Source organism: Pseudoalteromonas sp. SWYJZ19, from assembly GCF_015864375.1.
Lineage (GTDB): Bacteria > Pseudomonadota > Gammaproteobacteria > Enterobacterales > Alteromonadaceae > Pseudoalteromonas > Pseudoalteromonas arctica.
In genome coordinates this window covers 57,672-173,014 of sequence record NZ_JADYXI010000006.1, presented here as the reverse complement: position 1 = coordinate 173,014, position 115,343 = coordinate 57,672, and the positions used below count along the sequence as shown (strand labels likewise).

Annotated in this window: 102 protein-coding genes, 5 tRNA genes, 1 other RNA gene and 1 pseudogene (2 of these 109 cut by a window edge); 47 read left to right on the top strand and 62 right to left on the bottom strand. The window is 39.8% G+C overall.

The window, feature by feature from the left end; all coding sequences use genetic code 11:
- Window positions 1-310, bottom strand: partial view of a DNA polymerase II gene (locus I6F45_RS08285; RefSeq protein ID WP_197160229.1) — the start only. 2,033 nt of this gene lie to the left of the window's left edge; the window shows 310 of its 2,343 coding nt (coding positions 1-310); the start codon lies at window positions 308-310; its stop codon lies beyond the left edge, outside the window.
- Window positions 311-504: 194 nt separating this feature from the next.
- Between I6F45_RS08285 and dinG the strand changes: the two genes are divergently transcribed.
- Genes dinG through I6F45_RS08255 form a run of 6 tightly spaced genes read left to right on the top strand, consistent with a single transcriptional unit; the run spans window position 505 to window position 5,342 of the window.
- Window positions 505-2,580: an ATP-dependent DNA helicase DinG gene (dinG, locus tag I6F45_RS08280; RefSeq protein ID WP_165725432.1), complete on the top strand. Its 2,076-nt coding sequence runs from the start codon at window positions 505-507 to the stop codon at window positions 2,578-2,580.
- The gene (locus I6F45_RS08275; protein WP_010553699.1) at window positions 2,580-3,356 is read left to right on the top strand and encodes a sulfite exporter TauE/SafE family protein; all 777 of its coding nucleotides are present in this window, start codon (window positions 2,580-2,582) and stop codon (window positions 3,354-3,356) included. The genes dinG and I6F45_RS08275 overlap by 1 nt, the downstream gene beginning before the upstream one ends.
- A gap of 1 nt (window position 3,357) precedes the next feature.
- Window positions 3,358-3,966 carry a primosomal replication protein gene (locus tag I6F45_RS08270; protein ID WP_007378182.1) on the top strand — a complete coding sequence of 203 codons (609 nt, stop codon included), beginning with the start codon at window positions 3,358-3,360 and terminating at the stop codon, window positions 3,964-3,966.
- 13 nt (window positions 3,967-3,979) lie between these two features.
- Complete coding sequence (locus I6F45_RS08265; RefSeq protein WP_197160228.1) at window positions 3,980-4,873, top strand: histone deacetylase family protein; 894 nt, start codon at window positions 3,980-3,982, stop codon at window positions 4,871-4,873.
- 51 nt (window positions 4,874-4,924) lie between these two features.
- Window positions 4,925-5,206, top strand: coding sequence for a late competence development ComFB family protein (locus I6F45_RS08260; protein ID WP_024590772.1), 282 nt, complete (start codon window positions 4,925-4,927; stop codon window positions 5,204-5,206).
- Window positions 5,190-5,342 (top strand): DUF2496 domain-containing protein, encoded by a 153-nt coding sequence (locus tag I6F45_RS08255; protein WP_007584045.1) that lies wholly within the window; start codon window positions 5,190-5,192, stop codon window positions 5,340-5,342. The genes I6F45_RS08260 and I6F45_RS08255 overlap by 17 nt, the downstream gene beginning before the upstream one ends.
- A 2-nt stretch (window positions 5,343-5,344) precedes the next feature.
- On the opposite strand, the gene I6F45_RS08250 is transcribed toward I6F45_RS08255, so the two are convergent.
- Window positions 5,345-5,866, bottom strand: a complete 522-nt coding sequence (locus tag I6F45_RS08250; protein ID WP_165728573.1) for a sel1 repeat family protein — start codon at window positions 5,864-5,866, stop codon at window positions 5,345-5,347.
- Window positions 5,867-5,971: 105 nt separating this feature from the next.
- On the opposite strand from I6F45_RS08250, the pseudogene I6F45_RS08245 reads away from it, so the two are divergent.
- Window positions 5,972-6,861 (top strand): annotated as a pseudogene (locus I6F45_RS08245) (DMT family transporter).
- Window positions 6,862-6,890: 29 nt separating this feature from the next.
- On the opposite strand, the gene I6F45_RS08240 reads toward I6F45_RS08245, so the two are convergent.
- Complete coding sequence (locus I6F45_RS08240; RefSeq protein ID WP_165740533.1) at window positions 6,891-7,889, bottom strand: cupin domain-containing protein; 999 nt, start codon at window positions 7,887-7,889, stop codon at window positions 6,891-6,893.
- A gap of 18 nt (window positions 7,890-7,907) precedes the next feature.
- On the bottom strand, window positions 7,908-8,648 hold the full coding sequence (locus tag I6F45_RS08235) for an SDR family NAD(P)-dependent oxidoreductase (protein WP_165740532.1): 741 nt from the start codon (window positions 8,646-8,648) through the stop codon (window positions 7,908-7,910).
- Between the two features lie 129 nt (window positions 8,649-8,777).
- On the opposite strand from I6F45_RS08235, the gene hisD reads away from it, so the two are divergent.
- Genes hisD through I6F45_RS08210 form a run of 5 tightly spaced genes read left to right on the top strand, consistent with a single transcriptional unit; the run spans window position 8,778 to window position 13,566 of the window.
- The gene (hisD, locus tag I6F45_RS08230; protein ID WP_197160227.1) at window positions 8,778-10,052 is read left to right on the top strand and encodes a histidinol dehydrogenase; all 1,275 of its coding nucleotides are present in this window, start codon (window positions 8,778-8,780) and stop codon (window positions 10,050-10,052) included.
- A 4-nt stretch (window positions 10,053-10,056) separates the two neighbouring features.
- Complete coding sequence (locus I6F45_RS08225; RefSeq protein ID WP_149591888.1) at window positions 10,057-11,064, top strand: LacI family DNA-binding transcriptional regulator; 1,008 nt, start codon at window positions 10,057-10,059, stop codon at window positions 11,062-11,064.
- Between the two features lie 14 nt (window positions 11,065-11,078).
- Window positions 11,079-11,780 (top strand): alpha/beta fold hydrolase, encoded by a 702-nt coding sequence (locus I6F45_RS08220; protein WP_197160226.1) that lies wholly within the window; start codon window positions 11,079-11,081, stop codon window positions 11,778-11,780.
- Window positions 11,777-12,547, top strand: a complete 771-nt coding sequence (locus I6F45_RS08215; RefSeq protein ID WP_197119512.1) for an HpcH/HpaI aldolase family protein — start codon at window positions 11,777-11,779, stop codon at window positions 12,545-12,547. The genes I6F45_RS08220 and I6F45_RS08215 overlap by 4 nt, the downstream gene beginning before the upstream one ends.
- The gene (locus tag I6F45_RS08210) at window positions 12,544-13,566 is read left to right on the top strand and encodes an ester cyclase (RefSeq protein ID WP_197160225.1); all 1,023 of its coding nucleotides are present in this window, start codon (window positions 12,544-12,546) and stop codon (window positions 13,564-13,566) included. The genes I6F45_RS08215 and I6F45_RS08210 overlap by 4 nt, the downstream gene beginning before the upstream one ends.
- Before the next feature lie 62 nt (window positions 13,567-13,628).
- Here the strand turns inward: I6F45_RS08210 and I6F45_RS08205 are convergent, their stop codons facing one another.
- The gene (locus I6F45_RS08205; protein ID WP_197160224.1) at window positions 13,629-14,642 is read right to left on the bottom strand and encodes a nuclear transport factor 2 family protein; all 1,014 of its coding nucleotides are present in this window, start codon (window positions 14,640-14,642) and stop codon (window positions 13,629-13,631) included.
- Between the two features lie 238 nt (window positions 14,643-14,880).
- Here I6F45_RS08205 and I6F45_RS08200 point away from each other — a divergent pair, with 238 nt between their 5' ends.
- The 5 genes from I6F45_RS08200 to I6F45_RS08180 all read left to right on the top strand — a co-directional run bounded on the left by I6F45_RS08200 (window position 14,881) and on the right by I6F45_RS08180 (window position 19,854).
- Window positions 14,881-16,491 carry a sodium:solute symporter family transporter gene (locus I6F45_RS08200; protein WP_165741061.1) on the top strand — a complete coding sequence of 537 codons (1,611 nt, stop codon included), beginning with the start codon at window positions 14,881-14,883 and terminating at the stop codon, window positions 16,489-16,491.
- Between the two features lie 10 nt (window positions 16,492-16,501).
- Window positions 16,502-17,467, top strand: coding sequence for a nuclear transport factor 2 family protein (locus I6F45_RS08195; protein WP_197160222.1), 966 nt, complete (start codon window positions 16,502-16,504; stop codon window positions 17,465-17,467).
- A 9-nt stretch (window positions 17,468-17,476) separates the two neighbouring features.
- Window positions 17,477-18,580, top strand: coding sequence for a nuclear transport factor 2 family protein (locus tag I6F45_RS08190; RefSeq protein ID WP_197160221.1), 1,104 nt, complete (start codon window positions 17,477-17,479; stop codon window positions 18,578-18,580).
- Window positions 18,577-19,431, top strand: coding sequence for a hypothetical protein (locus I6F45_RS08185; RefSeq protein ID WP_197160219.1), 855 nt, complete (start codon window positions 18,577-18,579; stop codon window positions 19,429-19,431). The genes I6F45_RS08190 and I6F45_RS08185 overlap by 4 nt, the downstream gene beginning before the upstream one ends.
- Before the next feature lie 105 nt (window positions 19,432-19,536).
- Entirely contained in the window at window positions 19,537-19,854 is a 318-nt protein-coding gene (locus I6F45_RS08180) for a hypothetical protein (protein ID WP_165741065.1), read from the top strand.
- Window positions 19,855-19,933: 79 nt separating this feature from the next.
- Here I6F45_RS08180 and I6F45_RS08175 read toward each other — a convergent pair whose 3' ends face one another.
- From I6F45_RS08175 to I6F45_RS08155, 5 genes are all read right to left on the bottom strand, one after another.
- Window positions 19,934-22,339, bottom strand: a complete 2,406-nt coding sequence (locus I6F45_RS08175; protein WP_197160218.1) for a TonB-dependent receptor — start codon at window positions 22,337-22,339, stop codon at window positions 19,934-19,936.
- A gap of 590 nt (window positions 22,340-22,929) precedes the next feature.
- The gene (locus tag I6F45_RS08170) at window positions 22,930-25,284 is read right to left on the bottom strand and encodes a TonB-dependent receptor (protein WP_197160217.1); all 2,355 of its coding nucleotides are present in this window, start codon (window positions 25,282-25,284) and stop codon (window positions 22,930-22,932) included.
- Between the two features lie 469 nt (window positions 25,285-25,753).
- Window positions 25,754-27,952 carry an exonuclease domain-containing protein gene (locus I6F45_RS08165; protein ID WP_197160216.1) on the bottom strand — a complete coding sequence of 733 codons (2,199 nt, stop codon included), beginning with the start codon at window positions 27,950-27,952 and terminating at the stop codon, window positions 25,754-25,756.
- Between the two features lie 232 nt (window positions 27,953-28,184).
- Window positions 28,185-28,670 (bottom strand): hypothetical protein, encoded by a 486-nt coding sequence (locus I6F45_RS08160; RefSeq protein ID WP_197160213.1) that lies wholly within the window; start codon window positions 28,668-28,670, stop codon window positions 28,185-28,187.
- An 81-nt stretch (window positions 28,671-28,751) separates the two neighbouring features.
- Entirely contained in the window at window positions 28,752-29,558 is an 807-nt protein-coding gene (locus I6F45_RS08155) for a hypothetical protein (RefSeq protein WP_197160212.1), read from the bottom strand.
- Between the two features lie 369 nt (window positions 29,559-29,927).
- Here I6F45_RS08155 and I6F45_RS08150 point away from each other — a divergent pair, with 369 nt between their 5' ends.
- The 4 genes from I6F45_RS08150 to I6F45_RS08135 all read left to right on the top strand — a co-directional run bounded on the left by I6F45_RS08150 (window position 29,928) and on the right by I6F45_RS08135 (window position 33,182).
- Window positions 29,928-31,187, top strand: coding sequence for an OmpP1/FadL family transporter (locus I6F45_RS08150; protein WP_197160211.1), 1,260 nt, complete (start codon window positions 29,928-29,930; stop codon window positions 31,185-31,187).
- Window positions 31,188-31,190: 3 nt separating this feature from the next.
- Window positions 31,191-31,604 carry a YeeE/YedE family protein gene (locus I6F45_RS08145; protein ID WP_165740903.1) on the top strand — a complete coding sequence of 138 codons (414 nt, stop codon included), beginning with the start codon at window positions 31,191-31,193 and terminating at the stop codon, window positions 31,602-31,604.
- 3 nt (window positions 31,605-31,607) lie between these two features.
- Window positions 31,608-32,009, top strand: coding sequence for a DUF6691 family protein (locus I6F45_RS08140; protein WP_165740904.1), 402 nt, complete (start codon window positions 31,608-31,610; stop codon window positions 32,007-32,009).
- Between the two features lie 96 nt (window positions 32,010-32,105).
- A complete protein-coding gene (locus I6F45_RS08135; protein WP_197160209.1) occupies window positions 32,106-33,182 on the top strand; it encodes a mechanosensitive ion channel family protein in 1,077 nt (358 codons plus the stop codon).
- A gap of 33 nt (window positions 33,183-33,215) precedes the next feature.
- Here I6F45_RS08135 and I6F45_RS08130 read toward each other — a convergent pair whose 3' ends face one another.
- The 5 genes from I6F45_RS08130 to I6F45_RS08110 form a co-directional block, all read right to left on the bottom strand.
- Window positions 33,216-35,351 (bottom strand): TonB-dependent siderophore receptor, encoded by a 2,136-nt coding sequence (locus tag I6F45_RS08130; protein WP_165728564.1) that lies wholly within the window; start codon window positions 35,349-35,351, stop codon window positions 33,216-33,218.
- Window positions 35,352-35,570: 219 nt separating this feature from the next.
- A complete protein-coding gene (locus I6F45_RS08125) occupies window positions 35,571-35,882 on the bottom strand; it encodes an EthD family reductase (protein ID WP_007584064.1) in 312 nt (103 codons plus the stop codon).
- A gap of 628 nt (window positions 35,883-36,510) precedes the next feature.
- Window positions 36,511-38,037: an acetyl-CoA hydrolase/transferase family protein gene (locus tag I6F45_RS08120; protein WP_165728563.1), complete on the bottom strand. Its 1,527-nt coding sequence runs from the start codon at window positions 38,035-38,037 to the stop codon at window positions 36,511-36,513.
- A gap of 297 nt (window positions 38,038-38,334) precedes the next feature.
- An RNA gene (gene ffs / locus I6F45_RS08115) (signal recognition particle sRNA small type) lies at window positions 38,335-38,431 on the bottom strand.
- Between the two features lie 139 nt (window positions 38,432-38,570).
- On the bottom strand, window positions 38,571-39,446 hold the full coding sequence (locus I6F45_RS08110) for a DUF3014 domain-containing protein (protein WP_197160208.1): 876 nt from the start codon (window positions 39,444-39,446) through the stop codon (window positions 38,571-38,573).
- Between the two features lie 239 nt (window positions 39,447-39,685).
- On the opposite strand from I6F45_RS08110, the gene I6F45_RS08105 reads away from it, so the two are divergent.
- A complete protein-coding gene (locus tag I6F45_RS08105) occupies window positions 39,686-40,831 on the top strand; it encodes a patatin-like phospholipase family protein (protein ID WP_197119493.1) in 1,146 nt (381 codons plus the stop codon).
- 15 nt (window positions 40,832-40,846) lie between these two features.
- Here I6F45_RS08105 and I6F45_RS08100 read toward each other — a convergent pair whose 3' ends face one another.
- Window positions 40,847-42,820 carry a monovalent cation:proton antiporter-2 (CPA2) family protein gene (locus I6F45_RS08100; RefSeq protein WP_197160207.1) on the bottom strand — a complete coding sequence of 658 codons (1,974 nt, stop codon included), beginning with the start codon at window positions 42,818-42,820 and terminating at the stop codon, window positions 40,847-40,849.
- A 133-nt stretch (window positions 42,821-42,953) separates the two neighbouring features.
- On the opposite strand from I6F45_RS08100, the gene I6F45_RS08095 reads away from it, so the two are divergent.
- Window positions 42,954-43,850 carry a GGDEF domain-containing protein gene (locus I6F45_RS08095; RefSeq protein WP_197160199.1) on the top strand — a complete coding sequence of 299 codons (897 nt, stop codon included), beginning with the start codon at window positions 42,954-42,956 and terminating at the stop codon, window positions 43,848-43,850.
- Between the two features lie 56 nt (window positions 43,851-43,906).
- Here the strand turns inward: I6F45_RS08095 and I6F45_RS08090 are convergent, their stop codons facing one another.
- The 6 genes from I6F45_RS08090 to lpxB all read right to left on the bottom strand — a co-directional run bounded on the left by I6F45_RS08090 (window position 43,907) and on the right by lpxB (window position 51,856).
- Complete coding sequence (locus I6F45_RS08090; RefSeq protein WP_197160197.1) at window positions 43,907-44,251, bottom strand: hypothetical protein; 345 nt, start codon at window positions 44,249-44,251, stop codon at window positions 43,907-43,909.
- Window positions 44,252-45,556 carry a tRNA lysidine(34) synthetase TilS gene (gene tilS / locus I6F45_RS08085; protein WP_197160194.1) on the bottom strand — a complete coding sequence of 435 codons (1,305 nt, stop codon included), beginning with the start codon at window positions 45,554-45,556 and terminating at the stop codon, window positions 44,252-44,254. It lies immediately after the preceding gene.
- Between the two features lie 83 nt (window positions 45,557-45,639).
- On the bottom strand, window positions 45,640-46,596 hold the full coding sequence (accA, locus tag I6F45_RS08080) for an acetyl-CoA carboxylase carboxyl transferase subunit alpha (RefSeq protein ID WP_197160185.1): 957 nt from the start codon (window positions 46,594-46,596) through the stop codon (window positions 45,640-45,642).
- 16 nt (window positions 46,597-46,612) lie between these two features.
- A complete protein-coding gene (gene dnaE, locus I6F45_RS08075) occupies window positions 46,613-50,104 on the bottom strand; it encodes a DNA polymerase III subunit alpha (protein WP_197160183.1) in 3,492 nt (1,163 codons plus the stop codon).
- Between the two features lie 2 nt (window positions 50,105-50,106).
- Entirely contained in the window at window positions 50,107-50,709 is a 603-nt protein-coding gene (rnhB, locus tag I6F45_RS08070; protein ID WP_010553737.1) for a ribonuclease HII, read from the bottom strand.
- Window positions 50,699-51,856 (bottom strand): lipid-A-disaccharide synthase, encoded by a 1,158-nt coding sequence (lpxB, locus tag I6F45_RS08065; protein WP_024608696.1) that lies wholly within the window; start codon window positions 51,854-51,856, stop codon window positions 50,699-50,701. The genes rnhB and lpxB overlap by 11 nt, the downstream gene beginning before the upstream one ends.
- Window positions 51,857-52,157: 301 nt before the next feature.
- Between lpxB and I6F45_RS08060 the strand changes: the two genes are divergently transcribed.
- From I6F45_RS08060 to cydC, 5 genes are read left to right on the top strand one after another with little or no spacing between them, the layout of a single operon-like run.
- Entirely contained in the window at window positions 52,158-53,741 is a 1,584-nt protein-coding gene (locus I6F45_RS08060) for a cytochrome ubiquinol oxidase subunit I (protein WP_197160181.1), read from the top strand.
- On the top strand, window positions 53,738-54,877 hold the full coding sequence (cydB, locus tag I6F45_RS08055) for a cytochrome d ubiquinol oxidase subunit II (RefSeq protein ID WP_165739355.1): 1,140 nt from the start codon (window positions 53,738-53,740) through the stop codon (window positions 54,875-54,877). The genes I6F45_RS08060 and cydB overlap by 4 nt, the downstream gene beginning before the upstream one ends.
- Window positions 54,878-54,889: 12 nt before the next feature.
- Window positions 54,890-55,054 carry a cytochrome bd-I oxidase subunit CydX gene (gene cydX, locus I6F45_RS08050; RefSeq protein ID WP_008133888.1) on the top strand — a complete coding sequence of 55 codons (165 nt, stop codon included), beginning with the start codon at window positions 54,890-54,892 and terminating at the stop codon, window positions 55,052-55,054.
- A complete protein-coding gene (gene cydD, locus I6F45_RS08045; RefSeq protein WP_197160179.1) occupies window positions 55,044-56,837 on the top strand; it encodes a thiol reductant ABC exporter subunit CydD in 1,794 nt (597 codons plus the stop codon). Before cydX ends, cydD begins: the two co-directional genes overlap by 11 nt.
- Window positions 56,830-58,575 (top strand): thiol reductant ABC exporter subunit CydC, encoded by a 1,746-nt coding sequence (cydC, locus tag I6F45_RS08040; RefSeq protein ID WP_197160176.1) that lies wholly within the window; start codon window positions 56,830-56,832, stop codon window positions 58,573-58,575. Before cydD ends, cydC begins: the two co-directional genes overlap by 8 nt.
- Here cydC and I6F45_RS08035 read toward each other — a convergent pair.
- The 14 genes from I6F45_RS08035 to rpsB form a co-directional block, all read right to left on the bottom strand.
- Window positions 58,558-58,950 (bottom strand): septal ring lytic transglycosylase RlpA family protein, encoded by a 393-nt coding sequence (locus I6F45_RS08035; protein WP_197160168.1) that lies wholly within the window; start codon window positions 58,948-58,950, stop codon window positions 58,558-58,560. The genes cydC and I6F45_RS08035 overlap by 18 nt on opposite strands.
- Window positions 58,951-59,097: 147 nt before the next feature.
- The gene (gene lpxA, locus I6F45_RS08030) at window positions 59,098-59,868 is read right to left on the bottom strand and encodes an acyl-ACP--UDP-N-acetylglucosamine O-acyltransferase (RefSeq protein WP_197160167.1); all 771 of its coding nucleotides are present in this window, start codon (window positions 59,866-59,868) and stop codon (window positions 59,098-59,100) included.
- A gap of 2 nt (window positions 59,869-59,870) precedes the next feature.
- The gene (gene fabZ / locus I6F45_RS08025) at window positions 59,871-60,323 is read right to left on the bottom strand and encodes a 3-hydroxyacyl-ACP dehydratase FabZ (protein ID WP_007580997.1); all 453 of its coding nucleotides are present in this window, start codon (window positions 60,321-60,323) and stop codon (window positions 59,871-59,873) included.
- Window positions 60,324-60,349: 26 nt separating this feature from the next.
- Entirely contained in the window at window positions 60,350-61,372 is a 1,023-nt protein-coding gene (gene lpxD, locus I6F45_RS08020; protein ID WP_007580995.1) for a UDP-3-O-(3-hydroxymyristoyl)glucosamine N-acyltransferase, read from the bottom strand.
- A gap of 7 nt (window positions 61,373-61,379) precedes the next feature.
- Window positions 61,380-61,898: an OmpH family outer membrane protein gene (locus I6F45_RS08015; protein WP_007580993.1), complete on the bottom strand. Its 519-nt coding sequence runs from the start codon at window positions 61,896-61,898 to the stop codon at window positions 61,380-61,382.
- An 11-nt stretch (window positions 61,899-61,909) separates the two neighbouring features.
- Complete coding sequence (gene bamA, locus I6F45_RS08010) at window positions 61,910-64,381, bottom strand: outer membrane protein assembly factor BamA (protein WP_007580991.1); 2,472 nt, start codon at window positions 64,379-64,381, stop codon at window positions 61,910-61,912.
- Window positions 64,382-64,477: 96 nt separating this feature from the next.
- The gene (gene rseP, locus I6F45_RS08005) at window positions 64,478-65,830 is read right to left on the bottom strand and encodes a sigma E protease regulator RseP (RefSeq protein ID WP_197160166.1); all 1,353 of its coding nucleotides are present in this window, start codon (window positions 65,828-65,830) and stop codon (window positions 64,478-64,480) included.
- A 1-nt stretch (window position 65,831) separates the two neighbouring features.
- Entirely contained in the window at window positions 65,832-67,037 is a 1,206-nt protein-coding gene (gene ispC / locus I6F45_RS08000; protein ID WP_165739361.1) for a 1-deoxy-D-xylulose-5-phosphate reductoisomerase, read from the bottom strand.
- Window positions 67,034-67,900: a phosphatidate cytidylyltransferase gene (locus tag I6F45_RS07995; RefSeq protein WP_007580986.1), complete on the bottom strand. Its 867-nt coding sequence runs from the start codon at window positions 67,898-67,900 to the stop codon at window positions 67,034-67,036. The genes ispC and I6F45_RS07995 overlap by 4 nt, the downstream gene beginning before the upstream one ends.
- Before the next feature lie 19 nt (window positions 67,901-67,919).
- Entirely contained in the window at window positions 67,920-68,699 is a 780-nt protein-coding gene (locus I6F45_RS07990; protein ID WP_007580985.1) for an isoprenyl transferase, read from the bottom strand.
- A 58-nt stretch (window positions 68,700-68,757) separates the two neighbouring features.
- A complete protein-coding gene (frr, locus tag I6F45_RS07985; protein ID WP_231609641.1) occupies window positions 68,758-69,279 on the bottom strand; it encodes a ribosome recycling factor in 522 nt (173 codons plus the stop codon).
- Window positions 69,280-69,328: 49 nt separating this feature from the next.
- Complete coding sequence (gene pyrH / locus I6F45_RS07980) at window positions 69,329-70,078, bottom strand: UMP kinase (protein ID WP_166421109.1); 750 nt, start codon at window positions 70,076-70,078, stop codon at window positions 69,329-69,331.
- Between the two features lie 157 nt (window positions 70,079-70,235).
- Window positions 70,236-71,087 (bottom strand): translation elongation factor Ts, encoded by an 852-nt coding sequence (gene tsf, locus I6F45_RS07975; protein WP_007580981.1) that lies wholly within the window; start codon window positions 71,085-71,087, stop codon window positions 70,236-70,238.
- 103 nt (window positions 71,088-71,190) lie between these two features.
- Window positions 71,191-71,919 carry a 30S ribosomal protein S2 gene (rpsB, locus tag I6F45_RS07970; protein ID WP_166421110.1) on the bottom strand — a complete coding sequence of 243 codons (729 nt, stop codon included), beginning with the start codon at window positions 71,917-71,919 and terminating at the stop codon, window positions 71,191-71,193.
- 271 nt (window positions 71,920-72,190) lie between these two features.
- Between rpsB and map the strand changes: the two genes are divergently transcribed.
- The 3 genes from map to dapD all read left to right on the top strand — a co-directional run bounded on the left by map (window position 72,191) and on the right by dapD (window position 76,496).
- A complete protein-coding gene (map, locus tag I6F45_RS07965) occupies window positions 72,191-72,976 on the top strand; it encodes a type I methionyl aminopeptidase (protein WP_197160164.1) in 786 nt (261 codons plus the stop codon).
- 64 nt (window positions 72,977-73,040) lie between these two features.
- Window positions 73,041-75,659 (top strand): [protein-PII] uridylyltransferase, encoded by a 2,619-nt coding sequence (glnD, locus tag I6F45_RS07960; protein WP_197160161.1) that lies wholly within the window; start codon window positions 73,041-73,043, stop codon window positions 75,657-75,659.
- A 9-nt stretch (window positions 75,660-75,668) separates the two neighbouring features.
- Window positions 75,669-76,496 carry a 2,3,4,5-tetrahydropyridine-2,6-dicarboxylate N-succinyltransferase gene (gene dapD, locus I6F45_RS07955; RefSeq protein WP_002958324.1) on the top strand — a complete coding sequence of 276 codons (828 nt, stop codon included), beginning with the start codon at window positions 75,669-75,671 and terminating at the stop codon, window positions 76,494-76,496.
- Window positions 76,497-76,609: 113 nt separating this feature from the next.
- Here the strand turns inward: dapD and I6F45_RS07950 are convergent, their stop codons facing one another.
- Together I6F45_RS07950 and I6F45_RS07945 are read right to left on the bottom strand one after the other, a co-directional pair.
- Window positions 76,610-77,605 (bottom strand): DUF2971 domain-containing protein, encoded by a 996-nt coding sequence (locus tag I6F45_RS07950; RefSeq protein ID WP_197160160.1) that lies wholly within the window; start codon window positions 77,603-77,605, stop codon window positions 76,610-76,612.
- 102 nt (window positions 77,606-77,707) lie between these two features.
- A complete protein-coding gene (locus I6F45_RS07945; RefSeq protein WP_197160158.1) occupies window positions 77,708-77,866 on the bottom strand; it encodes a hypothetical protein in 159 nt (52 codons plus the stop codon).
- Window positions 77,867-78,099: 233 nt separating this feature from the next.
- On the opposite strand from I6F45_RS07945, the gene I6F45_RS07940 reads away from it, so the two are divergent.
- The 4 genes from I6F45_RS07940 to I6F45_RS07925 are packed head-to-tail and all read left to right on the top strand — an operon-like array spanning window position 78,100 to window position 82,838.
- Window positions 78,100-79,338: an efflux RND transporter periplasmic adaptor subunit gene (locus I6F45_RS07940; RefSeq protein WP_197160156.1), complete on the top strand. Its 1,239-nt coding sequence runs from the start codon at window positions 78,100-78,102 to the stop codon at window positions 79,336-79,338.
- A gap of 13 nt (window positions 79,339-79,351) precedes the next feature.
- On the top strand, window positions 79,352-80,032 hold the full coding sequence (locus I6F45_RS07935) for an ABC transporter ATP-binding protein (RefSeq protein WP_197160155.1): 681 nt from the start codon (window positions 79,352-79,354) through the stop codon (window positions 80,030-80,032).
- Entirely contained in the window at window positions 80,032-82,392 is a 2,361-nt protein-coding gene (locus I6F45_RS07930) for an ABC transporter permease (RefSeq protein WP_197160153.1), read from the top strand. Before I6F45_RS07935 ends, I6F45_RS07930 begins: the two co-directional genes overlap by 1 nt.
- Window positions 82,393-82,400: 8 nt before the next feature.
- The gene (locus tag I6F45_RS07925) at window positions 82,401-82,838 is read left to right on the top strand and encodes a hypothetical protein (RefSeq protein WP_197160151.1); all 438 of its coding nucleotides are present in this window, start codon (window positions 82,401-82,403) and stop codon (window positions 82,836-82,838) included.
- A gap of 61 nt (window positions 82,839-82,899) precedes the next feature.
- On the opposite strand, the gene I6F45_RS07920 is transcribed toward I6F45_RS07925, so the two are convergent.
- The 8 genes from I6F45_RS07920 to pspA form a co-directional block, all read right to left on the bottom strand.
- Window positions 82,900-83,244 carry a 4a-hydroxytetrahydrobiopterin dehydratase gene (locus I6F45_RS07920; protein ID WP_002958326.1) on the bottom strand — a complete coding sequence of 115 codons (345 nt, stop codon included), beginning with the start codon at window positions 83,242-83,244 and terminating at the stop codon, window positions 82,900-82,902.
- Between the two features lie 37 nt (window positions 83,245-83,281).
- Entirely contained in the window at window positions 83,282-84,079 is a 798-nt protein-coding gene (gene phhA, locus I6F45_RS07915) for a phenylalanine 4-monooxygenase (protein WP_002958327.1), read from the bottom strand.
- Between the two features lie 237 nt (window positions 84,080-84,316).
- The gene (gene megL, locus I6F45_RS07910) at window positions 84,317-85,498 is read right to left on the bottom strand and encodes a methionine gamma-lyase (protein ID WP_197160149.1); all 1,182 of its coding nucleotides are present in this window, start codon (window positions 85,496-85,498) and stop codon (window positions 84,317-84,319) included.
- Between the two features lie 149 nt (window positions 85,499-85,647).
- Window positions 85,648-86,673 carry a TIGR01620 family protein gene (locus I6F45_RS07905; RefSeq protein ID WP_197160148.1) on the bottom strand — a complete coding sequence of 342 codons (1,026 nt, stop codon included), beginning with the start codon at window positions 86,671-86,673 and terminating at the stop codon, window positions 85,648-85,650.
- Window positions 86,670-88,088 carry a YcjX family protein gene (locus I6F45_RS07900; RefSeq protein ID WP_197160146.1) on the bottom strand — a complete coding sequence of 473 codons (1,419 nt, stop codon included), beginning with the start codon at window positions 88,086-88,088 and terminating at the stop codon, window positions 86,670-86,672. The genes I6F45_RS07905 and I6F45_RS07900 overlap by 4 nt, the downstream gene beginning before the upstream one ends.
- Window positions 88,089-88,151: 63 nt before the next feature.
- The gene (gene pspC / locus I6F45_RS07895) at window positions 88,152-88,553 is read right to left on the bottom strand and encodes an envelope stress response membrane protein PspC (protein WP_197160138.1); all 402 of its coding nucleotides are present in this window, start codon (window positions 88,551-88,553) and stop codon (window positions 88,152-88,154) included.
- Entirely contained in the window at window positions 88,550-88,783 is a 234-nt protein-coding gene (pspB, locus tag I6F45_RS07890; RefSeq protein ID WP_024612319.1) for an envelope stress response membrane protein PspB, read from the bottom strand. Before pspB ends, pspC begins: the two co-directional genes overlap by 4 nt.
- 67 nt (window positions 88,784-88,850) lie before the next feature.
- Window positions 88,851-89,510 (bottom strand): phage shock protein PspA, encoded by a 660-nt coding sequence (gene pspA, locus I6F45_RS07885; protein ID WP_197160136.1) that lies wholly within the window; start codon window positions 89,508-89,510, stop codon window positions 88,851-88,853.
- 186 nt (window positions 89,511-89,696) lie between these two features.
- On the opposite strand from pspA, the gene pspF reads away from it, so the two are divergent.
- The 7 genes from pspF (at window position 89,697) to I6F45_RS07850 (ending at window position 96,629) form a co-directional block, all read left to right on the top strand.
- Window positions 89,697-90,761, top strand: coding sequence for a phage shock protein operon transcriptional activator (pspF, locus tag I6F45_RS07880; RefSeq protein ID WP_165740565.1), 1,065 nt, complete (start codon window positions 89,697-89,699; stop codon window positions 90,759-90,761).
- 15 nt (window positions 90,762-90,776) lie between these two features.
- Complete coding sequence (locus tag I6F45_RS07875) at window positions 90,777-92,384, top strand: ABC transporter substrate-binding protein (protein ID WP_165740564.1); 1,608 nt, start codon at window positions 90,777-90,779, stop codon at window positions 92,382-92,384.
- The gene (locus I6F45_RS07870; RefSeq protein WP_197160134.1) at window positions 92,384-93,418 is read left to right on the top strand and encodes an ABC transporter permease; all 1,035 of its coding nucleotides are present in this window, start codon (window positions 92,384-92,386) and stop codon (window positions 93,416-93,418) included. Before I6F45_RS07875 ends, I6F45_RS07870 begins: the two co-directional genes overlap by 1 nt.
- Window positions 93,405-94,298: an ABC transporter permease subunit gene (locus tag I6F45_RS07865; protein WP_197160132.1), complete on the top strand. Its 894-nt coding sequence runs from the start codon at window positions 93,405-93,407 to the stop codon at window positions 94,296-94,298. The genes I6F45_RS07870 and I6F45_RS07865 overlap by 14 nt, the downstream gene beginning before the upstream one ends.
- Window positions 94,299-95,291 carry a peptide ABC transporter ATP-binding protein gene (locus I6F45_RS07860; protein ID WP_166421609.1) on the top strand — a complete coding sequence of 331 codons (993 nt, stop codon included), beginning with the start codon at window positions 94,299-94,301 and terminating at the stop codon, window positions 95,289-95,291.
- Window positions 95,291-96,052: an ATP-binding cassette domain-containing protein gene (locus I6F45_RS07855; RefSeq protein WP_197160130.1), complete on the top strand. Its 762-nt coding sequence runs from the start codon at window positions 95,291-95,293 to the stop codon at window positions 96,050-96,052. The genes I6F45_RS07860 and I6F45_RS07855 overlap by 1 nt, the downstream gene beginning before the upstream one ends.
- An 85-nt stretch (window positions 96,053-96,137) precedes the next feature.
- Window positions 96,138-96,629: a VOC family protein gene (locus I6F45_RS07850; protein ID WP_197160128.1), complete on the top strand. Its 492-nt coding sequence runs from the start codon at window positions 96,138-96,140 to the stop codon at window positions 96,627-96,629.
- 67 nt (window positions 96,630-96,696) lie between these two features.
- Here the strand turns inward: I6F45_RS07850 and I6F45_RS07845 are convergent, their stop codons facing one another.
- The 11 genes from I6F45_RS07845 to I6F45_RS07795 form a co-directional block, all read right to left on the bottom strand.
- A complete protein-coding gene (locus I6F45_RS07845; RefSeq protein WP_197160127.1) occupies window positions 96,697-98,598 on the bottom strand; it encodes a SurA N-terminal domain-containing protein in 1,902 nt (633 codons plus the stop codon).
- A gap of 171 nt (window positions 98,599-98,769) precedes the next feature.
- Window positions 98,770-99,060 carry an HU family DNA-binding protein gene (locus I6F45_RS07840; protein WP_157823336.1) on the bottom strand — a complete coding sequence of 97 codons (291 nt, stop codon included), beginning with the start codon at window positions 99,058-99,060 and terminating at the stop codon, window positions 98,770-98,772.
- A gap of 183 nt (window positions 99,061-99,243) precedes the next feature.
- A complete protein-coding gene (lon, locus tag I6F45_RS07835; protein ID WP_197160126.1) occupies window positions 99,244-101,613 on the bottom strand; it encodes an endopeptidase La in 2,370 nt (789 codons plus the stop codon).
- Between the two features lie 151 nt (window positions 101,614-101,764).
- On the bottom strand, window positions 101,765-103,048 hold the full coding sequence (clpX, locus tag I6F45_RS07830) for an ATP-dependent protease ATP-binding subunit ClpX (RefSeq protein ID WP_002958344.1): 1,284 nt from the start codon (window positions 103,046-103,048) through the stop codon (window positions 101,765-101,767).
- Window positions 103,049-103,183: 135 nt separating this feature from the next.
- Window positions 103,184-103,801 (bottom strand): ATP-dependent Clp endopeptidase proteolytic subunit ClpP, encoded by a 618-nt coding sequence (gene clpP, locus I6F45_RS07825; protein WP_007580937.1) that lies wholly within the window; start codon window positions 103,799-103,801, stop codon window positions 103,184-103,186.
- 164 nt (window positions 103,802-103,965) lie between these two features.
- Window positions 103,966-105,270 (bottom strand): trigger factor, encoded by a 1,305-nt coding sequence (tig, locus tag I6F45_RS07820; RefSeq protein ID WP_007580935.1) that lies wholly within the window; start codon window positions 105,268-105,270, stop codon window positions 103,966-103,968.
- A gap of 378 nt (window positions 105,271-105,648) precedes the next feature.
- Window positions 105,649-105,725 (bottom strand) — tRNA-Pro (locus tag I6F45_RS07815).
- 70 nt (window positions 105,726-105,795) lie between these two features.
- Window positions 105,796-105,872 (bottom strand) — tRNA-Pro (locus tag I6F45_RS07810).
- A gap of 14 nt (window positions 105,873-105,886) precedes the next feature.
- A tRNA-His gene (locus I6F45_RS07805) sits at window positions 105,887-105,962 on the bottom strand.
- A 23-nt stretch (window positions 105,963-105,985) separates the two neighbouring features.
- Window positions 105,986-106,062: transfer RNA gene (locus tag I6F45_RS07800), tRNA-Arg, on the bottom strand.
- 55 nt (window positions 106,063-106,117) lie between these two features.
- A tRNA-Pro gene (locus I6F45_RS07795) sits at window positions 106,118-106,194 on the bottom strand.
- 352 nt (window positions 106,195-106,546) lie between these two features.
- Here I6F45_RS07795 and folD point away from each other — a divergent pair.
- Window positions 106,547-107,401, top strand: a complete 855-nt coding sequence (gene folD, locus I6F45_RS07790) for a bifunctional methylenetetrahydrofolate dehydrogenase/methenyltetrahydrofolate cyclohydrolase FolD (protein WP_002958348.1) — start codon at window positions 106,547-106,549, stop codon at window positions 107,399-107,401.
- Between the two features lie 72 nt (window positions 107,402-107,473).
- On the opposite strand, the gene cysS is transcribed toward folD, so the two are convergent.
- Window positions 107,474-108,853 carry a cysteine--tRNA ligase gene (gene cysS, locus I6F45_RS07785; protein WP_165741004.1) on the bottom strand — a complete coding sequence of 460 codons (1,380 nt, stop codon included), beginning with the start codon at window positions 108,851-108,853 and terminating at the stop codon, window positions 107,474-107,476.
- A gap of 155 nt (window positions 108,854-109,008) precedes the next feature.
- Between cysS and I6F45_RS07780 the strand changes: the two genes are divergently transcribed.
- The 3 genes from I6F45_RS07780 to I6F45_RS07770 all read left to right on the top strand — a co-directional run bounded on the left by I6F45_RS07780 (window position 109,009) and on the right by I6F45_RS07770 (window position 111,174).
- A complete protein-coding gene (locus I6F45_RS07780; protein WP_165728738.1) occupies window positions 109,009-109,500 on the top strand; it encodes a peptidylprolyl isomerase in 492 nt (163 codons plus the stop codon).
- 87 nt (window positions 109,501-109,587) lie between these two features.
- A complete protein-coding gene (locus I6F45_RS07775; RefSeq protein ID WP_007580929.1) occupies window positions 109,588-110,325 on the top strand; it encodes a UDP-2,3-diacylglucosamine diphosphatase in 738 nt (245 codons plus the stop codon).
- A 54-nt stretch (window positions 110,326-110,379) separates the two neighbouring features.
- Window positions 110,380-111,174 (top strand): substrate-binding periplasmic protein, encoded by a 795-nt coding sequence (locus I6F45_RS07770; RefSeq protein WP_197160125.1) that lies wholly within the window; start codon window positions 110,380-110,382, stop codon window positions 111,172-111,174.
- On the opposite strand, the gene miaE is transcribed toward I6F45_RS07770, so the two are convergent.
- Window positions 111,171-111,932: a tRNA isopentenyl-2-thiomethyl-A-37 hydroxylase MiaE gene (gene miaE, locus I6F45_RS07765; RefSeq protein ID WP_010553847.1), complete on the bottom strand. Its 762-nt coding sequence runs from the start codon at window positions 111,930-111,932 to the stop codon at window positions 111,171-111,173. The two genes, I6F45_RS07770 and miaE, sit on opposite strands and share 4 nt — an antisense overlap.
- A 206-nt stretch (window positions 111,933-112,138) precedes the next feature.
- On the opposite strand from miaE, the gene I6F45_RS07760 reads away from it, so the two are divergent.
- A complete protein-coding gene (locus tag I6F45_RS07760) occupies window positions 112,139-112,738 on the top strand; it encodes a Yip1 family protein (protein ID WP_197160124.1) in 600 nt (199 codons plus the stop codon).
- Window positions 112,739-112,854: 116 nt separating this feature from the next.
- On the opposite strand, the gene purF is transcribed toward I6F45_RS07760, so the two are convergent.
- The 3 genes from purF to I6F45_RS07745 all read right to left on the bottom strand — a co-directional run.
- Window positions 112,855-114,381 carry an amidophosphoribosyltransferase gene (purF, locus tag I6F45_RS07755; RefSeq protein ID WP_007580920.1) on the bottom strand — a complete coding sequence of 509 codons (1,527 nt, stop codon included), beginning with the start codon at window positions 114,379-114,381 and terminating at the stop codon, window positions 112,855-112,857.
- A gap of 18 nt (window positions 114,382-114,399) precedes the next feature.
- Window positions 114,400-114,894: a CvpA family protein gene (locus tag I6F45_RS07750; protein WP_007376853.1), complete on the bottom strand. Its 495-nt coding sequence runs from the start codon at window positions 114,892-114,894 to the stop codon at window positions 114,400-114,402.
- 195 nt (window positions 114,895-115,089) lie between these two features.
- Window positions 115,090-115,343, bottom strand: the 3' portion of a protein-coding gene (locus tag I6F45_RS07745; RefSeq protein WP_165725402.1) for an SPOR domain-containing protein. 388 nt of this gene lie beyond the right edge of the window; the window shows 254 of its 642 coding nt (coding positions 389-642); its start codon lies beyond the right edge, outside the window — the gene reads right to left on this strand; its stop codon occupies window positions 115,090-115,092.

The window sequence follows — 115,343 nt, the reverse complement described above, 5'->3', positions numbered from 1 at the left end:
CAACACCACGTTGCTTTAAAGCTTTAGTAGCAGAATAAAAATGCTTTAGTGATTTGAAGTAACAGGCCGACATATCTTCTTGCTGAAAGTTTTTTAGCTCAAGACTTTTAATATTAAAGTTAAGTGATTCAGCTACTAATATTTCATTCGCTATTTCAGCATCTTTGCTTTTGATAAAAAACAGTGCATTTTCGTTAGCCGACACCGTTTTTATAGGCCCTTTATCACTACAAAACCACGCTTCGTAACATATGCCGTTTGCAGTATCATAGGCATGAGAAGAAACAATAAAACCGGCTGTTAAGTACACTATTACTAAACCTTATACATATATATGTAAGTTTTTACTTAATTAAAAATGCTTTAAAGCCATACACTCAACCTAAATAAACACTCAGAGACTTTATTTTGCTAAATTAATTTCATCACTTCTTGTAGTTACACTCTTATAACTCTAAAATCCATAGCACTGTAATTATATACATACTTTAGGTAAATCATCCCATGCTTTCTGACTCACTAAAAAAAACAATTAGGCAAGTACACCAGCATGTGGCTAGTAACCTAAACGATTATCGCCCTCGCAGCAGCCAAAACTACCTTGTAGCTGAAATAGCAAAAACCCTTGCAGGCGAATATCATAAAAAACAACGCATATGCGTTATTGAAGCTGGCACCGGTACCGGTAAGTCTCTTGCTTACTGTTTAGGCGCACTGCCTCTTGCCCTAGCGCAAAAAAAGAAGTTAGTTATTTCTACTGCAACGGTTGCACTGCAAGAGCAATTAATAGCAAAAGAACTGCCATTTTTTAAAAAGCATTCAGGCCTCGACTTTAAATTTGATTTAGTAAAAGGTCGCCATCGTTACATTTGTGCTCATAAATTACATAACGCGGTTAATGGCGATAGCCAAACACAAATGGATTTTATGCCAACGCTTACTTCACCACTGAGCGCAATGGAAACCAAGTGTTTGAATGAGCTATATAACGCCTATGTGAATAAAAAATGGCAAGGCGATAGAGACAGTTGGGCCGATACTGTACCCGATAGAGTGTGGAACTTAATAGCGTGCGATAAACATTCATGCCAACGCCAAATGAAGGCCCATCAAACGTGTCCGTTTCAGCTTGCTCGTAATCAATTAATGCAAATGGATGTACTGGTAATTAATCACTCTTTATTACTTGCCGATTTAGACCTAGGCGGTGGTAAAATTTTACCAGAGCCCGACAACACCATTTACGTTATTGATGAAGCGCATCATTTAGCACATATAACACGCGATTTTTCATCGGCCGCAGCAACAATCAAAGGCACGATAGAATGGCTTGATAAGCTCACCAAGTTTAGCGGGAAAATGGCGAAGGTTTTAGTGGGGCAAAGAGCTATTGGGCAAAACTTTAAACTTTGCGACAGCATTAATGACGCGAATAAAGATTTAAAAGTAGTTCGCGATATTCTTGATAATGCCGACTTTGAATACTCAAAAGACGATACTTATCGCTTTGAACACGGTGAAATTCCAGAGTCACTGCACAGTAAAGCAAAAGACATAAGCGAAGCCACGCAAGATGCGCTGCGCTGTTTAAACAAAATGCACGACACCCTTACCCAAGATGTAAGTGATGGCGACATAAAACCTTACGTTGCCGACCCAATACTAGGCGAAAGCGGTCAATACATAAACCGGTTAGAGCAACTAAACAAACTATGGTTTAGTTACGCAAAAAAAGGCGAAGGTGCTCCTCATGCACGGTGGATAAAACGCCTTGAATACAAAAGCCATCACGACCACTTATTAAGCGACTGCCCTATCGAGGTCGGTTATTACTTAAAAGATAAATTGTGGCGAGAATGCGCGGGCGCTGTTTTGTGCTCTGCTACATTAAGTGCACTGGGCTCGTTCGATCACTTTGCTTACGAAACAGGGCTTGCTAAAGAAGAAGGCGTTAAATTTATTAAAGTACCTTCTCCTTTTGATTACCCAAAACAAGCCACTTTACGTATTCCGGTATCTAAAGTAGAACCAACCGATAAAGACTTTAGTGATCACCTAGCTAAAACATTACCAGAGTACCTAAATGATAAAAAAGCGAACCTTGTACTATTCGCTTCTTATTGGCAAATGGACCACGTAACAAAGTTTCTTAGAACAAAAGGTTTTAACTTATTAGTACAAGGTGAAATGTCGCGAGAAGCGTTGCTTAAATTACACACCAAAAATGTAGACGAAGGCAAAGGCAGTATTTTATTTGGAACACAAAGCCTTTCGGAAGGCCTTGATTTACCTGGTAAATATTTAGAGAACTTAATAATTACTAAAATTCCGTTTGCTGTACCTACTTCGCCGATAGAAGAAGCGCAAGCAGAATTTGTACAAAGCAAAGGCGGTAACCCGTTTTTAACGATTACCGTACCAGACGCCGCAAAGAAATTGGTACAAAGCTGTGGTAGACTGCTGCGAAAAGAGAGTGATGAAGGCTGTATTACTATTCTCGATAGACGCTTAGTTACTAAGCGATACGGTAAAGCCATGCTCGACACCCTACCACCTTTTAAAAGACAAATAGATTATTAATGTTTGAACTCGCACTCGATCCAACAACCTGGGCTGTTTTATGTGCTGTTGCACTTGCCGCAGGTTTTATAGACGCTATCGCCGGTGGCGGTGGTATGTTAACTGTGCCCGCTTTATTAACTGCAGGCTTACCTCCACATTTAACATTAGGCACCAATAAACTAGCAGCAAGTTTTGGCTCCTTAACAGCAAGCTATACCTATTATAAAAAGAACTTATTTAGTCCTAAGTTTTGGGCTGCCTCCGTAATTGCTACTGCAATAGGTGCATTGATAGGCACTGTTATTGTTGATCATTTAAGTATCGACTTTTTAAACAAACTACTCCCAATTATTATTATTTTAGTTGCCGCCTATAGCTTATTTGGTAATTTAAGCACCACAGAAGGCGATGAACTGCCTAAACTCAACAAAGCGATGAAAATAAAACAATGGCTACAGGGTTTAGCATTAGGCTTTTTTGATGGTTTAGCAGGCCCAGGTACAGGTACTTTTTGGACCGCTTCTAATGGCATGCTTTATAAAATGAACTTGCTACTCAATTGTGGTTTAGCGCGTTCAATGAACTTTGTTTCTAACTTTATATCGCTCATCACCTTTGTAGCACTCGGCCATGTAAACTTTTTACTTGGCATAACAATGGGCTTTTTTATTATGCTAGGCGCATGGTTTGGAGCACATTCAGCAATACGTTTTGGTAGTAAATTTATTCGCCCTGTATTTAATACTATGGTTATACTTTTAGCTTTAAAACTAATTTACGAGGCTTACTTTTAATATGCATTCAATGGCTTTAGATAAACTACGCCAACAAGTTGCAACGCTAAAACAACAAGCTGAGCAATTTGATAAAGCTAAACTGTTTTCTAAAAACCGTTATATGCAGGCGCAACCGAGCTTGTTTGACCGCGCCGTTTTTAGTACAAAAAGCATGAACCTAGTCGATTACGTAATAGAAATTGAAGACGAAGTGTCAAGATTACCGCCAAGTGAGCATCGCCATGCTTATACCTACGCGCTTGAACGTATAGCAGCTCAAGTACAAGCTGTATTCAACGTTATTAAATCAACGCCTATTTGGGTTAAAGAAAACAAAAGCCATTATAAACCACGCCCTAAGCAAACCGTTTATAAGCAAGCGGTACAAAAAATAATGCAATCATCGCACGAGCTTTACGACGAATTAAAACAAAACCATGAGTTTGAACGCCGTTTAGTGCTCATGATTGAAGAGCGTAAAATGCAAATGGATAAAGCCTCGCCAGCTAAAGCACAAAAGCTTAACCTTGAAATATTAAGCACACATGCTCGATTGGGTCGCTGCAGAAAAGCAATTTCTGCCACTGAGGACAAAATACAACAAGTAGAAAAACAACAACTGCGTTAAGGCGCACTTTACTATGCAGCTTTATTATCATCCATTGTATTCAGACCTTATCCTTGCAGAACGTCATCGATTCCCTATTCAAAAGTATAAGTTACTTAAAACCGAAATAGAAAATCTAGGTGTTTCGGCGATTCACTTTCAAGAGCCTAAAAAAGTAACCGTATCTCAACTTGCGCTATGTCATAGCCAACGTTATATAGATGACTTTTTAAATGGAACACTAAGCGATAAAGCAATTAAAAAGATGGGATTTCCCTATTCGCAACAACTTGTAGAGCGTATTCTTTTATCTATTGGCGCGAGTATTCAAGCTGCTGAAGCGGCATTTAGGCACGATCTAACCTTCAACTTGAGCGGTGGTTATCATCATGCCTATAGCGATTTTGGCAGTGGCTTTTGTATTTTTAATGATTTAGCTATTGCAGCAGCACATTTAATAAATACAGAGCAAGCCGACACTGTTTTAATTTTTGATTGCGACGTACACCAAGGCGATGGCACAGCACAAATCACTCAAAACCATAACCAAATTATTACCTGCTCAATTCATTGTGAACAAAATTTTCCTCTTAATAAACAAGAGTCCACTTACGATTTTGCATTGCCCGCTAAAACAGCCGACGATGAGTACCTTGCTACATTAGAGCAAGCACTCGATTTTTGCGTGCGCATACATAACCCTGATATTATTTTGTATAATGCAGGCGCTGATATTTACACTAAAGACGAGTTAGGCTTGTTTAATATATCGCTCAATGGCGTATATGAGCGCGACTTGTTTGTTCTCAACTTCTGTAAGCAACATCAAATCCCACTAATGTGCGCTTTAGGTGGCGGTTATCAGCGTAATTTGAGTTCACTAATTAATGTTCATAAACAACTATTTAAAGCCGCTATCGATTTATAGTAAGCCTTAGTATAGACTCAGTTAAACGGATTATTTTAAAGCGGTGGGAATATGCGATTACACGAAGACATACACAACTATTACGAAAAGATTGTAGTTGAAGAAATCATCAAACTTAAACTTGATGAAAAATATGATGAAGATGTAATGGCTGACTTTTGTTGTACGGTACTAAATCAGCTCCCGCCACGATATATTCGCTACGATGTAGATATGGCGTTTTATTTACCGCAATCAGAACGCATACATATGGAACAACGTGTGCAAACAGCAATAAATGTCGCCATTAGCCAAATATCAAAAAAGAAAGAATTAAATGACAAGCCCACTTGATCAAGCCCCTACACATATTAAACTTGCAGTAGATTTAATTATGATACTAGAGCAGCACGATGTTGCTCCAGAAGAGGTCTTAAAAGCACTCGATATTGTAAAAAGCGACTTTGAAAAAAAGCTAGAAAAGCCATAACTCTATTCTATTATTTGTATGTCGTGCTCGGTAACGCTACCTTCGTGCTTAGTGCAATCAATTTTAACTTCACCAAATGTACGTCTAGGTGAAGTTGAACGACGACAGGTCATATTTTGTGCTTTAACGCCAAATTGCGTTATATACAACGCAACTGTTTCGTCTATTTGTTGTTTTTGCTGCGTAGTCGCTGCACTGTAAAATACATCGTATTGCGCAGACCAATTTTCAACCCCCGCTTCTCTTGCAACACCTAGCCAGCCCATCCCTAGTTTAGTAGATTGCTCCAAGTATTGGCCTTTCAAAAACATAAACGCCAACGTGTATTGTGCGCTTTTATAGCCTAGCCCAGCAGGCTCTTTTAAATAATTGAAAGCGGCCTCAAACTGTCCTTTTCGATACGCTTTAATACCATTGTATTCATTCTTTTTCATGGTGGTATCACTGTAAAGGTTGATTGAGCTTGAATTACATCCACCCAAAAAAGTGATAAATACCATAGAAACTACTGAGAACGTTTTCATTCTTATCCTTAATTTATTATTTTTATATGCCGGTTCCGAATATGGCTTACAGTGTTTATAAACCCTGCTATTCTAAAATCCAATATGCATAATTAAAATACTATCATGACCTTAGCAAGCTTACTGCGATTATTTTTTCTGGCCGCTATATGGGGCGCTTCTTTTTTATTTATGCGAATGGCAGCTAACAGCTTGGGGCCAGCGGTATTAATTGAGTTTAGAGTAGGCTTTGCTGCAGTTACTTTATTTATTGTTGCCTTGTATTTAAAGCGCCGTTTAGCGTTTACTGAACACAAAAAACACTTTTTTATTATAGACGCGTTTAATTCGGCTCTGCCGTTTTTATTTTTTGCCTATGCAGCACAAACTATAAGCGCTTCTACTTTATCAATTTTAAATTCAACAACCCCTATTTGGGGCGTAGTAGTTGGTATTTTATGGACAAAAACAAAGCCTACCAAAAGTATAGTGCTTGGTTTATTGCTTGGCTTGATAGGTGTTGCAATACTCGTTGGCCAAAATCACTTTGTATTAAATAGCCAATCAATCATAGCTATAGTAGCGGCATTAAGCGCTTCACTTCACTTTGCTATGCCATTGCATCGCATTACACTAAAAACGCGCCTAAACTGGCCCCATTCGATAATGCCCATGGCTCAATGTGGGCGTCGAGCTTTATGGTATTACCGCTTATCTTATTTATGCCAATACGAGAAATACCAAGCACCAACATTATGCTAGGTGTATTAGTACTGGGCGTAGTATGTACCGCCCTTGCTTATATTTTATTTTTTAAATTAATCGACGATATTGGCCCAACCTCAGCACTCACGGTTACATTTTTAATTCCATTATTTGGCATATTTTGGGGGCATTTATTTTTAGATGAGCAAATAGGGCCAAATACATTACTAGGCGCACTATTTGTAATTGTAGGCACTATGCTGGTTACTGGTTTTTTACCACGAAAAAGGCACTTAGCTAAAACAAGCTAAGTGCCTTAAATTACATATGGCATTAAAGTTTAAATAAATTGCGGATCTTTTGGCGAATCATTCCTGCGAGTAATATACACAATACAATCATTTTTCGCTTCATTACTAAACGCTCGGCTATGCTCAATAGGAACTGAAAATGTATCTCCTTGAGTAAGCGTTAATACTTCATCGCCTAAATCAATGGTTAAGCTACCTTGATGAACAAAAATAACCTCTTCTTCAAAACGAATGTGTTTTGCTATTTTTGCATTTGGTTGGAGTTTTAACGCTGATATATTAAATCCATGTGGCCAATTTAGTTGTGTTTGAATAGGCGTATCGGCATTTAAATTGCCAACTAGTGGTGCTTCGTAAACACCTTCGAATTGGCTTAGGTAAGAGTGCTTGTTCCAATTAAAATCACTTGCTCTGACCACTGTTTGCGCAAGCTCTTCGTCTGTTATTATTCGGTGCTGCGCTATTTGTTCACTGCTAGTAACAGCCATTGGACTAACCCCATCAGGAGCTTTTTCATTGAGCGTTGTATCTACTAAACTGCCATTTTCAAGTAAAATAAGGCCAAACTCTTTTGCCATATCAAATACTTGTGGAGCCCAAAGTACTCTACCCGGATCGTCACTGCCAAGCACTGCATATAAGTAGCCAATACCATTACCTACGTTTTCAAATCCTCTAAAAATATCTAAAGGAATCGAAATAATATCGCCTTCGTTTAAAATTACCTTAGCGTCTTTACCGTCTACACCGGTATAAAATGCCCATGTGCCACTGTGTACAACAAATATCTCTTCGGTTAAGTGGCTATGCTGCGAGTTTAAGCACCCAGCAGGTTGGCGAGCACCACCAATATTAAAGCCATGTGGTATAGAAATATGCACATGCTGATTAGGGTTTTCTGCAACACCTGGACCTATAATAGTAAAATTTTCTTTTTGATCACTACCAGGCGAACGCGTATCAATAAAGGCATTCTTACACGGAATTAAATCATCGTATCGTACTAAGCGTTCTGCAAATAAACTCATTATTCTCTCCTAAATTAATTACTGAGCGGTCCAGCCGCCATCAATTTTTATACTTGTTCCTGTGATCATTGCAGACAACTCACTAAGCAAAAATACACAAGCATTTGCAACATCATCCGTTTGGGCAATTTTTTTCATTGGGATCATGTCATAAACAAATTTTTTGAAGTCGGGATTTTCAAGCATTGGCTTTGTCATTGGCGTTTCAACAAACGTAGGAGCAACGGTATTAACACGTACATTTTGTGTTGCTAGTTCAACAGCAAGTGCCTTGGTGAGCCCCTCTACCGCATGCTTACTCATGCAATACAAAGTACGATTAGGTGAGCCTACAAACCCCATTTGAGATGACATGTTAACCACAGCACCGGCACCAGAGTTAATTAAAGCTGGTAATGCTGCTTGGCTTATTCGATAAACACTACGGATATTCATCGAAATTACATCATCAATATTGTCATCTGTTTGCTCAAGCATTGGCGCAACACGGTTAATACCTGCGTTGTTAAGTAAACCGTCTAACTTAGTAAGTCCACGTAAACGCTCATAAAAAGCATCACTGTTTATATCAAGCGGCCAGATTTCTATTTGCGAAGGAGCATATTCCTTGAGCTGTTCCAAATCGTGTTTTGTACGCGCCACAGCAATTATATTTGCACCCGCATCTACACACTTTTGTACGCACGATTTACCAATGCCTTTACCCGCACCCGTTATCAAAATGGTTTTACCAAGTAAAAGAGTTTTATCAAATCCCATTTGTTCACCTAAATTCTATATTGCATTCGAAGTCATTATTAATTAGAGTACCCACAGATGCAAGACATTATTTAACCAGTACGTCTCATCAACAGTGTATAAAACAACTAGTCACTAAGGATATAAACAATGATAAAGCATTTAAAAAAAGGTCAACCAGTTGACTCAAAACAAAAACAAAATCAATCAGTAAGAGATATTGTAGAAAATATTTTAGCGCGTGTTGAATCTGAAGGTGATGCAGCAATTCGTGAATATTCTGAAAAATTCGACAAATGGACTCCGAAGTCTTTCAGGCTATCTAGTGATGAAATTAAAGCGTGTTATGCACAACTTGATGATCAATTAATCGAAGATATTAAATGGGCGCAAAGCCAAGTCCGTAATTTTGCTCAAATTCAACGTGACTCAATGAAAGACGTTGAAGTAGAAACACTACCTGGCGTTACGCTTGGCCATAAACACATAGCAATGGAGAGCGTAGGTTGTTACGTACCAGGTGGGAAATATCCACTACTAGCCTCTGCACACATGAGTGTATTAACGGCTAAAGTAGCCGGTGTTAAACGTGTTATCGCCATGGCTCCACCTTTTAATGGCAAGCCATCACCAGAAATTGTGGTTGCAATGGATATGGCCGGCGCAGATGAAATTTACTGCCTCGGTGGTGTACAAGCCGTTGCTGCAATGGCTATTGGAACGCAAACTATTGCTCCTGTAGATATGATTGTAGGCCCGGGTAACGCCTTTGTAGCCGAGGCTAAACGACAGTTATTTGGCCGAGTTGGTATCGACTTATTTGCAGGCCCTACCGAAACACTCGTTATTGCTGATGACAGTGTAGATGGCGAATTATGTGCGACCGATTTACTAGGCCAAGCAGAGCACGGTCCTACGTCTCCCGCTATTTTACTGACTAACTCTGAGCAATTAGCTATTGATACAATGGCTGAAGTAGAGAGACAACTTACCATATTACCTACTGCTGATATTGCAGGTGTGGCATGGAAGGATCATGGTGAAGTTATTGTATGTGATACCTATGAGGAGATGATCGAAGTTGCTAACGATCTTGCATTTGAACACGTACAAATTATGACTCGCAATACCGACTACTTCAAAGAAAACATGCAAAACTTTGGAGCCTTGTTTTTAGGTCCGCAAACTAACGTTTCTTATGGCGATAAATGTATTGGTACAAACCATACACTACCCACAGGTAAAGCAGCGCGTTATACTGGTGGGCTATGGGTAGGAAAATTCATAAAAACATGTACTTTCCAACGAGTAACAGAAGAAGCCTCGGTTATTGTTGGTGAGTATTGTTCACGTTTATGTGCTGCAGAAGGGTTCGCTGGCCACAAAGAACAAGCAGACATACGAGTAAGACGATATAGGAAATAAATCATTGTCAAAGCAAAAACGAGTCACCTCATATGATGTAGCCCGCGAAGCGGGTGTATCACAATCGGCGGTATCGCGTGTATTTAGACCCGGATTTAGCGTGTCTAAAAAAACCCGCGAAAAGGTAGTCGCAACAGCCAATGAAATGGGCTATCGCCCTAATGCCATTGCCCGTATGTTGATCACTAAACAGTCTGGTATGGTCGCGGTTATTTTATCATCGCGAGCAAACTTGAACTACCCTGAGGTACTCTCTGAGCTTAACAAAGAGCTAGCACTTAACAATAAACGAGTGCTGCTCTTTACTCTTGATGACGCAGACGAATTAGATGAATTACTCGAAAACATTTGGACCTTTCAGGTTGATGGCGTAATTGCTCTAGCGGCTCACTTTGATAGTAAAAGCCTGGATTTATTTGCTAAACACAGCACACCTATTGTGCTTTATAACCGTAATGTGCCTGAATCGAATGCAAACACAGTTTGCTGCAATCACGATAAAGGCATTAAACAGCTAATTGATTTATTACACCAATCTAACCATAAGTCGTATTTAATTATTGCCGGCCCAGATGACTCCGATGTAGCCAACGAGCGCCGTGAAATAGCTCAAAATTATTTACACACTTTAGGTATCCAAAATACGCCTGTTATTTATGGTGATTATGGCTATAAATCAGCACGAAGTGCATTAGAAGATTGGTTAAAAACAAACACCCTACCCGATGCTATTATTTGCAGTAACGATGTAATGGCCATTGGCGTAATTGATGAAATCAAACAAAACTTAAACTTAAGCGTACCCGACGATGTGTCGGTGGTAGGGTTTGATGGTATTAGTGCTGCGTCTTGGTACAACTATCAAATAACCACAATACAACAACCTATGAAACAGTTAACAAAAGCTGCTGTAGACATACTCATGGAACGTATTGAAAACCCTCAAGCCGCTGCTGAAGCACGAGTTTTTACCGGTTCATTAATTACAGGGAACTCTATTAAAACACGCTAAATTAAGGAATTTTTGTGGCCAAAAATCCTGTTTATATTTTACCTGGTACTATGTGTAACCACCGTATGTTTGAAGCGCAAATAGTTGCCCTTCAAAATGCGGGTTATACCCCTCACGTTATTCCATTTACTGAACAAACAAGCATTGAAAAAATGGCTGAGCTTACTAAAACCATAGCCCTAAAGCCTGCTCCTTTTATTGGTTTTTCAATGGGTGGGATTGTTGCTCTTGCACTTTTAAAATCAAACCCTGAGCTTATACAGTCGCTGTGTTTAATATCAAGTAATAGCCTAGCCGACAAACTCGAACGCCCGGCTATTAGGCAAAAACAAATTGAGCAAGCACACGCTACAGGCGTAGAAAGCGTACTTAAGCTCGACTTTTTACCGCATTATTTCCACCAGCCAAATATAAAGCACAGTGAACTTGCATTAAAAATGGCAAATGAGCTTGGCTTTAACGCTTTTAGTGCACAATTAAATGCCCTTGCAACACGCGAAGACACCCTAAACGTTATTAAGAAAACCAATAAAAAATTACTATTTGTTGGTGGTGAACGTGACGTTTTATGTCCAAGCACTATTCAAAAAACAATGCATAATGCCTGCCCTAATAGCGATCTTATTTTATTAGGCAATTGTGGACATTTCGTCCCGCTTGAAAGAAGTAACACCCTAAACGCACTACTCTTAGATTGGTTGGAGTCTATTAAATGAATTTAAAACAAAAGTTAAATGCTCAACAATTGCTATTAGGCACATTTATAAAAAGTACTCATTATCATAATACCGAAGTACTTTCTCACACTAATCTCGATGTTTTGTGTTTAGATGCAGAGCATGCTCCGTTTGATCGCGGCGATTTAGATAGTTGCATTATGGCAGCCCGTACTAAAAACATGCCGACCCTTATTCGCGTAAGTAATACCGATCACGCCACTATACTTAGCAGTTTAGATATCGGTGCTGACGGCTTAGTACTACCTCACATTAAAACGCCAGAGCAAGCAAAAGCGATTATTAAAAACTGCTTTTATGGCAACAACGGTAGGGGTTACGCAGGTTCAAGCCGCTTTGCAGGCTATACCACACATGCATTAACCGATAACTTAGCAGCCAACAAATCATCTACCTGCATTATTGCTCAAATAGAAGATGCCGATGCGCTTGAGAACATCGATGAATTATGCCAAATAGACGAAATTGACTGTATTTTTATAGGCCGAATGGACTTAACTATTTCCCTCGGTGAAACTAATCCAAGCGCTCCTATTGTTATTGATGCCGTTACTAAGATAGCTAACGCAGCGGCAAAATATAATAAATGCTGTGGCATGTTTGTTGGTAATTTAAGTGAGCTCAGTCATTGGCAATCGTTAGGCGTAAGTTTTTATCTATTAGGCTCTGATCATAGCTTTTTACTAAGTGGTGCTAAGCAATTACGTGCAGACTTTGAATCAGCTACAAGTGAATCAAAAATATGAGTATCCATAACAAAAATAAAGAGTTAATTAAAAACTTCAGAAGCGCACTTTATAACTTTGATATAAATTTGCTCAAAAAAGAAGTCACAAACTTATTTACTGATGACGCATTAATACAACTTTGCTACCCGTTTGAAACACTCGCAAATCCTAATGCACTTATTGAGCAAGCCTATTTACCCCTTAGCAAAGCATTTGTTGGCCTTGAACGCCGCGATACCATTGTAATGGCAGGTAGCTCTATAAACGACTCTGATTGGGTTGGCTGCTGTGGATACTATACCGGCTCATTCGAAAAACCATGGCTAGGCATTCCACCCACAGGGCATCAAGTGAGTATGCGTTTTCATGAGTTTTACCGGATTAAAAATAGCAAAGTGGTTGAAGTACAAGCTATTTGGGATATTCCCGAAGTAATGATGCAAGCAAACGTATGGCCACTGTCTCCGAGCTTAGGCAAAGAGTGGCATGTGCCAGGGCCTGCCACACAAGATGGGTTAATCACCCGTCCTTATAATAGCGAACAAGCTGCGCAAAGTTTAAAGCTTGTGGGCAATATGTGTGAGCATCTTGGATTTTATGCTGAAGGTGGCATTAAAGCCATGAAACTAGAGCACTTTTGGCATCCGCATTTTAGCTGGTATGGGCCAAGTACAATAGGCACTGCACGCGGTGTAAAAGGCTTTAGAAATTGGCATCAAATTCCCTTTTTAAATGCCCTACCCAACCGGGTTGGCGATGCAAGTAAAGGCTATTTATTTGCCGATGAAAACTACGTAGGGTTTACTGCATGGCCTGGTATGAGCATGACAATTAGTAACGATGGTTGGTTAGGTATTGCGCCCGCAAATCAGCAAATAACCATGCGTAGTCTCGACTTTTGGCGAGTCGAGAATAACTTAATTCGCGAAAACTGGGTGCTGATAGATATGCTTGATGTGTACAATCAAATTGGAGTTGATGTATTAGCTCGTATGAAAGAACTAACTAAAGCGCACTATTTAAACTTTGCGCCCTAACAATTAAAGCCGTATAAATAAAAAAGCTCTGTAAAACAGAGCTTTTTTATAGCTTAAACAGGCTACGCCCCCGGATTAGCAATACTTTGTGTGCGTTTTAAAATATCTAAGCCTTGTTGTTTTAACCAATACGGTAAGTCAATAATTACCCAGTTTTCAACTAGCTTATCACCTTCACGATGATATACATCAACCACGCGCATATCAGCAGGAGTATTAGCTCCAGGTAAACCTAAAAAGCCACCAATGGCGGTATTTGTTAAGTTTGGCCAACCAAAAAAGCATGCATATTCATCCTCAGCAAACCGGCAAATATGGCCATTAAATACTTTACCCGTTAACCCTTCTCTAAACGGATACATATGTTGTTGCTGATAACGCTCAATTGTATATGTAGCACCAATACCCGCAGGGCCATACCAAACCATGTTTTCATCCCATGTTTTTGCAAGCACTTCGGGTGGGCAGGTATTTATACCGCTTTGATTAAGCGCGGTTAGGTTATCAATCATCTGATTAACCAAGTTCATTGTGCGCGTACTTTGCTCATCGCTCCCTTCACCTAAACGAACTCCATCGTGGGTACGTGGCCCAGGATAAGTAAAGTATTGCCCGGTAGAGAGCGGTAATGGGTTTAAACCTACTTGTAGCATCACCCCAATAATATCGACAAAAAAACCAGTTTGAATAATTTTACCGTCTTTAACACAGTTAAACTCAGCGTAGCGAATTGTCGCCAATTTATGAGAAGGTGCAATACCTAACCAGTCACGATCAAAGAGGCCCATAAAGTGGCCCATACTCATTACCCACTCGCCACCATCGGCTTCACTTTGCCCTGCAATAAAAATATCTTCACGGCGCTGAAGAGCTTTAAAAGAATGAAATAAAGGCTGCCAAACATGTTCAATTACATCATTAGCATTATTTAATTCATTAAACGGATGCACACCTTTAAAGCTGTAATTATCTGCCAAGTATTCTTTAAATACAGCATTTAAATCATTACCTTGTGTTTTTTCTAATGCAGCATGAAACTGACGAACCAACTGCTTATTATTAATTATTTCTGCCATGATGTTCCCTTGTTGTTTGCGCAATCAAATTAACACTCTTAAACCGCAAATAAATATGCATTGCTAAAATGTATTCTATTTAAAGAGTAATTAAAAGCCTGTAAATACTAAGTTATAAATCGATTTAAAATAATACTAATGACAATTGACTTCGAAGTCAAAGTGATTCATGATGATTCAAAATAAAAAGTATAAATAGGCTAATTAGCCCGTAATACCTAATCTAACAGGATTAATTATGAATGATTTTGGATTATTGAATTGGAGTATTCTCATCGGGTACATTATTGCTAACCTCATACTTGGGTTTGTAATAAGTAAAAAGGTGAGCAGTGCTAATGATTTTTATATTGGCCGAAAAAATACACCTTGGTGGGCTATTGGTATATCGGTAGTGGCAACCTATGTTAGTGCGCTTACATTTTTAGGTGCGCCAGCGTGGTCATACAAAGAGGGTTTATCGGTTATTGCCATACACTTAAACTACCCACTCGTTATTGTGGCTGTTGTGTGTTTGTTTTTTCCGTTTTTTTACAATGCAGGTGTCGCCTCGATATACGAATACCAAGAGCGTCGTTTTGGTAAAAAAGCGCGGATTTTAATCTCCACAATTTGGCTTATTTCACAAACAATGGGGTCAGCCGCCGTACTTTATGCAACCTCTTTAGTACTTGCCTTTATTGTAGATATTAACGTTATTACTGCCATATTTTTAGTCACTATTATCGCACTAATATATACCATGCTAGGAGGTATAACTGCCGTAATATGGACCGATGTTATTCAATCAGCAATATTATTTATTGGTGCCGGCATTATTATGTATGCACTTATTACCTCGATGGATGGCTCGTTTAGCTCAACACTTACTGAGTTAAAAGCACAAGGTAAGTTAGACCCTCTTAATTTCTCGTTCGACTTCACGCAAGTAACCACCGTTTGGTCTGGCGTGCTAGCTATGTCGCTTTATCACATCACTGTTTACGGCACTAACCAAATGATGGTGCAGCGTACGCTTGCAGCTAAAAACATTGGTGATGCTAAAAAGTCGTACTTACTAATGGGCTTTATTGCATTCTTTATTTACCTGTTTTTTATATTTATGGGCGTATTGTTTTACAGCTACTACGGCGGCCGTACATTTGAAAACGACAACTTAATTATTTTACAGTTTGCATCCGACTATGGTCTACCAGGATTAATGGGAATAATAGCGGCAGCCGTTATGGCCGCTTCTATGTCGAGCCTCGACTCAGCGCTTAACTCACTCTCTACAATTAGTACTATCGACTTTTATAAAAAGTATTTTGCACCAGATAAAAACGACGCACATTACTTAGGTGCAACACGCTTATTTACCCTTGGCTGGGCAATAATCATCATTGTACCCGCCATTATGTATCACCTTTACAGCGAAGGCTCAATTTTAGAAATACTCACCAAGGTCGGCTCATACTTTGTAGGTGCTCAATTAGGTATGTTTGCACTAGGATTTTTCTCTAAGCACACCACCGAAAAAGGCCTCTTAATTGGCACATTAGTATCGTTTGTAACTGTTGCAATATGTGCCCTTTACACCGATATAGCATGGCCTTGGTACTGTGCAATTGGTGCCCTAACGTGTGTAGTGTTTAGTATTACGTTGAGTATCGCTTTTGATGGTTTTCAAGAGGAATACAACGAGTACACCATTAAAGGTCAGCTAAAAGTGTTTAAAGAACAAAACCGCCCTGAAAAAGAAAATGGTTGGTATTTAGTTCCAGGTAAGTTTGACTCAATAAACTACTGGTTACTCGGCTTTTTTGTAGTGAGCTTCGCGTCTCTCATGTTATTTGAACATTTTGTATAAGGTGAAATAAATGAATATTTTAGAACAACTTTTTGAAAACTTCAGCGCTGCAGAATTACCAAACCAAGCATTGCTTGCTGATACCGTTCAATGGCAGGTAAGCCACCCTTTTGAACCAATTACATCTAAACAAAATGTAATTAATAATTACTTTAAAGTGCTAAAAAACTCATTACCCGATATAGAGCGTAAACCCTTTATTTCTATTGAGGGCGACTACAAAGACGAGCAATGGATATGCGCAACAGGCTACTTCACTGGCACATTCACAAAACCGTTATTGGGTATTCCGGCCAGCGGTAAAAGTATTTTTATTCGCTATAGCGAAATGGCTCAAATAGAAAACAATAAAGTAATTAACGTTTATACCTTTTTAGATTTAATCGATGTAATGAACCAAGTGGGTGTAAATCCACTGCGTCCAAGCTTAGGTTACCCGGGTTTAATAATGCCCCCCACTACACTTGATGGTGTGCCTGCTACAGCTAAAAACGACGAACTAAGTAAAGCCAACGAACAGCTCGTAATTGATATGCTTACTGAGCTTGGCCGCTACGATGGTAAATACCTGTACAGCATTAATTTAGAAAAATACTGGCACCCAGATTTTATTTGGTATGGCCCAGCCGGTATAGGAACAACCCGAGGCATTAGTGGCTTTAGAGAACACCACCAAGCTCCATTTTTAAAAGGATTCCCTGATCGTGGGATCAATAAAACACTCTGCCTAGTAAGCCACGACAATTTTGTAGCCACCGGTGGCTGGCCGCATATGTACGGTACTCATACTGGGGATGACTGGCTAGGTTTACCTGCATCGGGTAATAAACTGTTTCCGCGTGTTATGGATTTTTGGCGCTGCGAAAACGGAATTTTAAAAGAAAACTGGGTCGCTATCGATATTCCTCATTTATTAGAGGGAATGGGTATTAATATATTCGAGCAAATGCAAAATAAAATCACTGCAGCAAACTAAGAGGTATTTATGAGCACACAAAACACAATTACCCAACCTTACTGGCTGCCTTTATCGAGCGTATTAAACCCGCAAAGTAAAAAGCAACAAGCGCTTATAGGGTTTGACGAAGAGTTTGTTGATATTGTTGATTACATTTTACGTATTACGCACCGCATTTGGGAGCAAAAAAACATTGGTTTATGTTATCGCTATTACGCTGATGTATGTCCTGTTTTTACACTTGGCGCTTATGGCGAAAATATTGAAGATGTTATTCAAGGCACACTTAAAACCATTGCCGCATTTCCTGATAGAAGCCTAATTGGCGAAAATGTTATTTTTTCAGAAGACGGCAACGAGCATTACTACTCATCACACTTAATTAGCAGTGTAATGAGTAATACCGGTAACTCAGAATTTGGCCCTGCTACCAATAAAACAGGCCGAGTAACCACCATTGCCGACTGCGTTTGTTTTGAAAATAAAATAGTAAAAGAATGGCTAGTACGCGACAACGGCTTTTTAGTTAAACAACTTGGCCTAAGTATTATTAATGTAGCCAAGCACATGGCCAAAGTACCAAGTAAAGAAAAACATACCCTATGGCTTGATGAAGAGTTTACCCGAGTACAAGCAATTGATCACCGCACGCCAAGCACTCCAATTTTAGACGGTGAACTGGCCGCATTTGCGCATAACTGGTTAGATACATTATTTAACCAAAAGCAATTTGCTAAAATACACGCGTTTTATAGCTTAACGGCCACACAACAATGGCCAAGCGGCAGAATGGCAACCGGCCTTGCACAAATAAATGGCGTATTTATACAATTTTTTGCCAACTGCCCTGATGCCAAGCTAACCGTCGACCACTTAGCAATTACACCCTTTGATGAGAGCACTACAGATGTAGCAATTCGCTGGTCACTTGCGGGGCATTTTAACCCACAAAGCGATGAACTAAGTGAGCTAAAAAATCTTCCTTATTTTGTGTTAGGCGCCTCACATTTACGCATCAAAAACCAAAAAATCATTGAAGAAGTCACCGTTTTTGACGAAGTTGCGCTACTCGCAAACTTATTTAGAGCACACGCGTTAAATAGCCAAACAGAATTGGAGGTAAATGCATGATCAACGCAATTATCGATTTATACACCAAAGCAGATATTAAAACTATTTCAGGTAAATTGCTGCGCAGTAGTCGCTGGCAACAACATCACTTTACCGCTATGGGTTCATTGCAAGCACAGCCGCTATGGCTTGATTTTTTAGCGCAATATGGTGTATCAGAATTAATATCTAAAACGCACAGTAAAGGCCAGGAACTTGAGACTTTACAACTGGTATTGCAACCAAAAAAATTGCTAAAACCAGTAAGACTTTCATTTGTTATAAAGCACAATAACACCTTCATAAAATCAGTAAAATGTGTTGTTGATACGCTCTTATTGGCTAACAACGAATTTACAAATGGTGAGAGCAATAATACGCTGGTGATCCCTAAGTTACCTAAAAGCGACCCTATTATGGTTAGCGATTTAGACAACCAGCTGCACCCTACTACCTTTCATGCAACGCCCAGCGACATTTGTGAATTACCAACGCAAATTGCCGAAACATTAAATAATTGGTGGCAAATTTGGCAGCTTAATAACTTAGCTAATTTTGAAAGTATCTATACTAAAAGTGCAGACGTTATTCTTGCTGGCAGTAACGAAACACAATCAAAAGATGCACTGTTAAATTGTCATTTAGCGCTTTCACAAAGCCTAAGCAGACGCTACGCTCAGCTAGAAACCGTACAGTTTGACAGCGCCTCAAATCAAGCAACAATTTGCTGGACACTCGATGGTACTTTTAATGCCAAAAACGTACGCGTTCGCCAACAAATACTCACCGTTATTACATTTACTAACACTCTAATATCAAGCGAAGTTATGCAATTTGACACCCTCGCGTTAAATCAGCAATTCGCACTGTAAACACTTATTACTTCCCTTCAAGCGCTCACTGAGCGCTTTTTTTGTTTATAATTTCAACTTTTTTAGGTACATTAAACCTTAAATTAAAATAATTAATGACAATAAATGAAGTACCTCAGTATAGGTATCGTTTTACTTTTAACTGGCTGCCAAGCTACGCCTACATTATGTGAAGTAGAACCCAACGCGCTTTTGTGTGACTCAAGTAGCTATAATGTAGCGACGGTAAATGCATTAACCACATTCGAATCAAGAGCTGGCAGAAAAGCATTCGCACTAGGGAAAACCGAAAATGGTGGCGAGTTTTATGGTTTTTCAGAGGGTTACAGCTCACAATCTAAAGCAAATAAAAGAGCCCTAGATGAATGTAAAAAAAGACTCGCTAAATATGATACTAATGCTCAGTGCGAACTAATTCGATAGCTTTTTTTAAATAAAAAAGCCAGCTAATAAATGTATTAGCTGGCTGAAAGTTATGGTCATTTGACCATTTTAGGAAACCTTAAAACTGATATTTTAAGCTCGCGCCCCACGTACGCGGGTTGCTCCAGTTTGCTTGTACTGAGTTAGCTGGCAAACCATCAACAATTTGTGAATGCACCACGCCACGCGTTAATATAGCTTTGTCGCCAATATTTTTAACATAAGCCTCAATTTGTACGCTGTCGTTTATAAACCAAGTTAGGCGTGCATCAGCCATTAAATGCGCATCTACTCTTACCTCTGGAATATTCGTATCAAACGCGTAGTAATCGTCTAAGTAATTCATTTGAATGTACGGTACTAAGTACGAGTCGCCCCCTAAACTAAATTCATAACGCGCCGAAAGCCCCATGCTGTACTCTGGCGCCATTGCAGGTCGCCAGCCTTCAAAACTAAATTGGCTTGAATTATCGTTTATATCTTGGCGGCCGCCTTGATTACCAAGCGCTAACAACGGACGAAGTTGCTCGTTACCCACAGCGTAACCATCAGCAAATTCGCTATCCAATAACGATAACGTACCGGTAAGCGTTAAATTCTCAATTGGTACCCATTGAAGGTCGGCTTCAAGGCCTTTTGTTTCTACGTCACCGCCATTTTCGTAATACTCAAATGTTGTGGCTGTACCTGCGGACACACATTCTAAAACGGTATCACCCGTTGTTGTATCGTTACATGACGTTGCAAACAACTGTGCTTTTACGTCTTCGTACTTATTCATAAATACCGACACATTTAAACGCATTGCACCATCTAGCAAGTAGCTCTTCATACCCATTTCGTACGAAATAACATCTTCGTTATCATAAAGTGGGTCTGCACCACGTGCTACTACGCGCGAATCGTTTGCACCACCCGTTCTGTAACCCGTGGCTACGCTTGCATACACCATTATGTCTTTGTTTATGTCGTACTCTGCAGCCGCTTTATATAACATTGCAGAATCATCCCAATCGGGAATGGTATCACCAGTAAACGTTTTATCGTCTTGGTTAACACGCAAGCCACCTACAACACGTAAGTCTTCACTAATTTGATAACGTAACTGCCCATACGCTGCGATAGATTTAGCCGTATGTGGGTCGTAATCTGGATTCCCCCACGAAGGCACAACAACAGAGTCTGAAACACCGTCGCCTGTTATATCTGCATGCGATAACCAGCTCCAATCTGCTTCTTGGTCAAAGTAGTAAAGTCCACCAATCCACGAAAAATCAGAATCATCATTATTTGACGCAAACTGTAACTCAGACGATAGAGTTTTTTGGTCATCCTCACGGCCAAAACCACCTACAAAATCAATGCCGCCATCGCTATAGTCGTTGTCGTAGTATTGCTTGCCGTTAAGGGTTGAATAGTTAGTCGTCCACTTAATATCAGCAAAATCGGTATACCACTCAAGTGCTACTGTTGTCGAAAAGCTTTCTTGTTTATCAAGCGAAAAACTATTGCGATAAACATCATATGGGCCAAGATCTTCGTGCTGCGCATCACTTGGCTGATAAATATGCCCAGCTGTAATTGTAGGGTTAGGATCAAATATACCGGAGCCTGGTGACGTTTCGCTTATTTGGTAACCCGCAATTTGCTGATAACCCCAAATAGCTTCTGAGTTTGAGTTTTTACGCGAGTAGTCAAAACGTACCGTTGCGTTAAACTTATCGTTTGGTTGCCACTTAGTGACATTACGCATATAAAACTGATTTTTTTCGCGTAAATCATCCGAAGGTCCTGGAATCACTAAATTATTGATATAGCCATCATGGCGATCAGAAGCCACTACAAAACGAGTCGCGATTGTATCGCTTACAGGAATATTTATAATACCCTCGTAAGCACTGCGGTTATAACTCCCTGTTTCAACTTTTATACTCCCCAGTAAATCGTCAAAAACAGGTTGATTAGTAATTATATTAATACTGCCAGCAAAGGTGTTACGCCCGTATAGAGTACCTTGTGGGCCACGCAGCACTTCTATGCGCTGCACATCCACCAATGCTCCTAAACCAGATGAGGTAGTAGGTACGTAAATGCCATCTTGGAATATGCCTACAATTTGCTCGGCAATACCGGTACCTGCTACACCCACTTCATTAGTACGTGCGCCGCGCATGGCAGGACGAACCTCACCACCAGATGACCCCATACGTAAACCCGGTACAACCTGCTCAAGACCCGTAACATCAATAATACCGGCACGGGCAATATCAGCCTCCCCGAGTGCAGTGATTGATGATGATACTTCCTGTAGATCTTGTGAGCGACGGTTTGCAGTAACGGCTATGCGCTCAATGGCTGGTTCTTTAATTTGCTGCTGAGTTTGTGTTGATGTTGCTTCTTCGGCGCTGTGAGCATTCATTGTGGTTGCTGCAATAGCAGTTGTTACAGCAAAATGAACGAGAGTCCGTGTAAATTTAGCTTTCATTATAATTATTCTCCCGAGTTTAAAACGTGTCTACTTCTCCCCAACTCTACATTTTCAATTATTACAGTAAACAAATTGTATCAATTGAAAATGCATTGATACAAAATAGACTTCGAAGTCAAAAAGATCAACAACTTTCTGCCTAATAATTAACCTTAATAATTAAAAACCACGAATAACAACAACTTAAAATTTAAATATGTATGATTTCGAAATCTAAAAAAAAGGCCAGCAATACAATATTGCTGGCCTTTTAAATAATATCCAATTTTATTAATAACTTAACTTCAGGGCGTGTTGATCTTTGTGGATTGAAATTTGTTCAATCTAGGGGCGATTAAATCGCGGCGCGAGGTTTGTAACCTAGTGGGCTAAGTAAAAACCGAACAACAAAGAGTTAATCGTCCCTAGAAAGAATCCAAAGGGCAGCGCATGTTTGGTCTTTATGCTGCGTTATCGCCTATTCATGGGGAATAACCACACTACATAGGCTCCGCCTTGCCTAAAAACCAAACATACTGCTGCAAATTCACCCACCAAAGTTCAATACGCCCTAGCTGAGTATAAAGCAGTTAAAAACGATAACAGGCTTAAAAGTTGTAACCTATTCTTACACCATAAGTGCGTGGATTAGCATAGTCAGCAGCCGCTACGTTACCGCCAAAGCGAACCGTTCTAAGCAAAATAAGCTCATCACCTGCATTTTGAACATATGCGCGTATGGCCCACTCATTATCGGCCGAATACCATGCAATGCTGGCATCGTATTTTTGATAGCTATCTTGCGTACCAAACGAAAAAGGGAGATCGTTGGTCGTATACGAATCCGATAACTGAATACTGGTAGCAGGCACAATGCGGCCTTTATCACCTAAATCAAACTCGTAACTCGCTAATAGAGTAATGTTATATTTTGGGCTTAACTGCACTTCGTTACCGTCAAGTTGCAGTAAGTTATCTACGCCATTAATGGTCTCTCCGCCTTCTTCAAACACATTTGGCGTAACAAAGTCGCCATAAGTAGAATCTGTAAACGCGGCACGTGCACCTAGGCGCAATGCATCACTTGCCTGCCAATCAATTTCAAGCTCAAGACCAGCTGCATCAATTTCGCCCGCATTACCAAAAAACGATACCGCCGTACCGCCTACATTTTGAAAGCGAGTAGAAAGTAAATCTTCGTATTGGTTGTAATATAAAGAGGCGTTAAATCTTAATGAATTATCAAGCAGCATGCTTTTAAAGCCAACCTCGTAAGCCGTTACTGTTTGCTCGTCGTAGCTATTTTCGCCATTAAAAGCGCCCTGTGCATTACCCGCTAAAAAGCCTGTAGAAACCGTAGCATAAAGCAATTGAGAATTTGTTAAGTCGTGCTCTACGCCTAACTTCCACGTTACTTTACTCCAATCGCCATCTGCGTCTTTAACTTCTAATTCTGAAAAATCGAGCTTGCTTAAATCATTAGTATTTTGACCGTAAATATCCCACTCACGCTTATCATTTGTATACCTTATGCCGGCTATACCGCGTGTATCATCACTAAATGCGTAATTACCTTGAAAATAAGCCGCCGCTGATCGCGTTTCTAACTGAATTTGGTTTAACCAAGGTGCATATTGAAGCGCTTGAGGCTGCGTTGTATCGGGTACATTATCAACCACGGCTCCATAGCTCGCATTTAAAAAAGCGTTGTCTAGGTCCTCTGAAAATAAGTAAATACCAGCCACCCACTCAAAATCACTTTCGTATGTAGAGCTAACTTGTACTTCTAACGAGTTAGTTTTAGATTCAATCGCATTTCCATCAACTGTAGTTGCATACGTCGAAAAATCACCATCGGTAAGGCGCGTTTCTTCATAATCCATTGAGGCTGCAATTACTTTTAAATCAACCGACTCAAGCGACCAGTTTAACTCGGCGCTAATACTTACATCGCTTACATCGCGTGATGGCTGATAATCAAACTGCTGAGTAAATGGGTCTGACGATACACCTTGTGCAGTATCAAGCCCAGGCGTTGCTACATTATCTAAGCCTGCACCAAAGCGACCACAATTACTGCCACACACATCATCGCGACCAATTCGCTCAGTTAATGGTGCCGACAAGCTTGTTTTACCTGTCGCTGGGTTTATAGGAACGCCTAAAATATGATAGCCAAATGCACCGCCGCCATTTGATTCGTCCTGCCATGTTTCTACTTTTACATTTAAATTTACATCATCGTTAAACTCAGTAAATATTTGGCCACGTAAAAAATACATATCAGCATCTTTTAAGCCTGCTGATTCATTAAACGAATTCTCTACGTATGGGTCGCGTATTTCTCGCACCCCAGTAAAGCGTACTGCGGTATCATCGGTTAAAGCGGCATTAAAAAAGCCTTCACCACGTAAATGACCATAATTACCAAATGTTGTAGCCATACCGCCTTCGGTAATATCAAGCTCTGGCTTTTTAGCTATTACATCAATTGCTCCACCAAATGAATTACGACCAAACAGCGTACCTTGCGGCCCACGCAAAACCTCTACCCGCTCTAAATCTACAAAACCAGCAAGTGCTTGCCCATGACGAGGGCGATAAACGCCATTAGAATAAAACGCAATGGCAACATCGTTAGCTTCTACTTGCTCTGTTCTGGCACCGCGCATGGCGGGGCGAGCATCACTGCCCGACACACCCGACTTTAAACCTGGCGCTAGGCTATCAAGGCTTAAAATATCAGTTATGCCATTTTCTAGTAAATCTTTAGCCGATACCGCAGTAACTGCCAAAGGCACCGACTGAATACTTTTAACCCGCTTAGTAGAGGTAACAGAAATAACCTCCAACTCTTTGTTAGGGTTTAACTTTGCTTCTTGTGAAAATACAGATGCTGAGCCTAATAACGCCGTATTTACAGCAGCAAAAATAAGTGTTTTACGTAAAATATTCGTCGTCATGAGATAAATTCTCCACCTGTTGAAATGAATTTTATTAAGCATTTATGGACGCTATGCCCCACCATCACATTCTTATTATTTATAATTATTAAAAACGCGATATTTAAATGACTATTTTTTCGACTCATAAAAACTACCGTTTTTTGCATTCGAATGCAACAGCGATTAATGCAACTTTTACATGTAACTAACACGCGTTATAAAAACAAAAACACAAAACTCATTCAAGCAACTAATAATAAACAAAATTTAATTTTTACAGCTGATTTAAAGTTACTGGTTTGATCAGTTTAATATAGGGAATTTAAACAAAGAAAGGAGGGGAAATACAAACAAAGCGCACCATTTGGACTTCGAAGTCTAAATTGTATTAAAGATCTACTTTAAACATCAGCACATAATTAATTTTCAATTAAGTGCTGACTATTCATAGCATAACTAGTTAGTAGCTTTTAGTTAATCTGAGGATCTATTCACTACTTTGGGATTGCTGAATAAGTAATAACAGCTCTGCAGTGGCGGTTGCATCGGCAAGTGCTCGGTGATGGCTGGTTAAATTTAAATTAAAGTGCGATGAAAGATTGCCCAGCGAATACGACTTTAAGCCTTTAAACGCTTTGCGCGACTCAACCACTGTGCACATTTTTGGCATTTTAAAAAAGTGCCCTGCCATCTCGCATTCTTTTTTAATAAAGCCGTAGTCAAAATTAACGTTATGGGCTACAAAAATACTGCCTGCAAGTTTATCTAACAATGGCTGTGCTATTTCGGCAAATACAGGGGCATTGCGCACCATGCTGTCGCTAATACCGGTTAATGACGTTATAAATCCGGGTATGTGCCGCTGTGGATTTACAAGTGTCGTCCAGGTGTCTATTACTTTGCCGTGCTGTACTTTTACAAGGCCAATTTCGGTAATGCGGTTACCGCCTTTTAAGCCACCCGTGGTTTCTATATCGACCACACTGTAAATACGGTTTGGATCTACAAACCATTTAACAGCGGTAATGTGTACCTCAAAGCCCACATTTTTTAAGTTATCAATGGTGGTTAATTGGTTGCGCCTAAGTTTGTCGCCCGGTGCTTTTACTTCTTCAAAATGTACTTTGCCATTATTGATAACCATTAAGTCGGGGTAGCCGTCTTTTAGTTGTAAATAATGCTTACTCATATTGGTTAAATGAGTAATTAATGCCTCATGCGGGCTATTTAAAATGAGTGCTTCTAACGGTTGTAGTAGCTCTTGGTGCCATCTAAATAAACCATTAGGTTGATCAAAGTATTGCGCTGCATTTTTGCATACTAAATTAAGTAATGCTTGCGACGTTTGGCACTGCGCTAAGCGCTCATCTATTTGTGTTTGCTGCGCTTCATAAAAATTACCAAGCCTTAATACTTGCGGATAAATATCAAACTCATTACATGGCGGGTAAGGCGACTCTACAAATAACTCGTGCCAAAATACTAAACCAAACAAACTTTGCCAAAGCGTGTTTTCGGTATTAAATACAGCCATACCTTGGCGAGTATAATAATCGTTTACGCCCTGCTCTACTTCACCTCGGTACAGTTCATCTATTTCTAGCACGCACTGGGTATCGCTAAGCATGGCACTTAAACGCGACCGTGTTTTTTTATTAAACTTACGCATTAAAAAATCGTCAGCAAAATAAAGTAAATCATCAGTAAGCGGATTTTCAATAATCGCTTCTAATCGTGCTTTTACCCACTCTTTATTACCAAGCCTGTATTGCTCTCTTATTTGAATTTCTTGTGCTTCGCTATCATCCACGCACCCTTCAAGTAAGCTAAAAGCAAGTTCGCTATCAACTGCCTTTAGTTGCCTATAAAGCCTTACTAATAATTTGTTTTTTAACGCAACAGCAATGGCACCGTGCGCGGCTTGCATTAAAACCTGCGGCGCTAAAGCAACGTAATCGCTCTCATCGGTTATATTTTTAAATGCTAACCGATAACGGTTTAATAAATAGTTTGATTGCGCTTCGTCAAGCGTTTCAAAGCGCGACAAACTCTCGCTGTGCCCTTCGCGCGTAGCGGTTAAACCTAAATCTCGCATTACAAAACGGTTTTGATGATTCACATCACCACCGCTTAGTTTGCCTGCAAATAAAAACTCAAAATACTCGTAATAATCACTGCGGTTATTAATTACATATTGGCTATAAAGCGGTGCAAGCTCATGTGGGCATGCTTTAAAAAACTCACGAGCAATATCCACCAGCGCGCCTTTAGCGGCGCTCTTTTTAAAGCTTATTTGATCAGGATAGTTACTTAGCAACTCAAGCAAGGCTGGTTTGGTTAAGTGAGCCAAAAGCTGCGAGTAATGCTGCTCGTTTGGCTCAAATAAAATACCGGCTTTTTTTAGCGTATAAATAGCCTGATGCGGCGAGGTAATTTCTTCATAATTTAGCGATTGCGCTTGCACCAAATAAGGCTTACGCGAATACACACGCGCCAACATGCACTGGCTTTGCTCATCTAGCTGATTAATTTTATTAATAAATTCACTATGTTTAGGCTCAAGTAAATGCATGCATTTACTTGTTACAAACTCAATAAGCTCTCTAAAATGCGCTAAATAGTATTTTGCTGGTAATTCTTTTTTCATAACATCGCCATAACTGTATATAAAAACAGTATCTAGCATTTATGCTAATTATTCAATCTTAAACTTGTAATCAATAATGCTTATAGTTCCATCTTACGCCCCATACACTACCAGCAAACTATCGCTATGCGTTGCAAAAGCGGCGCTGCCCGCACATGGTTAGTAGCCGCACTTATTTCATATTCAACATATATACAAAAGAGGACGTGTATACTATATGCCTAGTGCAAAGCACTCAACCAAAAGTACTGGCTATAAAACTGCACTATGATTATTTTAATAGGTTTGAGTTATAAGCAAAAGGTGACAACATTAACCTCTTATTATGCTCTTTTGAACGACTCTTTGGTGGGGAGATTTTGTCCAAAATATCCTCACCCAAATCAAACCTCGATTGATTTATTATAATTACCCCGCCATTAGTTTTTAAATGCTTAATTTTTTCTATTGGGAAAAGTAAAGCTTTTACCACATAACCATCTTTGACAATTACTAATATAAATGTGTCCATTTTTTCTAGTTTGGATTTATTTAAAGTGCATTGGTAAGATTTGCTATCTGCATTTCTTGATTTAATTTCAATTTTTCCATAATGCTTTGAAAAAGCATCAAAACCTTTTTGACAATTATCAGCAAGCTCTGCTTCAAGTTGCTGTGCAACTAGCTTCTCAACGTACTCACCTGTTACTCGAGCAACACTTTTAAACCCATTTTTTGATAATAGCTGGATTGCCTGAGCAATTTCTTTTTTAATCAATGAAGTAATCTCCAAACCCACTTTAAAACAAAACAATAATCAGTTGTTTTAGATGCACTTTAAAATGCCTTATTAGCCATTTTACAGTGCACCAACCATTTTTTTGAATTTATCGCGATTTCGTCGACGAGATGCCAGTTCTGTAATTAAAAAACTTAAACACGCTTGTAAGCTTTCTGCTTTATCGAGGCATTCTTCATCAGTTAAACTATGTACACCTTCACTAAGTAAACTATAAATTTTACCTAATGGGTTTAAGCCCTCTGGTTTTAAGTATTCAGGAAGTGCTTTATTGGCAACCTTAATTTTATCACTCATTGGAGATTCTTTGCGAAGTTCAGCAATTGCTAAATTGATTGGGTTTTCTGTATCTTCAGTATTTAAATCAGAAACTAAAAGATCTAACAGATTAGAAATATTCAATTCCACTATTCTTCGAAAGTAAGCAAAAGCAGCAATCCCATAGCCATTATTAAGGGAAATTAAAGCCTTTTCATAATATTCAGCATCTTGTTTGAAGAATTTTTGTAGTTTACTGTCTCTTTCAATTTTTTTGCGAGGACGTTGGCCGTACTTTTGTACCTTTACGATATCGTCATTTACTATTTGCTCGACCAAAAAAGTGTGACTTTCATTTTTACAGGATACGCAGGTGTAAATCAGACAAGAAGTTCCTGATTTTAAGTATTCAATATTTCTACCACTCAATCCACCTCTAGGCCTTAAATCGTGAAATGGCCTAGCTTGCTCACATACTTCACAAAACTCATCAATTTCAGATATCCATAAACTCGTTCTTAATTTTTTAGGTTGAGAAAAGGTTTTCCACGAATATAATGATGCGTTTTCTAGAAAATTTTTTATTATTTCATCTGATAAAACTTCCATAACACTCCAATAATTGAAATACAGTTAACAGCTTATCGAACTCCGTTTCTCTGGTTTATAACACAGTAAAACGGCTTAAATTACATGCCTTCATAGTTCCACTTATAATTACCTTTGTAAACAGTTGATTAAGGTAGCGGAAGTAACGATCTGTTATTTTCCACTAAAGCGAAGGTTAATAATGTTATTGCACATAATCCTGCGGTTTTATATTTATTGGGTTAAATTTATGCTCTGTAACGCCCAATTATTGCTGCGACTTTAGCTACGTAGTATTACCTTTTATTATAACTAATTTATTTAAATTCCTTTTTAGAATATCAAAAATTAGCTATTGTCCGCCCATTCCAACTTTATGTGTCTACTAAAATGAAAAAACAGTTAATATCAGGCTTGGCTTTAACGTGCGCGTTGGGTTCGTTCAGTGCATTTGCTACTAATGGTTATTTTACTCACGGCTACGGCATGACCCACAAAGGCATGGCTGGCGCAGGTGTAGCACTGTCAGAAGAGTTAATGTCTGGCGCTAATAATCCTGCTACTTTTTTACCAAACGGAACACAGCTATCTCTGGGCTTGGAGCTTTTTTCACCTGATCGAAAATACACTGCATCGAAAGTAGATACTTTTTACCCTGACGCTTTTTATCTTGAAGCAAAAACACAGAAAAGCGACAACTCCGTATTCGCAATTCCAGAATTTGCTATTGGCCACCAATTAAATGAAAAAGTAAATATTGGCTTATTAGTGTATGGCAATGGCGGTATGAATACCGAGTACGGCGCAGAGTCCTCTCCTGAAGGAACCTTTTATGGTGGTACGGCAGGCGTGGATTTAAAGCAGCTCTTTATTAGCCCAACGGTAAGCTATGAATTGAATGAACAAACACGCCTTGGTGTGTCCCCTATTTACGTGGTGCAACAATTTGAAGCGCAAGGGCTTGGAAACTTTGCTCCTTTTTCGCAATCACCAGAAGCGCTTACAAATAATGGTACCGATACAAGCACAGGCCTAGGCATTCAACTGGGTATTAGCCAAGATATAAATTCGTCATTAAGCTGGGGGGCAAGTTACCGCTCATCAGTGTCTATGCAAGAGTTTGATAGCTATAAAGGTTTGTTTGCAGAGCAAGGCGGGTTTGATCTGCCAAGTTCGTTTCAAATTGGTGCAGCTTATAAACTTACACCTAGTAATCAGGTGGTATTTGATTGGCAAAAAATAAATTACAGCGAAGTAAAAAGTATTTCAAACCCAGTCGATAACTTGATGTCAGCGCCTTTAGGAGCTAACGCCGGCGCTGGATTTGGCTGGAACGATATGACTATTTATAAGCTTGGCTATCAGTGGCAGCGTACATCGCAACAAAAAATTCGTTTTGGGGTGTCTTACACCGAGCAACCTATTCCTTCGTCGCAAGTTATATTAAATATTTTAGCGCCGGGCGTTCAAGAGTGGCATTTTACAACGGGCTTTAGCCATTCTTTTACCAACAAGGTACAATTAAACGCTATGGCTTTTTATTCGCCAGCTAAAAAAGTAACGGGCGCTAACTACTTAGCGCCAAATCAACAACTATCAATCGAAATGAAACAAACCGGTTTAGGTGTTTCTATTGTTTGGGAAATTTAAAAAATGGTAACAGAATTCACCCCCGTATCGGCTGCAATAGGCGGTGCATTAATTGGTATAGCGTGTACGTTATTACTGGTTTTATACGGAAAAATTGCAGGCATATCGGGCATTGTTAAGTCTGTATTTGCTAAAGCAAATTCGGGCTCGCGTTGGCAGTTATACTTTATTTTAGGATTGTTGTTGGCAGGTGTAGCTGTAAGAGTATTTGCTCCTTCTTTATTAGAGGGCGAATTACAGTTGCCGCCTTGGCTTATTATTGTTGCGGGGCTTTTAGTTGGCGCTGGTACAACTTTAGCTAATGGGTGCACAAGTGGCCATGGTGTGTGCGGCATGTCGCGCTTTTCTACTCGCTCTTGGGTTGCAACATGCACATTTATGCTTGTCGCCTTCATTACAGCAAACCTTGTAGGATAAATAATGAAAGCAATTATGATGGTTGTTATAGGCTTTATATTTGGCTTAGGACTTATTATTAGCGGGATGACAAACCCCGCTAAAGTGATTAACTTTCTTACCTACGGGAACCAATGGGACGCAAGCTTAATTATAGTGATGGCTGTTGCCATGCTAATAATGATGCTTACATGGTTATGGGTTGCAAAAAAAGAGAAGCCACTTATTTCAGGCACATTTAATTTAAGTGATTTAAAAAAAGTTGATTCGCGCTTAATTATTGGCTCAGTACTTTTTGGTTTAGGATGGGGTTTAAGTGGCATATGCCCAGGCCCGGGCTTGGTTCAATTGGTATCTCTTAAAATGGAGTTTTTATTGTTTTTTGCAGCCGTGCTAGGCGGTATGTGGTTAGCCAAAAAAGTATAATATTTGCTGCCGACTAAACTCGGCAGCTACTTTACCCAAACAAAGGTACATAACTTGCTGCAATATATATAAAACTATATTGAACAGGTTTAAGTTATGCTAAATAAAGCGCTGGAATTTTCTAACAGCACACCTTGGTTAAGCGCAGCGTCCTCCCTTTTACTTATAGCTATACTACTGTTTTTAATTCGTTTTTTTGTAATGTACTGGCTAAAAAAATGGACTTCAAAAACCAAATTTATATTCGATACTTTACTAATAGAGTCAATATCTAAGCCGCTAACACTGTGCACAATTATTGTGCTACTCACCATTTTAGAGCACGACACCTTCATTATTAGTACTTCTATTTCTCAACAGATCCCTTTTAATAGCATTAATATTGTATTAGCGCTGCTTGCACTTATTATGTTTTTAGACCGCTTTATTATTGGCACTATTAATTACTATGGCGAACAATCTGCCGTGGTTTTTAATTCCAAAAGCATAATTAAAGGCGTGATACGCGTTACATTATCGTCAGTAGGATTACTGGTGTTAATGGGCACGTTAGGTATTTCTATTACGCCTATTATTGCCTCGTTAGGAATTACATCACTGGCTGTTGCCCTTGCTTTGCAACCTACCCTCGAAAACTTTTTTTCTGGCGTGCAGCTAGTAATAGATAAACCTATAAGGGTGGGTGATTTTATTGAGCTTGAATCTAAGGAGCAAGGCTTTGTTGATCATATAGGCTGGCGATCTACATGGGTTAAAATGCTACCCAACAATATGATTATTATACCTAATAGCCAATTATCTAAGTCGCGTATTATTAATTACTTTTACCCTGAAAAAGAGCTAAGCGTGCCTGTTGATATAAGCGTGCATTACGATTCAGATTTAGAATTTGTTGAGCAAGTAACACTTGAAGTGGCTCGTGAAATACTTATTTCACACGAATGGGGTGTTGATGATTACAATACCTTTGACAGATCAAGTATTAACTTTACGGTTATGCTGCGCGCAAAAGAATACTTTAATCGCTTTTGGGTTAAATCTGCTTTTATAAAAGCCCTGCATAAACGCTATAAAAAAGAAGGTATTGTAATCCCCTTCCCTATTACGGCTATTAACACGACTCAAGAAGCAGCTAAATTTAATAGTGATAAAAAGGAGCAAGGCAACACTTAAAAAAAGCGCGAGTAACTCTCGCGCTAATAAGTATTAAAACTTGTAAGTTATTTGCCCAATAATTTCACGAGGGCTGCCAGGAAAGTGGCCGTTCCGCTCACTAAACCCACTTACAGCATATTCTTTATCAAACAGATTATTAATATTTACACTCAATAACACGTTATCAAAGCGACTCGTCCAGCTCATATCAAATACGGTAAATGGTTTTACTTTTTGACCACTTGTACTAAGTTGCTCACTTACGTAATTTGCACCAAAGGCAATTGATGAATCAATCGAATCCAGTGCGTAGCGAGTCCATAAACCTGCCTGGTGGCGTGGTGCATTAGCAAAGCGCGAACCATCTCCAAATGTATTTGAAAGCGTATCACCCGTTACGCCGTCTACCACTTGCGTATCGTTGTACGCGTAGTTAGCCGTTACGGTCCAGTGCTGCGACAAATCGCCAACTAAAGTTGTTTCAAATCCTCGGCTTTCTACTTCACCTATATTTAAAAGTGCAGCAATGCCATCCCCCGCGCCAGTATCGTCAGGGTTGCTCATTACCACGTTTTCTTTATTAATTTGGTAAATTGCAAAGGTGCTCATTATTTTGCCGTCAAGCCATTGGTTTTTCATACCCAGTTCGGTTTGCTTGCCGGTTTCTGGTTCTAAATTACCTTCGCCCTCTACATCTTCTTGGTCGGCTGACGATGTAGGGTTAAAGCTCTCTGAGTAGTTAATATATACCGATGTGTTTTCTACTGGCTGATAAGTAACAGCAACGCGCGGCGTTATGTCGTTATCTGAGTAACTAAAACCAGTTTCTTGATTAAACTCTTTAAAATGGTCATAGCGCAAACCTGCAATAATTGTCCACTGCTCGCCTACGCTAATTACGTCTTGTGCATACACACCAAATCGGTCGGTATCAACGCCATCGCGGTTCATGTCGGTAAGGTTATAAGTGCTTGGGTCGGTTTCACCGTAGTTTAAATTAAAAATATTTAAATTAGCGACGCCATCGGCCTCATATCGGGCACGTAAGTAGTCATATTCGGTATCAACGGTGTGGTAATCACCACCAAATAAAAACTGATGGGTTAATTGTCCTTGTCCAAAGTTATAAACAAAGTCGGTGGTTAAGCTTGCTTCTTTATTGGCACGAAATTGCTTACGGTATTCTCGTTTGATGGTTTCGTCATCAATGTTTGCTTCGCCATCACCATTTACATCTACCCAGCTTTGCGACTCATGGTAGGCTTGGTCTCGCTCGTTATCCATGTAGCGAAACGTAGTACTTAAAGAAAAATCATCATTAAAATAATGGCTAAGTTCTGCTTGAAGCACCAAAGCTTCCATATTTTGATAATCAACCGCTTCATTAGCGTTATAACTTGGGTCAACTAAAAAGTTGCCGTTGTCATCTACCGGTACGCCCCGTAAGCGGTTACCGCCCAGGTCTTGTTTTATGTAGTCAACACTTGTGGTTAAGGTTGTTGAATCACTTAAATCAAATAACAATCCGCCTGTTAGCTCGGTATTAGCTGAGTCTGCATTGTTACGAAAGCTGTCTTGCTCTTCATAATAACCACCCAATCTATAAGCCATTGTATCGTTTAAACCACCCGTCATATCGAGTGATGCACCACGGGTGTTGTAATTACCCAAAGTAAGCTTTAATTCGCGTTTTTGTGTGTAGCTTGGCTTTTTAGTTACGTAATTAATCATCCCACCAGGTTCGCCACCGCCATACAAAGCAGAGGCAGGCCCTTTTAATACTTCAACACGTTCTACATTAAATAACTGCGGTACACCAAAGCCCGAATATGGGTCGCCACGCACACCATCGTAAAATACATTTGCGTCATCTCTAAAACCACGAAAAGTTACGCCTGAGTAGCTATATTCGCTCACTCCCGCAATAGATCGGTACAAATCGGTAATGTCACGCGCTGCTTGGTCAATAATAAGTTGCTCGGTTAATACCTGCGCAGATTGCGGAAGCTTAATAAGATCTAAATTAGTTTTAGTCCCAATTTTACTTTCGGTTTCTAGGTAAAATTGCTGGGCACGGCCAGTTACTTCAATAGTTTCAATGTCGTCGTTTTGTTGTGAAAAAGCTATATTAGAAAAAACAGATAAAGACGCAGCAATACTTAATGCCAAATAATTAGGGTTAAACATGATAATTCCTGGGAGAAGTGTAGATAGCTAACAACCTAAATGATAACTTTTATCATTTTCATAATCAACACAAGGGCGGGTTTAATACATCTAAATATTAGAACTAATATTACTTAAAACAGAGCGCTAGCCCTTTTATTGCAGTTAAAATAAAACCCCTACTGCACTAAATGCGGTAGGGGTTATTAAGTAGTTCTTAAATTAGTTTTAGCGTGTAATTTACCCAGCAATATTGCTAATTTGAATTACTGGAGACACGTTAGTAAAGTTAACTAAATCAGCGGCTATTGCCTCTTGATGAGGTGCAAAGGCTTGCTGAAAAGATTCTACCGATTCAAACACTAAATGCCCCATAGCAATATAAGTTGGCGCTTCGCCCGGTGCGCCACCTGCTAAACCTGCATCTGCACTACTTGATATAAGCGCTTTACCAACTAACTCTGCAACTAGGGGTAAATGTGTTTTACAGTAGTAGTCCATATCGAAAGTAGCACTTTCATTATTTGGGTATAATACGCTTACTTTAATCATTACATTCTCTCTTTTATTTACTAAAAAATTTAAAGCTGTGCTAATAAACAGCTTTACAAACTAGTGTTCAAAGCGTCTTTAAAATAGTATGAATCATACTTAAGTAAAAAGCGCATAAGTGAGCAGTCGCTCAATTATGTAGCATTCATGCTCATAGCGCCAGTAATTTGATTGCAGTGCTTATTTTAATTAAGGTGATACTTCGCTAATTTACTTAAGTGCGGGTCGTTTTTTAAAAGGTTTGGGCGGCAAAGACTCTACAAAGTTAACGCACGTATTTACCCAATATGCTAAATCAGAATCAGACTCAAAACCTTCAGGCAAAATATAAACCAAGCCCTTAACTGGTTTTACTGTAAGGTCGCTCTTCTAATCCTCTGTCAAACGCCATTTAGTGCCTATATTTTTAATAAGCACATTACACACTTAATAACGGTAATAGCACTTAAACCTAAGTGAATAAAATAATAAAAGGTGGTTGGGAAAGGTATACAAAGAGTAGGTATAAAATTATTTTGGACTTACAGTTTATATCAAACCGCACTAATCAAAGCTGATTGAGCTGACACTAGTGCGGTTCAAAAGTAAGTATAAAACTAACTAATTCAATTTTAATAAACCAAAATGCTTATGCAGACAGTTGCACTTGAGCATCTGCTGCAGATACTTTTTTCATGCTGCCTTGTTGTTCAAGACGAATATGCCAGCTAAACGCTTCTTCAAGTAAATGAGGGGTGTGGCCACCACGCTCACAAGCGCGATTGTAGTAATCTAACATATCGTCACGGTAATCTGGGTGCACGCAGTGCTTAATGACTTGTATTGCTCGCTCACGCGGCGCTAAACCGCGTAAATCAGCTAAGCCTTGCTCGGTTACTAAAATATCAACATCGTGTTCGTTATGATCAACATGACTGGCCATAGGCACTACGCTTGAAATAGCGCCATTTTTAGCAATCGATTTAGTCACAAATATTGCTAAATGAGCATTACGAGCAAAATCACCAGAGCCACCAATACCATTCATCATTCGTGTGCCACAAACATGTGTTGAATTTACGTTGCCATACATATCAAACTCAAGCGCGGTGTTTATTGCAATAATTCCCAAACGGCGCACTATTTCAGGATGGTTAGAAATTTCTTGAGGGCGTAACACTAGCTTGTCTTTGTATTGTTCTAAATTATTAAATACTTGCGCATTACAACGCTCCGATAAAACAATTGAGCTGCCCGATGCAAAACTAAGCTTACCTGCATCAATTAGGTCAAACGTCGAATCTTGTAGTACTTCAGAGTACATTGTTAGGTCTTTAAAGTCAGAATCGAGTAGTCCCATCATCACAGCATTTGCAATGTTACCAATGCCTGCTTGTAGCGGTCCTAAATTAGCTGGCAATTTATTTTGAGCCACTTCTTCTTTAAAAAAGTTAACTAAATGGCGCGCAATAGCGGCGGTGTCTTCATCAGGGTCGGTAACGGTAGAAAACGAGTCGCTTTGGTTAGTAAAAACAATACCAACAATTTTTGCAGGATCGATAGGAATTGCAGTGCTGCCAATTCTATCATCTACTTTAACTAACGGCATTGGTTGACGAGTAGGACGATACGAAGGAATATATATGTCATGCAAACCTTCAAGATTCGGGTTATGCAGCATATTAATTTCAACAATGACTTCTTTGGCAAAAATAGCAAAACTGGCTGAATTACCAACCGATGTAGTCGGCACAATATGCCCTTTTTCGGTAATGGCAACGGCTTCAATAACAGCCACATCAGGCATGGTTAATTGATGGTTACGTAAATGCTCAACTGTTTCAGATAAATGCTGATCAATAAACATTACTTCACCGTTATTAATCGCTTTACGTAAAGTGCTGTCTACTTGAAAAGGCATACGACGCGCTAAAATGCCCGCTTCTGTTAATAGCTTGTCGAGATCATTACCTAATGACGCACCCGTCATTAAATTTATTTTGATTGGATTTTTTTTGACTTGCTCAATTAATGCTCTGGGTACTGCTTTAGCTTCTCCGGCGCGAGTGAAACCACTCATCCCTACAGTCATTCCATCTTTAATAAATTGGCTTGCTTGTTCTGCCGGCATCACCTTGTCGTGCAGGTTACTATTGCGAATACGTTCCAAGTGCATACTGAGCTCCTCTCTAAATTTGACATTATTCTAATCCTAACTTCGTACTACACAATCTAGACTTAAGTCGTATTTACGAACCGAGGATGAGCAACATGTTTAAAAGGGAGGCTAATTTACTTTTAATTAATACTATCATGTAGTTATTAGTAATATTTTTAACAAAAATGACATAACAATCTATAAAGTAATTTATAAAGTAATCTATAAATAAATAGTATTATTTAATTAGAGGAATTCTTTTTGAGGAATTAAGTTTATTAGTTCAAACACCCAAATGAGGAATTTGGGTGGCAGTCTTACCAGCCACATCTCGGCACACACGTCACAAACTGTGGCTGCTCCCTTCCGGGCCTGACCAGGTTCGCCTGCTAGTGTTGCGAGAGGACCAATAAGACTACCATTGAGGGCCTTGGTTGGCGCGGGAGGGATTATCTCTACTTTTGCTCTGTTATTCAAGGGATAATCTAAAAAGAAAGTGCGATTGCATACTTCATATACAATCGCGGCGTATTTAGCTATTTTAGTGCGTATTAATTGTTCTCTAACTGCGCTTTTATATTACGTAATGCTGCTTTTACTTTTTTCATGTTTTCTGGACCCATACGTAAAAGCTGCTTTTGTGCATCTGGTAATTGCTCCCACTCCGAAAACGCATACTGGTAAGTTACTGAATCACGAAGTAACGGCAAGTCACCTTCAGGCTCTGGCGTATCAAGTAATAAATCGATTGCATCGGTTAGCGTTTGATTAAATTCGTCATCGCCGTAACCAATTTCACTGTATGCATTATTAATAAGTGGCTTGTACTCTTCGTACATGCGAACGGCTTGCGCTGCACTCATACTGGTAAATATTTTCACATACGGTGTATAACGCTCGTAGCTGTTAGGGTTAATAGTTAAGATATCACCTTCATTCACGCTAAATTTTTCTTCTGGCTGTACAACAGGCATGTGTTTTTTAGCTATTTTTCCTTTTGCTAAGTTATCTACATATACCACACCACGACGAATAACATCGTCGGTCACCATTAAGCTCATTACTGAGTCGCTTAGGTACTCGTCCATTTTAGCAACAACAACTGCATCACTTTCGTTAAGCGTTGGTAGTGGCTCTACTTCTGGCACAGGCTCACTTGGACTTTGTGCTGGTACTTCAAGCTCTGCTGGCTTTTCTGGATTTACAGACGGCGCATTTACCACGGGGTCGTTCTCGGGTTTAAGCTCCATCATAGGTTGTTCTTTAACTGTGGGCTCTACCTCAGTGCGTGTTGCTTGCTCGTCACTGGGTGTTAGCAATACGAAGGCGGCCGCACATGCTACGACTATTAAAATAATAACGGCGAAAAGAATATTGTTATTAGGTGGACGTTTTTGAACATCTGATGCTTCTGGTTTATCTGACATACGAACTCCATAAAAATTAAAATGCGATATCACTTAGAGTACGCTAAGTGGATTAAATTCATTCTTACACAAATACTATTACATTTTATAATACGGCAATTATAGCAAAGTAAGTTAAGTACTAAATTGGGTGATTAAACAATGTAATAAGTATTAGGGCAGTTATCCTTTGATTCTTCTAGCTTAAAGACTTACAGTTAATAAATAAAGTAAAGACGTAGAACAGTTTAACCACCAATATGAAAATCAAGCAAGTCGATCCAGAAAAACCAAAAATTGCCTTATTACTCACAGGTGGTGGCGCACGTGCTGCTTATCAAGTGGGTGTCCTTAAAGCGCTAGCTCATAGTATGCCTCGTACTGCTCCATTGCCATTTAGAGTAATAAATGGCACCTCTGCTGGGGCTATTAACTCAGCTGCGTTAGCATGTTACGCCTCCTGTGCGCATTTGGCTGTACGAAAGCTTGAATCAGTTTGGAAAAACTTTTCAACCTCTATGGTCTATAAAAGTGATTTTTTAAGCGTATTTGGTCATATTGCGCGTAATATTTTAACGAGCTTTCAGTCAGAACATATTAACCATCCACCAGCGAGCTTGCTAAACAACCGCCCTCTGCGTGGTTTATTAAACGAAATTTTAGATTTACACCGCATTGAGCGCAATTTACATCGTAATTATTTAGATGCGCTGTCTATTACGGCTTCTAGTTATACCACGGGCGACTCTGTTGCGTTTTTTCAATCAAATACACAAACATCATGGCAACGCGCTAAACGCGAAGGCCAAGCTACGCGTATTAACGTTGAGCATTTAATGGCATCGAGTGCCATCCCTATGGTGTTTCCAAGTGTAAATATTTATAACCATTACTTTGGGGATGGCTCTATACATCAACTTTCTCCGCTGAGTCCGTCGATTCATTTAGGCGCTGAAAAAATATTTATTATTGGGGTCGACCAACCCAAAGAATTACACCCACCGGGTTACTCGCCACATTATCCGGGTCTATCTGCTGTTGCAGGGCATTTACTCGATAGCGTATTTACCGACACAATGCAGTCTGATTTGGAGCGTTTGGAACGTGTTAATCGCACTTTAGGACTATTACCTGCACGCGATAAACACCAAGAGCTAAAACAAATTGATACCTTTGTTATTAACCCTTCGCAAAACTTTAATGCTATTGCTGCGCAGTATTACGACGATATGCCGTGGGCGATTAAAGTATTGCTGCGTACAATCGGTGTTAAAAAACATTCGCAATCGAGTTTAACCAGTTACCTATTGTTTGAAAAACGCTACACCCAGCATCTAATGCAAATTGGCTATGAAGATGGCATGGCGCAGTTACCTAAAATGCGTGAGTTTTTAGAGTTAGATTAAGCCCAAACAGGCACGTTATTCTATTCCGTCGAGCAGGTAGTGCTCTACCCGCTCTACTCGCCTTGGTTTACCTTGTAGTACTAAAACGTCGTTAGCTAACAAGGTTGTTTGCGCTGATGGCGTGTCTATTTCGGCTCCTTCTCTGCGCAGTGCTTTTACGAGTACTCGACGTTTTTCTAAATTTAGATCTTCAATTGTTTTATTAACCGCATAAGCTTTGCTTGGCAGCGCAACTACATGTAAGTATTCTAATCGTTCACTTGAGGCATCTTCGCTATCTTTAAAATACCCTGCGTAAAAGCTTTGCATTAACGGATAACGATTACGGCGCTCTTTACTTACTCTACGCACAATACGCGTCATCGGTACGCCCGACATAGACAACACATGCGACACGAGCATTAAGCTCGCCTCTAACGACTCTGGCACTACTTCGGTTACGCCTAGCCCTTTTAAATAATCTAACTGGCTATCGTCACGGGTACGAATGAGTATTTTAACGTTGGGCGCTATTTGTTTTATGGCATCAATAACAACTTGTGCGTGATCAAGCTCTGTAAAAGTAATAATAACCAAGCGAGCTCGCTCTACTCCTGCGCATTTTAAAATATCTTTTTGTTTAACATAGCCAAATATAACAGGCTCACCCGCCGCTTTGCCTTCTTGTACTAAAATTGGGTTACTTTCAATGGCAACGTAGTCTATTGCTTCGGGCTTTAAAAAACGCGCTATAGTTTGCCCAACTCGCGAAAAACCACAAATAACAACATGGTCGCTATAAAGTGTACTACTTTGTGGCTCTGCTTCTAATGCTAAACTTGGACGATCGAGTATGCCCAAACGCTTTAAAATAAATGGCGTTTTATCAATCAAAAATGGTGTAAATGCCATTGATAACACACCAAGGGCAATTAAAAATGAAACTTGCTCTGAGTTTAATAACTGATGCTGGCCAGCAAGTGCGATAAGTACAAAACCAAACTCCCCCATTTGCCACAGCATAATGCCACAGGCGAGCGAGTCTTGGTTTCGCTCATGCATTAGCCGCGCACTAAGTGCGACTACTGTAATTTTTAATACGAGTAACCCAAGCAATGCGCCAATAATTATTACTATATGCGCCAGTACAAATAAAATATCCAACTGCATACCCACAGTGACAAAAAACAGCCCCATTAAAATATCGCGAAATGGACGTATATCGGCCTCTAACTGATGCCTGTAATTGCTCTCACCTAACATCATTCCCGCTAAAAAAGCGCCCAATGCCATAGACAAGCCAAACATATACGTTAAAAAGCCCGCAAATAAGGCGACTAATATAGTGGTAAGCACAAACAACTCATCGGTTCGTACTTGCGCTATTTCTTTAAACACAATGGGCAATACCCATTTACCAATTGCCCAAAGAAGCACGCATACAAATGCGCCCTTACTTAGGGCAAACGCTAAAGCCCAGCCAATACTTTGAGAGTCGCTTGATGCAAATAAAGGAAGTATTATTAATAGAGGAACAACAGCAATATCTTGAAAAAGCAGTACACCAACGGCCAATTGCCCACGGCGCTGATTAAGCTCACCCGTTTCTTTTAATAGCTTAACCACTACAGCCGTAGAAGAAAGCGCCATAATTGCGCCAATGGTAAAACTGGTGAGTAAGGAAAAGTCTAAACAATATAAAATAATAATGAAGAGTAAACTGGTTATACCTACTTGCAGTGAGCCCAGTCCAAATACTAGGTTTCGCATTGCCATTAGCCGCGAAATAGAAAACTCTAATCCTAAACTAAATAACAAAAACACAATTCCCAGCTCTGCTACAAACTCTATTTCGTGTGATTGCGCTAGCCAGCCAATACCATGACTTCCGGCTAAAACACCAGTTGCCAGATACGCTAAAATAGGCGGCAAGCCAATGCGTTTAAAAAACCACACAAATAACACTGCCGCTACTAATAAGCCAAAAATTTGAGCATTAATACTTTGCAAATGCAGCCTCGCGTTTAAATTAAACTAGTAGCTTGTAAGTAAATATAACAACCATCTGTTTTTCATGCAATTTTAAAATATGGCACAAAAATCGCTTAGTTACTGCAAAGCAACACCCTCGGGGGAGATTTTAGTGGAAAACGTCCATATTTTGACGCAGCGTGTGTCTGGTCGCGGTGATTTTTTGCCGTTTTCGGCCGAACATACACAAATAAACGAGTCTGCGGCAACGCATGATCTTGTTACAGAGCTACAAACAAGCCTAGTTATAGAAGATGTTTTAGCTATATATGCAAAATTTGCAAAACAATTGCTAAATTTTTCTGGATTACAGTTCCAATCAACTTTAGGTACAGCTCAAACTTCAGATAGCAATACCGGTAATACTCCATATATCTTTGATCTATCTATTGAGAAAGATCATTTAGGCCAGCTAATTTATTTTAGTAAATTCCCGCTTGGCCAAGCAATTGAGAAAAAGCTACAGGCTTTACATACTGCGCTGGTTTATCCACTTCGCAATGCGATGATGTATAGCCGTGTGCTGAAACTTGCTACAAAAGATGCATTAACAGGTTTAAACAACCGTAGTCAATTTAATGACTTTTTGCTGCAAAAGCTTGAAAACTGTCGCCGTTACCAGCGCCCATTTAGTTTAATGCTGCTTGATTTAGATAACTTTAAACAAGTTAACGACAACTTTGGTCATAAAATTGGTGACGATACACTTAAAGAATTTTCAAAAGTACTGTGCAACAGCATACGCGGCACTGATTCGGTATTTAGATTTGGTGGTGATGAGTTTGCTCTACTCATTGAAGACCCTGAGTTTACAACTAACAAGGTCGTCGCTGAGCGCATAATGTGCTTAGTCAGAAAATCGCCATTAATGTCTAAATACAAAGTAACAACCAGCGTTGGTTTTACTTTAGCTAGCAGCCAAGATAGCGAAACCGAAATTTTTGCTCGAGCCGATAAAGGTTTGTACAAAGCAAAAGCATCTGGCAGAAACTGCGCAAAAGCTTATTAATATTTGCTTAAACTAATTAAATAAAAAAGCCTAGTTTCCCCCGCTAGGCATTTTTATTAATTGCGCTCAGTAAAAATCAATTTATAAATAAACAAAGCAGCACAAAAGCCAAAAAAGAATCCACTAATTAAATTAAGTAATGCGGTAATAGTAGCAAGTGGTGTAAATAATACTAAAAGTAGTGGGAGGCTCACGCCTAAAATAAAAAACAATCCACCCTTACCTAACCAGTAAGCCAATAAAAGTGCTGCAGATACAACCCCACCCACTACTGCATAGCCTAACGTTACAATATTTAACTCAAGTAAAACATTAGCGATAACAGCAATAACTGCGGTTATTAGCATACCCATAGGCGCTTTAGTCACTAACGACAAACCAACATGCGGCTGCTTACTCATTTATTTACACTCCCAAAAAATACCATTTTCATCAACATGCTTAGCACTTATAAAACAGCCAACCACTTGCACTAATTCATCATTATAAAAAATAAGCGGCACACTGGCGCGCAGCCAAGGCGCTATTTTTGCATCTTTAAACCAATGTTTTACGGTATTGCTACCCGGCTTTTTAAGTGGTTTTATACGTGCGCTATTACAATTAAAGCGCACTGTTACTTGCTCATTAGCGTGTGGAGGTCTTACTCCGCAACCGGTGCTTTTAATTAATAAGCGCCCGTCTGCCAGTTTTAGCTGTGAATGATTCAGCTCAATATCTGTTAACACTTCACTTGGTGTTACAAAATACAAATAACCTTGATGACGACGTATTTGCCCATCGAGCAAATCAATACGCATTTGTGCATCGTTTTTTGCGCACATTGCTTGATTAATAATTTGCTCGAGCTGCTTTTGCGATGGCATCACTTGTGTAAATAGTGCAAGCCACGCACGTACTATATTTGCAATGCGCGCTGCGCTGTATTCGCTTATCTGGCCAATGCAAAGTGCTTGATGCTCGTTAATACACTTATTTAAATCAAGCTGAGTATATTCATCAAGTAATGTTTGCTGTTGCTGTAGCAACTCAATGCTTCGTGCAGTACATTGTTCAAACCCATTAAAGCGCTCAGCTAAAACAGGCACTATTTTTGAGCGTAAAAAGTTACGATCAAAACTTTCATCTGTATTAGAGTCATCGGTTATGTGCTTAATGTTAAACTGCGCTGCAAAGGCTTCTATATCGCTGCGCGCTACGTTTAACAATGGCCTAAAACATACGCGACCACTTTGTAGCAAACGCGCTTGGTGCATTGCGCCAAGCCCTTTTAAACCCGAACCTCGCTTTAAGCGCAGCAAAAATGTTTCTACTTGGTCGTTTAAATGCTGGCCCAGTAATATAATACTGCCTTTTGGGCTTAGCTCATCAAGTGCTTTGTAACGGGCATCGCGTGCTTGGGCTTCAAGGCTTGTACGCGATTGTTGTTCAATAACTACTTTCGCGGTTTTAAAAGGCACATTAAGATCAACACATACGTTTTTGCAAAAGCGTTGCCAGTCATCAGCATACTGGCTCAAGCCATGGTGAACATAAATAGCCGATACATTAATTGCAGAATTATCTTCTTTTAAAGTGCGCATTAAATGCAGTAACACCACAGAATCAACGCCACCAGAAAGCGCCACTGTAAAAGCGGTGTTACCTTGCTCAATATAGCTATTTAATGATTTTTTTAATTGCTGATAAATTGCTGATGTATGCATATGGGCGCACTTTTATATAAAAACTCTGAACATTTTAAAGCAAAAAAGCCGCATAAGCGGCTTTTTTTTAACATTTAATGTGTTTAGCAATAACCAAACGACATTAAACGTTTGTAACGTTGATCAAGCATTTCTTCAAGCGTAAGCGCTTGTAGGTCTGCTAAGTCACGTTTAAGGCGTTCTTTTAAGTTACGTGCCATAGCATCGTAATTGCGGTGCGCGCCACCTAGAGGTTCATCAATTAAGTTACTGATTAAATCTAGTTCTTTAACACGCTCTGCGGTTACACCCATTGCTTCTGCTGCAAGTGGTGCTTTATCGGCGCTTTTCCAAAGAATAGACGCACAACCTTCAGGCGAAATTACAGAGTAAGTACTGTATTGCAACATGTTAACTCTGTCGCCAACACCAATCGCTAATGCACCACCTGAACCGCCTTCGCCAATAACTGTACATATTGTCGGCACTTTAAGTGTCGCCATTACTTTTAAGTTACGCGCGATTGCTTCAGATTGGCCACGTTCTTCAGCGCCAACACCTGGGTATGCACCCGGCGTGTCGATAAAGGTCATGATTGGCATTTTAAAACGCTCAGCCATTTCCATTAAGCGTAATGCTTTACGGTAACCTTCTGGCTTTGGCATACCAAAGTTGCGTTTGATTTTTTCAGCAGTGTCACGGCCTTTTTGCTGGCCAATAACCATTACTGGTTCGCCATCTAAACGTGCAACGCCACCTAAAATAGCCGGATCGTTGGCAAATGTACGATCGCCAGAAAACTCGTCAAATTCCGTGAAAATGCGCTCGATATAATCTCGAGTGTAAGGACGCAACGGATGACGTGCTAACTGTGATACTTGCCAGGCGCCTAAATTAGAAAAAATCTCCTGTTTTTGCTTGGCGCTTTTTTCTTTTAATTTGCTGACTTCCTCTTCTAACTCAAGGTCTAATTCGCCAGCGCGGCTTATATTTTGTAATTCTTCAATTTTTGCTTCTAATTCTGCAATTGGAAGCTCAAAATCAAGATAATTGAGGCTCATGCTCTAAACTACCTAATTAGTTAAATTCTAGTTCTACGTCTTGCGCCGCCATGAGTGATAACTTATGAATTAAGTCGTCGCTCGGCGTAACACACCATTCGATCCCAAGAGTTAATTGCGCCAACGCATCTGGACGTTGGTAATAAACCTTGATCGGACACGTTCCCATTTTATAGGGTTCGAGTACTTTTTGTAATTTATCGAAGAAACCTGCCTCGACTTGCACCATGTTCAGCGTCATTTTAATCGCTTTAATGCGTTTTTCACGCGCTTGAGCAATGGTGTTTATTTCTCTGGCGGTCATTGTAATACCACCGGAGAAGTTATCAAAGCTGACCTGTCCAGATATTACCAAGATATTGTTAACTTGGAGCATATCTTGGTACTTTTCAAACTCGTCTGAATACAAGCGTACATCAATCCGTGCACTCTTGTCATCTAAAGTTACTAAGGCCCAACGATTTCCTTTTTTATTAATTAATACCCTAGAGGCAATCACTAAACCAGCAGCGGTTGCAAATACATCACGGTTAGTTGGCTGTAAATCAACTATTTTTCCGCTGGTATAATGCTTAAGTTCACGGCGGTACTGATTTATCGGATGCCCAGTTAAATAAAGGCCTAGCGTTTCTTTTTCGCCTTCTAACCACTCGTTATCTGTGAGTCCTGTGGCTTTAATAAAGGCTTGTTCAACCTCATCAGGCTCGGTGGCTAATAAACCAAACAAATCACTTTGCCCTAACAGCTCCGCTTTATTGTGTTGGTCAGCCGCACGCATTGCATCCTTTAAGCTAGCTAATAATGTAGCACGCCCTGGTTGTGTTTTTTCTGGCCCTAACTTATCAAGTGCACCTGAATAAATTAATTTTTCGGTTACGCGTTTATTTAAGCGCTTTAAGTCAACTCGGGCACAAAAATCGAATAAATCTTTAAACGGACCCCCTTTTGCACGCGCTTCTAGTATTGCATCAACCGGTGCTTCACCCACGCCTTTAATTGCGCCAATGCCGTAAACAATTTCGCCTTGCAGGTTTACTGTAAACTTAAACTCGCCTGCGTTTACGTCTGGTGGCAATAAGGTGAGCTTCATGTTTTCACATTCATCCACCAAAATAACTATTTTGTCGGTGTTATCCATATCGGCCGACATTACTGCAGCCATAAACTCTGCAGGATGATGCGTTTTCATCCACAGCGTCTGATACGATACTAATGCATATGCCGCTGAGTGAGATTTATTAAAACCATAACCTGCGAACTTTTCTACCAGATCGAAGATTTTTATTGCTAGTTCGCCGTCAATACCGTTATTTCTAGCGCCATCTTCAAATGTTGAACGCTGCTTTGCCATTTCTTCGGGCTTTTTCTTACCCATTGCACGGCGAAGCATGTCGGCGCCGCCTAGCGTGTAACCTGCTAGCACTTGCGCAATTTGCATTACTTGTTCTTGATACAAGATAATGCCGTAAGTTGGCTCGAGTATTGGTTTTAAGCTTTCGTGCTGATATTGCGCATCTGGGTATGAGATTTCTTCGCGGCCCAGTTTTCGGTCGATAAAGTTATCTACCATGCCTGATTGCAGCGGACCTGGGCGGAACAAGGCCACCAATGCAATCATATCTTCAAAGCTATCGGGCTTTAACCGGCGTACTAAGTCTTTCATACCGCGCGACTCTAGCTGAAATACAGCGGTCGTTTCGGCGCGAAGTAGCAACTCAATACTTTTTTTATCATCAAGTGGAATGGTGTTTATATCAACGAGGTCTTTACCTTGGCGCTTCATGCGCACGTTGGTCATATCGACAGCCCACTGCAATATAGTCAGTGTACGCAAACCCAAGAAATCGAACTTAACTAAGCCTGCGGTTTCTACGTCATTTTTATCAAACTGTGTTACCGGAAACTTACCTTCGTCATCACAATAAAGCGCAGAAAAGTCGGTAATTGTCGTTGGCGATATTACTACGCCACCCGCATGTTTACCGGCGTTACGTGTACACCCTTCGAGGATACGACACATATCGATTAAATCTTTTACTTCATTGTCGCCATCGTAGGCTTCTTGCAAGCGTGGTTCTATATCAAACGCTTTGGCAAGTGTCATCCCAGGATCGCCTGGAATCATTTTTGAAATACGATCGACAAACCCGTAAGGATGCCCAAGCACTCGCCCTACATCGCGTATTACCGCTTTTGCAGCCATAGTACCAAAGGTAATAATTTGCGATACGGCGTTTCGACCATACAAAGCCGATACGTGATCAATCACTTCGTCACGTCTATCCATACAAAAATCGACGTCGAAATCGGGCATTGATACACGTTCAGGATTCAAAAATCGCTCGAAAAGTAAATCGAATTCTAGCGGATCCAAGTCTGTAATTTTAAGTGCGTAAGCAACCAATGAACCAGCACCTGAACCACGACCAGGTCCAACAGGAATATTGTTATCTTTACTCCACTGAATAAACTCCATTACGATTAAGAAGTAACCCGGGAATCCCATTTGGTTAATTACGCCAAGCTCTATATCAAGTCGCTCATCGTATTCAACACGTTTTACTTTTCGCTCTTCTTCATCGGGGAATAAAAACTGTAGTCGCTCTTCAAGACCGTCTTCTGACACTTTAACTAAAAACTCATCAATCTTAAGTGAGCCAGTTGGGTAATCAGGTAAAAAGTAAGTCCCTAGCTGAACAGTTACATTACAACGTTTAGCTATCTCTACTGTGTTTTGTAGCGCTTCTGGTATATCGCTAAACAACTCAGCCATCTGCTCTGATGTTTTTAGATATTGTTCTTCAGAGAACCGTTTAGGCCTGCGTTTATCGTCAAGCGTGTAGCCGTCAAAAATGGCAACACGAATTTCGTGCGCTTCAAAGTTTTCAGGCTTTAAAAACACTACTTCGTTGGTCGCTACAACAGGTAACTGCTCTTTTGTAGCAAGCTCTACCGCCATGTGTAAGTAGTCTTCTTCAAGCGGTCGGTTAGTGCGAACAAGCTCAAGGTAATAGTTATCGCTGAAATGCTGCTTATAAAAGCTAACTACCGACTCAATAACACTTGGATTATTTTTTAGTAACGCCTTACCTAAGTCACCATCTTTAGCGCCAGAGAGAATAATTAAGCCCGTTTTATGCTCCACCAGCCATTCTCGGTCAATCACTGGGCGATGAAACACATGCCCACGTTGATACGCTTTAGATATTAATAAGGTAATGTTTTTATAGCCGTCGTTGTCTTTGGCTAATATAGTTAAGCGGCTTGGCTCGTCAGGAAATTCTGGGCTACGAACCCAAAAGTCAGCACCCACAATAGGCTTAATACCGGCGTTATGTGTTGCGCCGTAAAAACGCACTAAGCCACAAAAGTTCATTTGATCGGTAATCGCAATAGCGGGCATTTGCAGCTCTTGCGCTTTAGCAACTATTGGCTTTGTTTTAGCAAGGCCGTCAACCATCGAAAAATCTGAATGAACTCTTAAATGAACAAAATCAGGAGCAGCCATGCTTAACCCTCACCATTGGCTTGCGCCAATACACGCTGCACAGGTTTAAAGCTTTTACGATGCTCATCAATCGCGCCGTACTGCTCAAGCGCTGCAAAATGTGCTTTTGTTGGATACCCTTTGTGCCCTGCAAAGCCATATTCAGGGTGGCGTTTATCAAGCTCAATCATTTCGTCATCGCGGGCTACTTTAGCTAAAATAGACGCCGCTGAAATTTCGGCCACTAAGCTATCGCCTTTAACAATAGCTTGCGCTGGCATAGTGAGTTTTGGCAAACGATTACCATCTATAAATACAAATTCAGGTTGCGTACTTAATGCCTCTACTGCACGGGTCATAGCGAGCATAGTCGCGTGCAGAATATTTAACTCATCAATTTCTGTTGGATTGCAGCGCCCATAGGCATAACACAATGCTTTTTCTTTTATTTCAATCGCAAGCGCTTGGCGTTTTTTATCTGTTAATTTTTTAGAATCCGCTAAGCCAGCAATTGGTTTAGTGGGGTCTAAAATGACGGCGGCAGTAACTACATCACCAACAAGCGGGCCGCGCCCTACTTCATCTACACCGGCAATTAAGGATACATTAGGTCTATCAATTTGCATTTATTAACTCCGCCACAGCGTTGGCTGCTTGTTCGCTGGCATTTAATCTAATTTTTTCGTGAATAGCTAAAAAGCGTGCTTTTAGCTCTTTGTTATCAGTGTTGAGCATAGGAGTAAGCGCATTTGTTAAATTAGCCACATTACACTCACTTTGTAAAAACTCAGGCACTAACTCTTCGTCTGCTAATAAGTTAGGCAACGAAAAATACTTAATATTAAACGTAAATAAAGTTTTAAATATCCAATAGCTCAAAGGCTTTATTTTATAGCCCACTACCATTGGCTTTTTATAAAGCATACCTTCAAGTGTTGCAGTGCCCGACGCTAATAAAATAGCATCGGCGGCTTGCATCGCTAATTTTGATTGTCCATCAAGCAGGTTAACATTAAGGTTTGGCGCGGTAGCGTTTAATATATCAGTAAACTGCGCTTTGCGTTTTTCGTTAACCAGTGGCACCACAACTTTAAGATTGGGGTTTTTAGCTTGCAGCTCTGCAGCTGTTTTAATGTAAGTTTCGCTTAGTAAACCAACTTCTGAGCCTCGGCTACCAGGAAGTAACGCCAGTACTTTGTCATCAAGGCTTAAGCCGAGTTCTGCACGTGCTTTAGTATCGTCGTGCTCAAGCGCTATATCGTCAGCCAAGGTATGTCCTACAAATGTACATGGCACTTGGTGTTTATCGTAAAACTCTTTTTCAAATGGCAGTAACGCAAGCACTAAGTTAGTGGCTGCACTTATTGTATGTATACGCTTTTCGCGCCACGCCCAAACAGATGGACTTACATACTGTACTGTTTTAATGCCCGCATCTTTAAGTGGCTTTTCAACGCGTAAGTTAAAATCGGGTGCATCTATACCAATAAATACATCAGGTGGGTTATCTACAAAATGCTGCACGAGTTGTTTACGTATTTTAAGCAACCGCGGTAAACGCCCAAGTACCTCAACAAGCCCCATTACTGAAAGCTCATCCATGTCGTAAAGTGTTTTACAGCCTTGCGCTTGCATTTTAGGCCCTGCTATCCCTTCAAAAATAGCATCCGGGAAGTGCTTTTTAAGGGCTTTAATTAAGCCTTCGCCTAAAATATCGCCCGACAGCTCACCTGCCACAATACCAATTCGTAGTTGTTTTTTATCTTTATTCATTTGATTTTATTTCACAAGTAAACCAGGCGTTCATGCTTGTTAGTTTACCGTGTTTTACTGTTTGGTTAAATGCTTTAAATAACTGGTTTTTTATCACTAAATTTAATTTATTGTATTGTTTGTTTTTAATACTGATGTAGCATATAAAATATATATTAAGTTTTACTAATATACATATTGACAAAAATTGCACAAACGTAAATAATATTACAAACTTTCAGTAATTACTGAAAGTTCATTAAAACTTAACTTTGCCAATTAAATGTTGCCCTGTTAATCCGTCACTCTCAAGGAGCCAATAATGATAGATGAAACCTTTGTGGATCTATCGCGATTACAGTTTGCTGTTACCGCTCTCTTTCATTTCTTATTCGTACCGTTAACGATAGGTATGACCTGGATTTTAGTTATTATGGAATCGGTTTATGTAATGACCGGTCGCGAAATTTATCGTGATATGACTAAGTTTTGGGGAAAATTGTTTGGTATTAACTTTGCAATTGGTGTGGCCACAGGCCTTACCATGGAGTTTGAGTTTGGTACTAACTGGTCTTATTATTCCCATTACGTAGGTGATGTTTTTGGGGCTCCCCTGGCAATTGAAGGTTTAATGGCATTCTTTTTAGAATCGACCTTTGTTGGTATGTTCTTTTTAGGTTGGGACAGACTCTCTAAACGCCAACATTTAGGTGCAACCTTTTTAATGGCGATCGGTACTAACATGTCGGCGCTTTGGATTTTAATAGCCAATGGCTGGATGCAAAACCCGGTAGGTGCTGAGTTTAATTATCAAACCATGCGCATGGAAATGACTAGCTTTGCAGAGCTTGTGTTTAACCCTGTAGCACAAGTTAAGTTTATTCATACGGTATCGGCAGGTTATGTAGCTGCATCAATGTTTGTATTGGGTATAAGTAGTTGGTACATATTAAAAGGCCGCGACCTTGCATTTGCTAAGCGTTCGTTTTCAGTCGCTTCTGGTTTTGGTTTAGCGTCAATTTTATGTGTAATTTTACTTGGTGACGAATCAGGCTACGAAGTAGGCGAAGTTCAAAAAGTAAAACTGGCAACAATTGAAGCCGAATGGCACACAGAAGAAGCTCCGGCTGCGTTTACCGCATTTGGTTTCCCTGATTCAGAAGAGCAAGTAACACATGCTGCGGTTAAAATACCTTACGCACTTGGATTAATTGCAACTCGCTCGCTCGATGAGCAAGTTACCGGTATTAACGACCTAGAAAAACAACACGAAGTACGAATCCGTAACGGTATGATAGCTTATAAATACCTTATGATGCTCAGAAATGGTGAAGACACGCCTGAAAATATAGCAACATTTAATACCCTGAAAGATGATTTAGGTTATGGCTTGCTGCTTAAGCGCTACACACCTGATGTTGTAGATGCTACCGAGGAGCAAATTCAAAAAGCTGTTAAAGACTCTTTCCCTAAAGTGGGCCCTATGTTCTGGTCATTTAGGATTATGGTTGCCTGTGGTGTGGCGATGCTTGGTGTATTTATATTAGCATTTTACTACAACGCACACCGTGTTATTGAGCAAAAGCGCTGGTTGTTATGGGCTGCTGTATTGAGCATTCCACTACCTTGGATAGCTATTGAATTTGGCTGGATAGTTGCTGAATATGGTCGCCAACCTTGGGCTATATCTGAAATACTACCGACCTTTTTAGCCACGTCGTCACTAACAATAAACGACATTCTAATTAGCTTAACTGGATTTATTGTTTTCTACACTGGTTTAGCCATTGTTGAAGGCTGGCTGATGATCCGTTTTGTTAAGCAAGGGCCAAGCTCGCTGCATACCGGTAAATACCATTTTGAGTTACCAAACAAAGCTGAGCAAACTGAAGGAGAGCAATCATGATTTTTGATTATGAAACATTAAAAATGCTTTGGTGGTTGATCATTGGTGTGCTGCTTATTGGCTTTGCTATTACCGATGGCATGGATATGGGCGTTGCTATGTTGCTTCGCCTCGTTGGTAAAACAGATTCAGAGCGCCGCACAGTAATAAACACAATTGGCCCGCATTGGGATGGTAACCAAGTATGGTTTATAACTGCAGGCGGCGCGTTATTTGCGGCGTGGCCTATGGTTTATGCAGCTGCATTTTCGGGCTTTTACTTTGCCATGATGCTAGTACTCTTTGCTTTGTTTTTTAGACCACTTGGGTTTGATTACCGCAGTAAAGTAGACTCAAAACGCTGGCGCAATAACTGGGATTGGGGCTTGCTTGCAGGCAGCGCAATTCCGGCATTAGTTTTTGGTGTTGCATTTGGTAACTTATTTTTAGGCGTACCGTTTAATATTGATAACCTAATGCGTGTTAGCTACCAAGGCTCATTTTTTGGCTTGCTTAACCCATTTGGATTACTTGCTGGTTTGATTAGTATTACCATGTTAGTTGCTCATGCTGGTATGTGGTTACAACTTCGTACAGCAAGTGCAGTAGCAGAGCGTTCGGGTCAATATGGTCGCTACTCTCTAATTGCATTTATTGTATTATTTGCAGCTGCTGGTTTTTGGGTTGCTAATTTAACGGGTTACCAAATTGTATCTATGCCCGATACGCAAAGCCACGCAGATCCTTTAGCTAAAGTAGTAACAACAGCGCAAGGTGCTTGGTTAAGTAATTACAGCGATCGCCCGTGGACAATGACCTTCCCTATATTAGCGTTTGCAATGGCATTAAGTGCTCTTATATTTTCTAAATTGAATAAGCCAGCACTTGGGCTTATTTCAACAAGCTTAATGTTAGTAGGCGTAATTATGACGGCAGGTGTTTCACTGTTCCCATTTATTATGCCATCAAGCAATAATCCTAATATTAGCTTAACAATTTGGGATGCGGTATCGAGCCATAGAACGCTAAATGTAATGTTTGTTGCAGTATCTATTTTTGTACCACTTATTTTAACCTACACCACCTGGTGTTACGTAAAAATGTGGCGCAGAGTGACAGTTGAAGAAATTGAAAATAACACTCACGGTAGCTATTAAGGAGACTAAACTATGTGGTATTTCGCTTGGATTTTAGGTGTACTTTTGGCCTGTACCTTAGGTGTGATAAATGTAATGTGGTACGAGTTTCATCAAAATAAAAACAGCATTGCTGATGATGAACAACCTATGCATGATTTATTAAACGAGGCTAACTCGACTAAAGATGACGACTAACCCTCGACCAGATCGCGCGCAGCAGCAGTCACTGCGCGCTTTTTTAAAGCGTCAAAGTAAACCCGCTGCAGTGTGGTTAAAGTTAAGCATTGCACTGGGTACTTTTAACGCATTACTGATGATTGCAGGTGCTTATTTACTGGCTCAAGCTATTCATAATGTAATGTTTGAAGGCAGCAGCTTAAGCGGCGTTACACACTTACTGTGGCCCTTAGCAGGTATTACTTTACTGCGTGCAATATTTTTAGCATTAAGCGAACGCTTGAGTGCATATGCTGCACTTAAAATAAAATCGGCAATGCGCCAAACACTTCTAAATAAGCTCAGCTTACTTGGGCCAAGCTATATAGAACAACACGGCCAAGGCGCTACATTAAATACCCTACATAATGGCGTAGAAGCACTCCACGACTATTATGCTAAATACCTACCTGGTGCTGCTTACAGCGCGCTTATTCCGCTGGCAATATTGGTTGTTATTTTTCCGACAGATTATAAAGCTGGGTTGATATTTTTATTAACCGCCCCGCTCATTCCTTTTTTCATGATTTTAGTAGGCTCAAAAGCCGAAGCTTTAAACCAAAAACGCTGGAAGCAACTTGCTGTACTGGGCAATTACTTTTTTGACCGCGTACAAGGTTTAACTCAACTCAAGCTATTTAATGCAACACGTACCGAGCTTAAACAAATAGCTAAAATTTCAGATGATTTTAGACACGCTACACTCGATGTTTTAAAAATCGCGTTTTTATCATCATTTGCACTTGAGTTTTTAGCCACCATTAGCGTGGCATTAGTCGCAGTCATTATTGGTTTTAGACTGTTTTTTGGCACTCTTGATTTTGCTACTGGCTTTGTGGTGCTACTTTTAGCGCCTGAATTTTATTTACCACTGCGCCAGCTAGGTAGCCATTACCATGCACGCTTACAAGGCATTAGTGCCGCTGCCGATATGGTTGCGATTTTAAATGCACCACTGCCAAGTGACGAAAATGCGTCAGTGACTACAAGCACGCCTGAAAACAATTTAACTTTAAATACAATTAACTCAATAAGTATTACCGACCTTAATTTTATATACCCAGATAGTAACGAAGGGATTAAAAATATAAATTTAACACTGCCAAATAAAGGCTTAATTGCAGTTGTGGGCAGTAGTGGCTCAGGTAAAAGTACGTTGTTTGATTGCTTATTAGGGTTTCACCCTGAGGTGATAAACCACCTATCTATTAATGATCAGAGTTTAAGCACAACCGATATTACTTACCTGCAAAATAACATTGCATGGATACCACAAAAAGCGACGCTGTTTTACGACACCATTGCTGCCAACATTAAATTGGCCAAACCAACTGCCACACAGCAAGAGCTTGAACATGCAGCAAAGCAAGCTGGTGTGCTTGAATTTATAAATACCCTACCCGATGGTTTTAACACACTGATAGGTGAGCAAGGCGAAGGGCTTTCTGGCGGACAAAAGCAACGCATCGCACTCGCACGTGCATTCATAAAACAAGCACCAGTTTTAGTGCTTGATGAGCCTACAGCGCACCTTGATAGCCAAACAGAGCAGCTTATTCAAGATGCTATTAATGAATATGCTAAAAATAACTTAGTGTTAGTCATTGCTCATCGATTAAATACCGTTAAACATGCCAGTAATATCATTGTTATGCACGATGGGAAAATAGCTGAGCAAGGTCACTTTGAAACACTTGCAGCGCAAAATGGTGCATTTTCAAATTTACTCAAAACAGCTGAGCAAGGAGTAATGCATGACTAACTTTATTCGCTTATTAAAGCTTTGCGCTCCTCATTACAAAGCAATGCTACTAGGCACATTTTTAGCGACGATTACGGTATTAGCTAATGTGGGTTTATTGGCTATATCTGGCTGGTTTTTAGCATCAATGGCCGCTGCAGGTATTGCCGGCGTGCAAATGAACTACTTTACTCCAGCAGGAACGATTCGATTTTTAGCAATTGTACGAACCGCGTCGCGCTATGGCGAGCGTTTGGTTACTCATAACGCCACGTTTTTATTACTAAGTGAAATACGCACGAATGTATTTGCAACGTTAAGTAAGCTTAACAATGTTGATTTAGCAATGAGCCGCAGCGCTGATTTAGTTAACCGATTACAAAACGATGTAGACGCACTCGACAAGTTTTATTTAAACGTTTTACTGCCTATGCTGGTTGCTCTTTTAAGTGTGCCAATCATCATGCTGTTTATGTCGGCCTATAATGGCAACGTCGCCCTTATTTGCTTTACAGGCATTGTACTTATTGGTGTTGTAATACCTGCTTTACTAAGTGCTAAGCTCACTAAAAACAGCCATAAAGAAACACAGCTTAGTGCGCAACTTCGCTCTGAACTTTCAGATACACTTACAGGGCTAAGAGAGTTGAGTATTTATCAAGCTCGTTCGCAGCAGCTTAATAAGTGCGATGAATTAAGCGAGCAATACAATCAGCAATTATTTATTCGCCACAAAGCCCTGGCAAACTCAGATGGGTTAAGCTTGTTGGTTGTTCAATTAGCCATGCTTGCTAGCATAGTAACCATAGTCCCGTTGGTTTACGCCAATACTATGGTAAATGTAGAACTTGCCATGTTAAGCCTGTTTGTACTGGCAAGCTTTGAGAGTGTATTACTACTTCCTAATGCGTTTATTGAGCTACCTAACGTATTAAAAGCAGCAGAGCGACTGTTTACACTTGAAGATAAAGCAGCTAGCTCACAAGATAAAAATACAATTATAGAGGCAGATGAAAGCTTTAGCGCGCAAAATAACACATTGGCACTTAACAATATTAGCTACCAATATGGTGAACAAACAGCACTAACTGATGTTAGCTTTGAGCTAATGCCTCAGCAAAAAGTAGCGATTGTTGGCAGAAGCGGCAGCGGCAAAACCACGCTTGTAAATTTACTGACTGGTTTATGGCCTTTACAACAAGGCAGCATAACGCTAAATAATCAAAATAGCGTTGTTGACTTACATTCGTTAAATAATGATATACGCGCAAGTGTGATAAATATACTCGCTCAGCAGCACCATATTTTTGATGGCACACTGAGTGAAAATTTACGTTATGCCGCGCCAAATGCAACTAAAGAGCAAATGATTGAAGCGCTCTCATTAGCGCAATTAAGCCCATGGTTTAATGAGCTAAAAGAAGGTTTAAAAACACGACTAGGCACTGGTGGACGTAACGTATCGCAAGGTCAGTCTAGACGTATAGCTATTGCACAAGCTTTGCTTAAAAGTCCGGCTATTTTGGTTCTTGATGAACCAACAGAAGGTCTTGATAATCAGTCTAAGCAAGGGGTAATGCAAGCAATAATGCATGTTATGAATAACGCGAGCGTGCTGACAATTACGCACGATCCCGCTCTACTTGCTCAAATGGATAATGTTGTATGGTTGGAAGACGGTCAAATAGTCGCACAAGGCTCTCATAAAGAGCTCAGTGTGGCTTATCCTGGTTATGTTTCGCTAACTACCCGGTTTTAAAACCTTTACTGATACATCAATAACGCCGACCTTAGGGTCGGCTATTTTTTTAAACATACTTTTTGATAAATCAATAATACGACCTCGCACATACGGGCCTCTATCGTTGATTCTTACCGTGACTGATTTGTTATTAGCGAGGTTGGTAACAACCACCGTAGTACCAAAATCGAATTCTAAATGGGCTGCCGTGGCGGCTTGTTGGCTAAAGCGCTCTCCGTTGGCGGTTGTTCTTCCGTGGTATTTATCAGCATAAAAAGATGCTTTCCCAACTTGAGTGATTTCTCCAGCAGATGATTTAACAATAGGCTGGCTACTACAAGCGGCTAAAACTGAAGTAATAAAAAGAGTAAAAATTAACTTAGGTAAACGCATAAAATGGCTTTTATTATAAAAATTAGGCGCATACTAACTTGGGTAGCCTGAGTATTAACTGAATTAGCTTAAAAGCAGGACAATAAAAAACCACCTTCGATTTATCATCTAGAGTGGTTTTTTTAATGCTTAAAGCAAAGCCTGTAATTATCTTACAATGCCGCGCTCTGAATTTTTAACAAAATCGACCATCAGTTTCACAGCAGGATACTTTGCAGCATCTTCACTAAGCGACTCAATAGCTTCTTCAGCACCTAAGCTCTTACGGTAAAATGCTTTGTATGCACGGCGTACAGCCATAATTTCATCACTTTCGAAACCACGACGTTTCATGCCTTCTTTATTGATAGCCGCTGGGCCTGCTGGCATACCAATAGTAGTAACAAATGGCGGCACATCTTTGTTAACACCTGAATACATACCAATAAATGCATGGTCACCAATTTTACAAAACTGATGAACACCTGAATTACCACCTAAGATAACCCAGTCACCTACATGTACATGGCCGGCTACACTTGCATTGTTAGCAAAAATCACGTTATCGCCAATTACCGCGTCATGTGCAACGTGTGTATAAGCCATAAATAAATTATTACTACCAATTTTAGTAACGCCTTGATCTTGAATTGTTCCACGGTGAATTGTGGCACATTCACGGATAACGTTGTTATCACCCATGATCAATGTAGTTGGCTCGTTGTTGTATTTTTTGTCTTGGCAGGCTTCGCCTACAGACGCAAACTGAAAAATATGGTTGCCAGAACCAATTGTAGACGGTCCTTTAACAACAACGTGAGATTCAATAATACAGTTATCACCGATAACAACATCATTGCCAATATAACTATATGGACCAACTGAGACATTGTTGCCTAGTTTAGCGCCAGGTTCGATTATTGCTGTAGAATGGATCACTATTAAAACTCTCTTCTCGCACACATAATTTCGGCACTACATACTATTTTGCCGTCGACTCTAGCTTCTGCAGCAAACTTCCAAATGTTGCGACGTTCTTTTAAAAACTCAACATGAAGATGCATTGTATCACCAGGAATTACAGGTTGTTTAAAACGTGCGTTATCAACAGCAGCAAACAAATACAATTCGTTTTCGCTACGGTTTTCTACTGTTTTAAAACCTAATAAACCCGTTGCTTGCGCCATTGATTCTAATATTAGCACACCAGGAAAAATTGGCTGATTTGGAAAGTGCCCAGTAAAAATTGGTTCATTTATAGAAACATTTTTAATAGCATGTAAAGACTTGCCAGGTGTAAAATCAATAACACGATCAATTAATAGCATCGGGTAACGGTGCGGTAATAAACTTAAAATTTCTTGAATATCAAGGCTATTTAATTCGTTTGCCAAAATAGCATCCTTATTAGTGTTCAACGTTATGACTTAGCCAATGCTTCAAGCGCTTTAAGACGAGATTTCATGTCTGAAAGGTTACGCAAGTGAGCTATTGATTTACGCCATTCTTTGTTTGTTGTATGGGGCATACCAGATGAGTAAATACCTGGTTCGGTGATTGATTTTGTCACCATACTCATGCCGGTAATTATAACACCATCACATACAGACATGTGACCATTAATTGCAACCATGCCACCAATTTGACAGTTCTTGCCAATGGTAACGCTTCCTGCAAGTACAGTGCAGCCCGCTATTGCGGTGCCTGAATTAACTTCAACGTTGTGCGCTATTTGACACTGATTATCGATAATAACATTGCTATGAATGATGGTATTGTCCAGTGCACCACGATCAATTGTCGTACTTGCACCAATTTCAACTTTGTTGCCTATGATCACTGAACCAAGTTGAGGTATCTTAACCCACTGCCCGCGCTCATTTGCATAACCAAACCCATCACTACCTACAACACTATTTGCTTGAAACAAACAATCTGAACCAATTTCAACATCGTGATAAATAGTCACACTAGGCCAAAGCTTAGTGCCAGAACCTATTTTAACACGTTCCCCGATAAAACTGTTCGGACCAATTTGCGCGTTGTCACCTATCACTGCATGAGCTTCAATGACTGCGTTAGCACCAATAGCGGCGCTATCACTAACAATCGCTGTTGAATGAACAGTTGCACTTGGATGAATACCCGTCGAGGCTGAGCGTGGTGTTGTATCCATAAATTGCGCTAATTTTGCGTAACTTACATACGGATTAGCAACAATAATTTTGCTACCACTAAAGTACTCTGCATCGGCTTGGCTTACTATTACAGCACTAGCTTGAGTAGTCTCAAGTTGCGATCGATATTTTGAGTTCGCTAAAAATGCAATATGCCCAGAATGGGCATTTGCAAGTGTCGCTATTTTTTTTATTTCTAAAGCGCCATCACCCTGAAGTTCGGCGCCTAGAAGTTCCGCAATTTGCGAAAGCGTATAATTTTGCATAGAGTGATTATTTCTTACTAACAGCGGCTACAACTTTAGATGAAAGATCAGTCACTTCTTTAGGGTTAAAGTAAATAGTAGTGTCTTTTACTTTAACTTCGTCGAAGTCGCCGTCTTTAGCAATCTCTTCAATTGTTTTGATGATTACACCTTGAACTTTAGCAAGCTCTTGGTTTTGACGCGCTTTAATTTCTTGCTCTAAAGGGCGACCTTGTTCAGCAAGATTTTTTTGCATGCCTTGAATTTTTTCACGCAGAGTATCTTTTTGAGCTTGGCTCATCGTTGTACTTTCACGTTTAAATTTTTCAGCTTCAAAACGAATATCGCCTTGTAACTTTTCAAGCTCTTGACGACGTTCAGCAAACTCAGTTTGTAAAGACTGTTCAATTTTAGCCATTTGAGGAATTTGCTTGTAGATTTCCTGCATATCAACAATACCTACTTTGTGTGCAAATGCATTCACAGAAGTACCCATCATTAACGTTGCTAAAACTGCTACAGCTGTTGATTTAAATAATTTTTTCACAAAAAACTCCTTTAGAAAGTGTTACTAATGTTAAAGCTGATGGTTTTCGTATCGTCATCTTCTTCTTTTTGCAATGGATACGCAAAACTGATCAGCATTGGACCCATTGGAGAGATCCATTGTAATGAAAGACCGGTTGAAACCCTAAAACGCATTGGGTCTGAATAGTCATCTAATTTAGCACGTTCATCAACGCCTAAGTTTTGATAGCGGTCTACGTTAAACTCAGTATCCCATACGTTTGCAGCATCAACAAAGAAGCTAGTACGTACAGAGCTGGTATTTTCTTCATCTAAGAATGGTGTAGGAACAATTAGCTCCATACCTGCCACTGCTTTGGCATTACCACCAATACGACCTTGTGGCACTAGAATATCAAATTCTGATGCACCACCAATGCTACCGGTTGTAGTACCGTCTGCACCTGGCGTACCCGGAATAGACTGCGGTATACGCGACACAGCACGTGGTAATATTGTATTACGGTCAAAGCCACGTAGTTCCATTTCCGTTATACGGAAGTACTCTTGGAATGGAAGTGTTTGCTCATACCCGTTTGTAGAACCATAACCATTACCATAACCAAGTGCTGCACGCGTTGAGAATACCCAACGGTGGTCATTTGATATAGGCCAGTAAAAACGCGAATCGTAGTTCAGTTTAAAGTACTGAAGATCTGAGTTAGGCGTTGTTGCTGTTAAGTTTAGAGTTTGACGCGAACCCGCTGTTGGGAATAAACCACGGTTAACGGTGATACGCGACCAGCCAACACTCAGCTCATACTTAGTAAAGTCAAAGCCTGCATCTGGGTTATCTGGATCTAAGAATGTTTCACGAAGTACACGCGTTTGCTCGTACTCTGCAATATCCGAAAGCTCTTCTTTAATCCAACGGGCGCCAAAGTTAACACGATTTACAGCATCAATTGGAAAACCAATATTTGTGCCTAAACCATAACTTTTCGATTTATATTCGACAAGGCTAAATTTACTTGCATCGTAGTTTCTGTAAAAGATGCTACTGCCTTGCGATACACCATCTGGCGTAAAGTATGGGTCTGTGTACGATAAGCTTAAGCTTTCAGAACCTGTAGACGTATTAAGGTTTAAACCAATTTGGTTACCTGTGCCTAAAAAGTTAGATTCTGTTACACCAATATTAAACTGCAGACCTAAGTAAGAACCATAAGCAAGACCAGCATTAAAGCTACCTGCAGATTGCTCTTTTACAGTAAAGTCTACATCTACTTGGTCATCCACACCGGGTACAGGCACTACGTTAAAATCAACAGTTTCCATGTAAGGTAGACGTTGAATTTGCAGTTTTGAACGCTCAAGGTTTTGATTAGATAACCATGCGCCTTCAAGTTGTGTCATTTCACGACGAAGTACTTCATCTGCCGTATTTTGGTTACCACCAACAATAATACGACGAACGTATACACGCTTACCTGGATTAACCGATAGTGTTAATTGTACTTCTTGCTTTTCGTCGTCAATTTCTGGAATTGTACGCACTTCAGCATTAGCGTAACCAAAACGTGCTAAGTAGCTTTTAATAAACTCTTCAGATGAAGTAACTACAGAACCGTTATAAAGCTCACCCGCTCTAAGTGGGATAACACTTTTAATTAAGTCTTCACGGCCAAGCAAGTCACCAATAAAGTCAAAACCTTTAACTTTATATTTTACGCCTTCAGTTAAGTTAGCTGTAACGTAAACCGATTCACGTTCAGGGCTCACTGAAACTTGCGTTGAGTCGATATTAAAACGCAGGTAACCACGGTCTAAATAATAACTACGAATTTTTTCTAAATCGCCTTCAATGGTTTGCTTTTGGTAACGGTCGCTACCCATAAACTGCCACCAAGGTAAATCTTGCTGCGATTCAGCAAGTTTAAGAAGCTCTTCATTAGAAAAAAGTTCATTACCCACTAAGTTAATTTGGCGGATAGAAGCAGCATCACCTTCATCAAACTCTAACTTAAGTTTAACGCGGTTACGTGGCAGCTTAGTAATACTGATATCTACTTTAGCGTTGTATTTACCAATACTGTGGAAAAACTCAACTAAGCCTTTTTCGATACTATCGATAACGGTTTTATCAAGTGGTTCACCTTGGCGAATATCTTGCTGATCAAGAGACTCATTAAGCTGCTCGTCTTTAATGTCTTTATTGCCTTCAAACTCAATAAAGCTGATGGTAGGACGTTCCGTTACTTTAAAAATAACGTTGTTGCCATCACGAAGTGCTTTTATGTTATCAAAGTGCCCAGAACGATAAAGTGACTTTATTGTTTTTGAAATCGTATAGTCATCAACATTATCGCCTACGTTAATAGGAATATGTGTTAGCGCTGCACCAAGTGCTACGCGCTGCAAACCTTCAACTTTCAGGTCTTCAACAATAAAGGAGTTTTGGCCTAGGGCTGCAAAACTTGCACCCAATAAACTTGTTATTGCCAAATGTTTTTTTATAGCCATTTTATTATCTTTATCCTTTACAACTGTATTACCGCATAACACCTTACTAGTGGTGCTTTACAATCGTGTTCTAATTAGTAATTTGCCACGCTGTAACTACAAACGCGATACATCATTGAACAAAGCGAAACATGTTAGAAAAATGAGCAACAAGGCACCCACTTTAAAACCAAACTCTTGTGTCTTTTCAGAGACCGGCTTTTTACGAAAAAGTTCAATTATGTAATACATTAAGTGTCCGCCATCAAGCACTGGTAAGGGTAATAAATTAAATACACCCAAGTTAACGCTTATTAAGGCTAAAAAGCTTAAAAAGGCCACTAACCCATAGCTTACGCTAGTTCCAGCGCCTACTGCAATGCCCACAGGACCACTTAAATTTTTAACCGAAACCTGGCCTGTAATTAAATTACCAATCATGTCAAAACTGAGTGTAATTAAGCGCCAAGTTTCTTTTGTGCCTCGCACAATACTATCGAGCGGGCCGTAATGCCTTGTCTCTACATAGCCATCAGGCCATTGCTGTACAACAGGAGCAACACCTAAAAAGCCTTGCTCAATACCGTTATTATCAATGCGCCCTTTAGGGGTAACTGTAATGCCTTGTATAGTATCTTGTCTTTTTACACTAAATTGTAAAGATTTGTTAGCTGATTGCGTAATAAGATTAACTAATTGCTGCCAATTGCTTATTGTTTCACCGTTTACAGCCAAAATTGTGTCGTTAACTTGTAAATTAGCGTGTTCTGCGGCTGAGTCTTTAGTTACGGCGGCAATTGTTAAAGTTGCTTGAGGTCTAAATGGCACAATACCTAACGAACTCAGTGGTGGTACGTCTCGCTGGTCAAGCTTCCAACCCTCTAAATTAAGCGTTTTAACGCGTGGTTGAAGGTTTTTATCACGAACAATAACTTCAACGCTTTCTTCGCCTAAGTTAGACATAAGCGCAAATGTGGCATCTTGCCATGTCGTTATGTCATCATCACCAATTTTTATAATATGTTGAGAAGGCATAATGCCCGCCTGCTCTGCGCGACTGCCTTCGGTTATGCTGCCAACAACTGGCTTAACCGATTGCACACCTACCATATACATCACCGCAAGAGCAAAAATGGCAAACAAAAAGTTAGCCATTGGTCCCGCAGCAACAATAGCAATACGCGCTTGTACAGATTTAGAGTTAAACGACAAGTGGCGTTGATTTGCTGGTACGTCATCAACTCGCTCATCAAGCATTTTTACATATCCGCCTAATGGAATAGCGGCAATCACGTATTCGGTATTATATTTGTCATGCCATTTTAACAGTGGCTTACCAAAACCAATTGAAAAACGCAGCACTTTAACGCCCATTTTTCGTGCAACCCAAAAATGGCCATATTCATGTATGGCCACTAAAATACCAAGCGCTAAAATAAATGAGCCAAGATTCCAAAAAAAATCAAACATATTAATGCGCCACTTTTGTTATAAATTCTGAAGCGCTAATACGCGCTAATTTATCACACTCTAAAATTTCATCTAGGCTTTGCACATTGGTGTAAGTTGCAGCTTCTAGCGTCTGTGCATTTATTTTGTATATATCGGTAAAACCAATTTTACCGTTTAAGAATGCGCCCACAGCTATTTCATTTGCTGCATTAACCGTTGTTGTCGCGCCCTGCCCTGCACTACACGCATCAATCGCTAATTGTAAATTTGGATAACGAGAAAAATCAGGTTTAGTAAACGAAAAATCACAAATTTCAGAGAAGTTTAACGGTTTAACTCCCGCATTAATTCGCTCAGGATACGCAAGTGCATGGGCAATTGGCGTGCGCATATCGGGGTTACCCATTTGCGCTAAAATAGAACCATCGTGGTACTGCACCATTGAATGAATGATACTTTGTGGATGAATAACCACATCAATATCACTCGCATCACAATTGAATAACCACTTAGCTTCAATAAACTCTAAACCTTTGTTCATCATAGTTGCGGAATCTACTGATATTTTTTGACCCATCGACCAGTTAGGGTGTGCAACGGCTTCACTTACGGTTACATCTTTTAACGTATTTATATCACGCGTTAAAAATGGGCCACCAGAGCCGGTAAGCAAAATTTTACTTACGCCATGTTGCTGTAGTTTTTGATCGCCTTTGGCATTTTGTAACGAAGACGGTAGGCATTGAAAAATTGCATTATGTTCGCTATCTATTGGCAGCAAAGTGGCTTTATGTTGTTTAACTTTATCAATAAACAACTGACCTGACATAACTAAAGATTCTTTATTAGCTAGTAGTACTTTTTTACCCGCTTCAACAGCACTTAATGTGGGTAGTAAACCAGCTGCACCTACAATTGCCGACATTACAATGTCAACATCAGGATGAGCACATAAGTCACTCATTGCTTGCTCACCGTGCATAACAAGAGTTTGGCACTGAGTATTAGCTAAATACGCAGATAATTGCTCTGCGGCCTGCTGGTTAGCCATAATCGCATAAAGCGGTTCATGTTCAATACACAACTCCGCCATTTTCTTTGCATTTTGTCCTGCAGCCAAAACAAAAACATCAAATAGCTCTTTATTGCGCGACACAACATCAAGTGTACTTAAACCAATTGAGCCCGTTGCGCCTAAAATAACCAGCAATTGCTTTTGGCTCATAAACTAAGAGTCCACGCATAGCACATAACAAACATTGGAGCAGCAGCCGTTAAGCTGTCAATTCTATCTAAAATACCGCCGTGTCCTGGTAAACATCGACCGCTATCTTTTAAACCAGCTTCACGTTTAAACATGCTTTCCAGTAAATCACCTACCGCAGAAAACAACGCAATAAATGCTGTCATTATCGCGTACACAGGCCATACAACTAAATCAACATCGGTAAAGTGACAAAATGCTAATACAAAAATAATAGAAGCGACTACACCGCCTGCTAACCCTTCAATTGTTTTATTAGGGCTTACTTTAGGCATTAACTTATGTTTACCAAAACTTTTACCCGTAAAGTAAGCACCCACATCTGCGCTCCATACAATACCGAGTACCACTAAAATTAGCACCGAACCAAAATGAGTTGATTCAGCATATTGCGCGCTACGTAGTGTATTTAGTGCAAGCCATAACGGCACAAGCGTTAATAATCCTGCAATGCCGCGCATAACTAGGCCTTCATTCCACGCTTTAGCCATTTCTGGGTAGCGCCAAATTAAATAGCTAGCAACAATCCACCAAGCAAACGAAAGCGTAAATACGTAATTTGCATCACCGACTAGCTTGCCATTTTCCCATAATGATTCAATAGGCCAATGTAAATTAAGCAAGGCAAGTAAAGCGCCAATAAACACAACAAAGGCAGCACGTTTAAGCTTGTCGCAAAGGCCCATAAATGCAGACCATTCCCATGCGCCTAATAATACAATTGCACCAGCAAAGTAACTAAATAACGTAAGCGGTGTATAAAAAACCAAAGCCAATGCTAATGGAGCTAGCACTAGAGAGGTTAAAATTCGTTGTTTTAACAAAATGTGACCCTTATTCTATTTAGGTTTGAGCGAGTAATTGTTTTATTTGTTCGCCCGTACAACCAAAACGTCGCTCTCTGGCAACGTAACACGCAATGGCCTCAGCAAATGCTGCTTCATTAAAATCTGGCCAAAGTGTCTCGGTAAAGTAAAGTTCTGCATAAGCAACTTGCCATAGTAAAAAATTACTAATACGAACATCGCCACCAGTGCGAATAAGTAAATCAGGTTCTGCCTGATCTGCCATGCTCATATGCTGTGCTAAGCGCTCTTCTGTAATATCTTCTGCGTTTAGTGTGCCCTGCGCAACTTGCAAAGCAAGTTGTTTTGCCGCATTGGCAACATCCCAACGACCACCGTAATTAGCTGCAACATTTAAACGCAACCCGGTGTTATTTTCAGTCAGCTTATGCGCAGCGTCTACCTTGCTACGTAATCCTTCAGAAAATCGTGATAAGTCTCCAATAATGGTCAGTTTTACATTGTTTTTATGAAGCTTTTTAACTTCCTTTGTTAAAACAAATAAGAAAAGCTCCATTAAAGTGTTTACTTCGTCTTCAGGGCGGCGCCAGTTTTCACTACTAAAAGCAAATAAGGTTAACGATTGTATCCCTAATTTAGTACAAAACTGAACAGATTGACGAACTGCGTCTACGCCTTTTTTATGCCCATACACACGAGGTCTATTTCTAGCTTGCGCCCAACGTCCGTTCCCATCCATGATGATAGCAACATGTTTGGGTAAACATTGCTGTGAAATTGTGTCAGCATCTAGAACCATAAATATCGAGTATTCCATAAAAAAACGCCGCCTAGTATACCCTAGACGGCGTTTCAAAACTAATAAAATTAGCTGTTTAGATTTCCATCAATTCTGTTTCTTTAGCCGCTAATAGAGTATCCATTTCTTTAATAAACTTATCAGTAAGCTTTTGAATTGCATCATCTGATTGACGCGCTTCATCTTCAGAAATGTCTTTCTCTTTTAATAAACTTTTTACATCGCCATTAGCATCACGACGAATGTTACGAATAGCAACACGACCGCCTTCTACTTCAGCGCGTACAATTTTAATTAAATCTTTACGACGTTCTTCAGTAAGAGGAGGAAGTGGTACACGAATAACAGTACCTGCTGACATAGGGTTTAAACCTAAGTCAGACGCCATAATTGCTTTTTCAACAGCTTGCGCTAAAGACTTATCAAACACACCAATAGCCAGTGTACGAGAATCTTCAATTGTTACGTTAGCAACTTGGTTTAAAGGCGTTGGTGCACCGTAGTACGACACCATAATGCCATCTAAAATTGCAGGGTGTGCACGGCCAGTACGAATTTTAGATAGTTGACTACCTAGTGCAGTTACACTTTTTTGCATGCGCGCTTGCGCGTCTTTTTGAATATCGTTAATCACGGTTTAATCCTAATTATTTGATTATTTCATCTGAGGCTTGTGAAGAAATAAGTGTTCCTTCCGCTTCACCCATAATTACGCGTTTTAGCGCGCCTGATTTATTCATGTTAAATACGCTCAATGGCATTTTATGATCGCGAGCTAGAGTAAACGCTGCTAAATCCATAACTTTTAATTCTTTGTCAATAACTTCATTGTAGCTTAAATGGGTATAAAGCGTCGCATCTGGATTTTTAACAGGGTCATCACTGTATACGCCATCAACTTTAGTCGCTTTAATTACAGTATCCGCTTCAATTTCGATACCGCGTAAACACGCAGCAGAATCGGTAGTAAAAAACGGATTACCTGTACCGGCTGCAAAAATAACAACGCGACCAGTTTTTAATAAGCTAATTGCTTCAGCCCAATTATAAGCGTCACATACACCATTAAGCGGAATAGCCGACATAAGACGACAATTTACAAATGCACGGTGTAGCGCATCACGCATTGCAAGGCCGTTCATAACAGTTGCAAGCATACCCATGTGATCGCCTACTACGCGATTCATACCTGCTTCTGCAAGTGATCCACCGCGTAAAAAGTTACCTCCACCAATAACTAAACCCACTTCTACGTCGAGTTCTACTAGCTCTTTAATTTCTTGAGCCATACGATCTAAAACTTTAGGGTCGATGCCAAAGCCTGCGTCTCCCATTAAAGCTTCACCACTTAATTTGAGAAGAACACGTCTAAAAATAGGTTTGCGATTGATAATCATAGTATTGGGGCCAACTTTTATTGAATTATGGATAAAAAATAACCGCGCTTATGTTAAACATAAAAGCGCGGTTATTTTAAAGAATTTCTAGCTGCGAAGCAAAACCAAATAGTACTTTAATTGCATCTAATTTCCTTTTGCTTCACAAATAGTAATCTTACTTAGCTTTAGCAGCAGCGATTTGAGCAGCAACTTCAGCAGCAAAATCTTCTTCTTTCTTCTCGATGCCTTCACCAACTTCTACACGTACGAAGCTAGTAACTGTTGCGTTTTTCTCTTTAAGAATATCGCCAACAGTTTTCTTAGGCTCCATGATGAAAGCTTGACCAGTAAGAGAAACCTCACCAGTGAATTTTTTCATACGGCCAACAACCATCTTCTCAGCGATTTCAGCAGGCTTGCCTTCATTCATCGCGATTTCGATTTGTACTTGCTTTTCTTTAGCAACAACGTCAGCAGGTACATCTGAAGGTGTTAGGTATTCAGGGCTAGATGCAGCAACGTGCATTGCAACGTGCTTAAGTGTTTCTTCATCAGCAACACCAGCAACAACAACACCGATACGATCGCCATGACGGTACTCAACTAGGTTTTCACCAGTTACATACTGTAAACGACGTACATTGATGTTTTCGCCAATTTTAGTAACTAGCTCAACACGGTCTTCTTCAAACTTAGCTTGTAAGTCTTCGATAGAGATAGTGTCAGCAATTGCAGCGTCAGCAACTTTATTAGCAAATGCTAAGAAGCTTACGTCTTTTGCAACGAAATCTGTTTGACAGTTAACTTCTACTAGTACTGCAACACCCGCGTTTTGCTTGATGATGATAGTACCTTCAGCAGCAATGTTACCTGCTTTTTTAGCAGCTTTAGCAGCGCCACTTTTACGCATGTTTTCAATCGCTAACTCGATGTCGCCATCAGTCTCAGTTAACGCTTTTTTACAATCCATCATGCCAGCGCCTGTGCGCTCGCGTAATTCTTTAACTAGGGCAGTAGTTACAGCCATTAGTAAATCCTCAAATCTGAAATCAGGTTAGATAAGCGGGTTACCCGCTCGACAAGAATAGCAAGTCTTCACCTTAAAAAGATGAAGACTTGATGACAGCTAATTACTCAGCTTCAACGAAATCGTCTTTCTCAGCTTGAGCAACGATGTTATTCTCGCGGCCTTCAGTAATAGCAGCTGCAACAGCGCTAGTGTAAAGGCTTACAGCACGGATAGCATCATCGTTACCAGGTACGATGTAATCAACACCGTCTGGGTTAGAGTTAGTATCTACGATTGCAACAACTGGAATACCTAGGTTGTTTGCTTCACGGATAGCAATGTGCTCGTGGTCAGCATCGATAACGAAAAGCGCGTCTGGAAGACCGCCCATGTTTTTGATACCACCAAGGCTCTTTTCAAGCTTTTCCATTTCGCGGTTAAGCGTTAACGTTTCTTTCTTAGTTAACTTCTCGAAAGTTCCGTCTTGGCTTTGTGCTTCAAGGTCTTTAAGACGCTTGATTGATTGACGTACAGTTTTCCAGTTAGTCAACATACCACCTAACCAACGGTGATTTACGAAGAACTGGTCGCTTTCTAAAGCGGCTGATTTAACTGCGTCGCTTGCTGCGCGCTTAGTACCAACGAAAAGAACTTTACCTTTGTTTGCTGCAGCACCTGATAAAAACTTAAGTGCGTCGTTGAACATTGGTACAGTTTGCTCAAGGTTGATGATATGTACACGGTTACGTGTGCCGAAGATGAAAGGCTTCATCTTAGGGTTCCAGTAACGTGCTTGGTGACCAAAGTGAACACCAGCTTGAAGCATATCGCGCATTGAAACGTTTGCCATTTTATAGATCCTCTATAGTTGTTTAGGGTTAGGCCTCCACATATCCCATAGCACCAACACCGAAGTAATTAAACTTCAAATGCACCCAAGTGTATGTGACGATACGTGTGTGTGTTAAAATAAAATTGTGTTTGCCTTAAATACAAAAAATCATTTAAGAATTTATTTGTAAAAAGACGGCGCGCTTTATACCATATTAAAATTAAATACTCAACGTCGCGTGCAAAATTTGTTCTGCGACAAATGTTAAAAAATCAACTTTGGAGCCTCAATGAGCGCTATTATCAAGACCCCTGAAGAAATAGAGAAAATGCGCGTAGCTGGGCGCTTAGCGGCCGATGTACTTGAAATGATCGGCCCTCATGTAGTGCCAGGTGTTACCACCGATGAGCTAAATACACTTTGTCATGATTATATTGTTAATGTGCAACAAGCAATCCCTGCTCCATTAAATTATCATGGCTTTCCAAAATCAGTTTGTACGTCAGTTAATCATGTTATTTGTCACGGAATTCCAAATGACAAAGCATTAAAAGAAGGCGACAGCGTAAATATTGACGTAACGGTCATTAAAGATGGTTACCACGGTGACACATCTAAAATGTTCCATGTTGGTACACCAAATATTCAAGGTAAACGTCTTGCAGAAGTAACGCAAGAAAGCTTATACCTTGCTATCAAAATGGTAAAACCAGGTGTGCGCTTAGGTGATATTGGTGAAGCAATTCAAAAATATGCAGAGAGCTTTAACTACTCAATTGTACGTGAGTATTGCGGCCATGGTATTGGCGCAGGATTTCATGAAGAACCACAAATAATGCATTACGGTAAAGCCGGAACTGGCGAAGCCTTAAAAGCAGGTATGTGTTTAACTATTGAACCTATGGTTAATGCGGGTAAACGCCAATGTAAGCTTCTTAAAGATGATTGGACAGTAGTTACACGCGACCGTAGTTTGTCTGCGCAGTGGGAACATACTTTATTAGTGACTGAAAATGGTGTTGAAATTTTAACGCTACGATCAGATGATACAATCGACAGGATTATCGAACACTAATAAAAACCGAACCATTTGATAAAAGTACTTATCAAAATAAAGGTTCAACAAGGAGCCAGCCCACGTGGCATTACCCAACAAAGTAAAAAAGTTGCTTAGCGATGCTGAGCAACTTAGTGATTATCGCGATTGTTCTAGCTATTTTTATAAATGGCTACATAACGAGTTTTCTAAACAACCGGTTGGGAATTTAATTAATGCCCGGGCTGAGTTTATTGACCGCTTACTCATAAAGCTGTTTCATGTTTACGACTTAGCGCATGAGCCTGATTTAGCGCTAATTGCTGTAGGCGGATACGGACGTGGCGAGCTACATCCCTACTCCGACATCGACTTTTTATTGCTTGTAACTAAACCGCCAAGCGAAGAAATATGCGAAAAAATAGGCCAGTTTGTCACCATGCTATGGGATCTCAACTTAGAGATTGGCCACAGCGTGCGCACCATAGAACAAGCCATTGAGCAAAAACGTGAAGACGTTACTTTTGCCACCAGCTTGCTCGAAAGCCGCCTTATTTTTGGTAACCACATTGAGTTTGAAAAACTCAAGATGCATATTCTTGAAACGCCCGTATGGCGCTCAGGTGAATTTTTTACTGCTAAAGTTCAAGAGCAAAACTTACGCCACAGAAAGTGCCACGGCACCGCGTATAATCTTGAGCCAAACATTAAAGAAAACCCCGGTGGTCTGCGCGATTTACAAACCATTATTTGGGTTGCAAAAAAGCACTTTAGAACCGAAACCCTGCAAGAATTAATAAGCCACGGATACTTAACTCACGAAGAGTTTCAAGAGCTTTCAGAGTGCCTAGAAAACCTATGGAATATTCGCTTTGCACTGCATTTAGCTGCAGGTCGAGCCGAAAACCGTTTATTGTTTGATCATCAACCGCAAGCCGCCGAAATTTTAGGTTTTGGCAGCGACGGCAAAGCCTCTGTTGAGCGTATGATGAAACGCTTATTTAGAATAATGAGCCGTGTGCGCGAGCTTAACCAAATGCTACTTTCATACTTTGAACAAAGTATAATGCCCGAAAGTAGTGAAAAAACGGTGATAGAACTCGACAGAAACTTTGAACAAGTGGGCCATCAAATACGCGTAAAAGATCCGTCGGTATTTTTTAGACGCGACCAACTCTTTGTATTGTTTGAGCACATAGCCGACAACCCAGCAATAACGCATATTTACCCAAGTACTATTCGTACCATTCGCCAGGTGCGCCGTCGTTTATTGGGTGATTTACAAGATTACGCAGCCTGCCGTGAAGCATTTTTACGCTTAGTTAAACACCCTAATGGCATGGGACGCGCATTTACGCTGATGCACAAGCACGGCATGCTTGCCGCCTACTTACCACAGTGGCGTAATATATTTGGGCAAATGCAGTTTGATTTATTTCATGCCTATACCGTTGATGAGCACACCCATAAGTTAATCAAAAATATTTACGAATACTTTGATAAAACAGGCATTAGCGAGTTTCCTATTTGTAGTGAAATAGTCACTCGAATGGATAAACCAGAGCTACTTTATTTAGCGGGTATATTTCATGATATTGCTAAAGGCCGAGGTGGCGACCATTCAGAACTTGGCGCTGTTGATGCCATAGCTTTTGCTAAATTGCATGGCTTTTCATCGGCTGATGCTAAACTAGTAGCATGGCTTGTAAGTAACCATTTACTTATGTCGGTTACCGCACAGCGTAAAGATATTAACGACCCAGCTGTAATAAAAGACTTTGCAACACGTATTAAAACAGAGCGCCAACTCGACTACTTATATTGTTTAACCGTTGCCGACATACGTGCAACCAACGACAACTTATGGAACGATTGGAAAAACACCCTACTGCGTGAGCTTTATTTACACACGCAACGCGCACTGCGCTTAGGGCTCGAAAACCCAATGGATCAACGCGACCAAATTCGCGACAAAAAGCATCAAGCTAAACAGCGTCTTCTTAATTTAGGTTATCAAGAGGAACAAATTGATTTAATTTGGAGCCGCTTTAAAGCCAACTATTATACCGCTTTTAGCGAACAGCAAATATCATGGCAAACCGAGCATTTATTAAATAGCCCCGATTTAAGCCAACCAAGTGTTATTGTGTCTAACAAAGCGATGCATGGCGGTACGCAAGTATTTGTGTACAGCCCTTACTCTGGCGCACTATTTGCCAGATTAGTGAGCGTTATTGGCTCTAAAAAAGCACAAATACAACACGCTCAAGTACTGACCACAAAAGACGGTTATATACTGTTTAGCTTTGTAATACTTGAAGTGAGCGGCGACCCTATAGCCAGTGGTAGAGCGCAATCAATTAAACGTGGACTTGAGCAAGCCCTAAGCGATCCGCGTAAAAAAATTCGCTTTAAAAAGAGCCGAACTCAACGCTTTAAAGATTTTAATATTAAACCTAAAATTGTACTGCGCCCACATGCACGCAAAGACCGTAGCTTAATAGAAATTCAAGCCGTCGATATACAAGGTTTACTAACCAAAATAGCTGAAGTTTTCCAAGCGCATTTACTACACATTCACGCTGCCCGTATTACCACAGTAGGTGAACGTGCCGAGGATTTCTTTGTTGTATCAAATAACGAATACCAAGCGCTGACTGATGAAGAGCAAGCAAAAATTCATCAGGCATTACGTAAAAAATTCAACGCCGAAACAGAATAGAGGACACACATGTCAGATTTAAAAACGATGATCGAAAACGCATGGGACAACCGCGATAGTATTAGCCCAAGCACAGTATCAAGCGACGTAAAACAAGCCATTATTGACGCACTTGATTTACTTGATAGCGGCGCAGCACGCGTTGCTGAAAAAATATCGGGTGAATGGGTTGTACATCAGTGGCTTAAAAAAGCCGTTTTACTGTCGTTTCGTATTCGCGACAACCAACCAATGAACGATGGCGTAAACCAGTTTTACGACAAAGTACCGCTTAAATTTAGCGACTACACCCCAGAGCAGTTTCAGCAAGGCGGTATGCGCGTAGTACCAAACGCTGTAGCACGTAAAGGCAGCTTTGTAGGTAAAAACGTTGTACTTATGCCATCGTACGTAAACATTGGCGCATACGTTGACGACGGCACCATGGTTGATACATGGGCGACTGTAGGCTCGTGTGCACAAATTGGTAAGAACGTACATTTATCAGGTGGCGTTGGCATAGGCGGCGTTTTAGAGCCTCTACAAGCTAACCCAACTATAATTGAAGACAACTGCTTTATTGGCGCACGTTCTGAAATTGTTGAAGGCGTAATCGTTGAAGAAGGCGCTGTAATTTCAATGGGCGTTTACATCAGCCAAAGCACCCGTATTTATGACCGCGAAACTGGCGAAATTCACTACGGCCGCGTACCAGCAGGCGCAGTAGTTGTACCAGGCGCACTACCGTCAAAAGATGGCACCCACAGCCTGTACGCTGCAATTATCGTGAAGAAAGTAGACAAGCAAACACGTGAAAAAGTAGGCATAAACGCCCTACTACGCTCAATCGATGAGTAACACGTAGGTTGGGTTGAGTGAAACGAAACCCAACGATACTTTGAAGTTAAGTGTTTTAGCTGAACTTTACTTGTATATAGAAAGCTCTGAGCCCTTTGTGGGTTTGGAGCTTTTTAAATTCTTCTAAATGAAGTTTGAGTGCTGGACACCTCTACATTAAAATTCAATGAACTCAAAAGGGACTTTAAGCCTTTAACGGCCAACTCATTATTTTCTGATGGTCCTATTATAATTTCTTCAATTGAATTTTTAGGAAAAGGTACCGCTCTATATGGGGCTATAATGCCGGATTTTAAAGTTCTATACTTTAAAGGAAAAAACTCTTTCTCCCCATTCTTAAGCTCTATAAAATCGATATAAGAACATTCTATAAAATCAAAGTAATCTACTTTTGGCTCATCATTCATCACTACAAAACCTGGTGAATAAAGTGTAAAGCGAAATTCTTTTTCGTACATGAATGTTTTGTTTTTTATACTTGCAACCTCAAAAGCAATATCATTAAAAGCTGCGATAACGAGTTTGCCCAGCTTTCCATTAAGTTCGTTTTTATCTAAACTTTCATCCAGTCTGCAATCTAATACTTCAGGAAGATATTTTTCAATTAATAAATTTAGCATTTCCTTTGTTGGCTCATAAACAACATCGGCATAATCAATCAAAAATTTATGCCGTATAAAGTATTCGTTATCGTGGAATTTATCTTTATTAAACTTTATACAATATGAAGTCTGTTCTGAACCGTAAGTAAGCCAGTGATTTAAACTATCTCGCTCTGTTGTGAATGAAACTGTATAAATATCACCCAACAGATTCTCATCTAAAGTATTCCAAAAAGATGCTAAGAACATATTAGCAGAATCAATATCTGCATTTTGCAGTTTACTCTTAATATCTTTTGAAGGTATGCCTTTACGTTTAGCATAGATTTCTTCGAATTTTTCTTGTGAAAATTCTGAAAATTCCTCTCTAAGCAATTTTATCTTATCAATACCTTCTTTAATTTCTCTAAAGTCATTTAGATACTCTGTATTAGTAGCCCATAAACTTTTGCTCTCTAATATCCCTTTCAGACCCTCTGCAGACGTGTAGTGGTAAACATATTCCATATTTAAAGTCTTAAATAATTAATTTTATTTATTCTGAGTCTAACTCTTTAAGCGAAAACAATAAAATTGAATATTCTAAGACGTAAAAAGTTGGGTTTCGTTTCACTCAACCCAACCTACGCCGATAATATTATTACCGAGCTGCTGCTCATTGTTAGCAATGGCCTCCCAAAAAACAAAAAAACACTGATAAAATAAGTGCTTTTGTATAGCAACGTAGTAATTACTTTGCCCTACTTCGTCAACAAACAAGATAAACAAACCTTTCTCCCACTAAACCCCATTAAAATAAAATTTACATAGTTAACTTAGTGGTGATATAACTGAATGTGTTTTAGGAACGGAGTTGGTGATAAATCAAACCGTTAGCTGCCAGCTAAAAAATATTACTCAGCTAGCTTACCCTCACACCCTTTACTTAAAGAAAGTAAAAACCCTAACTAAAACAGTGTTTACCACATTTTAAATAACAAAAGCACAAGTAGGTTGTACTAATGGAAGAGTATTTAATCGTTAAACAAAAAAGTAGATATCCTATCGCTATTGCGGCTTTATTGCTGTTATTGGTTTTGGGCTATTTAATTAAAGTAGTGCTGTTCTCTGATGATATTCCTGAGCGTTATTTAAAGCCAATATTAGTCTCTCAAGTATCATTACCCAACGTATTAAAAGGGATTGGTACAATAGAGCCTACACAAAGAGAGCTTTTGTCTGCGCCGCTAAAAGGCAATATCAACACACTTACAATTCGTGAAGGGCAAGCTATAAAAAAAGGCCAAGTATTAGCAAAGCTGACTAACTACGAATTGGAGCAAGATATACATAATGCGAGTTATGAGCAGCTTAATTTAGAATCCCAAGTAGCTATTGATAAAAGTAATTTAGCAATTAAGCTCTCGCAAATTAAAGTCGACTTATCAAAAGCTAAAATGGCATTGCAGCAGCAAGCACTTGAATTAAATGCTAATAAAGTTTTAATGGAACAAGGTATTATTTCTGCAATTCGCTTTAAACAAAGCGAAATGCTTTACAAGCAAAGTGAACTTGAAGTTAATGCCAAAAATGGTGAACTGAGTCTATTTAAAGAGGCATTTGATCAGCAATTAATTGCGCTTGATAACAAAGTAAACATCGCAAAAAACAAACTTAGCTATTTACAAAGGCGTCAAGAGCAACTAACACTCACAGCAAACTTTGACGGTACCGTAAGTCAAAACTTAGCTAAATTAGGTCAAGCGGTTACTCAAGGGCAATCACTGTTTGAGTTAATAGAGACCGACAACTTACTGGCTAAAATACAAGTCCCTCAGTATTCATCTAATCAGTTACGAATAGGCCAAAAAGCAGACATAGTTACACCCAGTGGCACAATTGCAGCTAAGGTTGATTATATAGATACAGTAATAAGAAATGGCGCTATTAATGTGTTTTTAGTATTAAACGCCCCCCCACCATCATGGCTTAGAAGCAGCCAAGCAATAGAAGCCCATATTTATTTGGAGCAATCTTTAGTAGCTCAAAACATTAAAAAACCGAATGATTTTGATAACTACAGTCTGTGGAAAATATATGAAATAACACCCTCAAGCAAAGCTATTCTTACTCATATAAATTACAAAACGACAGAGCAGGACACTTTAAGCTTTGATGGATCGCTACAAGGTAACTATGTTTTATTACTACCAGCAGCTTATGCCACTCAAAGTTACCTTGATTTGAAAGAAGTATTTTAATGAGATGTCAGTTATGAGTTATCCGTTAATAGAGTTTAATAATGTTTTTTATCAATACCCTAATACCAAAATTGATACTCTCAAAGCTGTAAGTTTTAAAATAAACAGTGGTGACTACATTGCAATAACTGGTACTTCTGGCAGTGGTAAAAGTACCCTACTTTCTATTTTAGGTTTACTAAACTTACCTAGCCAAGGGCAGTACACTATTTTAGGCACTAACACAGCAGACTTAACATCCGACTCTATTGCAGCCATTAAAAACAGAGAACTTGGTTTTATATTTCAAAACTTTAATTTATTAAATCATTTAAGCGTATTTGATAACGTAGCTTTGCCACTCAGTTACAACAAATCGGTGCCTAGAAAGGATTACCAAAAAAAAGTAGAAGCTGCGCTTAATAAAGTAAATATGCTTGAATTTATTGATAGAAAGCCAAGCCAATTGTCAGGCGGGCAACAACAAAGAGTTGCTATTGCTAGAGCATTAATAAATGAGCCCTCTATTATTTTAGCCGATGAGCCTACTGGTAATTTAGATTCGAGTAATAGCGAACAAATATATCAGTTACTCAATAAGCTAAACGACGATGGCAAAACAATTTGCTTAATAACACATGATGAAAACCATGCTAAAACAGCAAAAACGCGTTTGTATATTCAAGACGGACAGCTTAGTGCGCAAGGTTTTTGATGCTGAACTTAATTACTGATCTGACCTTAAACTGGCTAAAATATGCTAAGCAAAATACTAAATTATGGCTTAGCTGTTTGTTGCTGAGTATTCCTTTATGTTTAATTTTAAATATAAGTAATATTCATAGTCAGTTTTTATCAGCCGATTACACGGCAATAAATAACATCCACAACATTAAACAAGTTTACTTAAGTGATACTCAAAATGACTTACCCGTTGATGAGTACATTTTTGATGAAATAACTGTATTGCACCAAGATTTAGTCGGCGTTTTTGAGCGTTCTATTGATTTATCATTAAAGCTTTCGGTTAATCATGATAGCGAGCCTGTTAAGGTAAGCTTTATATCGGGGGGTTATAAACAATTAGGTATCATTCCTGCTTTAGGCAGCTTTGAGAAATTAGATTTCCCAAAACAAGGCAGCGCACTAAGTGCCGCCATTAGCTATTCGTTTTGGCATACTCATTTTAAAGGTGTCACTGATATTATTGGCAAACAGCTTGTTGTTAATAATAAAAGCATAAACATTGTTGCTGTAATGCCAAAAGAGTTTAAAAGCTTTAAACGTGCCTATGAACCTAAACTTGTTATTCCTTACTCGCAACTCAAGCGTATTTTGCCTCAAGAAAGTAGCCTGACCCCTGATACATTTACGTATATTTTAGGGCACGTTAAAAATAAAAAACTCTTTTTAAGCTTTATAAATAAGCACTTACAAAACGAAATTTTTATATTTGATAATACCGAACTTAAGTTTAGTGATGGTATTGGCGTTAGCCCTACTCACTTTAATAAAATATTGAAGCGTCTAAACTTATTGCAGTTACTTTATTATATTTTACTCACATTTAGCTTTATAGCCTTTTGTGCATTTTACTGTGCAGAGTCAATTAAAAAGCAACAAGAAGAAACTATACGCAAACTATGTGGAGCCAATAACAAACACATTTTTGTGCAGCAAATTATTGATATTGCACTCACAAGCCTACTACTTATTATTGTAATGTGCGCTTTGTATCCACTGAGCGACCGCATCAGCACAATTTTATTACCAAGCCTGAATCAGCTAAGCAGCTCTTTTTCATTATTTACGCTGGCGGTATTTTACATTGTTATTATTACTTTTTTATCGGCGCTTAGTTATTTTCAACGAAGGTGGATACACAGCAGTATTGGACGCGGCCAAAGTGCAACAACAAGCGAAAAAGTACAAGTGTTCTCATTGCTTTCGCTACTTACTAGCCTTGCTATTACAAGTGTTTACATTAGTAGTTTGGTTATTTACAGCCAGATTAATTTAAATAATAAAAGTATGGGTTTTAATGCAGATAATATTCTAATTGCCAGCTTTAGTTTTCCACAATCACCTAGCGAGGCCTTTAATGCAAATAACTCTGCTCAACAATTAATTCAGCAATTAAATTCACTGCCCATTATTGAAGAAGTATCACTTAGCTCTGCTCCGCCACTATCAGATCGCAGTGGGTTTAGTGCATGGTACACCGTTACCGGACAAGCTATCAGTTCGGGGAAAAGCGCCAGTACCGCAAGCCATAGAGTGAGCCCGCATTACTTTAAAACTATTGGCGCTAAGCTTATCTCAGGGCAAAGCGTGCAATGGCAACAGTATCAAAGCATTGTTGTTAACAGTGCTTTATGGGATCAATACTTTGCAGGCACAGAACTAAGCCAAGCTTATTTATTAGCCCAATTTGATACTGGAAAAGTAAAGCATAAAGTAGTTGGCGTTGTTAATGATATTTATAATGAAGGAGCCGATACACCAGTTCAGCCCACTGTGTACAGTGTAATAAGCGCCCTGACAGGTTTTGAAACAATCATAATTAAAACTTATGCGCCCATCACACAAGTTGAAAGTGAACTCCAAACGGCAGTAAAGGCATTAAGTGTAAACTTTAACGATTTATCACTTACCCCCCTTTCGTCTTTAGTAAAAAATGAGCAAGCCCCTAGAAATGCATTACTTATAATTACCGTTGTGTGCTCCTCAATTCTTCTACTCTCTGCGTTTTTATACAACTACAGTAGTATTAAACAACTTACGGCTAAATCATCCACAGAGCTTGCGTTAAGACGTGCTATGGGCGCTCGCAGCTACCAAATATGCTATTTATTTTTAAAGCTCTTTTTCACTGCATTTGTGATAGCCCACATAGTTATTGTTGCACTATTTTTCACCCAACATGAAAAACTACAAACTTTTTTATTTCAACAATCCGTTTTTGACCTAAATATTATACTGATAGTGCATTTAGTCATTTTGTTAGTGGTTATATGTATTATTGCTATAGAGATTAAAAAAACACTTAACAACTCGTGGAATCACTTAACTTAAGGATAAACATGTACAAATTACTACTAGCTACACTACTTATATACGGCGGAAATACATACGCTGAGCAGTACAGTTTCTCTCATTACCAAATGGTTAAATCGCCCATTAATAATACCGCACCGCAAATGTTTTTATTTAACAGCAAAGGCGAGTTGATGCATTACTCTGATAAATATTTACCAAATATTTTATCCATTTTTAAAAATAAACAAAGCCATCCTGATCCTGATTTAATTAAAAGTAATTTAGAGCAGCTATTAACAACATTGCCCGATTTTACCCAGCAAAAGTATACGTTGTTTTACACCTCAATAGATGAAGGTATAGGCCCCTGCCCGCCTTGTAGGCAACAAGAAAAAACCATCGACATGCTTAAAAGTAAGTTTTCAGATAAGCAGTTAAAGGTTCATTCAATTTCTATAATTTCCAGTGACAACGGTATATAAAAAAAAACCGCTAAATAACTTTAGCGGGCTTTTTGTTGCGAAGGTTAAATCTTTAAAAAGTTTACAGCGCGTTAAATACGTCGTCTGTTTTAGCTGCGCAAATAAAGTCGTTTTTATGTAGGCCTTTAATTGAATGGCTCCACCATGTAACGGTTACTTTGCCCCACTCGGTTAATAAACCTGGGTGATGGCCTTCGTCTTCTGCCATGTCGCCTACTTTGTTAGTAAACGCGATAGCCTGTTTAAAGTTTTTAAATTTATAAACACGCTCAAGCTGCATAATGCCGTCGCGTACTTCTGGAACCCAGTCTGGGATTTTAGTAATTAATTGTGCTAACTCTTCGTCAGATACTTTTGGCGCATCTACATGACAGGCTTCGCATTTTTGTGCACTTAATGAAGACATTCTAAATCCTTACTTTTAGCTTTTTTAGCATTAATGTTTAACTGGCTAATTTTTCTTTTGGTGGAAATTTTGGGTCGTGCAAACCAAGCTCTTTAGCTCGCTCAACCAAAGTCATAATATCCATTTGCGATATATCAAACAGATCATGAATCGAATTTATGGTGTAGTACTGTGGTTGCATAATATCAATACGGTACGGCGTACGCAGTACATCAAGCACATTCATTGGGCTGATTTCTGGCGTGTTTGAGTATACGTACTGAGTTTCACCTGGGCTTGATAAAATACCGCCGCCGTAGATACGCAGGCCATCTTCGGTTTGCATTAAACCAAATTCAACCGTAAACCAGTATATACGTGCAAGGTATACACGGTCTTTTTTCTGCGCTGCGTAACCTAATTGTCCGTACTTATGCGTAAACTCGGCAAAGTCAGGATTAGTTAACATGGCGCAATGGCCAAATATTTCATGAAAAATATCTGGCTCTTGTAGGTAGTCAAATTCTTCGCGGCTACGAATAAATGTAGCTACCGGAAACTGCTTGTTTGCTAGTAATCTAAAAAACTCATCAAAGTCGATAAGCGCAGGCACTGGCGCTACTTGCCAACCGGTAGTGGCAAGTAATACTTCGTTTAATTCGCTTAACTGCGGAATACGATCGTGCGGCAGGTTAATCTTTTTTAACCCTTGCATGTACTCATTGCAGGCTTTGCCTTCTATGCACGCAAGTTGGCGCGCTACAAGCTCAGACCAAATTTTATTTTCTTCATCACTCCAATGTATAACACCATTTTCGTCTGGTGTTTTGGATGTGTATTTACTTGCTTTAGCCATAAGTACCTTCTTGGGTGTGTGCCCTAAATCGGTGTCAGTGTGATACTCAAATCTATTGAATATCGAATGACCCCATACTATGCAAAAGTGAAGAAAAGTTTAATAGATAGGCTAATATCAGTATTTGGCGCGATCACCCCAATCGTAAAGTTAAAGTTACACCTGTGGCACATTAAAAATACAGACCTTTAATTAAAGGCCTGTAGCTTATTTTTATGTGTACACAATTAAATACACCTAACCAATTTTAGTAAAAGCTTGGTCTAAATCACTAATAATGTCGTTAACATCTTCAAGCCCAACCGAGAGCCTGATCAGCCCATCACTTATTCCAGCGGCAGCTCGCTCCTCTGGCGTATAAGGCGAGTGAGTCATAGATGCAGGATGCTGAATCAGTGTTTCAGCGTCGCCTAGGCTTACAGCAAGTGTACAAAGTTTCATACTATCAATAAATTGCGCGCCATCTTGTAGCGTACCTTTTATTTCAAATGCAATAACACCACCAGCGGCTTTCATTTGGTTACCAATAAACTTATAACCTGGGTGCGATTTAAGCCCCGGGTAATATACGGTGCTTACTTGTGGATGCGCTTCTAGATATTCGGCTATTGTTTGTGCGCTTTGACAATGGCGCTCTATTCTAATGGCGAGTGTTTTTAAGCCTCGATTAATTAGCCATGCGTCGTGCGGGCTTATGGTTGCACCAATATCTTTTAGTACGGTCATTTTAATGTGTGTTATGTGCTCAAGCGATCCACATACAATACCGGCGACTACGTCACCATGACCATTTAAGTACTTGGTCGCACTGTGCATTATAATGTCGATACCGTATTTTTTAGGTGATTGCAGTAGCGGCGTTAAAAAGGTGTTGTCGACTACGCTAATTAAATTGTGCTCTTTAGCAACTGCGCCAAGGAGTGCTAAATCAATAACCGCCATAGTGGGGTTAATTGGCGTTTCTACAAATATCATTTTTGAATTAGGTTTAATGGCAGCGCGTAGTTCGTCCTCGTTGGTCATATCAACAAAAGTGACTTCGATTCCCCAGCGCGGCAACATATGCGAGAAAAACGCAAAGGTACAACCATACAAAGCACTTGAGGCAACAAGGTGATCCCCCTGCGATAAAAAGCTCAGTACTGAGGCAGATACTGCCCCCATACCTGTTGCGGTTGCGGCAGCTGCTTCACAGTTCTCTAGTTGGGCAACTTTTTGTTCAAGCTCTGTGGTTGTGGGGTTTCCTAAGCGCGTATAAATATAGCCAGGTTCGTCGCCTGCAAAACGCGCTGCACCTTGTGCGGCGTTTTCAAAATGAAAGGTAGAGGTTTGATACAAAGGAGAGGTAAGTGCGCCGTGCGGGTCGTTTGCTTTTTGTGGTCCGTGAATACACTGGGTGTTTATATGATGCTTGCTCATTGTAGGCTCATTTTTTGATTATTATGTTTTTGCGATTCAACAATCAAAACGTATGCGCTTACAAACAGCAAGCATGCCGGATGCTCAGATGGCTATTTGTGTAAAAACCGTGCAACATACGTTTGTACACAAATATTGCCACTGCTAATCTAGTGTGTTGGTTCAGCCTTTTTACGGCTCATAATTTTACCTGCAATGCTTTGTACAGTGCCTTTTAGTAAGCTGCGTTTGTTTTCTAGCCGTGGTAATGGGCGGCTAAGCTCCATTGCTTTGTAACCAATACGCGCTGTAAAAATACCCGCGCTTACGCCCTGCGCAGCCCGTCCCGAAAGCTTACCTAGTAGCTCTGCGCTTAATGCAGTTGCTGCAAGATCAGATACAAGTTCTGCACTGCCTACAAACATCACTTGCCTTATTAACATGCGGTATAACTTTATACGGCTTGCGTAGCCAAAACCAATGCCATAAATTTTACCAATTTGTTCAATTAACTTAGTACCGCGCCAAAGCACGGCCATCATATCCACCAGCGCCAGTGGACTTAGGGCAACTAGCAGTGCAGATTCGGTCGCAAACCGGTTTATAAGCTTTTTAGCTTTGGTGTCTTGGGTTATTAATAAACTATTGGCGTACAGCGTCATTATTTCTTTGTCGCTGTGATGCATCGCTACTTGGTTTTTAAAGGTTTCAAAGTTATCAAGTTCTTGGTGTTTATTGAGCTTTTCGAGCCAAGGTAATGCACCGCCTACTTGCTCGCTGTTTAAAAGCCTGTCGGCTTCAATTCGGTGCAATTGGTTACGCTTTAAACTGCGCAGCATTCGGTACTCTCGCCACAATAAGCGCCCTATTAGCAGCACGCCACTTACAACCGCAGTTAAATAAACACTGCCTAAAATAACAGACTGCTGAAATGCAAATACTAACGAGTACGCAAACTCTAAAAGCACCAGTACTATAAAACTAATAGCAAACACACCTTTAAGCGTTTGCCATTTTGATTTTTTATATACAGGCTCCAGATCGATTTCGGGATCGAGTGATTCATCTTCAAGTTCTTCGTAATCACTTTGTCCGTGCTGAATAATTTTTGCAGGTGCTAAAGCGGGTTCATTTTGCTCAATGCTGTGCGTATCTATACGACGCCCTGCTTGAAATGTTTGGTTTGACTCACTCATGTTAATTTGTCTCCTAGCAGGTACTGCATGACATGATCTAATCGAATATGTTTGAGTTGTTTATCGGGGCTCGGCATTGGAGAAAACGATAAAAAATCAAACCCCTGTACTGGCCACTCATTTTTATTGAGCATTCGCGTGGGAGGCTGTGGCGGTAAATACGTAAGCCAATCAGGCTCGTTCAACGGTTTACCGTAAATGCAATCAAGCGTTTGGCCTTTGTCGGTGATTTGGCGTGGCTGCGTGGCTGTAATTGACGACATAGCCATAGTTTCTATTTGCACACCATCAAACTTTAAATGATTACTTTGCTCATGCACGAGCGAATCAAGCAGCAGTGCTAAATCTTTATGATGCTTTGCACTTATGTGGTCTGACTTATTAGCTGCAAATAATATTTTGTCTATGTTGGGCTTAAATAAACGTTTAAAAAAGCCTGATTCACCATAGCTAAAATGAGCAAGCAACTGATTTATTACACTGCTTTGCTCTTGGAGTGTTTCGTGCCCTTCGTTTAACGCACTCAGTACATCGACAAGTACAATTTGGCGATCAAAGTGCCTAAAATGCTCATTATAAAATGGTTTTACAACTTCTTTTATATAGGCGTTAAAACGCTTAATTAAATGCGCTAAATTAGAACCCGCAACAACATCGTCACTGTTTATTTCACCCGATACCGGAAAAAACAATAACAATGGCGCGCCTTGTAAGTCGCCAGGCATAAGCATGCGCCCGGGTTGTAACATGGCAAGTTTGGTATCTTTTTTAAGCCCTACTAACATGCTTTGATAAAGCTGAGCAATATGAGCAAGTGCGTTTTCATCTACAGGCGCATTTAAATCAAGTTGCTCAACGGCAGCTAGAAAATCACTTGATGTATTTACACGCGAAGGCTGAGTTAGTAACGGATATTGTTGCTCGCACCATTGAGAATAGCTTTGCTCAAGCATAGGTAAATCAAGAAGCCATTCACCCGGGTAGTCAATAATATCTAAATAAAGCGTTGATTGCGGCGAAAAGTGCCCGCGCAGCCCTGCATTACTTTGATACTTTATTGCCAAGCGCAGCGTATTAATCCGCTCGGTAGATGCAGGCCAGGTAGGCATCCCATCGCTGGGTAATAATGAATTTAGCGCGCGCGTATAATTAAATGTAGGGACTTTTAACGCCTCTTGCGGCACAACTTTAGTGGCAACATGGCGATGCTCGCGCATTACATCAAAAAAAGGTAAGTTTTTATCGTCCGCTTGGGTTGTTAAGTGTTTAACAAGCGCGGTAATAAAGGCTGTTTTACCACTACCACTTAGGCCTGTTACGGCAAGTTTTACGTGTTGGTCTAAACTGCGATGAAGGGCTTTTTGTGCTTTGCCTTTAATGCTTTTAAAGGTCTTTTTTGCAAATGATTGGCTCATAAAGTGTCTTGCACCTAATTTGCCGTAATTTATCACGCTGCAAATAAGGTGCTATTAAATCCTTTAAAGTTTGTTAATTTCACGGCTCACCGTAAACTCACTTGAAGTAACATGGCGCTCCATATCTTGAAGGCGAGTATCTACTCGCGTTAAACGCTCTTTTAAATCTTGCAATGCGCGGCGCGGTGGCTCGCCCTTTTGCCATACTTTAAATTTTACTTCTAGCGGATCGTTAGTTTTAGTTGAGCTGTTAGTTTGCGCTGTTGCGGGCTCTTTTTTATCTAAAATAAACCAGGCTGCAATATACGCTACCACAAATAATGGGCCACCCGTTAGCAGTACCGCACTAACAAATATAATGCGAACTAACCATAACTCCATATTAAAGTAGTCACTTAATCCCGCACATACGCCAGCTATTTTACCGCGTTGTGGGTCTCTTAATAATTCGCGTTTGGCACTCATACTTTGCGTCTCCATTGTGGTGACTCTTGATCAAGCAATGCTTCTAGTGTTTCGACTCTGTCGGCCATTTTTTCGGCTTTATGTGCAAGCTCAAGTAACTGGCGATGTTCGTGTTCACTTAAACCTTGGCTTACTTGTTTTTTGCTACGGTAGTGTAAAATTAACCACAGCGGTGCAACAAAAATCATAAACAAGATAAATGGTGCAACTAGTATCTCTGGATCAAACATAATCCTCTCCTGACAATCCGTTTTGATGTTTTTAAGCAGTGGGGTACTTTAAGTACCCCTTTATAAGTTATTTATCAGCTAGCTTCTTTTTAAGTTCGGCTAGCTCATCATCTATCTTTTCATTTTTTTGTAGATTAGCAATTTCGTCCGCTAACGTCTTTTTACCTAAATCGTAAGACTCAATTTGAGATTCTAGTCCATCAATTTTAGTTTCGTAACGTTCAAAGCGATTAAGTGCGTCTTCTACTTTTGAGCTATCAAGTGTCTTTTTCACTTCAAGGCGCGACTCAGCCGAACGTTGGCGAAGTATAATTGCCTTTTGACGTGATTTCGCATCTGCTAGCTTTTCTTGTAGTGTCGTTACTTCTTGTTGTAGTTTCTCGATATGAGACTCTACATGTTCAAGTTCACTCGCTACTGAAGTAACTGCATCTGCCGATTTTTGCTTTTCAAGTAGGGCTGAACGCGCTAAATCGTCGCGGTCTTTACTTAAAGCCAGCTCGGCTTTATCTTGCCAATCACTTACTTGTGCTTTAAGTGTATCTAGGCGGCGTACGATTTCTTTTTTCTCAGCTAATGTTTTAGCTGATGTAGAACGTACTTCAACAAGCGTATCTTCCATTTCTTGAATAATCAGACGAACCATTTTTTCTGGGTCTTCTGCTTTATCTAAAATGGCGTTGATATTAGAATTAACAATATCTGCAAAACGTGAAAAAATTCCCATAACATTTACCTCTGTAATTAAAACTTAGTTAGTCTGCTATAACTAGTATCAATATGCTTGCCAACTTTTTAAAAGTTAAAATACACTTTATTTTCATTACGTTAAACTAAATATACAAATTTCTTTAGTTATCCCTACTTATGAAATACACTAACTGTTAGTAAAAATGACCAAGAGTTAGGAAATATGAGCCAATATCGCCAACAGGATAATTTACTCGGCCAATCAGATAGCTTTCTGTCTGTATTAGATCAGGTATCGCAACTGGCTAATTTAGATAAACCGGTACTTATTATTGGTGAACGCGGCACAGGTAAAGAGCTAATAGCAGCGCGCTTACACTTTTTATCAAAACGTTGGGATCAAAACTACGTAAAGCTTAACTGTGCAGCGCTTAACGAAAACCTTCTCGAAAGTGAATTGTTTGGCCACGAAAGCGGTGCCTTTACGGGGGCAAGTAAACGCCACGAAGGTCGTTTTGAACGCGCTAACAGCGGCACACTGTTTTTAGATGAATTAGCAAACACCTCAGCTATGGTACAAGAAAAACTACTGCGCGTTATAGAATACGGTGAGTTTGAGCGTGTTGGCGGCAAACAAACTGTAAAAGTAGATACACGCTTAGTGTGTGCTACAAACGAAGACCTCCCTTATTTGGCTGAGCAAGGTGAATTTAGAAGTGACTTACTCGATCGCCTTGCCTTTGACGTAATTACCCTGCCGCCACTGCGCGAACGCCAAGACGATATTATGTTGCTTGCTGAGCAGTTTGCGATGAATATGGCGCGCGATTTAGAGTGGGAACTCTTTAGCGGTTTTACCCGAAGCGCAACAGAAACACTGCTTAGTTATGATTGGCCTGGTAATATTCGCGAACTTAAAAATGTGGTTGAACGAAGCTTATATCGCCACGGTAGTGAACATATCCCCGTTCACCAGATTATTTTAGACCCATTCGACAGCCCATTTAGACCAAAAGCGCGCATTAAAGCACCTGTAGCGACTCAAACTGTTAATGTCGAGCCTATTGTAGTTGCACAGCCGATTGCTCAAGCAAGCGCAGATATAACCCTTGATATTCAATTTCCGTGTAGCTTAAAAGAGCGTTCAAACGACTTTGAAATAAACATGATTAATAAAGCGCTCGAGCATAGCCAATTTAATCAAAAGAAAACTGCAGAAGTACTTGGTTTAACGTATCATCAATTACGTGGTTATCTTAAAAAATACAACTTGTTGGATCAACAATAGTCAGAGGTTATGCGGGTGCATAAATTATTACTTGTTTTGCTTGCCACCACTTTAGTTGGTTGCCTTGATAGCAAAGAAGAAATCATAGAAGAAAAAAACCAAGGCTTAGTTTACTGCGCTGAAGCCAACCCTGTGTCGTTTAATCCGCAAGTCACGACCACCGGTTCAACTATTGATATAATTGCTAACCAATTATACGACCGTTTAATTAGTATTGACCCTGTTACGGCAGAGTTTCAAAGTGAGCTGGCGACCGATTGGAAAATTAGTAAAGATGGTAAATCGGTTACCTTTACCTTGCGTAAAGATGTAAAGTTTCATACAACTTCTTATTTTACCCCCTCGCGGGATTTTAACGCCGACGACGTTATATTTACCTTTAGCCGATTATTCGATGTCTATAATCCATATCACTTTGTGGGCGATGCCAATTACCCGTATTTTCAAAGTGTGGGGATTGATCAACTTATTCGTAAAATTGTGCGCGTGTCTGACTATCAAGTGCGTTTTGAATTGTTTAATCCTGAAAGTAGCTTTTTAGCCAATATGGCTACCGACTTTGCCGTGGTGCTTTCAGAAGAATACGCCATGAAACTTAAGAAAAACAATCAAGAAAACTTATTTGATCAGTACCCAATTGGTACCGGTCCGTATATTTATAAAGAATATCGTCGAGATCACCTTGTACGCTTTTATCGTAATCCACTTTATTGGAAGCATGACGTTGCTCTTGAACAATTGGTTTACGACATAACGCCTAATGGCACTGCGCGCATAGCCAAAATGCTGACTAAAGAGTGCGATGTAACGGCTCACCCAAGTAGTGCGCAATTAAGTATTTTAGCGCAACGCGATGATATAAATATTGAAAAAGAAACAAACTTAAACATAGGTTATTGGGCGTTTAATACAGAACGTGCCCCGTTTGACGATTTACGCGTACGCCAAGCACTCGCGCATGCAATAGATGTAGATAAAATAATGCAGGCGGTTTATTACGGTAACGGTACTCGCGCACAATCTATTTTGCCGCCAACCTCTTGGGCGTTTGAGCCACAAGAAGATATTCCTACGTTTGATCCAGAACTTGCTAAAAAGTTACTTATTGAAGCAGGCTTACCTGATGGCTTTGATATGACAATATGGGCTATGCCTGTGAGTCGTATTTATAACCCTAACGCACGTAAAATGGCTGAGCTTATGCAAAGCGATTTGCGCAAAGTAGGCGTTAATGTAAGTATTGTAGAATATGAGTGGAACACGTTTATTCAGCGTATTGGCGAGCACAGGCACGACAGCGTGTTACTTGGTTGGGCGGCAGATACACCCGATCCTGATAACTTTTTTAGCCCACTGCTCAGTTGTACCGCTACTTTTAGTGGCAAAAACCCAGCAAACTGGTGTAATCCCCAATTTGATTTATTGCTTACTCAAGCACTCGACACCACTGATTTAAACAAACGTAAAAAATACTACGACGATGCACAAAGTTTGATTATTAAAGAGCTGCCGTTATTGCCTATTGCTCATGGCCTGCGCTTTCAAGCGAGTAGCGCCGATGTGGAAGGCATAACACTTGGCCCGTTTGGCGCTATTTCGCTTGCCAATGCGAGGAAAAAATAATGATCTTAGATTATATTTTACGCCGCCTTGGTTTATTCCTTTTTATGATACTAATGCTTAGTGTATTTACGTTTTCGCTAGCGTATTTATTTCCCGGTGATCCACTCAGTAATTTAAGTGGCATACCGAGCAGTAACTTTGCACAGCATAGTGAGCTTGAAGACAAATATTTATACAACAGCAATTACTTTATGCAGTACGTTGCCTTTTTAGGGCGAATATTTCAGGGTGATTGGGGGTTTTCGTTTGCCTCGGGTAACAGCGTCTTTAGCCATATTGTTGATTTGCTACCGGCCACTTTAGAGCTAAGTATTTATGCTTTAATTGTATCGGTTGTTGTTGGTGTACCTACGGGTATTTTAGGCTCTGGCTATCATAAACGTTGGCCCGACAAGCTTATAAACTCGACCACTATGGTTGGGTATTCTATGCCTGTATTTTGGCTCGCATTGTTGTTAATTATGGTTTTTTCATTAAAGCTTGGCTGGTTTCCTATGTCGGGAAGAATGGGACTACTTTACGAAATACCCGCAAATACTGGGTTTATTTTAATTGATATTGCACTTGCTGGCTTTCCGTATAAAGGCATGGCTTTTGTTGATGCGCTGCGCCATTTAACGCTCCCTACAATTGTACTTGCTATGTATCCTACAACCGTATTAATTCGCTTTACTCGCGAGTCGATGCTTAAAGTAATGGATCAAAACTTTATTAAAACAGCTAGGGCAAAAGGCCTTAACCGCCGTCAACTTATCATGCACCATGCACTGCGTAATGCATTACTGCCTGTAATTAAGCAAATTGGTTTGCAATTTAGTACGCTAATAACGCTTGCGATGATTACCGAAGTTATTTTTTCGTGGCCGGGTATTGGCCGGTGGTTAATCGATAGTATTTATCAGCGTGACTTTCCTGCAATTCAAGGCGGATTAATGGCGGTATCTTTATTTGTTATTTTAGCTTCTATTACAGCTGAACTTACTTACACTTTATTCGATCCACTCTCGCGGAATCAGGCTCATGGCAAAGTTTAATTTATTTTCTGAAGAGTCGAATAAATCGCCACTCGCGCGATTTTGGCGAAAGTTTAAAAATAACCACCCTGCTTTGGTTGGTTTATGGATATTTATGGCGTTTGCACTATTAGCCGCCACCGCTCCCTTTTTAGCCCCCTATGGTGTAAACCAACAACACAGTGATGCACTGCTTATTCCGCCATCGTGGCGAGAAATGGGCGATGTACGCTTTCTTTTAGGTACCGATGATTTAGGCCGTGATGTACTCTCGCGCTTAATGAATGGTGCTACGTATACATTTGGTCTTTCTGTCGTAGCCGCCCTAATCACCACTATTTTTGGTGTATTAGTGGGTACTTTTGCAGGAATTAGTAAAGGGCTGCGTTCAAGCTTTTTAAATCATTTACTTGATATAACGCTTTCTATACCTTCTTTGTTATTGGCAATAATAATAATCGCCATACTCGGCCCGGGTTTAATGAATACCGTATGGGCCATTATTTTAGCCTTACTGCCGCAGTTTATTCACTCAGTGCGTAACCTGATTGTTGATGAATTAAGTAAAGATTACATTACCGCGTTTAAACTCGATGGTGCATCTAATTGGCATATTATATCGCGCGGTATTTTCCCTAATATTTATGAGCATATTGTGGTTATATTCACGATGGCGCTTTCTACCGCTATATTAGATATTTCAGCACTGGGATTTTTAAAATTAGGCGCTCAGCCACCGACTACCGAATGGGGCGCAATATTAGCCGAAAACTTAGGCCTTATTTATCTAGCGCCGTGGACTGTAGCGCTACCTGGTGTGCTGTTATTTTTAGCCGTGTTATCTACTAATTTAGTAGGCGATGGCCTGCGACAAGTGCTTAAAGCACGTAAGGCTGATTAAATGCAATTACTCGATGTTCGTAACTTAACAATTGAACTACGTACCTCTGAAACAGTAATTAGAGCCGTAGACAGAGTGAGTTTTAGCTTAAAAGAAGGCGAAGTACATGCGCTTGTGGGCGAGTCTGGCTCTGGTAAAAGCCTAATAGCAAAAGCGATTATTGGTGTATTGAACGAACGCTGGGATATTACTGCCGACCGTATACATTGGCGCGGCGTAGACTTAATGCGTTTAAGCCCAGAAAAGCGCCGTAAAATAGTAAGCCAAGATATAGCGATGATCTATCAAGATCCAAGCCGCTGCCTTGACCCAACCGCTAAAATATTTGATCAAATTGCCGAAACACTCCCTGAGGTAGCAACTAAAGGTTTCTTTTTAAAACGCAACCGCGAAAGAAAAGACAGAGTAAAAGCACTTATTCATAAAGTGGGTATTAAAAACCACGAAGCGGTACTAAGCAGTTACCCCCATGAACTCTCAGAAGGCGTATGCCAAAAAGTAATGATTGCAATGGCCATTGCTCGCACGCCTAAGTTATTAATAGCTGATGAGCCAACTACTGCGCTTGAAAGTACAACGCGCGCACAAGTATTTAGGTTATTAAAAAGCTTAAACCAGCTTAAAAACATGTCTATTTTAATGATCTCTCATGAACTTGAAGAGATTGCACATTGGTCACATGGTATTCATGTTTTATATTGCGGGCAAATGGTTGAAGCAGGCCCAACTCATGAAATATTTAAACAGCCTCGCCACCCTTATACGCAAGCATTACTAAAAAGCCTGCCAGACTACGAACAAGGTTTAGCGCATAAAGAACCTTTTTATGCCCTTAAAGGAACTATCCCTACCTTGCAACATTTGCCTATTGGCTGCCGCCTCGGGCCGCGCTGCCCGCAAGCGCAAAAAGCCTGCGTGGTAACTCCCACCCTTACTAAGCATCATGGTCATAGTTATGCATGCCATTTTCCGTTAATTAAAGACATGAAATAATGCAGCCGCTACTTAAAGTACAAGCGCTATCAAAAACATTTAATGTGCGAGCTGGGCTTTTTTCACGTAAAAAGTTTGAAGTACTTAAAAATATTTCATTTTCTGTGGGTAAAGGCGAAAGTATAGCCATAATTGGTGAAACAGGTGCAGGTAAAAGTACGTTAGCAAAACTACTTTCAGGAGCTGATACTGCTGATAGCGGGCAAATTTTGCTCGAAAATAATATTATTGAAGACAATGGCGTACGCGATAATCAATGTCGCCATATTCGTATGATTTTTCAAGATTCAGCTGCATCGCTCAACCCGGGGTTAACCATTGGCGAAATGCTTGATGATTGCCTGCAATATAATACTGAGCTTGATGAAGCCGAACGAACTGAGAAGATTGATGCAACGCTCTCAAAGGTGGGTTTGTTAATCGATCATAAGCACTACTACCCGCATATGTTTAGTGTGGGGCAACTACAACGTGTAGCATTTTCTCGCGCATTAATTTTAGATCCTAAGGTGATTGTGCTCGATGAAGCCGTTTCGTCTTTAGACCCGTCTATACGTGCGCAAATAGTGAATTTATTACTTAAGCTGCAGCGCGATACAGGCCTTACGTACGTCATGATCACCCATCATTTAAGCCTAGTGCGTCATATCAGTGATTATGTGGTTGTACTCGATAAAGGCGAAGTAGTTGAATACGGCCCGACTGAAGATGTTTTTCAAAACCCTCAATCAAAAGTAACGCAGCGATTACTTAGCTGCTAAACGCAGCCTAGCGTGTAATGTAATCTCCTTTATGAAGGTCTTTGTTAAATGCGTAATTTAACAACTAAAACCATAAAGAGGATCTATGCTAAAAAAAACATTACTCAAAGGCATTTCATCATTAGCGTTACTACTGCTATCAACAACCTCAATAGCTGACGAAAACTCTACCTCTAAAAGTTGGGTTGGTGGCGTTGATCATTTAGGTTTAACCGTATCAAACTTAAATGCATCCAAAGCATTTTTTACTGATGTACTTGGTTTTAAAACGCTAGGAAATGACCCAACCTATCCTGCTTATTTTTTATCTAATAACAAAATAACTATTACACTGTGGCGCGTTAAAAATGATGACAAGCGTGTAGAGTTTAATCGGGCAGACAATGTGGGGTTACATCATTTAGCACTCAGTGTTGAAAGTATCAAAAAGTTAAGCGAGCTACATGAACACTTAAAAATGCAAAATAATATTATTATAGAGTTTGCACCAGAGAACTTAGGAAAAGGCCCAACGCAACATATGATGATTAGAGAGCCTAGCGGCAATCGGATTGAGTTTATTGCCAGAGGTAATTAATACCCACTTTATTCAAGACAATAAAAAAGGCGCTTTAAAAAGCGCCTTTTTTTATGAACTAAATTAATTATTCAACAGTTTGTGTAGCCGTTGGTAAATTAAGCTCAGCATTTGCTTTAAGCGCTTCAATAAATACCATGTAGTTTTTATTAGCTTGCGCCATAGTAATACTTTGTTTTGCTTGAGGGTCAATGTTAGCTGCAACTTGTGCATCTGTTACCGACTTAAGCGCAACAATTGCTGCATCACCATTATTTAAATTAACAAGCTCAACTACTGCAGAATCTGCTGGGTGAGCCATCTTAAATGCTTGAGTCACAATAGCAGGTGAAACAGTGTAGCTTTGACGCGTTAACTGCGCTTCTTGGCGAACCGTTAAACTTTGCTCGTTTGCTACATCGTTTAAGCTCTTACCTGCTTGTACTTCTGCAAATAAGCTACGCGCTTTTTCTTTAGCAAGCTCAGATGATTTTTCGTTAACTAAACGCGCTTTAATTTGCTCGCTTACTTCATCCAGTGGTTTAGTCGCAGCAGGTTTATGCTCGTTAATACGAACAATAATTGCGTGCTCTTCACCCAGTTCAATAACTTCAGAGTTTACTTTATCTTCAAGTAAATCAACTGATGTTAGTGCTGTTACAACTGCAGGGCTGTTTAACGGCTCTGGTAGAGCATTAAGTGCTAAAAGAGGTGTAGATTTAACTTCTACTTCAGCAACTTCTGCAGCGTCGTCTAAGCGGTCTGAAATTTCAAATGCAAGTGCACCCATTTCTGTTTGCTTTTCGTAAAACGCATCTACTTTTTCAGCTTGTTCTAGTTCAGCACGTAAGTCAGCTTTAACATCGTCATATGCTTTAACTTGTTGTGGTTGAATATCTGTAAGTTTAATTATGTGATAACCAAACTCAGAAGCAACAACTTCAGAAATATCACCTTTGTTTTGAAGTGCGAAAGTCGCGTCTTCAAATGCAGGGTCCATTACGTCACGTTCTATCCATTCAAGATCGCCGCCCATTTCGCCACTAACGATATCGTCAGATGATGATTGCGCTAACTCAGCAAAGTCTGCACCTTGCTCTAGTTGTGCATGAAGTGCATTGGCTTTTTCTTTTGCTGCGTCATCGTCTTCACTGTTATCAATTAAGATATGTGATACGCGACGTTTTTCTGGCTCAACGTATTGTGCTTTATTTTGCTCGTAATACGCTTTAACGTCATCCTCGGTTACCGATTCAACATTAATATCTGCTGCTTTAAGCTCAATGTAACTTACCGAAATAAGCTCTGGAGACAAAAATTGTGATGCGTTTAGGTCGTAGTAATCAGACACTTCTTGATCTGATACTTCAACGTTCGCGGCAAGCGCCTCTTTGTTTACTACTACATAATCAATACTACGAGTTTGTTGCTGTAGAGCAATTGCGCTTTTAAGCTCGCTCTCTAGTGCAAAGTCTGTACCTGCAACAGCAGATACTACTTGGCTGCGTGTCATATCTTTACGTAAGTATTCACGAAAAGCATCTGGTTGAAAGTTCATTTGACGAATTACTTGTAAGTAACGGTCGTTATTAAATTTTTCACCAATTTGAAAGTACGGTAGTTCTAAAATTGTTTTACGTACACTTTCATCGCTTACGCGAAGGCCTAAATCAGCCGCTAGCTGTGATTGCAATTCTTGTTGTACTAAGCGGTCAACTACACCTTGGCGAATTTGCGCCATGTAATTTGGATCAGCAGCAATTTGTGTAAAGTATTCACCAAATTGTTGCTCTAAACGGCTACGTTCATTTTGATAAGCACGGTTAAAATCGGTTTGACTAATTTTAATTCCATTTACTTCAGCAACGGGTTGTTCTGTGGTTTGACCTAAGTAACTACCGATCCCTGCTAAGGCAAAAGATAAAATCACCGCGCCTAAAATTATTTTGGCTACAGGTCCTTGCGAACCTTCTCTGATTTTCTCAAGCATTTGTTTATCTCTTTTTGATCAAGGTATTTTACCTTGTCACATGTAAAAAAAGCGTATCTTACCAGATACGCTTTTTCACTTGAAGTAACTGGCGGTAAAGTTACTTAATTCATCTGTTGTGGTGAATCAGTAACTTTACACTCGCCATAACTAATGTGTTTAAAACAGTGATTAGTTTACTGCGTCTTTAAGCGCTTTACCGGCTTTAAAAGCAGGAATAGTTGCAGCAGCAATTTGGATTGTTTCACCAGTTTGCGGGTTACGGCCTGAACGTGCAGCACGGTCACGTACTGAGAAAGTACCAAAACCAACAAGTGCAACTGAGTCGCCTTCTTTTAGCGCGCCAGATACAGATTCGATGAATGAATCTAGTGCACGACCTGCAGCCGCTTTAGAAATGTCAGCATCAGCTGCGATTTGATCGATTAATTGAGATTTATTCACAATATCATCCTCTTTCATTGTTATTATCAAGAGCGATGGTTTTTTAAACTAACATCACTGTTTTGAAAATTTTAGAGCAAACTTTTAATGCTCACATGATTATATTTTTCTTAAGCCTACGCCCCATAAGGGCTAGGCTTGAAAACCAGTGCTTAACTTATCATACCGTTTAGATTTGAAAAGCCCTAAAAAGCACTTTTTTTAGCTTTTTTCTTGGTTTTTAGGTGTTTCGACCGAAAAACTCTCAACAGGATGCACTAAAGCAAGCTTTAACACCTCGTCAATCCAAGTAACTGGGTGAATATCCAAGCCTGCCAGTACGTTTTCTGGGATCTCTTTTAAGTCACGTTCGTTAATTTTTGGAATGATGACTGTTTTAATTCCACCACGATGCGCTGCCAATAATTTCTCTTTTAAGCCACCAATAGGAAGTACTTCACCACGTAGCGTAATTTCACCGGTCATTGCAACATCTGCGCGTACAGGATTACCTGTTAAACTAGATACAAGACCCGTTACCATTGCTGCGCCCGCACTTGGACCATCTTTTGGTGTAGCGCCCTCAGGTACGTGTACGTGAATGTCACGTTTTTCGTAAAAGTCGCTATTAATACGAAATGTATCTGCACGATTACGTACTACCGTCATTGCCGCTTGAATCGACTCTTGCATTACATCGCCCAGTGAACCGGTATAAGTTAACTTGCCTTTACCTGGTACAGCTGCACATTCGATTGTTAGCAAATCACCGCCAACTTCTGTCCATGCTAAGCCTGTAACTTGACCAATGCGGTCGCCATCTTCAGCTTTACCATAGTCAAAGCGTTGTACACCTAAAAAGTCTTCTAGGTTATCTTGATTGATAGTTACTGTTTTAGTGTCTTTTTCAATTAAGATATTTTTAACTGCTTTACGGCATAATTTTGAAATTTCGCGCTCTAAATTACGTACACCCGCTTCACGCGTGTAATAACGAATAATGCCAATAATTGCACTATCATCAATTACAATCTCATGCTCTTTTAAGCCATTGCGCTTAACTTGCTTGGTGATTAAGTGTTCTTTTGCAATGTTTAGCTTTTCATCTTCGGTGTAACCCGATAAGCGAATAACTTCCATACGATCCAATAGTGGACCAGGAATATTAAAGCTATTTGATGTAGCTACAAACATAACATCAGATAAATCGTAATCAACTTCAAGGTAGTGATCTGCAAAGTGACTGTTTTGCTCAGGATCCAGTACTTCTAAAAGTGCTGATGCTGGGTCGCCACGCATGTCTGATGACATTTTGTCGATTTCATCTAACAAGAACAATGGATTTTTAACGCCCACTTTAGTCATGTTTTGAATTAGCTTACCTGGCATAGAACCGATGTAAGTACGACGATGGCCACGAATTTCAGCTTCGTCGCGTACGCCGCCGAGCGCCATACGAATATATTTACGACCAGTAGAACGCGCAATAGATTGACCTAATGACGTTTTACCTACACCTGGTGGGCCCACTAAACACAAAATTGGCCCTTTAAGCTTATTAGTACGCTGTTGTACCGCGAGGTACTCTAAAATGCGTTCTTTAACTTTATCTAAGCCATGGTGATCGCTATCAAGAATTTTTTGCGCGCCTGCTAAGTCTTTCTTCACTTTAGAGCGTTTTTTCCACGGCACATTTATTAACGTGTCGATATATGAGCGCACTACGGTAGCTTCTGCAGACATTGGCGACATCATTTTAAGCTTATTAAGCTCTGTGGTCGCTTTTTCTTGTGCTTCTGTTGGCATACCTGATTCTTCGATGCGCTTTTTAAGTGCTTCAAATTCGTCAGGTACATCGTCAAGCTCACCAAGCTCTTTTTGAATGGCTTTCATTTGCTCGTTGAGGTAATACTCGCGTTGAGATTTTTCCATCTGCTTTTTAACGCGGGTACGAATTTTCTTCTCAACTTGTAATAAGTCTATTTCGCCTTCCATTAATGCCATTAAATATTCAAGACGTTCTGTCACGCTTGAAATTTCTAGCACTTTTTGCTTTTCAGGTACTTTTAATGGCATGTGTGCAGCCATTGTATCGGCTAAGCGCGCAGGCTCATCGATACCTGAAACTGAAGTTAGTACCTCAGGTGGAATTTTTTTATTAAGCTTTACATAGCCTTCAAACTGGCTAATCGCGCTGCGAATAAATACATCTTGCTCTTGCTCATCAATTAAATCAGATTCAATAAATTGAGCATTAGCAACAAAGAAGTCATCGTTATCAACAAAGTCTTCAATTTGCGCGCGCTGTGTACCTTCCACTAAAACTTTTACTGTACCGTCTGGTAATTTTAATAACTGAAGTACAGTGGCAATAGTCCCGATACGATAAATATCATCTTGTTCTGGTTCATCTACAGTTGCATCTTTTTGTGCAACCAAGAAAATTTGTTTGTCTTTGTCCATTGCCGCTTCTAGGCATTTTATTGATTTTTCACGGCCTACAAAAAGCGGGATCACCATGTGCGGGTATACCACAACATCGCGCAGTGCTAGGACTGGGATTTCGACTCGGTCGGTTCTCTCAAGCGTCATTATAGTTTCTCTTCGCACTTCATTTATTTTAAAGATTACTCAAGTATATGGGGATAACCTAATTAAAGTTCAACAATTTTCCCTTACTCGATTAAATTAATTATAAAAAAAGGAGCCTAAGGCTCCTTTTTTCATTCAAATAGCTTAAAAACTATTCTGATGCGGCTTTATCTTGTTTATTATTTTCATAAATCAAGATTGGGTCTGACTCACCTTTAATAACGGTTTCATCAATAACCACTTTGCTTACGTCATCCATTGAAGGAAGCTCGTACATAGTATCAAGCAATACACCTTCAACGATTGAACGAAGACCACGTGCACCTGTTTTACGCTCCATTGCTTTGTGTGCAATTGCAGCTAAGGCATCATCGCGGAACTCAAGTTCAACGTCTTCCATACCAAACAATACTGAAAACTGTTTAGTAATCGCGTTTTTAGGCTCACTCAATATTTGCACAAGAGCAGCTTCGTCAAGTTCTGTTAACGTAGCAACTACCGGCAAACGACCTATAAACTCAGGAATTAAGCCATATTTAACTAAATCTTCTGGCTCTACGTCTTTAAATGTTTCACTTAAAGAACGGCTCGCCGCAGATTCTTTTACGCTAACGCCAAAACCGATACCGGTATTTTTATGGCTGCGTTGCTCAATTACTTTATCTAAGCCTGAAAATGCACCACCACAAATAAACAAGATTTTAGATGTATCTACTTGTAAAAACTCTTGTTGTGGATGTTTACGACCACCTTGCGGTGGAACAGAAGCAACGGTGCCTTCAATCAGTTTAAGTAGCGCCTGTTGAACGCCCTCACCCGATACATCACGTGTAATTGACGGGTTATCTGATTTACGAGAAATTTTGTCAATTTCATCAATGTAAACAATGCCACGTTGCGCTTTTTCAACATCGTAATCGCATTTTTGTAAAAGCTTTTGAATGATGTTTTCAACATCTTCACCTACATAACCTGCTTCGGTTAATGTAGTGGCATCGGCCATAGTAAACGGCACATCAAGTAGGCGCGCTAATGTTTCTGCAAGTAATGTTTTACCACTACCTGTTGGGCCGATAAGCAAAATATTACTTTTACTTAATTCAATGTCTTGCTTAGTCGATTGGTTACGTAGGCGTTTATAATGGTTATAAACGGCAACAGACAATACTTTTTTAGCATGATCTTGACCAATAACATAATCGTCTAAGTGTTTACGAATTTCTTTTGGTACAGGTAGTTTGTCAGACGTATCATGCTTAGGAGCAATGTCTTTGATCTCTTCCCTGATAATATCGTTACACAACTCTACACATTCATCACAAACGTATACTGAAGGGCCTGCAATTAATTTACGCACTTCATGTTGGCTTTTGCCACAAAAAGAGCAGTATAACAATTTATTACTTTTGTCGCCGTCTGTAGGAGTGTCAGACATTCAGCTACCTCATTTTATTACGTTGGCCACCAAAACTGTTGGCGGCTATTTCAATACGCTTTAACTATACCAAAATTTATTGGTTTTCGCATAGTAACTCAAAGTGGCAAACAGGCAATCCTGTTCGCCAAGCGCTTACTTTTTGTCGCGATTTGTAAACACAGAGTCTACCAAGCCGTAATCTACAGCTTGCGTGGCACTCATAAAGTTATCACGATCTGTGTCTTTAGAGATAATATCTAATGGTTGGCCTGTATGCTCAGCCATTAAGCGGTTAAGCTTATCTTTAATAGACAGAATTTCTTTAGCATGTATTTCAAAGTCAGATGCTTGACCTTGGAAACCACCTAATGGTTGGTGAATCATCACACGTGAGTTTGGTAGGCAAAAACGCTTACCTTTAGCGCCAGCAGTAAGTAAAAAAGCACCCATGCTTGCAGCTTGACCTACACATATTGTACTTACATCTGGTTTGATGAAGTTCATTGTGTCGTAAATAGCCATACCCGCAGTTACTGAACCACCTGGTGAGTTGATGTATAAAAAGATATCTTTATCAGGATTTTCTGATTCTAAAAATAGCATTTGCGCTAAAATCAGATTTGCCATGTTGTCTTCAACTTGACCTGTTAAAAAGATAATACGCTCTTTTAATAATCTCGAATAAATATCATACGAGCGCTCGCCTTTCGGTGTTTGTTCAACAACCATTGGGACCAATGCATTTAGGGGATCTGTAATACCAGTATTCATACTTATTTAATTCCTTATGCGCTTATACTTATCCTTATTATAAGGAAGCATAGTTATCGTTTTTCGCAAATTTAGAGCCAAAAACTAAAATGGCCCGGGCACGCTGTATAAACAGAGTAGCACGAGCCATTTAATCGTTAGCGAGAGCTTAAGTCAATGACTTATTAAGCACCTTGCTGTGGATTCATGATGTCATCAAATGCTTTTTCAACATCAGTAACAACTGCTTTAGCTAAAATAGCTTCAACAGCTTGCTCTTCCATTGCTACATTACGCATTTGCTGCATAAGTTGATCATTACCTTTGTAGTATTCTACTACTTCAGTTGGATCTTCGTATGCAGAAGCTACCGTTGCGATTAATGCTTCAACTTTAGCGTCATCAACTTTAATCTCGTTAGCTTTAATCACTTCACCTAATAAAAGGCCAGTTTTAACACGTGTTACAGCTTGCTCGTGGAACAATTCAGCTGGAAGCTCTGGCATGTTTTGAGCGTCGCCGCCAAAACGTTGAGCTGCTTGCTGACGTAGAGCATCAACTTCTTGATCAACAAGTGCTTTAGGCACTTCGATTTCGTTGTTAGCTAAAAGACCTTTGATTGCTTGGTCTTTAACGCTTGCTTTAACCGCTTGGTCTAGCTCACGTGTCATGTTCTTTTTAACTTCTTCTTTAAGCGCGTCTACGCCGCCTTCGGTAACACCGAATTTAGTTGCAAACTCTTCGCTTAATTCTGGTAATTCTTGCGCTTCAACTTTTTTCACTGTGATAGTGAATTGAGCCGCTTTACCTTTTAAGTTTTCAGCGTGGTAATCATCAGGGAAAGTTACATCAGCAACTACTTCTTCGCCTGCTTTTTTACCTACGATGTTATCTTCAAAACCTGGGATCATACGACCTTGGCCAAGTTCTAATGGGAAGTCTTCAGCTTTGCCGCCTTCAAATACTTCACCGTCGATAGTACCTACGAAATCAACTGTTACACGGTCGTTTTCGCCAGCAGCTGCATCAACATCAGCCCACGCTGCGTGTTGCTTACGAAGTGTTTCTAGCATGTTAGCTAAATCTTCGTCAGTCACTGTTACCGCTGGTTTCTCAACAGTAATTTTATCTAAACCTTGAACTTCAACTTCAGGGTAAACTTCAAACGTTGCTGAGAATTCTAAATCTTTACCTGCTTCAAGTGATTTAGGTGCGAATGTAGGCGCGCCAGCTGGATTGATTTTTTCAGAAACGATTGCTTCAATGTAATTACGTTGCATTACTTCGCCAGCAACTTCTTGACGAACTGCAGGGCCAAAACGCTTGTTAATTACAGATACTGGAACTTTACCAGCACGGAAACCATCTATACGCTGTGTTTTTGACAGTTGTTGTAGGCGTTTTTTTACTTCGGTCTCAACGTTCTCTGAAGGAACGGTGATAGTTATACGGCGCTCAAGGCCTTGGGTCGTCTCAACAGAAACTTGCATGATTTACCTCAATATTCAATTTTGGCGACTGTTCGCCTTCCTTTACAAACAAAGTGATCTGCATGAGTCTTGATAAAGTTTAAGCGGTTTTTCACACTTAAAAGCATCCGTCGCTACCATGAGATACCATTGCTGCTTTGCCCTTCGGGCACTATGTTAAACAATAGACGCGGCATTATAACCTAATATTTATGATAGTCGAGTATAGGGGGCAATTATTTGGACTAGATAAGGGACTATAGAGACTAACTGAATAAAAAACAGGCTAACTAGGCATTGAATGGATTAAAGTAGAAATTATTTAATAGAATTATAGGCTAACAGATTTAGATTTATAACTTAGAGGAATTTACTTATTATTCTTATTAGATAAGAAAATGGTCGGCGATGCAGGATTTGAACCTGCGACCCCTTGGACCCAAACCAAGTGCGCTACCAAACTGCGCTAATCGCCGACATTGAAGAGTTAACTTCTTTTTTCATACTGAACACTTAAACTGAGAGTTTAAGACCATTTTAAGAAAATGGTCGGCGATGCAGGATTTGAACCTGCGACCCCTTGGACCCAAACCAAGTGCGCTACCAAACTGCGCTAATCGCCGATATTCGTTGTAAATGGGGTGACTGATGGGGCTCGAACCCACGACAACCGGAATCACAATCCGGGGCTCTACCAACTGAGCTACAATCACCGCTATATTTACATGTTTTCAAATGGTGCACCCAGAAGGATTCGAACCTTCGACCCACGCCTTAGAAGGGCGTTGCTCTATCCAGCTGAGCTATGGGCGCATCGAAAACTTCATAGTTTACCAATAAGCTATTCGATTATAATAAATTATAAAAATGGTCGGCGATGCAGGATTTGAACCTGCGACCCCTTGGACCCAAACCAAGTGCGCTACCAAACTGCGCTAATCGCCGAAACTTATTATTGTTAGCGAGTGACCTCGTTGACAACGGGGTGCATAATAGTGATTTGACGGGGTTAGGTCAAACGTTTTTTTAATAAAACCAATCAAGTGCTCATTTTTAGTGCACAATGGTTAAATATTACAATAGTAGGCTGAAATTTAAACTATTTAATAACTCAAATGTTATATACATTAAAAGCAACTTGGCGCTGCTATGCTTTTCTGCGAAAATGGTAGGCACATTATAAAACGAGTTAAATAAAGAGTATGTTTTCTTTATTAGCATTTTTACCCCTATTTTATTATGCATTCGTTTTTAGAGTATCGGTATCTAGTTAATTAACCCCAATTAAAGGTCACCCATGACGGCAAACATCATTGATGGTAAGGCAATCGCAAAACAAGTACGTAGCGCTGTAGCAGAACGCGTAAGTGAACGTGTAGCAAATGGTTTACGTGCACCAGGACTTGCAGTAGTACTTGTAGGACTTGATCCAGCAAGCCAAGTTTATGTTGGTTCAAAACGTAAAGCCTGTGAAGAAGTAGGTTTTATCTCCAAATCATTTGATTTACCAGCAGACACGCAAGAGCAAACTCTTTTAGATTTAATTGACGAGCTAAATAATGATGCCGAAGTTGATGGAATTTTAGTGCAGTTACCACTGCCAAAAGGTCTTGATGCTGAAAAGATTTTAGAACGCATTACCCCACATAAAGATGTTGATGGATTTCATCCATATAACATTGGTCGATTAGCACAGCGTATGCCTGCCCTTCGCCCATGTACCCCTAAAGGTATTATTACATTACTTGATTCAACGGGTGTACGTTATAAAGGGATGCATGCAGTTGTCGTTGGCGCGTCAAATATTGTTGGTCGTCCAATGTCGCTAGAGCTTTTATTAGCGGGTTGTACTACCACAGTATGCCATAAGTTTACTCAAGACTTAGAAACGCATGTTCGCCGCGCTGACTTATTAGTTGTGGCTGTAGGTAAACCTGAATTTATACCTGGAGATTGGATAAAAGAAGGCGCTATAGTCATCGATGTAGGCATTAACCGTTTAGACACGGGTAAATTAGTTGGTGATGTTCAATACAGTGTGGCTGAACAAAAAGCGCATTTTATTACACCTGTACCAGGTGGCGTTGGCCCGATGACGGTCGCTAGCTTAATTGAAAACACACTTGAAGCGTGTGAGAAATATCACAGCTAAGCTGTTAAAAAATCAAAAAAGGGTTGCCATTTGGCAACCCTTTTTTAGTTGAACGTGAATTACTTTAAACGCTTACGCTTTACGCCACGTTGTTTTACCGGCTGAATCTTCAAGTATTACACCTAACGCATTAAGCGCATCACGTGCTTCATCAGCAGCAGCCCAGTTTTTACTTGCACGTGCTTCATTACGTTTTACAATTAATGCTTCAATTGTCGCAACTTCGTCGTCATCTTGCCCGCCTTGTAAAAAAGCTTCTGGTGCTTGTTGAGCAACCCCTAAAACGTTACCAATACTGCGTAATATAAACGCAAGTTGCCCAGCTTGAACTGCGTCACTTTCTTTTACGCGGTTTAATTCTTTAGCAAGTTCGAACAACACAGGTAGTGCTTCTGGTGTATTAAAGTCGTCATTCATTGCTTTTCTAAATTTAGCAACAAACTCATTACCTTCTAAATCGCACTCTACCGGTTCGACATCACGAAGCGCTGTATAAATGCGCTCAAGTGATGAACGCGCTTGGTCTAAATTTTCTTGTGAATAATTAAGTTGGCTGCGGTAATGACCTGAAATTAAAAAGTAACGAACAGATTCAGGATCGTATGCTTTTAAAACTTCACGCACTGTAAAGAAGTTATCTAACGACTTAGACATTTTTTCTTTGTTTACTTGAACCATGCCAGTATGTATCCATGTATTTACATACTGGCCGTTGTTTGCACAGCACGATTGGGCAATTTCGTTTTCATGATGTGGAAACTGTAAATCAGACCCCCCACCGTGAATATCAAAATGCTCACCTAAGTGCTTTGAGCTCATTGCCGAACATTCAATATGCCAACCCGGACGCCCTTCACCCCACGGTGATGACCATGATGGTTCACCTGCTTTTGCTTTTTTCCATAACACAAAATCAAGTGGATCGTCTTTATCTTGCGCCACTTCAACGCGAGAACCTGATTGCAACATAGTTAAATCTTGCTGAGAAAGTGCACCGTATTGCTCAAACGTTGATACATCAAACAAAACATCGCCGTCGGCTGCGACATAGGCATGGCCTTTTTCAATCAAGCGCTTAACCATAACGATAATTTCATCCATATGGCTTGTAACTGTTGGTTCAATATCTGGGCGTAGCATATTTAGGCTATCAAAATCTTCATGCATCGCTTTAGTCATGCGCACAGTTAAGTCGTTTATTGACTCACCATTTTCATTTGCGCGTTTAATAATTTTGTCGTCAATATCAGTAATATTACGCACATATTTTAAATCGTAACCAATATGGCGTAAGTAGCGCACAATAACGTCAAATCCAACAAAGGTACGTGCGTGTCCAATATGGCAGTAATCATAAATGGTGATACCACACACATACATGTCGATTTTTCCTTCGACCATAGGTTTAAATTGCTCTTTTTGTCGCGTGAGTGTGTTGTATATATTTACCATTTACTTTGAGTCCTTAACTATTAACTTGAATAACTATGTTACCACTTGAAAAGCCCCTGCTCTAGCGCTTTATAACAAACCAAACATCTACTTTGTTAATCTTAGTCAACTACGATAAAATAGCGCCAATATTTAAACCGGATATAGGAAAACACATGGTTGTTCTACACACTAATTTTGGTGACATCACCATTAAAATGTTTGAGAAAGAAGCTCCAAACACAGTTAAAAACTTTTTAGAGTATGCAAATGCTGATTTTTTCAACGGCACTATATTTCATCGTGTAATCGATGGTTTTATGGTTCAAGGCGGTGGTTTTGTTCCAGGTATGGAACAAAAAGACGTAAATGATCCAATTCAGAATGAAGCTAACAATGGTCTATCTAATAAAATAGGCACTTTAGCAATGGCACGTACGCCTGATCCTCATTCAGCTACAGCGCAATTTTTCATTAACGTTAACAACAACGATTTTTTAAACCACAGCAGCGAAACGTCGCAAGGCTGGGGTTACTGTGTTTTTGCTGAAGTAGTTGAAGGCATGGACATTGTAAATAAAATTAAAGATGTAGCAACGGGTAGTACTGGTTTTCACCAAGACGTACCTCTTGAAGATGTGATCATCGAAAGCGTTACTGTTAACTAGTAACGTTTACTCATGTTATGTGAGTATGTAAGCGGGTGTATACTATAAGTATATGCCCGTTTTTTTAAAACTAAAATAGACTGACCTATGACTCGTCAAACTTACTTTATTGCAGATTTACACCTAAGTGAAAACCGCCCCGACATTAGCGCTGCATTTTTTGATTTTTTAAATACACATATACTAAATAAAGATGTAGATGCACTTTATATTTTAGGTGATTTTTTTGAAGTATGGGTTGGAGATGACTACATTACTGCACTGAGTGCCGATGTAGCAAAACATTTAAGCGCCGTTAATGATGGTGGCACACCTGTTTATTTTATACATGGCAATCGTGATTTCATTATGCGTAAGCAATATGCCGACATGGCCGCAATGACATTACTTGATGAGCAAACAGTCATTGACTTATATGGTACGCCTACCGTTATTTTACATGGCGACGAAATGTGCACTCAAGATACTGAGTATCAAAACTTTCGTAAAAAGAGCCGTGGTTGGTGGTGGCCAAAATTGATGCTTGCAATGCCGCTTTGGTATCGTAAAAAAATAGCGCGTAATGCCCGCGAAAAAAGTAAGTTAAGCCAAGCTGATAAACCTATCGAAATTTTAGACGTTGTCGATGAGGCTGTACTTGCCACCTTTGCCAAACATAACGTTACGAATATGATTCATGGTCATACTCACCGCCCTAATGTTCATACGTATAAAGTTAATGAACAAACACTTACTCGCACAGTGCTAGGTGACTGGTATACCCAAGGCTCTTATTTAGTCGTTACCCCTCAATCACAAGAATTAATTAGCACGCCTTTCGCATAATTTAAAATTCTGACTATTATTTATCTATATATATGAATAATAGTGAGAGGTTGAATGATTAAGCTGTTAATTTTCATCGTAGTAATTGCCATTCCTACACAAGTATTTAGCAAGCAAACATGGCAAATTGTTACAGAAAACTACCCTCCCTATTTTAGCGAAAACCTACCTAGTAATGGCTGGCTATATGAAATAGCCGAATCAGCGCTTAAAACGCAAGGTATTAATAGCGAACCAGAATTCACGACATGGGATCGCGCTTTAAAGCTATTAGAAAAAAACAGAAAAACCGCTATTTTAGGTGCTTTTTATTCATTAAAAAGAAATGAAGTTTTTTACTACTCTCGTCCACTTGCAGTTGCTCACTCAGGAGTTTTCAAACGAAAAGAGAGTGTTATTAGTTTCGATGGTACAGTTCAATCATTAACACCTTATAGTATTGGCACAGAAGACAATGCCTTTGTAAGCCAAGAGTTTGCTAGAAATAGGGAGCTGGCAATAACGTCCACTAAAAGCCTTCCTACAAGCTTATATTTACTACAACAAGGGCGTATTGATTTAGTCGCGGGTACTAAAGAGGTTGGAAATTATTGGCTTGAACACACTAAAACCGAAGATTCAGATGATAATAGTATTGAGTACTTATCGCCAGATCTTGCTTCTCATAAACTATATTTAGTTGTCTCTAAATCAAATTATAGAGCCAAAGAATACTTACAAAAATTTAATAGAGGAATTGATATAATAACTAAAAATGGACGCATTGCTAAAATTATGAAAAAACATAATTTCAGCAATCAGAAAATAGCAGAATATATTAATTTTTTAAAAGAAAATGAGGGTATTTAAACAGTGGGAACACCGCTGTGAAATTTAAAATCAGTATCGGTTGTCGAAATTAACTCTTTTTCTTTTTCACCAAAAAAGTTTACGCGATCGGTAATATCAAAATCAGCAATTTCTTGCGCTAGAGTTAAATAATCTTGGTAATGACGCGCTTCTGAACGTAGCAACGAAATATAAAAATCACCTAAACGTTTGTCAACATGCGGTGCAAGCTTTGCAAAACGCTCACACGAACGCGCCTCAATATAAGCGCCTACTATTAGCTTATCGACTAATGCATCGGGCTCGAACGTTTTAACATGACGAAGCATACCTTTTGCGTAACGACATGGTGTAATGCTTTGATACTCAACACCGTACTCGTCCATAATTTCGAGCACTTGATAAAAGTGATGCAGCTCTTCTTTTATCAGCAAAACCATTTTATCGATTAGACCTTGCCCGTATGGAGAACTCGATTTAGGAATTATTGATTTAGTGAGCTTATTTTTAGCAGCCAGATCGCGCCAATTCCCTTCTCGTTTGTAAATAAGCGTTTCAAATGGCTTTAGCCACTCGAGTAATGCATCACTACCCTCTTTATCTACCGCGTATTTACGTATTAAAAACATCGCACTTTGAGCTGCTTTTAATTCACAAATTAAGTGATCTATTAAAATGACTGATAAGTTTTCTTTTTTAATTGCTTGCTCCACCCATTGCTCTGGGGTGGTACACAATAAAAAGTTATTAATCGGCTCTAAAAGTTGGCTATGTGGCACGTTGACTGCTCATTACTAAATAAATTTGATAGACCGTTATTTTAACACGAAATTTTGCTTGGGATAAATCAAAGCCCTTATCTGCGTCTAAATGTTAATAACGAGTTAACTTGACTTTGCAAAATAAGTGAACCATAACTGTACATAGACTGTATAAAAATAAATCAACCAAAACAATAATACGTTCCTTTTATGGAGTAAGTACTATGATACTAAATCACCTCTGGGGCATTTATGCTCACCCACTTGAAGAATGGCAAACAATAGATAATCGCCATGAAAGTTTAACCTATAGTTTGTCGCATATTTTACTGATTGCTTTATTTCCTTCAATAATGGGCTACTACTCATCTGTTTATTTAGGATGGAGCATAGGTGCAGGCAATCCCGTATTTTTAACGCACGATAGTGCACTGCTAATTGCAGGTGCAATGTATTTTGCTTTAATAGCGGGTGTTTTTGGATTGGCGTATTTAGCCCATTGGATGGCGGTTACATTTGGCTCTAAACCTACATTTACACAAACACTTGAACTTGCAGCATATACTGCAACACCAGTGTTTATGTCGGCACTCGCCGCTTTTTGGCCTGTACTTTGGTTTGTAGTGTGTATTGGAATTATTGCACTGGCTTACTCGGTTTATTTACTCTACACCGGCGTACCAATACTTATGCATATCCCAGAAGAGCGCGGCTTTATTTACGCCAGCTCGGTAGTAACGTGTGGATTAATATTACTGGTTATTATTTTAGCTGTAACAGCTATGCTTTGGACTAATGGGATTGTTAGCCCAATGTTTACTTAATAAATTTCACCTAAAAAAAGAGTCATGTTTGATAGAAATGTTCCCTTTCTTTCCTTCGCAAAAAAGGAGCTAATTAGCTCCTTTTTTTTGTGTAACGACTTTTTATTAACTAATCATTAATCAGCTTCGTTTTCGTCTTGGTTGTGTATTTCTAAACCTGAAGACATCGCACTTTCTCGGGTGCTTTTTGCTGAATCGTTACGTAGCTTATCAATACGATTTAAATAGTTTTGATCAATATCGCCAGTAATATATTGGCCATCAAATACTGAAGTTTCAAACTTAGTAATTTCAGGATTTTCTTGGCTAACCGCAGCAATTAAATCTTTTAACGATTGAAAGATTAAACCGTCAGAACCAATACTTGCATTAATATCTTCTACTTCACGTCCGTGAGCAATAAGCTCAGCTGCTGAAGGCATATCAATACCGTACACATTAGGGAAGCGTATTTCAGGTGCCGCTGATGCAAAGTAAACGTTTTTAGCGCCAGACTCTCGGGCCATTTCAACAATTTGTGCTGATGTTGTACCACGAACAATTGAGTCATCAACCAATAATACGTTTTTACCTTTAAACTCGCGATCAATTGCGTTTAGCTTTTGACGCACTGATTTTTTACGCATCTCTTGGCCAGGCATGATAAATGTACGACCAATATAACGGTTTTTAACAAAACCTTGGCGATACGGTAAATCAAGTACACGTGCGATTTCCAGTGCTACATCACATGAAGTTTCTGGGATTGGGATAACTACATCAATATCTTTGTCAGCCCATTCACGTGCAATTTTTTCGCCTAGTTTAGTCCCCATGTTTACGCGTGTTGCGTACACAGACATACGGTCTATTGTTGAGTCAGGTCGAGCAAAATAAACAAATTCAAAAATACACGGCGAGTAAGATGCCTTATCAGCACAACTAAGTGAATGGAATTCACCTTCTTCTGTAACATATATAGCTTCACCAGGGGCTACATCACGTACAAACTCAAAACCGTCCGGTTTCAATGCAACGCTTTCTGAGGCAAACATGTACTCAGTACCTTTTTCGGTTTCGCGTTTACCAAATACAAGTGGGCGAATACCATTAGGGTCGCGAAAAGCAACAATGCCGTGGCCGATAATCATAGCAATAGTTGCATAACCACCGCTTACTTTATTGTTTACTTCGGTTACCGCAGTAAAAATATCTTCAGGGTCTAAATGCAACTTATCAGATTTGCTTAATTCATGTGCCATGATATTAAGTAAAATTTCAGAATCTGATGTTGTATTAACGTGACGACGTGCTTCTGAGAATAACTGCTCTTTTAAAGCTTCTGCATTAGTAAGGTTGCCATTATGGGCAAGTGCTATACCAAACGGTGAGTTAACATAAAAAGGCTGTGCTTCAGATGAGCTTGAAGATCCTGCTGTAGGATAGCGCACATGGCCAAGACCAATTGTACCTTGTAGTCGTTTCATATGACGTGTGTGAAAGGCATCTTTCACAAGGCCATTTGCTTTGCGCAAGCTAAACGTATTATTCTCAATGGTAATGATACCCGCGGCATCTTGACCACGGTGCTGCAAAACAGTTAAGCCATCATAAATCGCCTGATTCACAGGGGATGTTCCGACTATTCCAACGATACCACACATGTAATTTATCCTCGCCGATTAACGGTTTACTGAATTTAAAAAGCTCGAGTTGTTTTCTAGGTACGAAAAGAACCATTCAACAACAAAGCCAAATTCTGGAATCAAAATAGAATTGCCCCACCAGTGCGTATTGGGTGCACCAGTAAAAGCATCAAGAAAGAAGAGTAACGCGCTCACGACCAACACGCCTCGTAGAGCACCAAACACTATGCCAAAGACACGGTCGGTACCCGATAAACCAGTACGATGTACAAGTTCACCTAAAATGTAGTTTAGTAAACCGCCTAACAGTAGCGTCGCAAAGAATAATATGGCTATGGCCGCAGCATTTCTTAAAAGGGGTTCAGAAATGGTTGTTAGGAAGGAAGCTAAATATTGGTAAAATAAGCTAGAGATGATAAAGGCGCCAGCCCATACCGCTAATGACATTGCTTCTTTTACAAAGCCGCGTATTAAACCGATGATGGTAGACAATGCAATGATGCCAATAATGGCGTAATCAACCCAGATCATAAGAACCAATTAGTCGCTAATTTGGGGCGCATTCTATACCCAAACATCGTTAGTATGCAAGTTTAAACGGGAGATTACTGGGTTGTAGTCAATACAAAAAATTAACATTATAGAATGGGTATTGTGAGATGAAGATAATGATAAAAACAAATATAAATAAATAAAAAAAGGCTTGTGATACAAGCCTTTTTTTAATTATTTTGTTACTTCGTATTGCGTAACTTTACCATTTAATTTAGTAAGCTCTTTCAGCTGGGGAAGCTGCTTTTGTAATTCATTTTTATCAAGCGAAGGACCAACAAATACCTTGGTTAACGTCCCATTTGGGGTTTTAATCGGTTTAGTAAACGTTTTAAACCCTTCAACTTTTAATTTAGCCTGTAATGCTTTTACATTTGCAACATGTGAAAAACTACCTAATTGAATAACGTAAGCCATACTTGTTAGGT

Excerpts from the sequence above, each read along its gene's own strand:
- dinG (WP_165725432.1), top strand. The coding sequence starts at position 505 with ATGCTTTCTGACTCACTAAAAAAAACAATTAGGCAAGTACACCAGCAT.
- I6F45_RS08275 (WP_010553699.1), top strand. The coding sequence starts at position 2,580 with ATGTTTGAACTCGCACTCGATCCAACAACCTGGGCTGTTTTATGTGCT.
- I6F45_RS08270 (WP_007378182.1), top strand. The coding sequence starts at position 3,358 with ATGCATTCAATGGCTTTAGATAAACTACGCCAACAAGTTGCAACGCTA.
- I6F45_RS08265 (WP_197160228.1), top strand. The coding sequence starts at position 3,980 with ATGCAGCTTTATTATCATCCATTGTATTCAGACCTTATCCTTGCAGAA.
- I6F45_RS08260 (WP_024590772.1), top strand. The coding sequence starts at position 4,925 with ATGCGATTACACGAAGACATACACAACTATTACGAAAAGATTGTAGTT.
- I6F45_RS08255 (WP_007584045.1), top strand. The coding sequence starts at position 5,190 with ATGACAAGCCCACTTGATCAAGCCCCTACACATATTAAACTTGCAGTA.
- I6F45_RS08250 (WP_165728573.1), bottom strand. The coding sequence starts at position 5,866 with ATGAAAACGTTCTCAGTAGTTTCTATGGTATTTATCACTTTTTTGGGT.
- I6F45_RS08240 (WP_165740533.1), bottom strand. The coding sequence starts at position 7,889 with ATGAGTTTATTTGCAGAACGCTTAGTACGATACGATGATTTAATTCCG.
- I6F45_RS08235 (WP_165740532.1), bottom strand. The coding sequence starts at position 8,648 with ATGGGATTTGATAAAACTCTTTTACTTGGTAAAACCATTTTGATAACG.
- hisD (WP_197160227.1), top strand. The coding sequence starts at position 8,778 with ATGATAAAGCATTTAAAAAAAGGTCAACCAGTTGACTCAAAACAAAAA.
- I6F45_RS08215 (WP_197119512.1), top strand. The coding sequence starts at position 11,777 with ATGAATTTAAAACAAAAGTTAAATGCTCAACAATTGCTATTAGGCACA.
- I6F45_RS08210 (WP_197160225.1), top strand. The coding sequence starts at position 12,544 with ATGAGTATCCATAACAAAAATAAAGAGTTAATTAAAAACTTCAGAAGC.
- I6F45_RS08205 (WP_197160224.1), bottom strand. The coding sequence starts at position 14,642 with ATGGCAGAAATAATTAATAATAAGCAGTTGGTTCGTCAGTTTCATGCT.
- I6F45_RS08200 (WP_165741061.1), top strand. The coding sequence starts at position 14,881 with ATGAATGATTTTGGATTATTGAATTGGAGTATTCTCATCGGGTACATT.
- I6F45_RS08195 (WP_197160222.1), top strand. The coding sequence starts at position 16,502 with ATGAATATTTTAGAACAACTTTTTGAAAACTTCAGCGCTGCAGAATTA.
- I6F45_RS08190 (WP_197160221.1), top strand. The coding sequence starts at position 17,477 with ATGAGCACACAAAACACAATTACCCAACCTTACTGGCTGCCTTTATCG.
- I6F45_RS08185 (WP_197160219.1), top strand. The coding sequence starts at position 18,577 with ATGATCAACGCAATTATCGATTTATACACCAAAGCAGATATTAAAACT.
- I6F45_RS08180 (WP_165741065.1), top strand. The coding sequence starts at position 19,537 with ATGAAGTACCTCAGTATAGGTATCGTTTTACTTTTAACTGGCTGCCAA.
- I6F45_RS08175 (WP_197160218.1), bottom strand. The coding sequence starts at position 22,339 with ATGAAAGCTAAATTTACACGGACTCTCGTTCATTTTGCTGTAACAACT.
- I6F45_RS08170 (WP_197160217.1), bottom strand. The coding sequence starts at position 25,284 with ATGACGACGAATATTTTACGTAAAACACTTATTTTTGCTGCTGTAAAT.
- I6F45_RS08165 (WP_197160216.1), bottom strand. The coding sequence starts at position 27,952 with ATGCTAGATACTGTTTTTATATACAGTTATGGCGATGTTATGAAAAAA.
- I6F45_RS08155 (WP_197160212.1), bottom strand. The coding sequence starts at position 29,558 with ATGGAAGTTTTATCAGATGAAATAATAAAAAATTTTCTAGAAAACGCA.
- I6F45_RS08150 (WP_197160211.1), top strand. The coding sequence starts at position 29,928 with ATGAAAAAACAGTTAATATCAGGCTTGGCTTTAACGTGCGCGTTGGGT.
- I6F45_RS08145 (WP_165740903.1), top strand. The coding sequence starts at position 31,191 with ATGGTAACAGAATTCACCCCCGTATCGGCTGCAATAGGCGGTGCATTA.
- I6F45_RS08140 (WP_165740904.1), top strand. The coding sequence starts at position 31,608 with ATGAAAGCAATTATGATGGTTGTTATAGGCTTTATATTTGGCTTAGGA.
- I6F45_RS08135 (WP_197160209.1), top strand. The coding sequence starts at position 32,106 with ATGCTAAATAAAGCGCTGGAATTTTCTAACAGCACACCTTGGTTAAGC.
- I6F45_RS08130 (WP_165728564.1), bottom strand. The coding sequence starts at position 35,351 with ATGTTTAACCCTAATTATTTGGCATTAAGTATTGCTGCGTCTTTATCT.
- I6F45_RS08125 (WP_007584064.1), bottom strand. The coding sequence starts at position 35,882 with ATGATTAAAGTAAGCGTATTATACCCAAATAATGAAAGTGCTACTTTC.
- I6F45_RS08120 (WP_165728563.1), bottom strand. The coding sequence starts at position 38,037 with ATGCACTTGGAACGTATTCGCAATAGTAACCTGCACGACAAGGTGATG.
- I6F45_RS08110 (WP_197160208.1), bottom strand. The coding sequence starts at position 39,446 with ATGTCAGATAAACCAGAAGCATCAGATGTTCAAAAACGTCCACCTAAT.
- I6F45_RS08105 (WP_197119493.1), top strand. The coding sequence starts at position 39,686 with ATGAAAATCAAGCAAGTCGATCCAGAAAAACCAAAAATTGCCTTATTA.
- I6F45_RS08090 (WP_197160197.1), bottom strand. The coding sequence starts at position 44,251 with ATGAGTAAGCAGCCGCATGTTGGTTTGTCGTTAGTGACTAAAGCGCCT.
- tilS (WP_197160194.1), bottom strand. The coding sequence starts at position 45,556 with ATGCATACATCAGCAATTTATCAGCAATTAAAAAAATCATTAAATAGC.
- accA (WP_197160185.1), bottom strand. The coding sequence starts at position 46,596 with ATGAGCCTCAATTATCTTGATTTTGAGCTTCCAATTGCAGAATTAGAA.
- dnaE (WP_197160183.1), bottom strand. The coding sequence starts at position 50,104 with ATGGCTGCTCCTGATTTTGTTCATTTAAGAGTTCATTCAGATTTTTCG.
- rnhB (WP_010553737.1), bottom strand. The coding sequence starts at position 50,709 with ATGCAAATTGATAGACCTAATGTATCCTTAATTGCCGGTGTAGATGAA.
- lpxB (WP_024608696.1), bottom strand. The coding sequence starts at position 51,856 with ATGAATAAAGATAAAAAACAACTACGAATTGGTATTGTGGCAGGTGAG.
- I6F45_RS08060 (WP_197160181.1), top strand. The coding sequence starts at position 52,158 with ATGATAGATGAAACCTTTGTGGATCTATCGCGATTACAGTTTGCTGTT.
- cydB (WP_165739355.1), top strand. The coding sequence starts at position 53,738 with ATGATTTTTGATTATGAAACATTAAAAATGCTTTGGTGGTTGATCATT.
- cydX (WP_008133888.1), top strand. The coding sequence starts at position 54,890 with ATGTGGTATTTCGCTTGGATTTTAGGTGTACTTTTGGCCTGTACCTTA.
- cydD (WP_197160179.1), top strand. The coding sequence starts at position 55,044 with ATGACGACTAACCCTCGACCAGATCGCGCGCAGCAGCAGTCACTGCGC.
- cydC (WP_197160176.1), top strand. The coding sequence starts at position 56,830 with ATGACTAACTTTATTCGCTTATTAAAGCTTTGCGCTCCTCATTACAAA.
- I6F45_RS08035 (WP_197160168.1), bottom strand. The coding sequence starts at position 58,950 with ATGCGTTTACCTAAGTTAATTTTTACTCTTTTTATTACTTCAGTTTTA.
- lpxD (WP_007580995.1), bottom strand. The coding sequence starts at position 61,372 with ATGCAAAATTATACGCTTTCGCAAATTGCGGAACTTCTAGGCGCCGAA.
- bamA (WP_007580991.1), bottom strand. The coding sequence starts at position 64,381 with ATGGCTATAAAAAAACATTTGGCAATAACAAGTTTATTGGGTGCAAGT.
- rseP (WP_197160166.1), bottom strand. The coding sequence starts at position 65,830 with ATGTTTGATTTTTTTTGGAATCTTGGCTCATTTATTTTAGCGCTTGGT.
- ispC (WP_165739361.1), bottom strand. The coding sequence starts at position 67,037 with ATGAGCCAAAAGCAATTGCTGGTTATTTTAGGCGCAACGGGCTCAATT.
- I6F45_RS07990 (WP_007580985.1), bottom strand. The coding sequence starts at position 68,699 with ATGGAATACTCGATATTTATGGTTCTAGATGCTGACACAATTTCACAG.
- frr (WP_231609641.1), bottom strand. The coding sequence starts at position 69,279 with ATGCAAAAAAGTGTAACTGCACTAGGTAGTCAACTATCTAAAATTCGT.
- pyrH (WP_166421109.1), bottom strand. The coding sequence starts at position 70,078 with ATGATTATCAATCGCAAACCTATTTTTAGACGTGTTCTTCTCAAATTA.
- tsf (WP_007580981.1), bottom strand. The coding sequence starts at position 71,087 with ATGGCTGTAACTACTGCCCTAGTTAAAGAATTACGCGAGCGCACAGGC.
- rpsB (WP_166421110.1), bottom strand. The coding sequence starts at position 71,919 with ATGGCAAACGTTTCAATGCGCGATATGCTTCAAGCTGGTGTTCACTTT.
- map (WP_197160164.1), top strand. The coding sequence starts at position 72,191 with ATGAGCGCTATTATCAAGACCCCTGAAGAAATAGAGAAAATGCGCGTA.
- dapD (WP_002958324.1), top strand. The coding sequence starts at position 75,669 with ATGTCAGATTTAAAAACGATGATCGAAAACGCATGGGACAACCGCGAT.
- I6F45_RS07950 (WP_197160160.1), bottom strand. The coding sequence starts at position 77,605 with ATGGAATATGTTTACCACTACACGTCTGCAGAGGGTCTGAAAGGGATA.
- I6F45_RS07940 (WP_197160156.1), top strand. The coding sequence starts at position 78,100 with ATGGAAGAGTATTTAATCGTTAAACAAAAAAGTAGATATCCTATCGCT.
- I6F45_RS07935 (WP_197160155.1), top strand. The coding sequence starts at position 79,352 with ATGAGTTATCCGTTAATAGAGTTTAATAATGTTTTTTATCAATACCCT.
- I6F45_RS07930 (WP_197160153.1), top strand. The coding sequence starts at position 80,032 with ATGCTGAACTTAATTACTGATCTGACCTTAAACTGGCTAAAATATGCT.
- I6F45_RS07925 (WP_197160151.1), top strand. The coding sequence starts at position 82,401 with ATGTACAAATTACTACTAGCTACACTACTTATATACGGCGGAAATACA.
- I6F45_RS07920 (WP_002958326.1), bottom strand. The coding sequence starts at position 83,244 with ATGTCTTCATTAAGTGCACAAAAATGCGAAGCCTGTCATGTAGATGCG.
- phhA (WP_002958327.1), bottom strand. The coding sequence starts at position 84,079 with ATGGCTAAAGCAAGTAAATACACATCCAAAACACCAGACGAAAATGGT.
- megL (WP_197160149.1), bottom strand. The coding sequence starts at position 85,498 with ATGAGCAAGCATCATATAAACACCCAGTGTATTCACGGACCACAAAAA.
- I6F45_RS07905 (WP_197160148.1), bottom strand. The coding sequence starts at position 86,673 with ATGAGTGAGTCAAACCAAACATTTCAAGCAGGGCGTCGTATAGATACG.
- I6F45_RS07900 (WP_197160146.1), bottom strand. The coding sequence starts at position 88,088 with ATGAGCCAATCATTTGCAAAAAAGACCTTTAAAAGCATTAAAGGCAAA.
- pspC (WP_197160138.1), bottom strand. The coding sequence starts at position 88,553 with ATGAGTGCCAAACGCGAATTATTAAGAGACCCACAACGCGGTAAAATA.
- pspB (WP_024612319.1), bottom strand. The coding sequence starts at position 88,783 with ATGTTTGATCCAGAGATACTAGTTGCACCATTTATCTTGTTTATGATT.
- pspA (WP_197160136.1), bottom strand. The coding sequence starts at position 89,510 with ATGGGAATTTTTTCACGTTTTGCAGATATTGTTAATTCTAATATCAAC.
- pspF (WP_165740565.1), top strand. The coding sequence starts at position 89,697 with ATGAGCCAATATCGCCAACAGGATAATTTACTCGGCCAATCAGATAGC.
- I6F45_RS07870 (WP_197160134.1), top strand. The coding sequence starts at position 92,384 with ATGATCTTAGATTATATTTTACGCCGCCTTGGTTTATTCCTTTTTATG.
- I6F45_RS07865 (WP_197160132.1), top strand. The coding sequence starts at position 93,405 with ATGGCAAAGTTTAATTTATTTTCTGAAGAGTCGAATAAATCGCCACTC.
- I6F45_RS07860 (WP_166421609.1), top strand. The coding sequence starts at position 94,299 with ATGCAATTACTCGATGTTCGTAACTTAACAATTGAACTACGTACCTCT.
- I6F45_RS07855 (WP_197160130.1), top strand. The coding sequence starts at position 95,291 with ATGCAGCCGCTACTTAAAGTACAAGCGCTATCAAAAACATTTAATGTG.
- I6F45_RS07850 (WP_197160128.1), top strand. The coding sequence starts at position 96,138 with ATGCTAAAAAAAACATTACTCAAAGGCATTTCATCATTAGCGTTACTA.
- I6F45_RS07845 (WP_197160127.1), bottom strand. The coding sequence starts at position 98,598 with ATGCTTGAGAAAATCAGAGAAGGTTCGCAAGGACCTGTAGCCAAAATA.
- I6F45_RS07840 (WP_157823336.1), bottom strand. The coding sequence starts at position 99,060 with ATGAAAGAGGATGATATTGTGAATAAATCTCAATTAATCGATCAAATC.
- lon (WP_197160126.1), bottom strand. The coding sequence starts at position 101,613 with ATGACGCTTGAGAGAACCGACCGAGTCGAAATCCCAGTCCTAGCACTG.
- clpX (WP_002958344.1), bottom strand. The coding sequence starts at position 103,048 with ATGTCTGACACTCCTACAGACGGCGACAAAAGTAATAAATTGTTATAC.
- clpP (WP_007580937.1), bottom strand. The coding sequence starts at position 103,801 with ATGAATACTGGTATTACAGATCCCCTAAATGCATTGGTCCCAATGGTT.
- tig (WP_007580935.1), bottom strand. The coding sequence starts at position 105,270 with ATGCAAGTTTCTGTTGAGACGACCCAAGGCCTTGAGCGCCGTATAACT.
- folD (WP_002958348.1), top strand. The coding sequence starts at position 106,547 with ATGACGGCAAACATCATTGATGGTAAGGCAATCGCAAAACAAGTACGT.
- cysS (WP_165741004.1), bottom strand. The coding sequence starts at position 108,853 with ATGGTAAATATATACAACACACTCACGCGACAAAAAGAGCAATTTAAA.
- I6F45_RS07780 (WP_165728738.1), top strand. The coding sequence starts at position 109,009 with ATGGTTGTTCTACACACTAATTTTGGTGACATCACCATTAAAATGTTT.
- I6F45_RS07775 (WP_007580929.1), top strand. The coding sequence starts at position 109,588 with ATGACTCGTCAAACTTACTTTATTGCAGATTTACACCTAAGTGAAAAC.
- I6F45_RS07770 (WP_197160125.1), top strand. The coding sequence starts at position 110,380 with ATGATTAAGCTGTTAATTTTCATCGTAGTAATTGCCATTCCTACACAA.
- I6F45_RS07760 (WP_197160124.1), top strand. The coding sequence starts at position 112,139 with ATGATACTAAATCACCTCTGGGGCATTTATGCTCACCCACTTGAAGAA.
- purF (WP_007580920.1), bottom strand. The coding sequence starts at position 114,381 with ATGTGTGGTATCGTTGGAATAGTCGGAACATCCCCTGTGAATCAGGCG.
- I6F45_RS07750 (WP_007376853.1), bottom strand. The coding sequence starts at position 114,894 with ATGATCTGGGTTGATTACGCCATTATTGGCATCATTGCATTGTCTACC.